101 protein-coding genes, 1 tRNA gene and 1 pseudogene (1 of these 103 running past the window's edge) are annotated in these 114,221 nt (G+C 61.7%); 72 read left to right on the top strand and 31 right to left on the bottom strand.

All coding sequences use genetic code 11. From position 1 onward, the window contains the following. Together HY836_RS14725 and HY836_RS14730 are read left to right on the top strand one after the other, a co-directional pair. A pseudogene (locus HY836_RS14725) lies at positions 1-343 on the top strand (argininosuccinate synthase domain-containing protein); the annotation flags it as partial. A 17-nt stretch (positions 344-360) separates the two neighbouring features. Beyond that, on the top strand, positions 361-678 hold the full coding sequence (locus HY836_RS14730; RefSeq protein ID WP_290677280.1) for a pyrimidine/purine nucleoside phosphorylase: 318 nt from the start codon (positions 361-363) through the stop codon (positions 676-678). Between the two features lie 90 nt (positions 679-768). Here HY836_RS14730 and HY836_RS14735 read toward each other — a convergent pair whose 3' ends face one another. From HY836_RS14735 to murB, 3 genes are all read right to left on the bottom strand, one after another. Beyond that, positions 769-1,245, bottom strand: a complete 477-nt coding sequence (locus HY836_RS14735) for a hypothetical protein (protein WP_290677282.1) — start codon at positions 1,243-1,245, stop codon at positions 769-771. A 77-nt stretch (positions 1,246-1,322) separates the two neighbouring features. After that, positions 1,323-2,225 (bottom strand): CsgG/HfaB family protein, encoded by a 903-nt coding sequence (locus HY836_RS14740; protein ID WP_290677283.1) that lies wholly within the window; start codon positions 2,223-2,225, stop codon positions 1,323-1,325. Between the two features lie 82 nt (positions 2,226-2,307). Then, entirely contained in the window at positions 2,308-3,360 is a 1,053-nt protein-coding gene (gene murB, locus HY836_RS14745; RefSeq protein ID WP_290677285.1) for a UDP-N-acetylmuramate dehydrogenase, read from the bottom strand. A gap of 31 nt (positions 3,361-3,391) precedes the next feature. On the opposite strand from murB, the gene HY836_RS14750 reads away from it, so the two are divergent. Together HY836_RS14750 and HY836_RS14755 are read left to right on the top strand one after the other, a co-directional pair. Beyond that, complete coding sequence (locus HY836_RS14750; RefSeq protein ID WP_290677287.1) at positions 3,392-3,883, top strand: YajQ family cyclic di-GMP-binding protein; 492 nt, start codon at positions 3,392-3,394, stop codon at positions 3,881-3,883. Between the two features lie 17 nt (positions 3,884-3,900). Further along, positions 3,901-4,599: a TIGR02281 family clan AA aspartic protease gene (locus HY836_RS14755; RefSeq protein ID WP_290677289.1), complete on the top strand. Its 699-nt coding sequence runs from the start codon at positions 3,901-3,903 to the stop codon at positions 4,597-4,599. A gap of 26 nt (positions 4,600-4,625) precedes the next feature. Here the strand turns inward: HY836_RS14755 and HY836_RS14760 are convergent, their stop codons facing one another. Then, positions 4,626-5,489, bottom strand: coding sequence for an MBL fold metallo-hydrolase (locus tag HY836_RS14760; protein ID WP_290677291.1), 864 nt, complete (start codon positions 5,487-5,489; stop codon positions 4,626-4,628). 99 nt (positions 5,490-5,588) lie between these two features. Between HY836_RS14760 and HY836_RS14765 the strand changes: the two genes are divergently transcribed. Further along, the gene (locus HY836_RS14765; RefSeq protein ID WP_290677293.1) at positions 5,589-6,326 is read left to right on the top strand and encodes a pseudouridine synthase; all 738 of its coding nucleotides are present in this window, start codon (positions 5,589-5,591) and stop codon (positions 6,324-6,326) included. Positions 6,327-6,341: 15 nt separating this feature from the next. Here the strand turns inward: HY836_RS14765 and HY836_RS14770 are convergent, their stop codons facing one another. After that, positions 6,342-6,953, bottom strand: coding sequence for a TetR/AcrR family transcriptional regulator (locus HY836_RS14770; RefSeq protein WP_290677295.1), 612 nt, complete (start codon positions 6,951-6,953; stop codon positions 6,342-6,344). Then, positions 6,953-7,744: an alpha/beta hydrolase gene (locus tag HY836_RS14775; protein ID WP_290677297.1), complete on the bottom strand. Its 792-nt coding sequence runs from the start codon at positions 7,742-7,744 to the stop codon at positions 6,953-6,955. Before HY836_RS14775 ends, HY836_RS14770 begins: the two co-directional genes overlap by 1 nt. Positions 7,745-7,992: 248 nt before the next feature. Between HY836_RS14775 and HY836_RS14780 the strand changes: the two genes are divergently transcribed. The 5 genes from HY836_RS14780 to HY836_RS14800 all read left to right on the top strand — a co-directional run bounded on the left by HY836_RS14780 (position 7,993) and on the right by HY836_RS14800 (position 14,793). Further along, positions 7,993-8,979, top strand: coding sequence for a bifunctional riboflavin kinase/FAD synthetase (locus HY836_RS14780; protein ID WP_290677299.1), 987 nt, complete (start codon positions 7,993-7,995; stop codon positions 8,977-8,979). 149 nt (positions 8,980-9,128) lie between these two features. Further along, positions 9,129-12,041 carry an isoleucine--tRNA ligase gene (gene ileS / locus HY836_RS14785; protein WP_290677301.1) on the top strand — a complete coding sequence of 971 codons (2,913 nt, stop codon included), beginning with the start codon at positions 9,129-9,131 and terminating at the stop codon, positions 12,039-12,041. An 11-nt stretch (positions 12,042-12,052) separates the two neighbouring features. After that, complete coding sequence (gene lspA, locus HY836_RS14790) at positions 12,053-12,574, top strand: signal peptidase II (RefSeq protein WP_290677302.1); 522 nt, start codon at positions 12,053-12,055, stop codon at positions 12,572-12,574. A 128-nt stretch (positions 12,575-12,702) separates the two neighbouring features. Further along, positions 12,703-13,710: a DUF2189 domain-containing protein gene (locus tag HY836_RS14795; protein WP_290677303.1), complete on the top strand. Its 1,008-nt coding sequence runs from the start codon at positions 12,703-12,705 to the stop codon at positions 13,708-13,710. Positions 13,711-13,824: 114 nt separating this feature from the next. Continuing rightward, positions 13,825-14,793: a DMT family transporter gene (locus HY836_RS14800; RefSeq protein ID WP_290677305.1), complete on the top strand. Its 969-nt coding sequence runs from the start codon at positions 13,825-13,827 to the stop codon at positions 14,791-14,793. Here the strand turns inward: HY836_RS14800 and HY836_RS14805 are convergent. Further along, positions 14,762-15,373, bottom strand: coding sequence for a rhomboid family intramembrane serine protease (locus HY836_RS14805; RefSeq protein ID WP_290677308.1), 612 nt, complete (start codon positions 15,371-15,373; stop codon positions 14,762-14,764). The genes HY836_RS14800 and HY836_RS14805 overlap by 32 nt on opposite strands. Positions 15,374-15,573: 200 nt before the next feature. Here HY836_RS14805 and HY836_RS14810 point away from each other — a divergent pair, with 200 nt between their 5' ends. From HY836_RS14810 to HY836_RS14840, 7 genes are all read left to right on the top strand, one after another. Continuing rightward, positions 15,574-16,818, top strand: coding sequence for a GTP cyclohydrolase II (locus HY836_RS14810; protein WP_290677311.1), 1,245 nt, complete (start codon positions 15,574-15,576; stop codon positions 16,816-16,818). An 11-nt stretch (positions 16,819-16,829) separates the two neighbouring features. After that, the gene (locus tag HY836_RS14815; RefSeq protein ID WP_290677314.1) at positions 16,830-18,065 is read left to right on the top strand and encodes a DUF1688 family protein; all 1,236 of its coding nucleotides are present in this window, start codon (positions 16,830-16,832) and stop codon (positions 18,063-18,065) included. A gap of 15 nt (positions 18,066-18,080) precedes the next feature. Then, on the top strand, positions 18,081-18,722 hold the full coding sequence (upp, locus tag HY836_RS14820) for a uracil phosphoribosyltransferase (RefSeq protein WP_290677316.1): 642 nt from the start codon (positions 18,081-18,083) through the stop codon (positions 18,720-18,722). Between the two features lie 16 nt (positions 18,723-18,738). Beyond that, on the top strand, positions 18,739-20,010 hold the full coding sequence (locus tag HY836_RS14825; RefSeq protein WP_290677319.1) for an amidohydrolase family protein: 1,272 nt from the start codon (positions 18,739-18,741) through the stop codon (positions 20,008-20,010). A gap of 62 nt (positions 20,011-20,072) precedes the next feature. Further along, positions 20,073-20,157, top strand: a tRNA-Leu gene (locus HY836_RS14830). Between the two features lie 124 nt (positions 20,158-20,281). Continuing rightward, on the top strand, positions 20,282-21,184 hold the full coding sequence (gene cysM, locus HY836_RS14835; RefSeq protein WP_290677322.1) for a cysteine synthase CysM: 903 nt from the start codon (positions 20,282-20,284) through the stop codon (positions 21,182-21,184). Between the two features lie 26 nt (positions 21,185-21,210). Beyond that, on the top strand, positions 21,211-21,450 hold the full coding sequence (locus HY836_RS14840) for a sulfurtransferase TusA family protein (protein ID WP_290677325.1): 240 nt from the start codon (positions 21,211-21,213) through the stop codon (positions 21,448-21,450). A 32-nt stretch (positions 21,451-21,482) separates the two neighbouring features. Here HY836_RS14840 and ruvB read toward each other — a convergent pair whose 3' ends face one another. Continuing rightward, a complete protein-coding gene (gene ruvB / locus HY836_RS14845; RefSeq protein WP_290677327.1) occupies positions 21,483-22,577 on the bottom strand; it encodes a Holliday junction branch migration DNA helicase RuvB in 1,095 nt (364 codons plus the stop codon). Between the two features lie 227 nt (positions 22,578-22,804). Between ruvB and HY836_RS14850 the strand changes: the two genes are divergently transcribed. Together HY836_RS14850 and HY836_RS14855 are read left to right on the top strand one after the other, a co-directional pair. After that, the gene (locus HY836_RS14850; RefSeq protein WP_290677329.1) at positions 22,805-23,860 is read left to right on the top strand and encodes a porin; all 1,056 of its coding nucleotides are present in this window, start codon (positions 22,805-22,807) and stop codon (positions 23,858-23,860) included. Positions 23,861-24,039: 179 nt separating this feature from the next. Beyond that, complete coding sequence (locus HY836_RS14855; protein ID WP_290677331.1) at positions 24,040-25,398, top strand: porin; 1,359 nt, start codon at positions 24,040-24,042, stop codon at positions 25,396-25,398. A gap of 100 nt (positions 25,399-25,498) precedes the next feature. Here the strand turns inward: HY836_RS14855 and lysA are convergent, their stop codons facing one another. Together lysA and HY836_RS19020 are read right to left on the bottom strand one after the other, a co-directional pair. Then, the gene (gene lysA, locus HY836_RS14860) at positions 25,499-26,770 is read right to left on the bottom strand and encodes a diaminopimelate decarboxylase (RefSeq protein ID WP_290677334.1); all 1,272 of its coding nucleotides are present in this window, start codon (positions 26,768-26,770) and stop codon (positions 25,499-25,501) included. Then, positions 26,767-26,994 (bottom strand): lipoprotein, encoded by a 228-nt coding sequence (locus HY836_RS19020; protein WP_367114714.1) that lies wholly within the window; start codon positions 26,992-26,994, stop codon positions 26,767-26,769. Before HY836_RS19020 ends, lysA begins: the two co-directional genes overlap by 4 nt. Before the next feature lie 23 nt (positions 26,995-27,017). On the opposite strand from HY836_RS19020, the gene cyaY reads away from it, so the two are divergent. Next, entirely contained in the window at positions 27,018-27,371 is a 354-nt protein-coding gene (cyaY, locus tag HY836_RS14865; protein WP_290677338.1) for an iron donor protein CyaY, read from the top strand. A gap of 20 nt (positions 27,372-27,391) precedes the next feature. On the opposite strand, the gene HY836_RS14870 is transcribed toward cyaY, so the two are convergent. Then, entirely contained in the window at positions 27,392-29,794 is a 2,403-nt protein-coding gene (locus tag HY836_RS14870) for a penicillin-binding protein 1A (RefSeq protein WP_290677341.1), read from the bottom strand. 242 nt (positions 29,795-30,036) lie between these two features. Here HY836_RS14870 and HY836_RS14875 point away from each other — a divergent pair, with 242 nt between their 5' ends. The 7 genes from HY836_RS14875 (at position 30,037) to HY836_RS14905 (ending at position 38,137) form a co-directional block, all read left to right on the top strand. Continuing rightward, positions 30,037-31,116: a pilus assembly protein PilM gene (locus HY836_RS14875; protein ID WP_290677344.1), complete on the top strand. Its 1,080-nt coding sequence runs from the start codon at positions 30,037-30,039 to the stop codon at positions 31,114-31,116. After that, the gene (locus HY836_RS14880; RefSeq protein WP_290677347.1) at positions 31,113-31,781 is read left to right on the top strand and encodes a PilN domain-containing protein; all 669 of its coding nucleotides are present in this window, start codon (positions 31,113-31,115) and stop codon (positions 31,779-31,781) included. The genes HY836_RS14875 and HY836_RS14880 overlap by 4 nt, the downstream gene beginning before the upstream one ends. A 4-nt stretch (positions 31,782-31,785) precedes the next feature. Further along, entirely contained in the window at positions 31,786-32,487 is a 702-nt protein-coding gene (locus HY836_RS14885) for a type 4a pilus biogenesis protein PilO (RefSeq protein WP_290677350.1), read from the top strand. After that, entirely contained in the window at positions 32,484-33,020 is a 537-nt protein-coding gene (locus HY836_RS14890; protein WP_290677352.1) for a pilus assembly protein PilP, read from the top strand. The genes HY836_RS14885 and HY836_RS14890 overlap by 4 nt, the downstream gene beginning before the upstream one ends. 23 nt (positions 33,021-33,043) lie before the next feature. Further along, positions 33,044-35,227 (top strand): type IV pilus secretin PilQ, encoded by a 2,184-nt coding sequence (gene pilQ / locus HY836_RS14895; RefSeq protein WP_290677683.1) that lies wholly within the window; start codon positions 33,044-33,046, stop codon positions 35,225-35,227. Positions 35,228-35,507: 280 nt separating this feature from the next. Continuing rightward, positions 35,508-37,574 (top strand): Ig-like domain-containing protein, encoded by a 2,067-nt coding sequence (locus HY836_RS14900; RefSeq protein ID WP_290677354.1) that lies wholly within the window; start codon positions 35,508-35,510, stop codon positions 37,572-37,574. A gap of 26 nt (positions 37,575-37,600) precedes the next feature. Further along, positions 37,601-38,137 carry a shikimate kinase gene (locus HY836_RS14905; RefSeq protein ID WP_290677357.1) on the top strand — a complete coding sequence of 179 codons (537 nt, stop codon included), beginning with the start codon at positions 37,601-37,603 and terminating at the stop codon, positions 38,135-38,137. 65 nt (positions 38,138-38,202) lie between these two features. Here the strand turns inward: HY836_RS14905 and galU are convergent, their stop codons facing one another. Beyond that, positions 38,203-39,072: a UTP--glucose-1-phosphate uridylyltransferase GalU gene (gene galU, locus HY836_RS14910; RefSeq protein ID WP_290677360.1), complete on the bottom strand. Its 870-nt coding sequence runs from the start codon at positions 39,070-39,072 to the stop codon at positions 38,203-38,205. 108 nt (positions 39,073-39,180) lie between these two features. Beyond that, on the bottom strand, positions 39,181-42,024 hold the full coding sequence (locus HY836_RS14915; RefSeq protein ID WP_290677363.1) for a valine--tRNA ligase: 2,844 nt from the start codon (positions 42,022-42,024) through the stop codon (positions 39,181-39,183). Positions 42,025-42,298: 274 nt separating this feature from the next. Here HY836_RS14915 and HY836_RS14920 point away from each other — a divergent pair, with 274 nt between their 5' ends. From HY836_RS14920 to HY836_RS14945, 6 genes are all read left to right on the top strand, one after another. After that, positions 42,299-42,745, top strand: a complete 447-nt coding sequence (locus tag HY836_RS14920; protein WP_290677365.1) for a universal stress protein — start codon at positions 42,299-42,301, stop codon at positions 42,743-42,745. 27 nt (positions 42,746-42,772) lie between these two features. Next, positions 42,773-43,084 carry a YqjD family protein gene (locus HY836_RS14925; protein ID WP_290677368.1) on the top strand — a complete coding sequence of 104 codons (312 nt, stop codon included), beginning with the start codon at positions 42,773-42,775 and terminating at the stop codon, positions 43,082-43,084. Further along, a complete protein-coding gene (locus HY836_RS14930) occupies positions 43,085-43,543 on the top strand; it encodes a phage holin family protein (protein ID WP_290677370.1) in 459 nt (152 codons plus the stop codon). It begins immediately after the preceding gene. A 5-nt stretch (positions 43,544-43,548) separates the two neighbouring features. Then, positions 43,549-43,923 (top strand): YqjK family protein, encoded by a 375-nt coding sequence (locus HY836_RS14935; protein ID WP_290677372.1) that lies wholly within the window; start codon positions 43,549-43,551, stop codon positions 43,921-43,923. A 5-nt stretch (positions 43,924-43,928) separates the two neighbouring features. Continuing rightward, positions 43,929-45,287, top strand: coding sequence for an MBL fold metallo-hydrolase (locus HY836_RS14940; RefSeq protein ID WP_290677374.1), 1,359 nt, complete (start codon positions 43,929-43,931; stop codon positions 45,285-45,287). A gap of 159 nt (positions 45,288-45,446) precedes the next feature. Next, positions 45,447-46,616, top strand: coding sequence for a nitronate monooxygenase family protein (locus tag HY836_RS14945; RefSeq protein WP_290677686.1), 1,170 nt, complete (start codon positions 45,447-45,449; stop codon positions 46,614-46,616). A 32-nt stretch (positions 46,617-46,648) separates the two neighbouring features. Here HY836_RS14945 and HY836_RS14950 read toward each other — a convergent pair whose 3' ends face one another. Both HY836_RS14950 and HY836_RS14955 read right to left on the bottom strand, forming a co-directional pair. Next, the gene (locus HY836_RS14950) at positions 46,649-47,710 is read right to left on the bottom strand and encodes a M48 family metallopeptidase (RefSeq protein ID WP_290677377.1); all 1,062 of its coding nucleotides are present in this window, start codon (positions 47,708-47,710) and stop codon (positions 46,649-46,651) included. Positions 47,711-47,712: 2 nt separating this feature from the next. Beyond that, entirely contained in the window at positions 47,713-48,915 is a 1,203-nt protein-coding gene (locus tag HY836_RS14955) for a YjgN family protein (protein WP_290677379.1), read from the bottom strand. 124 nt (positions 48,916-49,039) lie between these two features. Here HY836_RS14955 and HY836_RS14960 point away from each other — a divergent pair, with 124 nt between their 5' ends. Further along, a complete protein-coding gene (locus HY836_RS14960; protein ID WP_290677382.1) occupies positions 49,040-51,526 on the top strand; it encodes a UvrD-helicase domain-containing protein in 2,487 nt (828 codons plus the stop codon). 33 nt (positions 51,527-51,559) lie between these two features. Here the strand turns inward: HY836_RS14960 and HY836_RS14965 are convergent, their stop codons facing one another. Continuing rightward, entirely contained in the window at positions 51,560-52,189 is a 630-nt protein-coding gene (locus HY836_RS14965; RefSeq protein ID WP_290677384.1) for a response regulator transcription factor, read from the bottom strand. A gap of 20 nt (positions 52,190-52,209) precedes the next feature. Beyond that, on the bottom strand, positions 52,210-53,406 hold the full coding sequence (locus HY836_RS14970) for a response regulator (RefSeq protein ID WP_290677387.1): 1,197 nt from the start codon (positions 53,404-53,406) through the stop codon (positions 52,210-52,212). A 230-nt stretch (positions 53,407-53,636) separates the two neighbouring features. Here HY836_RS14970 and HY836_RS14975 point away from each other — a divergent pair, with 230 nt between their 5' ends. From HY836_RS14975 to HY836_RS15000, 6 genes are all read left to right on the top strand, one after another. After that, positions 53,637-54,089 carry a hypothetical protein gene (locus tag HY836_RS14975; protein WP_290677390.1) on the top strand — a complete coding sequence of 151 codons (453 nt, stop codon included), beginning with the start codon at positions 53,637-53,639 and terminating at the stop codon, positions 54,087-54,089. Between the two features lie 95 nt (positions 54,090-54,184). Continuing rightward, on the top strand, positions 54,185-54,547 hold the full coding sequence (locus HY836_RS14980; RefSeq protein WP_290677393.1) for a response regulator: 363 nt from the start codon (positions 54,185-54,187) through the stop codon (positions 54,545-54,547). Positions 54,548-54,589: 42 nt separating this feature from the next. Further along, complete coding sequence (locus tag HY836_RS14985; RefSeq protein ID WP_290677395.1) at positions 54,590-56,779, top strand: chemotaxis protein CheW; 2,190 nt, start codon at positions 54,590-54,592, stop codon at positions 56,777-56,779. Positions 56,780-56,799: 20 nt separating this feature from the next. Next, the gene (locus HY836_RS14990) at positions 56,800-57,276 is read left to right on the top strand and encodes a chemotaxis protein CheW (protein ID WP_290677398.1); all 477 of its coding nucleotides are present in this window, start codon (positions 56,800-56,802) and stop codon (positions 57,274-57,276) included. A 10-nt stretch (positions 57,277-57,286) separates the two neighbouring features. Further along, positions 57,287-57,745, top strand: a complete 459-nt coding sequence (locus HY836_RS14995; protein WP_290677401.1) for a cache domain-containing protein — start codon at positions 57,287-57,289, stop codon at positions 57,743-57,745. Between the two features lie 17 nt (positions 57,746-57,762). Further along, entirely contained in the window at positions 57,763-59,286 is a 1,524-nt protein-coding gene (locus HY836_RS15000) for a methyl-accepting chemotaxis protein (protein WP_290677404.1), read from the top strand. Here the strand turns inward: HY836_RS15000 and HY836_RS15005 are convergent. After that, positions 59,276-60,160, bottom strand: a complete 885-nt coding sequence (locus tag HY836_RS15005; protein WP_290677407.1) for a metal-dependent hydrolase — start codon at positions 60,158-60,160, stop codon at positions 59,276-59,278. The two genes, HY836_RS15000 and HY836_RS15005, sit on opposite strands and share 11 nt — an antisense overlap. Before the next feature lie 125 nt (positions 60,161-60,285). Between HY836_RS15005 and HY836_RS15010 the strand changes: the two genes are divergently transcribed. Then, positions 60,286-60,957 carry a TetR/AcrR family transcriptional regulator gene (locus HY836_RS15010; RefSeq protein WP_290677410.1) on the top strand — a complete coding sequence of 224 codons (672 nt, stop codon included), beginning with the start codon at positions 60,286-60,288 and terminating at the stop codon, positions 60,955-60,957. 14 nt (positions 60,958-60,971) lie between these two features. Here the strand turns inward: HY836_RS15010 and HY836_RS15015 are convergent, their stop codons facing one another. Both HY836_RS15015 and HY836_RS15020 read right to left on the bottom strand, forming a co-directional pair. Next, positions 60,972-61,418: an HIT family protein gene (locus HY836_RS15015; RefSeq protein WP_290677413.1), complete on the bottom strand. Its 447-nt coding sequence runs from the start codon at positions 61,416-61,418 to the stop codon at positions 60,972-60,974. Between the two features lie 2 nt (positions 61,419-61,420). After that, positions 61,421-65,419, bottom strand: coding sequence for a DUF3683 domain-containing protein (locus HY836_RS15020; RefSeq protein WP_290677416.1), 3,999 nt, complete (start codon positions 65,417-65,419; stop codon positions 61,421-61,423). A gap of 235 nt (positions 65,420-65,654) precedes the next feature. Here HY836_RS15020 and ugpQ point away from each other — a divergent pair, with 235 nt between their 5' ends. Continuing rightward, on the top strand, positions 65,655-66,467 hold the full coding sequence (ugpQ, locus tag HY836_RS15025) for a glycerophosphodiester phosphodiesterase (protein WP_290677419.1): 813 nt from the start codon (positions 65,655-65,657) through the stop codon (positions 66,465-66,467). 28 nt (positions 66,468-66,495) lie between these two features. Here ugpQ and mpl read toward each other — a convergent pair whose 3' ends face one another. From mpl to HY836_RS15040, 3 genes are read right to left on the bottom strand one after another with little or no spacing between them, the layout of a single operon-like run. After that, complete coding sequence (mpl, locus tag HY836_RS15030; protein ID WP_290677421.1) at positions 66,496-67,872, bottom strand: UDP-N-acetylmuramate:L-alanyl-gamma-D-glutamyl-meso-diaminopimelate ligase; 1,377 nt, start codon at positions 67,870-67,872, stop codon at positions 66,496-66,498. A 7-nt stretch (positions 67,873-67,879) separates the two neighbouring features. Beyond that, positions 67,880-69,172, bottom strand: a complete 1,293-nt coding sequence (gene hemL / locus HY836_RS15035; protein WP_290677425.1) for a glutamate-1-semialdehyde 2,1-aminomutase — start codon at positions 69,170-69,172, stop codon at positions 67,880-67,882. Between the two features lie 29 nt (positions 69,173-69,201). Continuing rightward, complete coding sequence (locus HY836_RS15040; protein ID WP_290677428.1) at positions 69,202-70,080, bottom strand: bifunctional hydroxymethylpyrimidine kinase/phosphomethylpyrimidine kinase; 879 nt, start codon at positions 70,078-70,080, stop codon at positions 69,202-69,204. A gap of 206 nt (positions 70,081-70,286) precedes the next feature. Between HY836_RS15040 and HY836_RS15045 the strand changes: the two genes are divergently transcribed. The 7 genes from HY836_RS15045 (at position 70,287) to HY836_RS15075 (ending at position 82,043) form a co-directional block, all read left to right on the top strand. Next, complete coding sequence (locus tag HY836_RS15045; RefSeq protein ID WP_290645506.1) at positions 70,287-70,439, top strand: rubredoxin; 153 nt, start codon at positions 70,287-70,289, stop codon at positions 70,437-70,439. A 65-nt stretch (positions 70,440-70,504) separates the two neighbouring features. After that, positions 70,505-70,903 (top strand): response regulator, encoded by a 399-nt coding sequence (locus HY836_RS15050; protein WP_290677430.1) that lies wholly within the window; start codon positions 70,505-70,507, stop codon positions 70,901-70,903. Between the two features lie 99 nt (positions 70,904-71,002). Further along, positions 71,003-71,368 (top strand): response regulator, encoded by a 366-nt coding sequence (locus HY836_RS15055; protein WP_290677433.1) that lies wholly within the window; start codon positions 71,003-71,005, stop codon positions 71,366-71,368. Between the two features lie 41 nt (positions 71,369-71,409). Next, entirely contained in the window at positions 71,410-71,952 is a 543-nt protein-coding gene (locus HY836_RS15060) for a chemotaxis protein CheW (RefSeq protein ID WP_290677436.1), read from the top strand. A gap of 51 nt (positions 71,953-72,003) precedes the next feature. Next, positions 72,004-74,343, top strand: coding sequence for a methyl-accepting chemotaxis protein (locus tag HY836_RS15065; RefSeq protein ID WP_290677438.1), 2,340 nt, complete (start codon positions 72,004-72,006; stop codon positions 74,341-74,343). Between the two features lie 15 nt (positions 74,344-74,358). Next, the gene (locus HY836_RS15070) at positions 74,359-80,916 is read left to right on the top strand and encodes an Hpt domain-containing protein (RefSeq protein ID WP_290677441.1); all 6,558 of its coding nucleotides are present in this window, start codon (positions 74,359-74,361) and stop codon (positions 80,914-80,916) included. A gap of 17 nt (positions 80,917-80,933) precedes the next feature. Then, complete coding sequence (locus HY836_RS15075; protein ID WP_290677444.1) at positions 80,934-82,043, top strand: diguanylate cyclase; 1,110 nt, start codon at positions 80,934-80,936, stop codon at positions 82,041-82,043. Positions 82,044-82,059: 16 nt separating this feature from the next. Here the strand turns inward: HY836_RS15075 and HY836_RS15080 are convergent, their stop codons facing one another. Beyond that, positions 82,060-83,658, bottom strand: coding sequence for a deoxyribodipyrimidine photo-lyase (locus HY836_RS15080; RefSeq protein WP_290677447.1), 1,599 nt, complete (start codon positions 83,656-83,658; stop codon positions 82,060-82,062). A 96-nt stretch (positions 83,659-83,754) separates the two neighbouring features. On the opposite strand from HY836_RS15080, the gene HY836_RS15085 reads away from it, so the two are divergent. The 14 genes from HY836_RS15085 (at position 83,755) to HY836_RS15150 (ending at position 97,205) form a co-directional block, all read left to right on the top strand. Continuing rightward, complete coding sequence (locus HY836_RS15085; protein ID WP_290677450.1) at positions 83,755-84,342, top strand: YqgE/AlgH family protein; 588 nt, start codon at positions 83,755-83,757, stop codon at positions 84,340-84,342. Next, positions 84,339-84,746 (top strand): Holliday junction resolvase RuvX, encoded by a 408-nt coding sequence (ruvX, locus tag HY836_RS15090; RefSeq protein ID WP_290677454.1) that lies wholly within the window; start codon positions 84,339-84,341, stop codon positions 84,744-84,746. Before HY836_RS15085 ends, ruvX begins: the two co-directional genes overlap by 4 nt. A 9-nt stretch (positions 84,747-84,755) precedes the next feature. Next, entirely contained in the window at positions 84,756-85,280 is a 525-nt protein-coding gene (gene pyrR, locus HY836_RS15095; protein WP_290677456.1) for a bifunctional pyr operon transcriptional regulator/uracil phosphoribosyltransferase PyrR, read from the top strand. Beyond that, positions 85,277-86,239, top strand: coding sequence for an aspartate carbamoyltransferase catalytic subunit (locus tag HY836_RS15100; RefSeq protein ID WP_290677459.1), 963 nt, complete (start codon positions 85,277-85,279; stop codon positions 86,237-86,239). The genes pyrR and HY836_RS15100 overlap by 4 nt, the downstream gene beginning before the upstream one ends. Positions 86,240-86,246: 7 nt before the next feature. Continuing rightward, on the top strand, positions 86,247-87,590 hold the full coding sequence (locus HY836_RS15105; protein WP_290677462.1) for a dihydroorotase: 1,344 nt from the start codon (positions 86,247-86,249) through the stop codon (positions 87,588-87,590). Further along, a complete protein-coding gene (locus HY836_RS15110; protein ID WP_290677466.1) occupies positions 87,587-88,381 on the top strand; it encodes a 1-acyl-sn-glycerol-3-phosphate acyltransferase in 795 nt (264 codons plus the stop codon). Before HY836_RS15105 ends, HY836_RS15110 begins: the two co-directional genes overlap by 4 nt. Positions 88,382-88,579: 198 nt before the next feature. After that, entirely contained in the window at positions 88,580-89,953 is a 1,374-nt protein-coding gene (locus HY836_RS15115; protein WP_290677470.1) for a hypothetical protein, read from the top strand. 17 nt (positions 89,954-89,970) lie between these two features. After that, a complete protein-coding gene (locus HY836_RS15120; protein ID WP_290677473.1) occupies positions 89,971-90,402 on the top strand; it encodes a hypothetical protein in 432 nt (143 codons plus the stop codon). 116 nt (positions 90,403-90,518) lie between these two features. Then, a complete protein-coding gene (locus HY836_RS15125) occupies positions 90,519-91,745 on the top strand; it encodes a fatty acid desaturase (RefSeq protein ID WP_290677476.1) in 1,227 nt (408 codons plus the stop codon). A gap of 287 nt (positions 91,746-92,032) precedes the next feature. Continuing rightward, complete coding sequence (locus HY836_RS15130; RefSeq protein WP_290677479.1) at positions 92,033-94,318, top strand: ATP-binding protein; 2,286 nt, start codon at positions 92,033-92,035, stop codon at positions 94,316-94,318. 202 nt (positions 94,319-94,520) lie between these two features. Then, positions 94,521-95,249, top strand: a complete 729-nt coding sequence (locus tag HY836_RS15135) for a methyl-accepting chemotaxis protein (protein WP_367114718.1) — start codon at positions 94,521-94,523, stop codon at positions 95,247-95,249. Between the two features lie 5 nt (positions 95,250-95,254). Further along, entirely contained in the window at positions 95,255-95,809 is a 555-nt protein-coding gene (locus HY836_RS15140; protein WP_290677482.1) for a hypothetical protein, read from the top strand. A 32-nt stretch (positions 95,810-95,841) separates the two neighbouring features. Then, a complete protein-coding gene (locus tag HY836_RS15145; protein WP_290677484.1) occupies positions 95,842-96,813 on the top strand; it encodes a chemotaxis protein CheX in 972 nt (323 codons plus the stop codon). A gap of 26 nt (positions 96,814-96,839) precedes the next feature. Continuing rightward, positions 96,840-97,205 (top strand): response regulator, encoded by a 366-nt coding sequence (locus HY836_RS15150; RefSeq protein ID WP_290643709.1) that lies wholly within the window; start codon positions 96,840-96,842, stop codon positions 97,203-97,205. Between the two features lie 96 nt (positions 97,206-97,301). On the opposite strand, the gene rpmG is transcribed toward HY836_RS15150, so the two are convergent. The 3 genes from rpmG to trxB all read right to left on the bottom strand — a co-directional run bounded on the left by rpmG (position 97,302) and on the right by trxB (position 98,917). Further along, entirely contained in the window at positions 97,302-97,472 is a 171-nt protein-coding gene (gene rpmG / locus HY836_RS15155) for a 50S ribosomal protein L33 (RefSeq protein ID WP_058087945.1), read from the bottom strand. A 15-nt stretch (positions 97,473-97,487) separates the two neighbouring features. After that, positions 97,488-97,721, bottom strand: coding sequence for a 50S ribosomal protein L28 (gene rpmB, locus HY836_RS15160; protein WP_290645379.1), 234 nt, complete (start codon positions 97,719-97,721; stop codon positions 97,488-97,490). A 248-nt stretch (positions 97,722-97,969) separates the two neighbouring features. Next, positions 97,970-98,917, bottom strand: coding sequence for a thioredoxin-disulfide reductase (trxB, locus tag HY836_RS15165; protein WP_290677487.1), 948 nt, complete (start codon positions 98,915-98,917; stop codon positions 97,970-97,972). A gap of 242 nt (positions 98,918-99,159) precedes the next feature. Here trxB and HY836_RS15170 point away from each other — a divergent pair, with 242 nt between their 5' ends. From HY836_RS15170 to lolA, 3 genes are all read left to right on the top strand, one after another. Further along, entirely contained in the window at positions 99,160-99,831 is a 672-nt protein-coding gene (locus HY836_RS15170) for a cyclic nucleotide-binding domain-containing protein (protein WP_035039440.1), read from the top strand. 88 nt (positions 99,832-99,919) lie between these two features. Further along, positions 99,920-102,400 carry a DNA translocase FtsK gene (locus HY836_RS15175; protein WP_290677490.1) on the top strand — a complete coding sequence of 827 codons (2,481 nt, stop codon included), beginning with the start codon at positions 99,920-99,922 and terminating at the stop codon, positions 102,398-102,400. Positions 102,401-102,424: 24 nt separating this feature from the next. Beyond that, a complete protein-coding gene (gene lolA / locus HY836_RS15180; protein WP_290677493.1) occupies positions 102,425-103,129 on the top strand; it encodes an outer membrane lipoprotein chaperone LolA in 705 nt (234 codons plus the stop codon). A gap of 188 nt (positions 103,130-103,317) precedes the next feature. Here lolA and HY836_RS15185 read toward each other — a convergent pair whose 3' ends face one another. Beyond that, entirely contained in the window at positions 103,318-105,171 is a 1,854-nt protein-coding gene (locus tag HY836_RS15185) for a DEAD/DEAH box helicase (RefSeq protein WP_290677692.1), read from the bottom strand. A 976-nt stretch (positions 105,172-106,147) separates the two neighbouring features. Here HY836_RS15185 and HY836_RS15190 point away from each other — a divergent pair. Then, the gene (locus HY836_RS15190) at positions 106,148-107,452 is read left to right on the top strand and encodes a replication-associated recombination protein A (RefSeq protein ID WP_290677496.1); all 1,305 of its coding nucleotides are present in this window, start codon (positions 106,148-106,150) and stop codon (positions 107,450-107,452) included. 24 nt (positions 107,453-107,476) lie between these two features. On the opposite strand, the gene icmH is transcribed toward HY836_RS15190, so the two are convergent. Genes icmH through tssJ form a run of 3 tightly spaced genes read right to left on the bottom strand, consistent with a single transcriptional unit; the run spans position 107,477 to position 110,375 of the window. Continuing rightward, positions 107,477-108,277 carry a type IVB secretion system protein IcmH/DotU gene (icmH, locus tag HY836_RS15195; RefSeq protein ID WP_290677499.1) on the bottom strand — a complete coding sequence of 267 codons (801 nt, stop codon included), beginning with the start codon at positions 108,275-108,277 and terminating at the stop codon, positions 107,477-107,479. Between the two features lie 38 nt (positions 108,278-108,315). Then, positions 108,316-109,677: a type VI secretion system baseplate subunit TssK gene (gene tssK / locus HY836_RS15200; protein ID WP_290677502.1), complete on the bottom strand. Its 1,362-nt coding sequence runs from the start codon at positions 109,675-109,677 to the stop codon at positions 108,316-108,318. Between the two features lie 20 nt (positions 109,678-109,697). Next, positions 109,698-110,375, bottom strand: a complete 678-nt coding sequence (tssJ, locus tag HY836_RS15205) for a type VI secretion system lipoprotein TssJ (protein ID WP_290677505.1) — start codon at positions 110,373-110,375, stop codon at positions 109,698-109,700. A 267-nt stretch (positions 110,376-110,642) separates the two neighbouring features. Between tssJ and HY836_RS15210 the strand changes: the two genes are divergently transcribed. The 5 genes in view from HY836_RS15210 to tssE are tightly spaced (at most 49 nt apart) and all read left to right on the top strand, a layout consistent with a single transcriptional unit that may run on beyond the window. Next, positions 110,643-111,368: a hypothetical protein gene (locus HY836_RS15210; RefSeq protein ID WP_290677508.1), complete on the top strand. Its 726-nt coding sequence runs from the start codon at positions 110,643-110,645 to the stop codon at positions 111,366-111,368. A gap of 24 nt (positions 111,369-111,392) precedes the next feature. Further along, entirely contained in the window at positions 111,393-111,908 is a 516-nt protein-coding gene (gene tssB, locus HY836_RS15215; protein ID WP_290677511.1) for a type VI secretion system contractile sheath small subunit, read from the top strand. A 4-nt stretch (positions 111,909-111,912) separates the two neighbouring features. Beyond that, positions 111,913-113,388, top strand: coding sequence for a type VI secretion system contractile sheath large subunit (gene tssC, locus HY836_RS15220; protein ID WP_290677514.1), 1,476 nt, complete (start codon positions 111,913-111,915; stop codon positions 113,386-113,388). A 49-nt stretch (positions 113,389-113,437) separates the two neighbouring features. Beyond that, positions 113,438-113,953: a type VI secretion system tube protein Hcp gene (locus tag HY836_RS15225; RefSeq protein ID WP_290677517.1), complete on the top strand. Its 516-nt coding sequence runs from the start codon at positions 113,438-113,440 to the stop codon at positions 113,951-113,953. Between the two features lie 48 nt (positions 113,954-114,001). Further along, positions 114,002-114,221, top strand: the 5' portion of a protein-coding gene (gene tssE, locus HY836_RS15230; RefSeq protein WP_290677520.1) for a type VI secretion system baseplate subunit TssE. It continues 236 nt past the right edge of the window; 220 of the gene's 456 nt are visible here — the first part of the coding sequence; its start codon is at positions 114,002-114,004; its stop codon lies off the right edge, out of view.

Raw genomic sequence — 114,221 nt, forward strand, 5'->3', positions numbered from 1 at the left:
GCTGCAAGGCCTGATCGACAAGAGCCAGGAAACCGTCAACGGTACCGTCAAGCTCAAGCTGTACAAGGGCACCATCCTGGTCGTGGGCCGCGAGTCCAAGACCGACAGCCTGTTCGACGCCAAGATCTCGACCTTCGACGACGACGGCGGCGCCTACAACCAGGCAGACGCTGCCGGCTTCATCAAGCTGAACGCCCTGCGTCTGCGCATCGGTGCCAATGTGAAGGCGGCTCGTGCGGCTTCGGCCAAGCCAGCTCGTAAAACTGCCGGCAAGGTGGCTGCCAAGAAGGGCGCTGCGAAGCCTGCTGCGAAGAAGGTTGTGGCCAAGAAGGCTGCCAAGTAACTTTCGGAGACACGAACATGACCACCACCTCCCTGTCTGGCAGCGTTGCGACGCAAGCCAATGTGTACTTTGACGGCAAGTGCGTCTCGCACACCGTGACCCTGGCTGACGGCACCCGCAAGTCGGTTGGCGTGATCCTGCCCGCTGCGCTGACCTTCAATACCGGCGCCCCCGAGATCATGGAAACCGTCGCAGGCCGTTGCAGCATCTTGCTCAAGGGCGAGACCGAATGGAAGAGCTACGGCCCAGGCGAAAGCTACAACGTGCCTGGCAATTCCTCGTTCGAGATCAAGGTGGAAGGCGAGCCTTACCACTACATCTGCCACTTCGGTTGATGCGGGCTTGATGCCAAAGAAAAAGCCTCCTGGTTCAGGAGGCTTTTTTCATGGGTGCGGGCGAGGTCATTCAACACCGAGGCGGTGTCATCAGAACTTGGGCTCCGGCATGTCTTCCATCCTGGCTGGTTGGCAATCCATGGCGATGGTGCCCAGTGAATCGTCATTGAAATCCAGCAGATCACCTTCAAGCCCGCCAGTCTGGCGATCCACCGAGATGCGGATGGTGGCCAGGCGCTTCAGGTTGGGCTGCCAGACAACCCAGCTGCCACTCATCCAGTCACGGTAGAAGTGGGCACCTGGCTGGGGCAGCTTGTAGACCATGGAATAGGCCATCGGTGAGGCCTTGTACCGCAGCCGTTCACCCACAGGCAGCACATTGGAGCGCTGGATCAGGGCGGTTTCATTGCTGTCCCGCATGGCCAGATCCAGCGTGGCCGATTTGGCCTTGCCATTGGCGCTGAGCTTGCCGGTGCAACTCAGGAACAGGTTGAATTCAGCAGCCGAGGCCTGTGCACCGATGCACAGCACCACAGTGGCGGCTGCCATTTGAATGAGACGGCGCATGGCTGTCCTCCTGTGTGGATGCTGCCCGGCTGATACGCACGTTCAAGTGCCATCAGCCTGGGGCTTCATCGGTTTTCTTATTTTTTCTTGGCGGGCTTGCTTGGCGCGGGTGCCGGTTTGGCATCCAGTTCCTTGGAGGCGGCTGTTTCGCCACCTTGCACGCCCAGTCGGCCGCCCGTACCCAGGCCACCCTTGACTGTCTGGGCCTTGTACTTGCGCAGGGCCTTGACCATCTGGTTGAACGAGTCGGCAAACGCCGCCACGATCACTTTGCCTTGCGGCGTCTTGGAGTAGCCACCACCACCGCCAAAGCCGCCGCCGCCAAAGGCTGCGCCGAACATGCCGAAGTCGAAGTTCTTGGCGGTGCCTTCTGCCGCAGAGATCTGCACGCCAGAGCGGTTGTCGATCAGCAGCAAGGTGGTGGAGGCCTCATTGCGGCCCACGCTGCCGGCGATCACGCCCAGCATGCCCAGTGCACCGCCGCCGCCGAAGGCGCTGCCGCCTCCGGTCTTGCCGGAGAACTGGATGGCGGGGCTCATGGTGTAGTCAGCCGCCACCATCTGGCCCTTCTGGAAGTTGCTGCCGGCACGGCTCTCATCGCCACGGGCGAACTCACGCTCGCGCATCATGTTGTTGAGGCTCTTGCCGCGCTCCACGATCACGAAGCAGTTGCTTTGCTGGATCATCAGGCGCAGCACGGGGATGGTCGAGCCCAGTTGGTGGTCACGCAACTGGTAGTACCAAGGCGCCGTGGTGTCTTCCTCGATGGCCAGGGTGCCCAGCGTTTCAGGGCAGTTTTCGAGTTGCGAGTTCTGGCCTTCAGCACTTTCGCCGCCAGCGGCACCGCTCACCACACCTTTGTTTTCGCCCAGCGTTGGGGCGGTGGAGCCGCAACCGGCCAGCATGGCTGAAGCCAGGGCAGCAGTCAGCAGGGAGAACGACCAGCGCGACATGACGCGGTCTTGGGTATCAGAACGCATGAGCAGACCTCCGTGAATCAATCCGCAAAGTATAGGGCGACGCGAATCGCTCGCCTCTCCCTAGCAAGAGTGGTCGTTCGGATCAGACCACAACAGGTTCGGGCTCCAGCCGAATCCCAAAACGCCCGTACACGCTCTCCTGGATCGCCCGGGCCAGGGTGACCACTTCGGCCCCGCTGGCACCGCCACGGTTGACCAGTACCAGCGCCTGGCGCTCATAGACACCGGCACGGCCAATGGACTTGCCTTTCCAGCCGCAGGCATCGATCAGCCAGCCGGCGGCGAGCTTGAAGGTGCCATCGTCCATGGGATAGTGCACGATTTCGGGGTCTCGGCCGATGATGTCGCGGCATTGCTCGGCCGTGACCACCGGGTTCTTGAAGAAGCTGCCAGCATTGCCGATCACGGCGGGGTCCGGCAGTTTGGCGCGGCGCACTTCGCAGATCCAGTCAAAAATCTGGCGTGCGTCCGGTTTGATATTGGCCGTTTCGGCGATCTTGCGTTCCAGCTCGATATAGCCCAGCACGGGCTGCCAGGGGCGGGGCAGGCGCAGGCGCACCTTGGTGATCACGCTCTTGCCGCCCAGGTGTTGCTTGAACACGCTGTCGCGGTAGCCAAAGCTGCATTGCTGGGCGTTGAGCGTGACGGTGCGGCCCGTGATCATGTCCACCGCATCCAGCGATTCAAAGCGGTCTTTCAGCTCGACCCCGTAGGCGCCGATGTTCTGCACCGGCGCCGCGCCCACCGTACCGGGGATCAGCGCCATGTTCTCCAGGCCGGGCAGGCCCTGGTCCAGGCACCATTGCACCGTCTCGTGCCACGATTCTCCCGCACCGACCTCCACAATCCAGGCATCATCGCGTGTTTCCAGCAGACGCAGCCCCTTGATTTCAATCTTGAGCACGCACAGGTCCACGTCCTGTGTGAGCACGAGGTTGCTGCCGCCACCCAGGATGAACTTGGGCGCACGGCCCAGTTCCGGGTCGTTGACCACCTTCTTCACGTCGGCTTCCGAGCCGATCCGCACCAGCACCTTGGCGTTGGATGGCAGGCCAAAGGTGTTGAAAGCGCGAAGGCTCGCCCCCCTTTCGATCACGAGGGAAGAGGGGGGTAGAGCGGCAGGCGGCGTGTGCATGGCAGAATTTTCGCAGACAAAGGAGAAATACATGCCCACTTTTGACACCGTCCTCGATCCCAATCTGGTTGAAGTTCGCAATGCGGTAGACCAGACCATCAAGGAAATCGGTACCCGTTTCGATTTCAAAGGCACCAGTGCCTCGATCGAATTCAAGGAAAAGGACAAGGAAATCACAGTCCTGGGCGACAGCGATTTCCAGCTCGACCAGGTGCGCGACATCCTCAACAACAAGCTGACCAAGCGCCAGGTCGACATCCGCTTCCTCGACATCGGCAAGGCCGAGAAGATCGGCGGCGACAAGGTCAAGCAGGTCATCAAGCTCAAGGCTGGCATCGAGGCCGAACTGGCCAAGAAGATCACCAAGCTCATCAAGGACAGCAAGCTCAAGGTCAATGCCAGCATCCAGGGCGACACGGTCCGTGTGCAAGGCGCCAAGCGTGATGATCTGCAGGCGGCCATGGCCTTGATGAAGAAGGACCTGACGGAAGCGCCGTTGACCTTCAACAACTTCCGCGACTGATTGCCTGGAAGTCGTTCATGATGCAGCCGATCAATAAACAGGGGGACTCGGCGGTGAAAGCAGCAACTTCCAGACTGAAGATGGGCCTGGCCTGCGCGGCGCTGGTCATGCAAGGGCAGGCCTTTGCCCAGAGCGTGGCCATGACAGGCGGCATGGGCCACAAGGCCTTGCTGGTCATCAACGGTGGTGCACCTAAAGCCATGGCCGCTGGTGATGCTGCGCAGGGCGTCAAGGTCGTGAGCGTTGGGGCCGAGCAGGCTGTGGTAGAGGTGGCCGGCAAGCGTCAGACCGTGCGTCTGGGCGAAGCGCCCGTGAGCATTGGGGGGCGCTCAGGTGGGGGTGCGTCGGGCACGCAGATCGTGCTGTCGGCAGGCCCAGGTGGCCACTTCATCACGCAGGGCTCGATCAATGGCAAGGCCACGCAGTTCATGGTGGACACGGGCGCGACCTCGGTGGCCATGGGGCAGGACGAGGCCCGGCGCATGGGCATCAAGTTCGAGGACGGTGCGCAAATCCACGGCAGTACCGCCAATGGTCGTGTGGTGGCTTACCGCGTGAACCTGACGTCGCTCCGGATCCAGGATGTCGAGGTGTTCAATGTGGAGGCGGCTGTGTTGCCGCAGCCCATGCCCCACATCTTGTTGGGCAACACGTTCTTGACGCGCTTTCAGATGAGGCGCGATAACGACACCCTCACCTTGACCAAGCGGTTCTGATTCGCCCTCCCCTGGTCAGCGGGTGATCATGCGGCGAACTGCTTGCGCTGGCCCTGCTGTTGCCGGGCGCGCGCCTCCAGTTGAGCCAGTTCCACGGGGTCATGCGCACAAAACAGCGTGACTTCGTGGCCATGATGTTGTTTGAGTTCCCGCAAACGCAACTGATTGGCCACACGGCTGGCGCCATCCATTTGTACCAGGCTCTGGAACACGCGCAGGCCCAGAGGGCAGTCGGGATCATCCAGGTCCATTTCGCCGCGGAAGAAATAGGCATCGCCACAGTGCAGCAGCCAGCCGTCTTCACTTCTCACGGCGACACCGCAATGCCCTTGCGTATGGCCTGTCAGGGGCACCAGCAGCACCTCCTCGTCGGTGCCGGGCAGGGCGCGAATGGCCTCAAAGCCCATCCAGCGCTCGCCCTCCACGGTATGAGGTGACCACTGTGGCCCGTGCGCCCATTGTTCGGGGATGTAGCGGCCTTGTTCCTTCAGGCTGGCGCGTGTCATGGCCGCCTGCAACTCCTTGGCATAGACGTGCACCTCAGCCTGCGGGAAGTCGCTCAAAGCGCCAACGTGATCCAGATCCAGATGGGTGGGGATGATGTGGCGCACATCGCGCGGGTCCAGGCCCAAGTCCCGAATTTGATGCAGCGCCGTCTCGCTCATCAGCAACCGGGGACGGACCACTGCATTGAAGCCCATGCCCAGGCGGCGCGGGTTGGCCACGTCAGCCGTGCCCAGACCGGTGTCCACCAGGATCAGCCCGTCCTTGCCCTCGATCAGCAGGCAGTGGCAGCACATGTGTGCCGGGGCCAGCCAGCCACCCTCGCCATTGAGCAAGCGGCGCCCTAACGGACACATGGAACCGCAGTTGAGGTGGTGCACTTTCATCTGGAAACCCTTCAGGCTGATGGCTGCGCAGGCATGATGGCAGCACAATGTCGGTTTGGCCAGACCTCGGCCACCTCTCAGAGATTTTGCTTTTTTACCATGCCACCACGTTCCCGTTTGCCCGCCGGTCATGAGCACCTGGATCAGATTCTGTTTGCCCAGGGCTTTGGCGCCCGCCGCGAGTGCGAGGGGCTGGTGCTGCATGGTCTGGTGCAGGTCAATGGTGAGATCGTGACCGATCCGGATGCCGTCTTCCCTGAAGATCTGCTTGAACTGGTGGTGGACGGCATGCCCTGGATCACGCACGTCAAGGCCCTGATCGTGCTGAACAAGCCCGCCGGGTACGAGTGTTCGCTCAAACCGGGCGCATGGCCCGGCGTGCACAACCTGCTGCCCGTGCCTTTGCGCCGCCGTGGCCTGCAGCCTGTGGGGCGTCTGGACCAGGACACCACCGGCCTGCTGCTCATGACCGATGACGGCCCCTTGTTGCACAAGCTCACCTCACCCAAGCACCACGTGCCCAAGGTCTACGAAGTGACCTGCAAACACCCGGTCACCCAGGCCATGTGCGACAAGTTGCTCAAAGGCGTGGTGCTGGATGACGACCCCTTGCCCGTCAAGGCGGACGCGGCCGAGGCGGTGGGGGAGGGCGAGACCTTTCATTTGCGCCTGACGCTTCTGCAAGGCAAGTACCATCAGGTCAAGCGCATGGTGGCGGCCGTCAGCAACCGCGTGGAGGCACTGCATCGCAGCCAGATCGGTCAGCTGACTTTGTCAGACGATCTGGCCCCTGGGCAGTGGCGCTGGCTGGATGATCCCAAACTCGTGCTGCCCTGATCAGGTCTTGTTGTATCAGGCGGACGCGGCTTCAGGGCGCAATCGGTCAATGAACACCGACAGCTGCTTGTAGGCGGCGCGGCCGCTGAGGCCCATGTCCTCGAACTCGCCTTCAGCCAGGGCCTGGCACAGTGTTTCGGCACCGATCAACAAGGCGGCGATCAACTCGTCGTCCTGCAGTTGGGGGTTCCAGCGCTTGACTTGCTGGATCTGCTTGAGCCTGCAGGCCGCGCGTGCCTGCCGAACTTCGGGCGTGGTCGGGGCCAGTTGCTGCAAGCTGCGTTTGAACAGGGCAAAGCTGCGAAAGTTCTGCACAAAGGCTTCGGCGATGTCCTGGCTGCTGGTCTGCTCGGTCAGCATGCCGTCGAGCTGGTTCAGTTCCGCGTCCGTCCAGGCTTCGAACACCTGGATGAACACCTCCAGCTTGTCCTTGTACCAACGGTAGAAGGTCTGAGGCGCAAAGCCTGCGCGGTGGGCGATGCGGTTGGATGTGGTGTGCTCGTAGCCAAACTCCACGAACTCGGCCCCCGCTGCCTGCAGCAACATGGTCTTGGCATCCTGACCTGAGGCCGTGTCCTGTTTGGACGGGCGCCCAGTGCGGCGGCGTGGTGGGGCGATCTCACTCATCATGCGGGAAAGGTTTGTGTCAGCCATTGTTGCAGGGCTTGATGAACCTTGTCCTTGCCCAACTCGCGCAGCAGGTCGTGTTTCAGCCCTGGGAAAGCCTGCATGGTGGACAGATCCATGGGCAGGGCCTTCATGAAGCGCTCACAGCCCTCCCGCATGACCAGCCGATCTTCCGGTGCGTAGAGCATCAAGGTCGGGATCGTCCAACTGGCGGCCCGGCGTTGCACGATGGGCCCCTGGCCTGCCAGGAACAGGGCCACACGGGGCGTGATCTTTTTGTGCGCCAGTGGGTCCTGGTTTATTTCCTCGATCACGACCGGATCGGAGTTGAGCCATTCCGGCTTGAACGCCACCGGTACCGCCACATCCAGGATCAGGCGCCCCATGGTGGAGAGCAGCGCTTTTTGCACCAGGCTCATGCTCGGTTGCAGCGCGGGGGCCGACAGGATCAGGCCATCGAGCGGGCGCGCCCAGTTGATGTCTTCACGCGGCAGGGCCTGTGCGCAAGCAAAGCGCGCAGCCAATGCGCCGCCCAAGCTGTGGCCCAGCAACACCCGAGGCAGGCCAGGGTAGTGCAAGTTGATCAGGTCCAGAACGGTGGCCAGATCGTGCAGGAAGTCGTCATCGTGCTTGACGGCACCACGCGGGCCCTCTGACAGTCCATTGCCTCGCAAATCCGGCGCGACCACACTCCACCCGACCTCATTGAGGCGCTGCGCCGTTACTGCATAACGCTGCCCATGCTCCGACAAGCCATGCAGCAATACGACCACACCTTGGGGTGCAGCCACGGGCCAGTGCGACAGGTGGAGTTTCAGTCCGTCGCGCGCCAGAGCATGCGACGGGAATAGCTGGTGAGACATCGGGGCGCAGTCTACGACACGCCGGGCGTTTCCCAATATGGACCACGCCGAACTAGTCGGGTGGCCCTCCCTCATTTTTGAATTAATGTGATTTTAATATCACTTTTATGTTGGCAAACCGATGCAGTGCCCTTTGCCCCCTTGGTGAGGGGGATCGCCGGGCATAATTTGGGCCTATGCAAGTCTTTCGTGGTTTCAACCATGCGGCGCTGGCCCCAGCCTGCGCGCTGACCATCGGCAATTTCGATGGGGTGCACCGGGGGCATCAGGCCATGCTGGCCCTGTTGCGCAATGAAGCGCAGCACCGTGGTGTTCCCGCCACCGTGCTGACCTTCGAGCCGCACCCGCGTGACTATTTCGCCCAACTGGCCGGCAAGCCCGAGATCGCGCCTGCGCGCATCGCGACCTTGCGCGACAAGCTCTCCGAGCTGGAACGTTGCGGGGTGGATCAGGTGGTCATCCTGCGTTTCGATCGCCACTTCGCCAGCCAAAGCCCGGACGACTTCATCGACAAGGTGCTGGTCAAGGGCCTGAACGCGCGTTACGTGCTGGTGGGCGATGACTTCCGTTTTGGCGCCAAACGTGCTGGCGACTACAAGCTGCTGGATGCCGCCGGCAATGACCGTGGTTTTGATGTGGCCCGCATGATGAGCTATGAGGTGCACGGCGTGCGCGTGTCGTCTTCGGTGGTGCGCGATGCCATGGCGGCCGGTGACATGGCCCGCGTCGAGCAGATGCTGGGGCGCCCCTACACCGTCAGCGGCCACGTGGTGCATGGCGCCAAGCTGGGCCGCAGCCTGGATTGCCGCACGCTCAACGTGCGTTTCGGGCACGAAAAACCGGCCACCACGGGCATCTTCGTGGTCCGCACCCATGGCCTGGCTGAGCACCCGATTGAAGGCGTGGCCAGCCTGGGCGTGCGCCCCACGGTGGAAGACGCCGGGCGGGTTCTTTTGGAGGTTCATTGTTTCGAATGGCCCGCCAATCTGGGCACCGAAGGGGGCTACGGTAAAATCGTGCGCGTGGAACTCCTGCACAAACTCCGAGATGAAGCCCGTTACGACGGGCTGGACGCGTTGCAGGCTGCCATCCACAAGGACATCGCCGATGCGAAGTCCTTCTTCCAGGCGCAGCGCCGTCAGACCACGCGCGACCGAATTTGACGCTCACCGTCTGACCGAACCCAAGCCTGGCCGCTTTCCCCGCCGTTGCTGACAGCGAGCGTGGTGCGCGGCTCACCTGATTCCCAGGAACCCGATGGCAACGGGGCCATGTTTGGCCGCCCTGTCGTGTTCCTTTGCCGAGAACGATCATGAGTCAAGACAAGAAGCCCACTGCCTCCGCCAACACCACAGGTGAGGGCCAAAGCCAGTACCGCGCCACGCTGAACATGCCCGACACGCCCTTCCCGATGCGGGGCGACTTGCCCAAGCGCGAGCCGGGCTGGGTGGCCGAGTGGGAAAAGACAGGCCTGTACGACAAGCTGCGTGCCGCCCGTCAAGGCGCACCGAAGTTCGTGCTGCACGACGGCCCGCCCTACGCCAACGGCAACATCCACATCGGCCACGCCGTCAACAAGGTCCTCAAGGACATGATTGTCAAGGCGCGCCAGCTCAAGGGCATGGACGCCATCTACGTGCCTGGCTGGGACTGCCACGGCCTGCCCATCGAGAACCAGATCGAAAAAACCTTCGGCCGCAACCTCTCTCGCGATGACGTGCAGGCCAAGGCCCGTGTCTATGCCGCCGAGCAGATCGACGGCCAACGCACCGACTTCAAGCGCCTGGGCGTGCTGGCCGATTGGGCCCATCCCTATCGCACCATGGACTTCGGCAACGAAGCCAACGAGATCCGCGCCCTGAAAAAGATCATGGAGCGCGGCTACGTTTACCGTGGCCTCAAGCCGGTGTACTGGTGCTTTGACTGCGGCTCTTCGCTGGCCGAGTTCGAGATCGAATACGCCGACAAGAAGTCCCAGACGCTGGATGTGGCCTTCCTGAGCGCTGAGCCTGCCGCACTGGCAGCCGCCTTCGGCTTGAGCACACTCAGCAAAGATGCCTTCGCCGTGATCTGGACGACCACCGCCTGGACCATCCCCGCCAACCAGGCCCTGAACGTACACGCCGAGCTGAGCTACGCGCTGGTTGACACGCCCAAGGGCCTGCTGGTGCTGGCGGAATCGCTGGTGGAAAAGGCCGTGGCCCGCTATGGCTTTGAAGCCGATGACTGCAAGGTCATCGCCACGACAACCGGCGCCAAACTCGAAGGCCTGAAGTTCAAGCACCCGCTGGCCCATGTGGACAAGGGCTATGACCGTGAATCGCCGGTGTATCTGGCCGAGTACGTCAGTGCTGAAGACGGCACCGGCATCGTGCACGCCGCGCCTGCCTATGGTGTGGACGACTTCAATTCCTGCATCGCCCACGGCCTGAAGTTCGACGACATCCTCAACCCCGTGCAGGGCAATGGCGTCTACGAAGCCGATCTGCCCTTGTTCGGCGGTCAGCACATCTGGAAGGCCGCCCCGGTGGTGCTGGAGACCCTGCGTGAGCACGGCCGCCTGCTGGCCACCAAGGACATCGTCCACAGCTATCCGCACTGCTGGCGCCACAAGACCCCGGTGATCTTCCGTGCCGCCGCGCAATGGTTCGTGCGCATGGACGAGGGGCAGGGCGTGTTCGCCTCCAACCCGGCCGACAAGACCCTGCGCCAGACCGCACTGGACGCCATCGACCACACCACCTTCTACCCGGAGAACGGCCGCACCCGCCTGCGCGACATGATCGCCAACCGCCCTGACTGGTGCATCAGCCGTCAGCGCAACTGGGGCGTGCCATTGCCTTTCTTCCTGCACAAGGTCACAGGCGAGCTGCACCCGCAGACCATGGCCTTCATGGACAAGGCTGCGGACCTGGTTGAGGCTGGCGGCGTGGAAGCCTGGTCCAAGCTGGATCCGGCCGAATGGCTGGGTGCCGAGGCAGCCGAGTACAGCAAGTCCACAGACATCCTGGACGTGTGGTTTGACTCAGGCACCTCCTTCTTCCACGTGCTCAACCCGGCGCAAGGCAGCCACCCGACGGCCGGCCACGACGAACTGCACGAAGCCGACCTGTACCTGGAAGGCCATGACCAGCACCGCGGCTGGTTCCACAGCTCGCTGCTGGCCGCTTGCGCCATCTATGGCCGCGCCCCCTACAAGGGCCTGCTGACCCACGGCTTCACCGTGGACGGCCAGGGCCGCAAGATGTCCAAGTCCGTGGGCAACACAGTGGCGCCCCAAGAGATCAGCACCAAGATGGGCGCCGAGATCATCCGCCTATGGGCTGCCTCCACCGATTACTCGGGCGACCTGGGCATCGACGACAAGATCCTCGCCCGCGTGGTGGACGGCTACCGCCGCATCCGCAACACCCTGCGTTTCCTGCTGGCCAACACGTCTGACTTCAACCCCGAAACGGACGCCGTGCCGCTGGGCGAGCTGCTGGAGATCGACCGCTATGCGCTGGCCCGTGCCTCGCAACTGCAGGAAGACATCCTGGCCCACTATGAGCGCTACGAGTTCCACCCGGTCGTGGCCAAGCTGCAGGTGTATTGCTCGGAAGACCTGGGTGCTTTCTACCTCGATGTGCTCAAGGATCGCCTCTACACCAGCGCCGCCAAGAGCCCGGCCCGCCGCGCCGCGCAGACTGCGCTGTGGCACATCACGAACGGCATGCTGCGCTGGATGGCGCCGTTCCTGAGCTTCACGGCCGAAGAGGCGTGGAAGGTCTTCAACGGCGGCCAGAACAAGGGCGACACGATCTTCACCGAAACCTACTGGGACTTCCACGAGGCGGACAAGGACACAGAGTTGCTGGCCAAGTGGTCGCGCATCCGCGCCTTCCGTGAAGAGTGCAACCGCCAGATCGAAGAAGTCCGCACCCGTGGTGAAGTGGGCGCTTCACTGCAGGCCAATCTGTTCGTCACGATCAACGCCGATGACCAGCGCCTGCTGGCCGATCTGCGCAGCCTGGGCGATGACCTCAAGTTCGTGTTGATCGTCTCCAGCATCGAGTTGGCTGAAGGCCACGCCACACAGATCGAAGTCAACCCGTCCAAGGCCGTGAAGTGCGAGCGCTGCTGGCACTACCGTGACGACGTCGGCAGCAACCCCGAACACCCCACCATCTGCGGCCGTTGCGACAGCAACCTGCATGGCGAGGGTGAGCACCGCGCACACGCCTGATCTGATCGACCATGGCCACCAAAAAGTCCGCTTCCGGCACCAGCCAGGGATTGTTGCCCTGGCTGGGCATCGCCTTCATCCTGATCCTGCTGGATCAGTTCACCAAAGTGTTGATCGTGGGCTACTTCCAGTACGGCGACAGCCGTGAGGTGTGGTCCTTCTTCAATGTGGTTCGGGTGCACAACACCGGTGCGGCTTTCTCTTTCCTGGCTCATGCTGGCGGCTGGCAGCGCTGGTTCTTCGTGGGACTGGGTTTCGTCGCCACGGGCTTCATCATCTACATGCTGCGCCAGCACCATGGTCAGAAGCTGTTTGCCTGGGCCTTGTCCTTGATTCTGGGAGGCGCCATCGGCAATGTGATCGATCGCCTCATCCATGGCTATGTGGTGGACTTCCTCGACTTCCACTGGGCCTTCCTGGCGCCCATGTTCCCCGGTGGACATTTCCCGGCCTTCAACGTGGCCGACTGCGCCATCACCATCGGAGCAGCCTTGCTGATTCTGGATGAATTGCGGCGAGTTCGTCGCGGATAACGCTGGTTAATCGCATGAATGCCCTGTCGAGGACAGAGCATTTGTCCGTTTCCCCGCGTTTTCACCAGTGACGCAGATCAAATCCAGGCGTACTTTTCTCCTACCGAGGCATCCTCGAAGGAGAACTCATGGGTTCGGCTGGTCGTTTGACACATCACGTCCTGGTTTCTCGTCGCCGTACGCATCGGCGCAGGCCCACGTTGAGGCGCGCCATTCAGTGGCCAGCGCAGGCTGAATCGGCACACTCACAGTTGGATGTGCCCTCGCGCTTCCTGACGCCGATCTCCGAGGCGCCACTGGCTCCCAATATGTCGCTGGCTACGGCTGCCGGGCAGGTGGACATCGCGAGGGTGATTGACGCCAACCCCGCGGAGGAGGTTCGTCCACTGAGCGTGCTGGACATGCCGCTCACGCAACTGACCTGGCACGACCCCTTTGAATGGCTGTCGCGCGGCTGGCATGACTTCAGTCGCGCCCCGCTGATCGGCACGTTCTATGGCGCCTGTTTCGTGCTCATGGGCTGGTTGTTGTTGGCCTGCTTCCATCAGGCGCCGGAGTACACCCTGGCTCTGTCCGCAGGCTTCCTGCTGATGGGGCCCTTCTTGTGTCTGGGCCTGTATGACGTCAGCCGTCGGCTTGAGCGTGGCGAGTCTTCCAGCATGTGGTCGTCTCTCACGGCATGGCGCATCAGCAGCGGTCAGCTGGCCATCTTCGCGGGTGTACTGCTCGTCCTGGAGATGCTGTGGGGCCGCTCGGCCATGATCATGTTTGCGATCAGCTTTGATGGCATCCCCGACTTCAATGGCCCGTTGTCATCCATGATGACCGAGGAGTATCTGACCTTCTTTGCGGGCTACATCGCGGTGGGGGCCGTCTTTGCCTCGCTCATCTTTGCCATCAGCGTGATCAGCATGCCGATGATGCTCGACAAGTCGGTGGACGCCATCTCGGCCGGTCTGGCCAGCTTACGGCTCGTGAGCACGCAGACTGGCGTCATGCTGCTGTGGGGCGCGCTGATCACCCTGGTCATCGTCATGGCCATGCTGCCAGGCTTTCTGGGCTTGGTGGTGGTGGGCCCGGTGATAGGCCATGCATCCTGGCACGCCTACCGCGCTGCCACCACGCCACGCAGTTGACTCCGTTTCCGGCCAGTTGACCATGAGACCTTTGCTGGGGCGCCCGGCAGGGTGAGGGGTTAACTGGCCCTTCGCCTGTTCTAATGGCAGATTGATTGCTTATCTGACTCTGCCTTGTCGCGCCCAGCCTACCTGGAGCCCCGTACGCTCCTTTTTTTGATCCTGCCGCCGATGATGTGGGCGGGCAATGCCGTGGTCGGGCGGCTGATGGTGGGTTCGTTGCCGCCCGTGGCCATGAACGCCTTGCGCTGGCTGCTGGTGGCCTTGATGCTCATGCCCTTGTCCATGCGGATCTGGCAGGACATGGCGGCCATCCGCGCACGCTGGGCCTACCTGGCTGCCATTGGCGTGTTGGGCGTGGGCACCTACAACGCCATGCAGTATCTGGCGCTGCAGACATCGACGCCCTTGAATGTGACCCTGATCGGCGCCAGCGTGCCAGTGTGGATGATGCTGGTGGGCGCCGTGGCATACGGCCAGCGTCTGCATGGCCGGCAGTTTGCGGGCGCCTTGTTGTCGATCCTGGGCGTGGTGCTGGTGATCGCACAGGGGCAGTGGTCGGTGCTGCGCGAGGTGCAATTGGTCCCGGGTGATTTGTTGATGCTGCTGGCCAGTCTGGCCTGGGCGCTCTACAGCTGGATGCTGGCCAGGCCGCCCGCGTCCATGTTGGGCCAGGCTCGGCCTGATTGGGATTGGGCGGCCTTCCTGCAGGTCCAGGTCTTGTTTGGTGTGATCTGGGCGGGCGTCTGCGCTGCGGTTGAAGCCTTCCTGGCGGGCGGTCAGCAACCTGCCATCTGGCCCTCGAATGGCTCGACATGGGCTGCCATGGTCTTCATTGCCGTTGGGCCCTCCATCCTGGCCTACCGATGCTGGGGCCTGGGTGTGCAAGCCGTTGGCCCCACCATGGCCTCGTTCTTCGGCAACCTCACGGCCATCTTTGCCGCGCTGTGGTCAGCGCTCTTTCTGGGGCAACACCCTCGCTGGTATCACCCGGTGGCCTTGCTGCTGATCACCGCGGGCATCGTGGTGTCATCAGCGGGGCAGCCCGGCGTCAAAAACGGCGTGGGCCGCGACGAGGCTTGAACGGGGGCTGGCCGCGCCAGTAGCGCAGCATCAGCCAGCCGCCCAGCATGCCGCCCAGGTGGGCAAAGTGGGCCACACCGGACGACGTGCCCATCACGCCTTGCAGCAACTCCAGCCCGCCGAACACCGCCACGAACACCTTCGCCTTCATCGGGATCGGTGGGAACAGCGGCATGATCGTTCGGTTGGGGAACATCATGCCGAAGGCCAGCAGCAGGCCATAGATGCCCCCGGATGCGCCCACGGTGTAGTTGCTCCAGCCCGCCAGCAGCGACAGGATCAGTTGCGCGGCCGCGGCGGTCAGCACACTGGCCAGCAGGAACTCCATGTAGCGACGTGATCCCCAGACGCGTTCCAGTTCGCTGCCGAACATCCACAAGCCCATCATGTTGAAGAAGATGTGAGCCAGCGAGCCATGCAGGAAAGCGTAGCTGACCACTTGCCATGGATAGAAGAAGCCACTTTGAATCGGGTACAGCGCGAAGTAATGCGTGAGCAACCCGTTGAGCGGATCATCCAGGCAGAACATGGCAACGTTGATCAGAATCAGTGCCTGGGTAATGGGGGGCAACGGCGGCATGCTTGTTCAGCGACGGCAGTGGATGTAGGCCCACATCATAAGGGCCGGGCGCGCAAGCCTGTGACACTTGGATTCCCGCGTCAATCCCATCATTTCGATACATCTCCGGTCATTTGCCGCACCCACCTGGCACGCAACTCGCTATGGACTAGTCAAGCCTGACCACAAATCGGCGGGCAACTTGATGGAGGTCCATGGCCATGTCCGCCCACATCGTATTGACATCCCACCCGACGCGCCGGCGTGGGGGTGACGCCCAGGCGGCCATTCGTTGGGGCGCGCCGACGGCTGCCGAGCGTGGACCTCTGGTGGCCAGCGTGGCCAATCCCGGCGTCCGCAACGTGATCGGCACGCATTCCGGCGCATATTCGGTGTACCGGGCGCTGGCTGTCGCATCCGGCACCCTCAGTCGTGATCACAAGCCGGATCTGACCAACACGGCGCCGGCGGAATCCATCGGGCCGCACGCGCCCTGGTCTGACCCATCCCGGATCGTGTCCCTGGATCCCTGGGGGCATCTGGTGGCCAGCGAGTTCAAGGCGCAACTGGATGCTGGCATGGATGTGCGCCCCACGATCGCGATCACCAAGGCCCACATCAACATGCCCGAACTGGTGGCGGCCATGGCCAGCGGTCGCCTGAAGGCGGATGGCGACATCCTCAACACCAACGGTGATGTCAAGGTCACCAAAGCAGCCATTGACCCTGTCTGGTATCTGCCCGGGCTGGCTGAACGTTTCGGCATCAAGGAAAGCGCGCTGCGCCGCCATCTGTTCGAGCAGACCGCGGGCATGTTCCCTGAACTGGTGACCCGGCCGGATCTGAAGGTCTTCCTGCCGCCCATCGGGGGCATGACGCTGTACTTTTTTGGCGACGTGTCCAAACTGGGCAAGCCCGAGACCAAGGTGGCCTGCCGGGTGCATGACGAGTGCAATGGCTCTGATGTCTTCGGGTCGGACATCTGCACCTGCCGGCCTTATCTGGCGCATGGCATCGAGGTCTGCATCGAGATGGCGCAGCAAGGCGGCGTGGGCCTGTGCATCTACAACCGCAAGGAGGGCCGGGCTTTGGGCGAGGTCACCAAGTTCCTCGTTTACAACGCGCGCAAGCGCCAGAACGGTGGCGATCGTGCCGAAACCTATTTCGAGCGCACCGAATGTGTGGCGGGCGTGCAGGACATGCGCTTTCAGCAACTCATGCCGGATGTGTTCCATTGGCTGGGCATCCAGCGCATCGACAAGTGGGCCTCGATGAGCAACATGAAGCACGGCGCCTTGGTGGAGCAGGGCATTGAAGTGGTCGAGCGCGTGCCTATTCCGGATGAGTTGATTCCGGCCGACGCGCAAGTGGAGATGGATGCCAAGAAGGCGGCAGGCTATTTCTCTACGTACACGCCGGATGCGGCAGAACTGGCTCAGGCCAAGGGCCGGGGGTTGATGGAATGAGTGCCTTGCAAATGCCCCTATCGTCACTGGCCGACAGCCTGATGAGTGCACAGGCCGTGAGGCAACACAGTGCGGCCATCATGGCCTTGGCTCAAGTCGGACAGGCACGTCATTTCACGTGGCATCCCGAGCGCATGGCTTTGGTGTCGGCCTATGTCAGCAAGGTGATCAGGGAACGCTACCCGGACCTCAAAGTGCCGTATCACAGCCGTTGGCGGCACTTCGAAGCTGGTGGTGTGGATCGGTGGAGTGGCGTGGCCCAGGAGCATGGCCTGGACGCTCATTCGACCAGGCTGGAGCGTGCCCGATCCAGGGTGGATCTGGCCGTGGTCAGTGTGCTGCTCGATGCCGGTGCGGGGCCGTCCTGGCAGTACAGAGACCAGGCCAGTGCGCAGACCTTGACCCGGTCGGAGGGCCTGGGCGTGGCCAGCCTGCGCTGGTGGGCCAGTGGGGCACTGTCCAGCGACCCGCACCTGCCCTGTCGCGCCGATGCCGGTGGCCTGGAGCGTGTGCTCACCGCTGATCTGGGCCTGGCTTTCCAGGTGAGTGACACCAATCCACTGGTGGGCCTGGAAGGGCGCGCCAACTTGTTGCGGCAACTGGCGCTCGCCCTGAAGAACAGCTCGGATGTGTATGGTCGTCCGGATGCGCCGGGGTTGCTGCGGCCTGGCCACATCGTCGATACCCTGTTCCGCATGGCGCCAACCGGGCAGGTGCGTGCTGCACAGATCTTGTCCTTGTTGCTCCACACCTTGGGGCACATCTGGCCAGGGCGACACGAACTGGACGGCATCCCCCTGGGTGATTGCTGGCCGCATCCTGATGCACCGGACGGGTGGGTGCCCTTTCACAAGCTCAGCCAATGGATGACCTACTCCTTGCTGGAGCCCCTGGAAGATGCCGGGCTCAAGGTGGTGGGCCTGGATGAACTGACCGGCTTGCCCGAGTACCGCAATGGCGGTCTCTTGCTGGATCTGGGCTTGTTGCAAGCACGTGATCGTGCCTTTCACACCACACGCTGGAGCGTGGATGCCGAACCCATTGTCGAGTGGCGGGCCTTGACCGTCGCTATCCTTGATCATCTGGCTGAGGCGGTGAGAGGCGAGTTGGGCTTGACGCCCGATCAGTTCCCGCTGGCCAGGGTGCTGGAGGGGGGCAGTTGGGCTGCAGGCAGGCAGATCGCGCTGGCGAAGCGCCCTGGCGGCCCGCCCCCGATGCACCTCGACAGCGATGGCACCGTGTTTTGATCTCAGGAGGACGTGATGACGGCAGACTTTCCCAACCTCACCGTGGTCGATCACCCCTTGGTCCAGCACAAGCTGACCTGGTTGCGCAGCGTTGACACCAACACCGACAGCTTTCGCAACCTGCTTCGGGAAGTCAGTCAGATGCTGGTCTACGAAGCCACGCGCGATCTGCCCACCGAGTTGCAATCCATCACCACACCCATCACGACGATGGACTCGCCCGTCATCAGCGGCAAGAAGCTGTGCATCATCTCCATCCTTCGGGCCGGCAACGGCATGCTGGATGGCGTTCTGGCGCTGCTGCCGCTGGCTCGCGTCGGTCACATCGGCCTGTACCGAGATCCTGAGACGCTGGAGCCCGTCGAGTACTACTTCAAGGTGCCGTCAGACATCGCTGATCGCCAGGTCATCGTGGTGGACCCGATGCTGGCCACCGGCAACTCGGCCGTCGCTGCCATTGACCGCATCAAGGAGGCCGGCTGCGTCAGCATCAAGCTGCTCAGCCTGCTGGCGGCACCAGAGGGCGTGGCCAACATGCATCGGCACCATCCGGATGTGCCCATCGTCACGGCAGCGCTGGACAGCCACCTCAACGACCACGGCTACATCGTGCCCGGTCTGGGTGATGCAGGGGATCGGATCTTCGGCACGGTTTGACTGACAGGAGCCCGCCGTGTTTGACCTCATTGTTCGACATTGCACCTTGCCCGATGGTCGCAGCGATCAGGACATCGGCATCCAGCAGGGCCGCATCGTGGCGGTGCACCCTGCCATGGCCGCCACTGCGGCGCAGGAGATCGATGCGGCAGGGTATCTGGTAAGCCCGCCCTTTGTCGATGCCCATTTCCACATGGACTCGACCTTGAGCTACGGGCAACCTCGGGTCAATCAATCCGGCACCTTGCTGGAAGGCATCGCCTTGTGGGGGGAATTCAAGCCGCTCCTGACGCAAGAAGCCATCGTCGATCGGGCCTTGCAGTATTGCGACTGGGCTGTCGCCAGGGGTTTGCTGGCCATACGCTCTCATGTGGACATCTGCGACCCACGCCTGCTGGCCACGCAAGCCCTGCTGCATGTGCGAGAGAAGGTCAAACCCTATCTGGACCTGCAACTGGTGGCCTTCCCGCAAGATGGTGTGCTGCGAAGCCCTCAGGCATTGAGTCAATTGAAGCGCGCGCTGGACATGGGCGTGGACGTGGTCGGCGGCATCCCGCATTTCGAGCGCACGATGGCCGATGGCACCGAGTCTGTCCGCATCCTGTGCGAACTGGCCGCAGAGCGCGGCCTGCGCGTGGACATGCATTGCGACGAAACCGATGACCCCTTGTCACGCCACATCGAGACCCTGGCTTTCCATGCGCAACGGCTGGGTCTGCAGGGCAGGGTGGCGGGCTCGCACCTCACTTCCATGCACAGCATGGACAACTACTACGTGAGCAAGCTGCTGCCCTTGATCAAAGAGGCTGGTGTGGCGGCCATTGCCAACCCCTTGATCAACATCACGCTGCAAGGCCGGCACGACAGCTACCCCAAACGACGCGGCATGACCCGCGTGCCCGAGATGCTGGCCAGTGGCATCGACGTGGCCTTCGGGCACGACTGCGTGATGGACCCCTGGTACAGCCTGGGCAGTGGCGACATGCTGGAAGTTGCCCACATGGGGCTGCATGTGGCACAGATGACCGGGCAAGCCGCCATGCGCCAGTGTTTTGAGGCTGTGACCACAACGCCTGCCCGCATCCTGGGGCTGGACGGTTACGGGCTGGAGCCTGGTTGCCATGCCGATCTCGTCTTGCTGCAAGCGCGAGACCCGGTGGAAGCCATTCGCCTGCGCGCCAACCGCCTGGCCGTGATCCGGCGTGGTCAGGTGCTGGCACGCACGCCGCCCCAGGTGGCCACTTTGAGCGTGCCGGGGCGCCCCGCGAGCGTGTCGTTCAGCCTGTGAGGCTGCTGCCGCCAGTCGATTTCTCTCAAGCCTGTGCTATGCTTTCGGTCTTCACGCTAGATGCCCTGGTGGTGAAATTGGTAGACGCGCCGGATTCAAAATCCGGTTCCGCAAGGAGTGCCGGTTCGAGTCCGGCCCGGGGCACCACCCAAGCGAACGTTCTGTTGCGCTTGTTTTCCCAAGTACATCCGTTCAAGCCAGCCAGGCTGCAAAGCAGTGGGCCGCAGCAGTGGGTCGCACCAGGTCTTTGTCTGCCTGCGACAATACCGCCATGAACTATCCCACGCTCGAAGACGCCATCGGCAAGACCCCGCTTGTACGACTCCAGCGCGTGCCTGGCGCCGCCTGCGACGCCCGAGGCAACGTCATCCTGGCCAAGCTGGAAGGCAACAACCCGGCTGGCTCCGTCAAGGACCGCCCCGCGATCAACATGATCCGCCGAGCCGAAGAGCGCGGCGAGATCAAGCCCGGCGACACCCTCATCGAGGCCACCTCCGGCAACACGGGCATCGCCCTGGCCATGGCCGCGGCGATCCGTGGCTACCGCATGATCCTCATCATGCCGGAAGACCTCAGCATTGAGCGCGCGCAGACCATGAAGGCCTTCGGCGCCGAACTCATCCTCACGCCCAAGAGCGGTGGCATGGAGTACGCCCGCGATCTGGCCGACCAGATGGTGCGCGAAGGCAAGGGTGTGGTGCTCGATCAGTTCGCCAACCCGGACAACCCGTCCGTTCACTACGACACCACCGGCCCCGAAATCTGGGCCGACACGCACGGCCGCATCACCCACTTCGTGAGCGCCATGGGCACCACCGGCACCATCACCGGCGTATCGCGTTTCCTCAAGGAAAAGAACGCTGATGTGCGCATCGTGGGTGCACAGCCGCAGGACGGCTCGCGCATCCCAGGCATCCGCAAGTGGCCCGAAGCCTATCTGCCCAAGATCTACGAGCCCAGCCGCGTGGACGAACTCATCTACGTGAGCCAGACCGATGCGGAAGACATGGCGCGCCGCCTGGCGCGTGAAGAAGGGCTGTTCTGTGGCATCTCGGCGGCAGGCGCCTGTTGGGCGGCCCTGCAATTGGCGCAGAATCTCAGCAACGCCACGATCGTGTTCATTGTTTGCGACCGAGGCGACCGCTATCTCTCGACGGGCGTCTTCCCCGCCTGATTGTTGTTGATCACCCGGACTCAGCCATGGACATCCATAAAGAACTCGACGCCCGCGGCCTGACCTGCCCCTTGCCCATCCTCAAGGCCAAGAAGGCCCTGTCGGACATGCACAGTGGTGAAGTGCTCAAGGTGCTGGCCACCGATCCCGGTTCGGTGCGGGACTTCCAGGCCTTTGCCCGCCAGACCGGCAATGATCTGGTCGATCAGCAGGCCCAGCAAAGCGAAGGCCGCGACGAGTACATTCACTACCTGCGCCGTCGCTGAGCGCTGGTTCCCGCGCAATCGGACGGGTGTGATCAGACCAGCAGATCGCCACCTTGCGGTGGTGCCTGCAAACCCAGGTGCCTGAACGCCGCAGCCGTCGCGATGCGGCCGCGTGGTGTGCGCTGCAAGAAGCCTTGCTGAATCAGATAAGGCTCGATCACATCTTCGATCGTTTCGCGCTCTTCGCCAATGGCCGCAGCCAGGTTGTCCAGGCCAACAGGCCCGCCATCGAAGCGATGGATGATGGCCTCCAGCAGCTTGCGGTCCATCACATCGAAGCCCAGCGGGTCCACATCCAGCATCGCCAGGGCCTTGTCGGCCATCTCACGCGTGATGCGGCCGGTGCCTTTGACCTCGGCATAGTCACGCACACGGCGCAGCAGGCGGTTGGCAATGCGTGGCGTGCCACGTGAGCGGCGGGCCACTTCAATTGCACCTTCCGGATCGATCGGGGCGCCCAGCAAACGGGCAGAGCGCGTCACGATGCGCTGTAGCTCCTCCGCTGTGTAGAACTCCAACCGCGCCACGATGCCGAAGCGATCGCGCAACGGGTTCGTCAGCATGCCGGCGCGGGTCGTGGCGCCCACCAGCGTGAAGGGCTGCAGATCCAACTTGATCGAGCGCGCCGCCGGGCCTTCCCCGATCATGATGTCGATCTGATAGTCCTCCAGCGCCGGGTAGAGGATTTCCTCGACCACGGGGCTGAGGCGATGGATCTCGTCGATGAACAGCACGTCGTGCCGCTCCAGATTGGTCAGGATGGCAGCCAGATCCTTTGGTTTTTCAAGCACGGGGCCGGAGGTCTGCCGCAGGTTCACACCCAGTTCGGTCGCAATGATGTGGCTGAGCGTGGTCTTGCCCAGGCCAGGAGGGCCAAACAGAAGCACGTGATCCAGCGCTTCGCCGCGCTTGCGGGCCGCACCGATGAAGATCTCCAGTTGCTCGCGAGCCTTGGCCTGCCCCACGTACTCATCCAGGTCCTTGGGGCGCAGTGCCCGCTCGATCGCATCCTCGTTGGGGGAAGACACAGATGGCTCCACCACACGTGCGTGCGCCTCGAAAGGCAGGTTTGGTGCGGTGGTTTTGCCCTTGCGAGCTGGCGCGAAATCGTCGGTCTGGATGCTCATCGTCTGATTATCCTTCCCAGAGAGGTGTTGCGCTGGGGCAACGGTAATCCTTTTGGATTGGGGTTTATGACAACCCTGTCACTACCAAAACAGGAAAAGTCTGCTGCAATGCGAGCTAGTTTCAGCGGGCGCTCTGAGGGTTTCGATCCACAAGCAACGCGAGGTGAATACACCCGTGCCTCATATAACAAACCGCTGAGGCCTCTGGTTCAACTTTGGAGAAGTCAATGAAAAAGACTCTGCTGGCTCTGGCTGCCCTGGCTGCCACTTCTGCATCTTTCGCTCAATCTTCCGTGACCCTGTACGGCGTGCTGGACGCTTCGCTGGAAAGCGTCAAGGGCACCAACACCACGACCAAGGTTACCTCCGGTAACCTGGCCACTTCGCGCCTGGGTTTCAAGGGCACCGAAGACATCGGTGGCGGCTTGAAGGCTAACTTCGCTTTGGAAGGTGCTGTGTCGGTTGATACCGGCGCTGCAGCTTCGACCTTCTGGGATCGTCAAGCCTGGGTTGGCCTGGCTGGTGGCTTCGGTGAACTGCGTCTGGGTCGCACTGACTCGTCGATCGGTGACATCGCTGGCAACGTCCTGAGCGCACAAGCTTATGACGACCTGAAGATGGCAACGCGCGCTGGTAACGAGTATCGCCGCGCCAACAACGCCATCACCTACATTCTGCCCACCCTGGTTCCTGGTCTGTCTGCACAACTGCAGTACTCCACTGGCGCCGGCACTGCTACGACTACGCAAGCGGCTGGCACAACGCCCGCTGGCGAAGCGGCCGGTTCTAGCGAAGGCAAGACTTATGGCCTGAACGTGAAGTACGTTGCCGGCCCCCTGTCGGCTGGCGTGGGTTACCTGAACGCCAAGGATGAAACCATCAACGCTACCGTCAAGGACAAGGCTAACGCCACCCTGGTTTACGCTGGCTATGACTTCGGCGTGGCCAAGGTCACCGGTTACTACGACGCTGAAACCAGTTTCGTTGGCGGCAAGCGTAAGACCGTCTTGGGTGCCAAGGTTGCTGTGCCTGTGGCTCCTAACTTCACCGTGATCACTGGTCTGTCGACCCTGCGTAACATCAACGGCGACACCGACGGTGATGACAATGCCCAGGTCACCACGATCAAGGCCATTTATGACCTGTCCAAGCGCACGGCTGTGTACGGCATGTTGACCAACGTGAACAACGGCGATGCTACCGATCTGGGCAGCAACTTCGTCACGACGGCTGACAAGAAGACCAACCGCGGTATCGCTGTTGGCGTGCGTCACGCTTTCTGATATTCGTCAGAAATCGTGATTCCAGAAAAGGGGCTTCGGCCCCTTTTTTTCGTCTGTAGAGTGCCAATTCCCTTGTCGTCTATTGGCTACACATAGCAAAAACCTGGGGACTGGCTCCGACTGTTTCAGTAACAATGCTTTGCACCCCCCGGTTCAAGGGGGAATCAAGGAGATTCAAGATGCAAAAAACCGTTCTGACCAAAGCCGTCGCGGTTGCTCTGGCCACACTCGGCGCAGGCGCAGCCTTCGCCCAATCTAGCGTCACCATTTACGGCAACCTGGACGTTGCGGTGGACAGCGTCCATAAGGGGCAAGGCGATGTCGCGGCCAGCACCCTGTTTTCCACGCTTGCTGCAAACTCAGCCTCATTCAATAGCGGTTTTGTTGCAAAGAGCTCGGTTACACGAGTGACCTCCAGTATTTCCTCAGTGAACGCCTTAGGTTTCAAGGGAACCGAAGACATCGGTGGCGGCTATAAGGCAGGGTTCGTTCTGGAAGGTCAGTTCCAGCTTGATACGGGCGCGCAAAGCGGTCAGGATGGCCGGATGTGGGGGCGTCAGGCTTTTGTTGGTTTGACCACGCCATATGGTGAGGTTCGCCTTGGTCGGCAATATGCGCCGATGTTCTATGCGTTTGCCACAGCAACTGTCGAGGCACTTGGTGGGGCAGACATCATGGGTTCGGGGTTGATTGTGAACAACCTGCAGGTGCGTCAAGACAATCAGGTTAGCTATTGGTTGAAGGCTGGTGATTTGACTGCCGCCCTGTCCTTTAGCCCTAACGCTGGCGTGGATCGTTATCTGTCATCTACGCGCATGCCCACGACCGTTAATTCGGGCTCCGCTGGTAGCACAGCAGGTAGCAATACAGGGCAAATCGCGGGTGGGGCTTCCGCCGGTACTGAGTCGGCTGATACCGGTGGTCGTGGTCGCTCAGTCGGTGTGTACTTGAACTACAACGTCGATCCCGCGTTGATGGTGAACTTTGGTTATCACAACAACAAGTTTGGTAACGCGACGCTGATTACTGGATCCGGCTCGGCTCTTTACACGCCATTGGCGGAGTTGGATAAATACTCTGCCTACTCATTGGGTGCAAAGTATGTGGTCCCAGGTGCGGGTACGCAGTTGGCCGGCATTTATCACCTCGGCAAGTTCTCCAACGATAGTGGTCAAGTTGGCGGTCCCAAAATCAGTACGCTGGCGTTGGGTGTCAAACACCCGATTGACAAATTCGCTGTAGGTGCCGAATTCGCCTATTCGAAGTTCACGAACTTCACGAAAGGCAAGGATACGTCACTGATGCTGATGGGTGACTACAACTTCTCCAAGCGTACCAAGGTCTATCTGCGTGCAGGGTATGTCAAGGACAGCGCCGGTGATGCAGCTGCAACTGGGTCCGGCGTCAATGTCGTGGGTGGGCCGCTGCCATTGCTGACGGGCTTTGGGTCGGTGGAAACGCCATTCTTCTCAGCCGCTGGTGCCAACATCGACGCGACCACTCGTGTGGTGGCCGTCGGTATCCGCCATCAGTTCTGATCAGCCTGAGCTGAGCAACAAAAAAACCGCTTTCGGGCGGTTTTTGCTTTCCAGGCTGGTTGAAAGGCAAGCCTGTCAACCAGCACTTTCGCCCATCGTTTCACGCGGGCAGCAACTTCTCCAGCTTGAACAGGTCGGCCACAGCCTCGCGTTCGCGCACCACCCATACCTGCTTGCCGTCCACCATCAACTCCGCGGCGCGGCCGCGCGTGTTGTAGTTGCTGGCCATGGTCATGCCATAGGCGCCGGCTGACAGCACGGCCAGCACGTCGCCAGCCTGCACGCTCAACTGCCGGTCGCGGCCCAGCCAGTCGCCCGACTCGCACACAGGCCCCACGACATCCCAGGTCTGCGCGCTGCCTTCGCGCTGCTGCGTGTTGACAATGCCCATGTAGGCCTCATAAAGCGCGGGGCGCATGAGGTCATTCATGGCGGCGTCAACGATGCAGAAGTTCTTCTTCTCTCCGGGTTTGAGGAACATGACCTCGGTCAGCAACACGCCTGCATTGCCCACCAGCGAGCGCCCCGGTTCGAACACCAGTTCACGGTGGCCGTGACCGCGCGCATCAATCTTGGCGAGCAACTGACCGATCAACTCGTCGGCGCCGGGCGGTGTTTCATCGGTGTAGGTGATGCCCAACCCGCCACCAAGGTCCAGATGGTGGATCTGGATGCCCGCAGCCTCAATGGCCTCGACCAGGTCCAGCACGCGATCAAGTGCATCCAGGTAGGGTGAGACGTCGGTGATCTGCGACCCGATGTGGCAGTCGATGCCCACCACATCGATGCCGGGCAAGGATGCGGCGCGCTTGTAGCTGGCAATGGCCTGCTCGTGGGCCACACCAAACTTGTTGCCCTTCAGGCCTGTCGAGATGTAGGGGTGCGTACCCGCGTCCACGTCCGGATTGACGCGCAGGCTGACGCGCGCACGTTGCCCCAGCGCCGACGCCACTTCCGACAGTACTTCAAGCTCGGCCGTGCTTTCCACGTTGAAGCAGCGCACGCCGGTTTCAATGGCCAGTTTCATCTCCGCGCGTGTCTTGCCCACGCCGGAGAACACCACCTTGCTCGGATCGCCGCCCGCAGCCAGCACGCGAGCCAGCTCGCCTGCCGAGACAATGTCAAAGCCGCAGCCGGCCTTGGCAAAGGTCTGCAGCACAGCCAGGTTGGAGTTGGCCTTGACGGCGTAGCAAACCAGGTGCGCGCGTCCCGTCAGTGCACGCTGATAGGGGGCCAGAGCAGCCAGCATGGCGCGGCGCGAATAGACGTACAGCGGGCTGCCATATTGGCGAACCAGGTCGCGCAGCGACACGTCGTCCATGTACAGGTCCGAGCCTTGGTAGGCCAGATAGGGGGAGCCGGGCAGGTTCATTTGGATGTGCTGGATGTAGGGGTGGAGGCGGCGTTGGCTGGTGCTGGGAGATACAGCGGCCCTTTTTGGCCGCAAGCCGCCAGCGAGCCGCTCAAGAGGGCCAAGGCTGACAGACCGAGCGCAAGGGCAAGGCTAACCCTGCCGGAGGTCATTTTCCGATCACAAGGCCCAGCGAGTCGCGCGGACTTGGCCTTGTTGCCTAGAATTTGGGTGTTCTGCATCATGCTCACATTCTAAGGAAGTCACCATGTCCCTCATCGACGCCCCTTCGGGCTTGACCGACGCGCAGTACGACGCTGCCATCCAGGCGACCCTGGCGCGCATCGAAAGCACGGTGGACAAATGGCTGGAGGATGATGTCATCGACATCGATACTGCCAGATCGGGGGGTATGTTGACCCTGACGCTGCCCAATCGTAGCCAGTTGATTGTCAATGCGCAGCCGCCCCTGCAGGAGCTCTGGTTGGCGGCACGACGCGGTGGTTTTCATTTCAAGCTGGATGCGCAGGGGCGCTGGCTGGATACCCGCGGCGGCGATGAGTTCTTTGCCCTGCTGTCGGGTTGCGCCAGCGAGCAGGGCAAGCCAGGCCTCGTGTTCTGACGGGAGGTTTGGCGCTCGACTTACTCGGGCTTCCCGCCAAACAGGTTCAGGATGCCTTTTTTCTCTTCGGCAGAAACGGGCTCCGAGCTGCCTTCGGGTGGCGCGTCCGTGTTGTCCGGGCCCAGCTCCTTCACGCCTGTGCCCGAGGTGTACTCTTCGTAGAACCACTCTCCACCCACGTTGACCACGCCTTCCGGTGGCAGGGGTTCTTCCACGGGCGCATTGCGCAGGGCGGTTGCCATGAAGTCGATCCATACGGGCAGCGACAGGCCGCCACCTGTTTCCTTGTCACCCAGCTTGCGAGGCTGGTCATGCCCGATCCATACAACGGCCACGTTATGGGCGGTGTAGCCGGCAAACCAGGCGTCCATCGAGTCGTTGGTGGTGCCGGTCTTGCCGTACAGGTCAGGGCGTTTCAGCGTGGCTTGCGCCTTGGCTGCCGTGCCTGAACGGGTTATTTCCTGCAGCAGGCTGCTCATGATGAAGGCGTTGCGGGCATCAATGGCGCGCATGCTCTCGTCGAGTTGGGCTGGGCGATATTGCGCCAGCGTGTGGCCGCGCCTGTCCGTGACCTTGAGCACCAGCATCGGGTTGACGCGGTACCCGCCGTTGGCAAACACCGCGTAGGCATCGGCCATCTGCATGGGTGTGACCGAGCCGGCGCCCAGTGCCATGGTCAGGTAGGCCGGGTGTTTGTCGGCTTCGAAGCCGAAGCGGGTGACCCAATCCTGCGCGTACCTCGCGCCAATGGAGCGCAGCACCCGGATGGAAATCATGTTCTTGGATTTGGCCAGGCCCTTGCGCAGTTGCATCGGCCCTTCAAATTTGCCGTCGTAGTTCTTGGGCTCCCAGGCTTGCCCACCTGTTGTGCCGGCATCGAAGAACAGCGGGGCGTCGTTGACCACGGTGGCGGGTGTAAAGCCTTTTTCCAGCGCAGCGGAGTAGATGAAGGGCTTGAAGCTGGAGCCCGGTTGTCGCCAGGCCTGGGTCACGTGGTTGAACTTGTTGCGACCGAAGTCGAAGCCGCCCACCATCGCGCGAATCAAACCGGTGCGCGGGTCCATCGAGACAAAGGCGCCTTCCACCTCGGGCAACTGCTGGACGTACCACATGCCCTGTTTGTCCTTGTTGACGCGTACCACCGCACCACGGCGAATCTGTAATTTCGGGTTGGCCTTGTCACTCAGGGCGCCGCCTACCGCTTTGAGCCCTTCGGGGCCGATGTCGATCTGCTCGCCCGATTGCAGGGCGACTACCAGCTTGCGGGGTTCGGTGTGCAGCACCACTGCTGCGCGGATGTCTTCACTGTCTGGGTGTTCTTCCAGGGCTTCGGCCACACGCACGTCAATCTGTTTGGGGTCGGCCGGCAGGTCGATGTAGGCTTGCGGGCCGCGCCATGCCTGGCGGCGATCGAAGTCCAGCAGGCCTTTGCGCAAGGCTTTGTAGGCGGCAGTCTGCTCGACCATGTTGATCGAGGTGTAGACGTTCAGCCCCCGTGAGTAGGCCTCATCGCCATATTGCTCGTGCATCAGGGCGCGCGCGGCCTCCGCGGCGTATTCCGCATGAACGGGAATGGGTGCTTTGGTGCGGTAGTGCAACTGCTCTGCCTTGGCTTCGTCGCGCTGTTCCTTGCTGATGAAGCCGTTTTCGAACATCCGGTCGATGATGTACTGCTGGCGGATGGTGGCTCGCTTGGGGTTGCGCACCGGGTTGTAGGCCGATGGCGCTTTGGGCAGGCCAGCCAGCATCGCGGCTTCGGCAATGGAAATATCCTTGATGGGTTTGCCGAAATACGTGTCACATGCAGCGGCGAAGCCGTAAGCCCGCTGCCCCAGGTAAATCTGGTTCATGTAGAGCTCCAGGATCTGGTCCTTGCTCAGCAGGCTTTCAATCTTCAGGGCGAGCAGGATCTCGTAGATCTTGCGGGTGAAGGTTTTTTCGGTCGGCAGGTAGAAGTTGCGGGCGACCTGCATCGTGATGGTGGAGGCCCCCTGGCTGCGAGATTCCCCGAAGTTGGCCAGCCCGGCGCGCAGTACACCCACGTAGTCCACGCCGCCATGTTTGTAAAACCGGGCATCCTCAATGGCCAGCACCGCATCGCGCATGACTTTGGGGATTTCCGAAATCGGCAGGAAATTGCGTTTCTCTTCGCCAAATTCCCCAATCAAAACCAGATCGGCCGAGAAAACCCGCAGCGGTATTTTCGGTTGATAGTCAGCCAAACCCCGAACTTCCGGCAAATTGGGGTAGGCAACGGCCAGGCCGATACCAGCCAGCAATACGGCGCTCAACAGGCCCGCCAGGCCCAGTCCCGCCAGCGCAACCAGGGGCTTGACGATCCACTGCATCCACCAGGCGGGTTGCCTTGACGAGGCCGAGGGGCCAGAACGGGTGTGCTTGTTTTGTTGATCGGTATCGCTCATGGGGACTTGCCGTAGAAGGTCTGCCGATTATAGAAACCCTTGTCTGTCTCCTCCGTGCACCACCCCGATCCACTGATCCGATCGCAATTTGTTGGTTTTGCAACCGCTTGTAAGGCGTGTGCATCTCGCAACGAGGTTGGGATTTATCCTGCTTTATTGGGTTTCATTGTGAAAAACTTTGCTGATAGCATTGAAGTGGTTTATTAACTTTCCAGCGCCAAGCTTGGCGCGTGGGGGACGGTGTGAGCTTTCTTGACACGCTCTTGGGCCGCAAGCATCCGCCAATGATCGGACTGGACATCAGTTCATCAAGCGTGAAGCTGGTCGAGCTGAGCCAGACTGCGTCTGGCGAATTCATCCTGGATCGGTTTGCGTCCGAGCCTTTCGAAAAGGGCTGGATCGCCGATGGGCAGATCGAAAAATTCGACGAAGTGGCCGAAGCGGTTCGCAAGGTGGTCAACAAGAGTGGTTCGCGTACCAAGCATGTCGCGATGGCCATGCCTCAGTCTGCCGTGATCACCAAGAAGATCATGTTGCCTGCGGGCCTGCGCGAAGAAGAGATGGAGATGCAGGTCGAGGCCGAGGCCAACCAGTACATCCCGTTCTCGCTGGATGAGGTCAGCCTGGACTTCTGCGTGGTGGGCCCCAGCACCACGTCTGCCGGTGATGTGGAGGTGCTGATTGCCGCTTCTCGCAAGGACCGCGTGCAGGATCGCCAGGGCCTGGCTGAGGCGGCTGGTCTCAAGCCGGCCATTCTGGATATCGAGTCGTATGCGTCCCGCCTGGCCATGCAGCGCCTGATTGGCGCCTTGCCTGGTGAGGGCAAGGATGCCTTGGTGGCGCTGTTCGAGATCGGCGCTGAGAACACCAGCCTGAAGGTGCTGCGTGACGACGAGCTCCTCTATGACCGCGATCAGGCTTTCGGTGGTGCGCAGCTGACCCAGCTGATTTCCCGCCAGTATGGTTTCTCGTTTGAAGAGGCCGAACAAAAGAAGTTGTCTGGTGATCTGCCGGAGGACTTCCAGAACGCCATCCTCGGTCCTTTTGTCGATAGCCTGTCTCAGGAAATCGGCCGGGCGCTGCAATACTTTTTCACCAGCACCCCGCACCACAAGGTGCACTACGTGATGCTGGCCGGCGGAACCGCAGCCCTGCCTGGGCTGAAGGACCGTGTCACCGAACTGACTGGATTTGCCTCCATGGTCGTCAACCCCTTCGAGGGCATGAAACTGGGGTCGGCCGTGCGTGAGAGCAAGCTGCGGCGCGAGGCGCCGGCTTACCTGACGGCGTGTGGCCTGGCCATGCGGAGGTTCCTCGCATGATTTTGATCAACCTGTTGCCTCACCGCGAGGAAAAGCGGCGACTGCGCAAGCAGACTTTCTTCGTTGGGCTGGGTGTGTCCGTGCTGGCTGGCTGCCTGATCGTGGCGCTTTGGTATGCCGTGCAACTGCGCATGATGGCCACGCAGCAAACCCGCAACGAGATTCTGAACACGGCCATCCACAAGCTGGATGACGAAATCAAGGACGTGTCTGCCCTGAAGGCTGAAATCGACTCGCTGAAAGCGCGTCAACGTGCGGTGGAAGACCTGCAAACCGATCGCAACATGCCTGTGTACCTGCTCAACGAGCTGGTATCGCAAACACCGGAAGGCATCTACCTGACCTCGATTCGTCAGAACGGTCAGAGCGTGTCGGTCACGGGTTATGCCCAGACCAACGAGCGCGTCTCGGAGTTCCTGCGCAACACCAACAACAAGTCCACCTGGCTTGAGCATCCTGAACTGGTCGAAATCAAGGCCTCTGCATCGACGGGCAAGGATGCACGTGACGCCAAGCGCTTGTTTGATTTCTCGATGCGCGTGAGCCTCAAACGTCCTGGTGAGGTATCCAGTGCTGCCAGCGCCGCTTCTGCACCCGGTGCAGCCGCATCCGGGGTCAAGCCCTCCCAGTCAGGTGCTTCGGCCCCTGTGAAGTCCGGAGCGTGACGTCATGGCCAATCCGAATATCAACATCGATCTGAACGCCTGGTTCGAAGATGCCCAGCAGCAGTTCCGCGGTCTCAACCCCAATGAGCCAGGCCAGTGGCCCATCCTGCCCAAGCTGTTGACCTTTGTGGCAACCGCTGCGGGCGTGGTGGCGCTGGGCTGGTTTGGGCTGCTGTCCGGTCAAAGCGATGAGTTGCAGGCCGAGCGCGACAAGGAGCCTCGCCTGAAAGAGGAGTACCGTTCGAAGGTCGCGCAGGCTGTGAACCTGGGCGAGTTGCGCAAGCAGCGTATCCAGGTCGAGGAATACGTGAAGCAGCTTGAAAAGCAACTGCCTGGCAAGGCCGAAATGGACGCCTTGTTGTCAGACATCAACCAGGCTGGTCTGGGGCGTGGGCTTGAGTTTGATCTCTTCCGCCCTGGGCAGGTCGCGGTCAAGGACTACTACGCCGAGTTGCCGATTTCCATTCGGGTGACCGGGCGTTACCATGACATCGGTTCCTTCACGGCTGACATCGCCAACCTGTCGCGTATCGTGACCTTGCACAATCTGGTGATCGCTTCGGCCGCCAAGGACAAGGATCAGCAAGGCAATCTGTATATGGAAGCCACCGCGCGAACCTACCGCTATCTGGATCAGGCTGAGTTGGAGGCGATGCGCGCCGATAAAGCCAAGCAGAAGAAGAATGAGAAGGGGGGCAAGCAATGATGCGCCTCCAACGTTGGATGATCGCCTCTGCGGCCGTGCTGTCTCTGACAGCCTGCACGGGTGAGGATGACGAGCTTCAGGCCTGGATGGATCAGCAGCGCCACGAGGTGCACCCGACGGTGCAACCATTGTCGCCGCCTCAGAAGTTCAATCCTCAGATCTACGCGGGTGCGGATGGTATGGAGCCGTTCAGCAACCAGAAGCTGACTGGTGCCTTGAAGCAGGAAGCGCGTCAGCCGAATTCTGCGGTGGCGGCCGAACTCAATCGGCGCAAAGAGCCACTGGAAGCCTTCCCGCTTGACAGCATGTCCATGGTGGGCAGTGTCAATCGCAAGGGCGTTCCCTATGCCTTGCTCAAGGTCGACAACCTGCTCTATCAGGTGAAGTCGGGTGAGTATCTGGGGCAGAACTACGGAAAGATCACCAAGATCACCGAAACAGAAATCACTTTGCGTGAGATTGTGCAGGACGCCGCTGGCGAGTGGATCGAGCGGCCGACGACCTTGCAGTTGCAGGAAGGCGGTAGCCGATGAAAACGAATCTGGAGATGAAGACTATGAAACCGTGGCGTGTTGCATTGGCCGGTCTGAGCTTGGCGATGATCTCGCCCCTGACCTGGGCGGCTGCGGCGATCCAGGCCATCACCAGCAGCCAGCAGGCTGGTGCTGATGTGATCCGCATCGATCTGTCTGAGCCGCTGGCCACGGTGCCAGCCGGGTTTGTGGTCCAGACGCCGCCGCGTGTGGCCATCGACCTGCCCGGTGTGACCAATGGTCTGGCGCGCAACTCGGTGGAAGTCAACCAGGGCAATGTGCGCTCGGTGAACGTGGTCCAGGCGGGCGAACGTACGCGCCTGGTGCTCAATCTGCGCCAATCCACGACGTACCGGGCTCAACTTGATGGCAAGAGCCTGTTGTTGATTCTGGATTCGGGCGCCAACTCGCCAGCTCAGACCGTGGCCGCTGCGACGACGCCAGCCGCAACCGGTGCAGCGGCGGCTACGACGGCCAAGGCCGCGCCCAAAGCCGATGACACGGTGCGCTTCGCCGAGAACAAGAACGTCAACCCGCTGGCGCTCAAGGACATCGATTTCCGTCGCGGCCAGGATGGTTCCGGTCGCGTGGTGGTGGAGTTGCCAAATAACCAGGTGGGTGTGGACATCAAGCAGCAAGGCCAGAGCCTTGTCGTCGAGTTCGTGCGTGCCACCTTGCCAGAGCGTCTGCGTCGTCGCTATGACGTGACGGACTTCGGCACGCCTGTGCACGCGGTGTCAGCCAGCCAGGTCGGCGAGCGCGTCAAGCTGGTGGTCGATCCCAAGGGTGACTGGGAGCACTCGGCCTACCAGAGCGACAACCAGTTTGTGCTGGAAGTGCGTCCTCGCAAGGTGGACCCCAACAAGCTGACGCAAGGCCCGGGTTATTCGGGCGAAAAGCTGTCGCTGAACTTCCAGAACATCGAAGTGCGCGCCCTGCTGCAGGTCATTGCTGACTTCACCAACTTCAACGTGGTGACCAGCGATACCGTCACGGGCAACGTGACCCTGCGTCTTAAGGATGTGCCCTGGGATCAGGCGTTGGACATCATCTTGCAGGCCAAGGGTCTGGGTGTGCGCAAGTCCGGCAACGTGCTGTGGATTGCCCCCAAGGATGAAATCAACGCCAAGGAAAAGATCGATCTGGAAGCCAAGGCTCAGGTTGCTGCCCTGGAGCCCCTGCGCACGCAGTCCTTCCAACTCAACTACACCAAGGCTGAAGAAATTGCCAAGGGCCTGGCAGGCACGAACTCCAGTTCTGGTGGTAGCAAGGATGCGCGAATCATGTCGCCGCGTGGCAGCGTGATCTTTGAAACTCGCACCAATCAGTTGTTCGTCAACGATATCCCTTCCAAGCTGGAAGAGATTCAGCAGATGATCGCCAAGATTGACATCCCGGTGCGCCAGGTGCTGATCGAGGCCCGCATCGTGGAAGCCAGCGACACCTTTGGTCGTTCGCTGGGCGTGCGCCTGGGGGCGCTGGATAACCGGACCAAGGGTTTCGGTGTGGGCGATACCGGTGTGCGTGGGTCGATTGGCGGCACCTACATCGGTGTGGGTGAGAACACCCTGCAGGCCAAGCTGACCTCGGGCAGCTACGTGCCCAACACGTATTTCGTCAACATGCCGAGCACGGGCTTCAACGGCTACAACGCTTCTTCCGTGGCCTTGTCGCTGTTTGGCGCCAGCGCGAACCGCTTCCTGAATCTGGAGCTGTCGGCACTGGAATCGGATGGCAAGGGCAAGATCGTGTCGAGCCCTCGTGTGATCACGGCTGACCAGGTCAAGGCCTTGATCGAGCAGGGTACCGAGTTGCCATATCAAACGGCGACATCCAGTGGCGCCACGGCCATCGCGTTCCGCAAGGCCAACCTGAAGCTGGAAGTTACGCCGCAGATCACGCCTGAAGGCAGCATCATTCTGGATGTGGACGTGAACAAGGACAGCGTGGGGCAGGTGACCACAGCCGGTTACGCCATCGATACCAAACACGTCCAGACTCAGGTGCTGGTTGAAAACGGCGGTACGGTTGTGATCGGCGGTATCTTCCTGCAAAGCGAGAGCAGCACGGACACCAAGGTGCCTTTCCTGGGTGACCTGCCTGTGTTGGGGCATCTGTTCAAGGCCAATACACGCCTTGCAGATCGTTCCGAGCTATTGATCTTCCTGACGCCCAAGGTTGTCACGGAGAAATCAGCGCTGCGTTGATCACCTGCGGGCAGGCGGCTTGTGCCGCCTGATCCCGAAGCGTGCGGTCAGTCAATTCGTTGGCTGGCCGCATTTTTTTGTGCAGCCTGCGTCACTGCTTCATTGCCGTAGCAATGTGAAAAAAGCCATAGTTTTCCAGCGATAGCGAAAACAGCACGCCATCTAGCATCACTTTCAACCTCAACGGACTGCAGACGTTTGGCGCCTGCGTGTGGCGTTGATTGAACTCAAGCGAGAGCCACGCCGTGGCTTCGCGCGGCAGATTTGAAAGTAATGGGTGATGGCTATGAACTGGAATAACCTGGTGTTGAGCGTCTTGGTGGCTGCACTCGTGGCTGCCTGTGGCGGTGGCGGAGGCAATGCCAGCACGCCTACTTATGACGTCTCCAGTGATGCGACCTTTGGCAGCGGCACCAGCGGCAACACAGGTGGTTCGGGCAGCACCAGTTCAGGTTCAACCACCACCACCACCAATGTCAGTTCGAATGCGGCGGGCTCGGTCATCCTGTCCTTGACCAGCAATCAGATCAGCGCGTCACAACCGACCACGGTCACGGCCGTTGTCAAGGATGCGGCAGGCTTGCCCGTTGCCGGGGCTTTGATTCAGTTCAGTTTGTCCGGAACTGGCGCTACGGCCCTGGCGGGGCTTGCGCCGGAATCCGCATTGACAGATGCCTCTGGGCAGGCTGCCACCACCCTGACACCACTTTCTGGCGCCACCACGGGTGCGGCCTATGTCAACGCCAGCGCCGACACGGCTGCAGGGACGCTCACTGCCAGAAAGGCGTTTTCGGTCAGTGCCACCAACGTGAGCCTGAGTGGTGTCTCGCTGTCGCCATCCAGTATCAATGGCTATAACACCGCCTCCATCAACATCACAGTGGCCGGTGCCAGCAGCACCACCCCTGTGACAGTGAACGTCTCATCGACTTGCGCGACGACGGGCAAGGCCGCGATCTCGCCGACGTCCTTGACACTCACGGGCTCGAGTGGCTCGGTGACGTATCAGGACAAGGGCTGTGGCTCTGCCACGGGCAGCGGTAGCGCCACGGACCGTGTGAGTGTGCAGATCGTGGGTACAACGCAGCAGCGTTACGCTGATCTGACCGTGGCGGCGCCTGTGACGCAGGGCATCCAGTATGTGTCGGTCGATAACCCGACGATCTGCCTTGTCGGCACAGGGTGCCCCAGTGTGGCCAATGTGGTCTTCAAGGTGGTGGACCAGACTGGCGCTGCACAGCAAGGGGTGCTGGTGGACTTCAGTTTGAGCAACAGTGCTGCCACGCTCGGATCGACCTCTGGTGTGACCGCATCCGACGGGCAGGTATCCGTCGCTGTGGCGAGCAAGAGCACGCCTACGCCGATTCGTGTTGCAGCCCTGGTACACGGAACGAGTCTGCAGACGGTATCCAATACCCTGACGATTTCAGGCGGCCTGCCGGTTGCCGGCGTAGACAACAGCCATAACGGCATCTCGTTTGCGCCGACGAAGTACGGCTTGAATGGCAATATGGACGGTGATTTCGCCGTGCTCAGTCTCCATTTGACAGATCGATATGGGGCCCCTGCGGTGAATGGAACGGTCGTCAATCTGGTGTCTGACGGTGGCACGGTGGTGCCTGCCTATTGCGTGACAACGGACGGAGCGTGCAATGTGAAGCTCGTTGTCACCAACCCCAGGCCGCTCAACGGTCGCGTTCATGTGGTTGCCTATGCCAATGGCCAGGAATACTTTGTCGATACGGATGGCGACGGCATCCACGACAACGGTGAGAGCTATGACGATGTGGCCGCTGCAGTTTGCCTGGACAAGAACGAAAACGACAGTTGTGACGCCACGGAGTTCATCGTGGGTGATATCAATGCGCCAGATGCCGGCAACGGAGCCTGGGACTCGGGTGGCAGCGCGTTTGCTCGCCTCCAAAGGACCTTCTTCTTCACGAGAACGGCTTATGCGCCGCGTTTGTATGCTGCCAGCGGCGGTGTGTGCACGGACAACCTGGCCACCAATACGGATCTGACGGTTGCCATGGGGGGAGCTGCGAGAGCATCCATTCAGTTCTGTGTTCGCGATGCCAATACGAATGCCGATGCGGACTACGGTGGGAACCCGATCGCTGCGGGCTCTACCATCGTCGGTGCTCTTACCATGGCCAATGCGGAGGTGACCGTCGGCAACTCGCCTGTGCCTTCCGTGCTCAGTGGCCCGACCATTCACACGCTCACGGTCAAGAACACGTCAACGACCACGCCTCAACCGGCACTGGCCAGTGGCACGGCTGACCTGACGTTCAATATGGACGGCAACTCTTTCACGCTCAGGAATGTCGTTACCATTACCCCTTGATCCTGGTTGATTGAGCGGATGGGCAAATGATCATTTCACTCGTGGGCTTGCCCGGCGGCGGCAAGTCCACTGTAGGGCGGCAGTTGGCCAAGCGCATCGGTGCGCGGTTTCTCGACTCCGATGCGGTGCTGGAAGAGCGGATCGGCATGCCGATCCGTCAGTTTTTCGAGCAGTTCGGTGAGGCTGCTTTTCGTGATCACGAGGAGGCGGTGATCGACAGCCTCACGGCCGAAAACAGGGATGCTGCCCTGGTGTTGGCGACGGGTGGGGGCGCCTTGCTGCGGCCAGTCAATCGCGAGCGTTTGAAGGCGCGCACGACCGTCGTGTACCTGCGCTCCACGCCCGAGGAGCTGTATCGTCGGCTCAAGCATGATACGCAGCGGCCCTTGCTGCAGGTGGCTGATCCGTTGGCCAAGTTGCGTGAGCTGTACGAGCAACGGCACCCTTTGTATGAACAAACGGCGCATTACTGCGTGGATACAGGGCGACCTTCAGTGGCCACACTGGTCAACATGATCATGATGCAGCTCGAGGTGGCCGGGGTGCTCAGACCCGACGCGTGAATGAAAAAAGGGACCTTGATCAAGGTCCCTTTTTTTCCGGCTTGGCTCGCCAGCCAGGCAGGCGCTCAGTCCAGCTTGAGTTGCTTGAGGTAGGCTCGGAACCATTCACCCACTTGCGCGTGTTGCAGCGCCAGCTCCACGTTGGCTTCCAGGAAGCCTTCCTTGCTGCCGCAGTCGTAGCGCTTGCCTTCGTACTGGTAGGCGAACACCTTCTCGAGGTTCAACAAGCCGGCAATGCCATCGGTCAGCTGGATCTCGTTGCCCACACCGCGAGGCTGCGAGCGGATCTGTTCGAACACGGCTGGCGTCAGGATGTAGCGACCGGCCACACCCAGCCGTGAAGGTGCGTTTTCAGGCGAGGGCTTTTCGACAATCTTGGAGATGGCCATCACGCGCTCTGACACGGGCGTGCCCGCCACAATGCCGTAGCGCTTGGTGTGTTCAGCGGGTACTTCCTGCACGGCCAGGATGGAGCCTTGCAGTTCATTGAACTGATCAACCATCTGCTTGAGGATGGGGGTTTGACCAACCATCAGGTCATCGGCCAGCAGTACGGCAAAGGGCTCGCCGCGAACCAGGCGCTCACCACACAGCACGGCATGGCCCAGGCCCAGGCTCTTGGGCTGGCGCACGAACACGCATTCCATGTCGTTGGGCTTGATGGACTGCACGGTCTTGAGCAGTTCCAGCTTGCCGGCATGTTCCAGCTCGTATTCCAGCTCGAAAGCGGTGTCGAAGTGGTCTTCGATCGGGCGCTTGTGGCGGCCTGTCACGAAGATCATCTCGCGGATGCCCGCATCGTAGGCTTCTTCAACCGCGTACTGGATCAGGGGCTTGTCCACCACGGGCAGCATTTCCTTGGGCTGGGCCTTGGTGGCTGGCAGAAAGCGGGTCCCGAGGCCGGCAACAGGGAAGATGGCCTTAGTGATGCACATGAAACTACTCCTGAGAGACAGGCCGGGATTGTGTCACCGGCATGGTCATCTTGTGTAACGAATCGTCCCCCTGTTTTCCAGGGGGATGCCTCAATTGCGGGGGAGGGTTCAACCCAGTCGCTGGAGTTGGCTTTGCAGGCGCGCCAGCGTGGCCGTGAAATCCGTCACACGTTGCTTTTCCTGTTCAACCACAGCAGCGGGAGCGCGTGCCACGAAGCTTTCGTTGCCGAGCTTGGCGTTGGCCTTGGTGATCTCGCCTTCCAGTCGGGCGATCTCTTTGGACAGGCGCGCCTTCTCGGCTTCGACGTCGATCTCAACGTGCAGTGCCAGGCGGGCCTCGCCTTGCACTGCCACTGGCGCCATGGAGGTGGCCGCCGCGAAGGCTGCTTCGTCCAGGATCTTCACTTCACTGAGTTTGCCCAGTGCCTTGAGGATGGGCGCAGCTTGCGTGATGAACTCGGTGTCACCGGTGGTCAGCATGGGCACGCGTTCGGCGGGGGAGAGGTTCATCTCGCCACGCAGATTGCGGGCCGTGCCGACCAGGGCCTTGAGCTTGCCCACCCAGGCGTCGGACTCGGCGCACACGCGTTCCATGTCCGGCACAGGGTAGGGGGCCAGCACGATGCTGTCGTCCGAGTCAGCTTGTTTGCGACCGGCCACCGGGGCCACCACTTGCCACAGCTCTTCGGTGATGAAGGGGGTGATGGGGTGCAGCAGGCGCAGCACGGTCTCTAAAACGCGGATCAGCGTACGGCGGGTGCCACGCTGTTGTGCCTCGTTGCCCGACTCCTTGGCCACATTGAGCTGGGTCTTGGCGATCTCGATGTACCAGTCGCAGTATTCGTCCCACACGAACTGGTAGATGGCGTTGGCCACGTTGTCGAGGCGGAACTCCTTGAAGCCTTGCTCGACCGCTGCTTCCACGCGCTGCAACTCGCTGACGATCCAGCGGTCAGCAGGGCTGAAGTACAGATAGCCGTTGGCGGCGCATTGGCCGGGCTCGTGCTTGACGAGACCGCAGTCCTGACCTTCGCAGTTCATCAGCACGAACTTGGTGGCGTTCCACAGCTTGTTGCAGAAGTTGCGGTAGCCCTCGCAGCGCTTGCTGTCGAAGTTGATGCTGCGGCCCAGGCTGGCCAGTGCGGCAAAGGTGAAGCGCAGGGCATCGGCGCCATAGCCGGGAATGCCGTCCGGGAACTCCTTTTCAGTGTTCTTGCGGACCTTGGGCGCGGTTTCGGGTTTGCGCAGGCCGGTGGTGCGCTTGTCCAGCAAGGGCGCCAGTTCGATGCCGTCGATCAGGTCGACCGGATCCAGCACATTGCCTTCTGACTTGGACATCTTCTGGCCCTGCGCATCGCGCACCAGGCCGTGGATGTACACGTGCTTGAACGGCACCTTGCCCGTGAAGTGCTTGGTCATCATGATCATCCGGGCAACCCAGAAGAAGATGATGTCGTAGCCGGTGACCAGTACCGAGGAGGGCAGGAACAGGTCCATCTCCTTGGTCTGCTCAGGCCAGCCCAGGGTGGAGAAGGGCACCAGCGCAGACGAGTACCAGGTGTCCAGCACGTCTTCGTCGCGGGTCAGCGTGCCTTCGTAGCCGGCGGCCTTGGCGCGCACATGGGCTTCTTCTTCCGTGCGGGCCACGAAGATCTCGCCATTGTCGCCATACCAGGCCGGGATCTGGTGGCCCCACCACAGCTGGCGCGAGATACACCAGTCCTGGATGTTCTTCATCCACTGGTTGTAGGTGTTGACCCAGTTCTCGGGGACGAACTTGACCTCGCCGGACTCCACCGCCTCGATGGCCTGCTCGGCAATCGACTTGCCTTGTGCACCGGGCTTGGTCATGGCCACGAACCATTGGTCCGTCAGCATGGGCTCGATGATCTGGCCGGTACGGGCGCAGCGCGGCACCATCAGCTTGTGCTTCTTGATCTCGACCAAAAGACCTTCGGCTTCGAGCTGGGCGACCAGGGCCTTGCGGGCCACGAAGCGGTCCAGGCCACGGTAGGCCTCGGGGATCTCTTCGAGGTGCGACACCACTTGCGCGTCCAGCGTGAAGATGGTGATCATCGGCAGGCTGTGGCGCAGGCCGACCTGGTAGTCGTTGGTGTCGTGGGCCGGGGTGACCTTGACGACGCCAGTGCCAAACTCTTTGTCCACGTGCTCGTCGGCGATCACGGGCACGAGGCGGCCGGTGATGGGCAGTTTGACCAGCTTGCCGATCAGGTGGGTGTAGCGCTCGTCTTCCGGGTGGACCATGACGGCGGTATCGCCCAGCATGGTCTCAGGACGGGTGGTGGCGACAACCAGAGTCTCATCGCTGCCATCGATGGGATAGCGGATGTGCCACATCGAGCCGTCTTCTTCCTCGCTTTCGACTTCGAGGTCGGACACGGCGGACTTGAGGATCGGGTCCCAGCTCACCAGGCGCTTGCCGCGGTAGATCAGGCCTTCTTCGTACAGCTTGACGAAGGTGTCGCTCACCACCTTGGACAGCTTGTCGTCCATGGTGAAGTACTCGTGCTCCCACGAGACCGAGTCACCCATGCGGCGCATTTGCTGCGTGATGGTGGAGCCGCTTTGCTCCTTCCATTCCCAGATCTTGGCGACGAAATTCTTGCGGCCCAGGTCATGACGCGACTGGCCTTTTTCCTGCAACTGGCGCTCCACCACGATCTGGGTGGCGATGCCGGCGTGGTCGGTGCCGGGCACCCACAGGGTGTTGTGACCCAGCATGCGGTGGTAGCGCGTCAACGAGTCCATGATGGTCTGGTTGAAGGCATGGCCCATGTGCAGCGTGCCCGTCACATTGGGCGGGGGCAACTGAATGCAGAAGGATGGCTTGGCGGCATCCAGGGTGGGCTTGTACAGACCGCGCTGCTCCCACTGGGGGCCGTATTGGGCTTCAATCGGGGCGGGGTCGAAGGATTTGGCGAGTTCGGTCATGGTGTAGGGGGCTCGTGGGCGCCATTTCTGGGCCAAACCGCGATTTTAGGTCGGCTCGGGCGTTCCAAGGGCGGTTTGCTTGCGTTCCGTCGCCAAGTAGCCGGCAAATGGTCTGCGCGGGGCCTTCATGTCGCTTTCATGCGGTGGATCAAAAACCCTCGGTTTTGATGTCGCAGTGTGGTCTTAGGTGTTGGCGTCGAAAGATTCGCGATCTAGGATAAGACAAGGTCAGTCAATTGACTGACATGTGAATTCAAGGCGTTAGGAGGCTTTCATGTACGAACATTTGTTGGTGCCTGTGGATGGCAGCGAGTTGTCGAACAAGGCGATCGCGCACAGCATTGGCCTGGCCAAGATGCTGGGCGCGTCCATCACTGGTTTCACCGCCGAGCCACCGTTGCCTGTGCTGGTGGTCGAGCAGGCCGCCGTGGCTTATGACGTGGCCACGTTTCAGGAGCACGAAAAGCGCTGCGAAGCCCATGCGCGCGAAATCCTGGAGGCGTTTGCGGCCAAGGCCAAGGAGGCCGGGGTGCATTTTGATGGTCAGTTCATGATCACTGACAACGTGCAGCAGGGCATCGTGGACACCGCCCAGCGCCAGGGGTGCGACCTGATCATCATGGCCACGCATGGTCGCCATGGTCTGGATGCCCTGATTCACGGTTCTCTGGCCAAGAGCGTGCTGGCGCACAGTCAATTGCCGCTTTTGATCCTGCATTGATTTCATCGACTGAAAAAGGAGCGCGACATGAGTGAATTGACAACAGCCCAGAAGGACAAATTGATGGCTGACCTGCAACTGGTGATGGCCGATGCAGAGGCCTTGCTGGCTGCGACTGCGGGTGATGCCGGTGCGGGTGTGGCCGAGTTGCGCAACCGCGTGCAGGCGACTTTGTCCAGCGCCAAGACGGGCCTGATTGAAGCCCAGGCTGCAGTCGTGGACAAGGCCAAGGCGGCGGCCAAGGTGACTGATGAATACGTCCACGAGAACCCCTGGAAGTCCATCAGCATCGCGGCGGGTGCCGGTTTGCTGATCGGCCTCTTGCTCGGGCGTCGATGAATGAGTGAATCGCAGCAGAGCCCGGCTGCAGGCGGGACAGTTGGCGCTGATGGCGCGCGCGGGCGTCTGATGTCGTCCGTGCAGGGCCTGGCCGCGACCTTGACGGCCATTTTGCAGACCCGCCTGGCTTTGCTGGCCACCGAGGTCGAGGAAGAAAAGCAGCGACTGCTGGGTGTATTGGCCTGGGGCGCCATCGCCATCCTGATGGGCACAGTGGCCAGCGTGTTCCTGGCCGCGTTCATCACGGTGCTGTTCTGGGACTCGCACCCGCTGCTGGTATTGGGAGGCTTGACGCTGGCGTTTGCTCTGGCGTGCCTGTGGGCGGTGCGGCGTGTCAATGCGATAACCGGCTCACCCGAGGGGATGCTGGCGGCCTCGCTGGCCGAGTTGCAGGCTGATCAAGAGGCCCTGCTGGCTGCCGCGCGTGGCAGCAATCAGCCACCAACAGGGCGGGAGTGATGGCCATGTCTACCCGTATGTCTGAACTGGCCCTGAAAAAACGCATGCTGCAGCAGCGCAGCGCGGTGCTGCGCCACACCTTTGCGTTGCAGGTCAACACCAGGATCGCGCCGATGGCAGGCATGGCCGACCGAGCCTTGTCCACCGGACGGTGGTTGGGTCGGCACCCCTATTGGCTGGTGGCCGCCAGCGTGGCGCTGGCAGTGTGGCGGCCCAAAGGCGTGGCGCGGCTGGCTGGGCGTGGCCTGTGGTTGTGGCAGACTTGGCAGCGCTTGCAGCCTGTGGTAATGCCGCTTTTACTGCGACTGGATCAGGCCCGCAAGGCGCCACAGGGGCAAGACGACAACAAGGCATCGAACAAGGTGCCGATCAAGGAATGACAACAATGCGCATGACGTTTTACGGCGCTACGGCCACGGTGACCGGCTCCAAGACCTTGGTGGAGGTGGGCGGACTGAAGCTGCTGGTGGACTGCGGCATGTTCCAGGGTTTCAAAACCCTGCGAGAGCGCAACTGGGCACCTTTGCCTTTTGATCCGGCCAGTCTGGATGCCGTCTTGCTGACCCATGCGCACATCGATCACAGTGGCAGCCTGCCGTTGCTGACGAGGCAGGGCTTCAAAGGGCCCATCTGGGCCACCGCAGCCACGGCAGACCTTGCCGAGGTGCTGCTGCAGGACACGGCGCATCTTCAGGAAGAAGAGGCCTACTTCCGCAACCGCCATGGCAAGACACGCCATCAGCCCGCCGAGCCTCTGTATACCGTCAAGGACGTGAAGGCCTGTCTGACGCACTTCAAGCGCGTGGCCTCGGATGGCGCGATTGAACTGGGGCAGGGCGTGCGTGTGCGCTTTTCTCCGGCTGGGCACATCCTGGGCGCAGCCAGCATCGCCATCGAATACCAAGGCAAGACGGCCTTGTTCTCGGGCGATCTGGGGCGTGACGATGACCTGGTGATGGTGCCGCCGCAGACGGGCCACAAGGCCGATTGGGTGGTCATCGAGTCCACCTACGGTGATCGGCTGCATCCCGCCATGGACCCCATCGAGAAGCTGGGCGATGTGGTGCGCCGCACGGCTGCGCGTGGTGGTGTGGTCATCATTCCGGCGTTTGCCGTGGGTCGCACGCAAGGTCTGCTGTATGCGCTCTATCGTCTGAAAGAGGCGGGTGCCATTCCGCACCTGCCAGTGATCCTGGACAGCCCGATGGGCATTTCGGCTACCGGCCTGTACGAGCGTCATCGCGCCGAACATCGCCTGACAGAGGATGAATGTCAGGGCATCCACCACATGACGCGTTTTGTGCGCGACGTGGAGGAGTCCAAGGCCCTGCTGCGCCAGCACTATCCCATGGTCATCATCGCTGGCAGCGGCATGGTCACGGGCGGCCGCGTGCTGCATCACATCGAGCATTACGGCCCTCAGCCACGCAACTCGATCGTGCTCAGCGGCTTCCAGGCTGGCGGCACCCGCGGCGCATCGCTGGCCGCTGGCGACACGTCCATCAAGCTGTTTGGTGAGTACGTGCCCATCCGGGCCGAAGTGACACAGATAGAGGGCCTTTCGGCTCATGCTGATCAGGCTGGCTTGCTCAACTGGCTCAAGGGCATGGCGCAAAAACCGGAGCACGTCTTCATCAACCATGGCGAGCCACAGGCCGCCGATACCTTGCGCCTGCGCATCCAGGAGCAGTTGGGCTTGAACGCGAGCGTCCCCGATTACAAGGACTCGGTGGATCTGACTTGACCTGACGCAAAGCCATGGGCGCGTGAGGCCGTTACCTTCTGGGCCATTCCATTTTGAACGATGCCCATGATGCAAGAGACGCCCGATCACGCTGCCGCACCTTCCGCGCACATTGATGCCGCCCTGGCCAGCAAGCTGGGAGGCAGCGGGCTCAAGAGCATGAAGCTGGGCGGGCGGGATCTCCTGCCCATCGTTCAAGGCGGCATGGGCATTGGCGTGTCGGCACATCGGCTGGCAGGTAGCGTGGCCGCGATGGGTGGCATGGGCACCATTTCCTGCGTGGACATTCGTCGCCACCATCCCGACCTGATGGAACGCACGCAGGGCTGGTCATCGCGCGTGGGGCAGGACGAAGCCACACGCGACGAGATCAACAAGGCCAACCTTGAAGCCGTCGAGCGAGAGATCAAGGCCGCACGCCAGCTGTCCGAAGGACGCGGCTTGCTCGCCATGAACGTGATGCGTGCCGTGAGCGATTACACCGGCTATGTGAAGCGCTCGCTGGAGGCCGGCATTGACGCGGTGGTGGTGGGCGCAGGCCTGCCGCTGGACCTGCCGGATCTGGCTCAGGATCATCCCAATGCCCTGTTGATTCCGATCCTGTCGGATTCACGTGGTGTGCAGTTGATCATCAAAAAGTGGGAGCGTAAAAAGCGTCTGCCGGATGCCATCGTGATCGAACACCCGCGCCTGGCTGGTGGTCACCTGGGTGCCGCGAAGATTGCGGATCTGAACGATCCACGCTTTGACTTCGAGCGTGTGATTCCCGAGGTGCTGGCCTTCATGCGCTCGGCCGGGATCGAGAAAGAGATCCCTTTGATTGCGGCTGGCGGCATCCGCACCCGTGACGACATCCAGCGTGTGCAGGACTTGGGCGCTGCAGGCGTGCAGTTGGGCACGCCCTTTGCCGTCACCATGGAAGGTGATGCGCATCCCGAGTTCAAGCGCGTACTGGCCGAGGCCCGCGACGAGGACATGGTGGAGTTCACCAGCGTGGCGGGCTTGCCGGCCCGTGCGGTGGCCACGCCCTGGCTCAAGGCTTACTTGAAGATCGAATCCAAGCTGCAGGCGGTCAGCCATGCCAAGAAGCGTTGCACCAAGGCCTTTGATTGCCTGGCTCAGTGTGGCTTGCGCGATGGTTTGCCGGGCTGGGGGCAGTTCTGCATCGACAACCAGCTGGCTGCTGCCATGCGGGGCGATATCAAGAAGGGCTTGTTCTTCCGTGGCACGGGCGCCTTGCCTTTTGGCAGTCAGATCCGCAGCGTGCGTGAACTGATGGAGCGCTTGCTGACCCGCGAAGAAGCCATCGCGCTGGCTGCGGCGGCCTGATAAGGCTTGGGCGGGTTCTGCGCCTGATGCGTTCAGGGGGCGGCTGGATCACCCAGGTCAGCGGCCTTGAAGCGCGCGATGCGCTCTTCATCGGCGGGGTGACTGCTGAAGGCAATGCCCAGCTCCTCGCCTGATGGTCGGTTTGCCTTCAGCCGTTGAAAGAACACGGCCATCACCGAAGGCTTGATCTGGTTGTGGCGCATGAAGGCGATGGCGACGTCATCGGCCTCGCGCTCCAGTGCGCGTGAATAGGCCAGATGCCCCATCAAGGCGGGGGCGCCGGCCAGCCAGGTGCTGAAGTCACCAAAGGCCACGCTGCTGACCACACCCAGCAGCCCGGTCTGGATCAGCGAGCGCAGACCATGGCGCAGCCTGACGTGGCCCATCTCATGGCCCAGGATGCCCAGCAAGACGTCCTCCCGGTCGTGCAGCAAGGCCATGAGATCGTCGGTGATCACGATGCTGCCGTCGGGCAGGGCGAAGGCGTTGGGGCCGATGCTGGCGTGCCGAAAGTGCAGTTGTATGGCGGGGTAGGGCTGGGCGGCGTCCTGTGTTGACTGGCTGTGGTCCTGTCGGGTGGCGTCGTTGAACTTTTGCCGCCAGCGCGCTTGCACCGCCTCGCCCAGGTGGCTGGGGCGCAGCCATTGCTCGTCCATGGCCTGCAAGGTCCGCTGCCCAAGTTCCTGATCCACAGACGCGGGCACCAGCGGGGTCAGGGCGCGTGCCGCCATGGGCAGGCCCCACCAGTATCCCAGCACGGCCACCAGCAGCAGCACACAGGTGGCCAGGGCCGTCCACCGCCAGCTTTGCTGCGCACGCACGACCAGCGGTTCTCCCAACTGGTGGGCCTTCAGCCAGTCGTCCCAATGGCTGTTGTCGAGCGACTGCACAAGGCCACCATCGGCGAAATGGGCGCAGCGGGTGCCGTGCCGCGTGCGCTCTGACCACTGCACCTTGTTGAGCGCGACCTGCCTGAACAGGTCCGGCCCTGTGAGTTGCAGCATGCCCTCGTGTATGCGCATGCTGACCCGATGCGCGCGCGTGGACAGACCATCAAAGTAGTCCACGAGAAGTGGGTTGTCAGACACGGACATGCTCACAGCCCGACGTCGATGCCCATCAGGTCTGCGGCGAGATCCCCCGTTGCATCGGATGTGTTGCGACTGGCTTGCGCCAGCAGTAGATCAGGATCCTGCCTGGTGTGGATCACGATGGCCTGCAATCTGGCGCGGGCCAGTGCTACGGCCGCGAAAGGCCAGTACAGGCCCAGCGTGAGCACGATCAACAGCCAGTTCTGCAAGGACAGGCGAGCCATGTGGCCCCAGCCCAGGTGGCTCTTGAAACGAACCAGCCGGTTGCCGGTTTGTGTCCAGATCAGGTTTTGCATGCGGGAGCTGAAGTAGGGCCCTTGTATGACCTGCGTGATCAACAGGTAGGAGACGGCCACCACGCCCACGATCACGTTGCCCCAGGACATCAGGGTGCGTGCGTCTGGACGTTGCCCAGCCAGACTGACACCCATGGTGGCGGCCAGCACGGCCACGATCACGCCGATGCCGATCAGGGCCGCCACCGTCAGCAGGCCGGTTTTCAGAAAGATGCGCAGCACATCGCCAAACTTGGCTTTGAAGCTGGTTTGCAGTTGGCCCAAGGCGTAATGCTGGTGCTGGTATCGCTTGAGGCGCCACAGCATGTAGGGCCCCAGTGAACCCAGCCCCACCACCATCACCAGCCCGAGCACGACCCCGGCGAGGGCGCGCGGCAACATCACCGCCAGGATCACGCTCAGCAAGCCCACACCGATGCCGACCACGATGGGTTTGAGGAACACCATGTAGGCATCCTTGAGCGAGCCGTTGAAATGAAAGCGCAGCCCTCGCCAACTGGTCTGTGCCAGCCGGAATTGCAAGGAGGCGCGCATCAGGGCCGGCCAGATGCCTGCCAGGATCAGTGCGGCCACGGAGCCCGCCTCAGGAGACACCTTGCCGGCCACGGCATACAGCACCATCAGCAGGCTGACCAGCAGGTAGCCGCGCAGCATCTGTTTCGGGTTGCCATGAAAGGCCAGGGGATGGCTGATCACCACCGTGTTGCCATAGAAGTACTGCAGCTTGCGGACTTTGGCCCAGGGGTAGTAGAGGCCCAGCGTGACCAGCATCAGCAACAGATTGACGATCCAGATGCGGAAATACTCGCTGCCCGAGCCCGTGAAACGGATGGTGTGCAGGCTCACGGGGTGCGGCACAAGTGGCAAGGGGGGCTCGCCCGCGTTGTGGGTGATCAATGGCGAAGCAGTCATGCCTCCGGCCTGCGGGGCTGACGGACTGGTCTGATGCATGTATTTCCCTGTTTTTTATGGTCGTCGGCTCGCCCTTTGAGGGGAATCGGGCTCGCCGTGGATCAAGCGCGCCTACAATTTTTGAATGAATGAGCGCACTGACACCACTGAATTGTTCCCTGAACCGCCCCCTGTGGGCAACTCCCCCATGCTGGTGGGGCTCAATCCGGAGCAATTGGCGGCAGTGACCGCGCCCCCAGGGCCCGCCTTGATCCTGGCGGGGGCGGGCTCGGGCAAGACGCGGGTACTGACCACCCGCATTGCCTGGTTGCTGCAGACGGGGCAGGTGTCGCCCGCAGGCATCATGGCCGTGACTTTCACCAACAAGGCCGCCAAGGAAATGCAGGCGCGTTTGTCAGCCATGCTGCCGCTCAATACCCGAGCGATGTGGATCGGCACCTTCCACGGCCTGTGCAACCGCTTTCTGCGTGCGCACGCCAAGGTGGCGGGCCTGCCGCAGGCTTTTCAGATCCTGGATACGCAGGACCAGCTCTCGGCCGTCAAGCGCATCATCAAGGCGCTGAAGTTCGACGAAGAAAAGTGCATCCCCAAGCAGACGAGCTACTTCATCGCCAATGCGAAGGACGCCGGCTTGCGCCCCAAGGACATCCAGCCACGCGATGAGCTTGGCCGCATGCAGTTGGCCGTCTACCAGGCTTATGAAGACCAGTGCACGCGCGAGGGCGTGGTCGACTTTGCCGAGCTGATGCTGCGTACCTACGAGATCATGCGCGATCACCCCGAGGTGCGCGAGCACTACCAGCGCCGCTTCAAGCACATCCTGGTGGACGAGTTCCAGGACACGAACAACCTGCAGTACCTGTGGCTCAAGATGTTCGCGGGCAACCCTGCCGTGACCGGCAACAGCGTGTTTGCCGTGGGCGATGACGACCAGAGCATCTATGCCTTCCGTGGTGCCCAGGTGGGCAACATGGCTGATTTCGAGCGCGAGTTTCGTGTGCCGCGCGTGATCAAGCTGGAGCAGAACTACCGCAGCTTCGGGCACATCCTGGATGCGGCCAACACGCTGATCGCCCAGAACAGCAAACGCCTGGGCAAGAACCTGCGCACCGATGCGGGCCAGGGTGAACCCATCCGCATCTACGAAGCCAGCAGTGACTTTGCCGAAGCCGCCTGGATGGTGGATGAGGCCCGCCAGTTCAAGCGCGATGGCCAGCCCCTGCACGAGGTGGCCGTGCTGTATCGCAGCAATGCGCAGTCGCGGGTGATCGAGTCGGCCTTGTTCAATGCCGGCGTGCCCTACAAGGTGTATGGCGGATTGCGCTTCTTCGAGCGCGCGGAAGTGAAACACGCGCTGGCCTACTTGCGCCTGCTTGAGAACCCGAACGACGACACCAGTTTCCTGCGCGTGGTGAACTTCCCCGCGCGCGGCATTGGCGCACGCAGTGTGGAGCTGCTGCAGGACGCGGCTCGCTCGTCGGCGCGCAGCCTGAGCCAGAGCGTGACGGCGGTGCCTGGCAAGACCGGCGCCAATCTGCAGGGCTTCGTGGCCTTGATCGATGCGATGCGTGAAGCCACGCGGGGCCTCACGCTGCGCCAGATCATCGAGCATGTGGTGGAAGCATCCGGCCTGGCCGATTTCTATCGCAACGAGAAGGAAGGCCAGGAGCGGCTGGAAAACCTGGGTGAACTGGTCAACGCGGCGGAGGCCTTCGTGACACAGGAAGGTTTCGGCAAGGATGCCGTCGCGCTGCCTGTGGACGAGCCCGCGGGCACCTTGTCCGAAGGTCTGCCGGCGGCGGTGGCCCGCGTCGACACGCTGCCCGATGCCGAGACCGGCGAAATCATCTCGCCCTTGCTGGCCTTTTTGACGCATGCCTCATTGGAGGCCGGCGACAACCAGGCGCAGGCGGGGCAGGACGCCGTGCAGTTGATGACCATTCACGCGGCCAAGGGCCTGGAGTTCAACAACGTGTTCCTGAGCGGCCTGGAAGAAGGCTTGTTCCCCCACGAGAACTCCTTGAACACGACGGAAGGGCTGGAAGAGGAGCGCCGCCTGATGTACGTGGCGATCACGCGAGCCCGCCAGCGCCTGCACATCAGCTTCAGCCAGACGCGCATGCTGCACGGGCAGACGCGCTACAACATCAAGAGCCGCTTCCTCGATGAGTTGCCGGAAGGCGCCTTGAAGTGGCTCACGCCGCGCAACCAGGGCTTTGGCTCGGGTTTTGCCAAGTCGTACAACGATGCCTGGTCCAGCGGCAAGGGCATGGGCTCGATGGTGGGCGCAGGCGCCCAGCCTTATCGCTCGAATCAAGGTTCAGGCGGCTACGGCGGCGGCAGCCGCGGCGGTTATGGCGGCCAGCCCTATGGCGCGAAGAAGGAAGACGATTTCAAGGATCTCACGGCACCCTTGCCCAGCAAGATGGCGCAAGCCAAGACGGAAGGGGGCTTCCGTGCAGGCCAGAGCGTCTTCCACAACAAGTTTGGCGAGGGCGTGGTGCTCACGGTGGAAGGCAGCGGCCCGGATGCGCGCGTGCAGGTGAACTTCGGCCGACACGGCACCAAGTGGTTGATGCTGAGCGTGGCCAAGCTCACGCCAATCGAGTAAGGGCAATCGGGGTGGGGCACCCCGGCAACCAACTTACACCAGCCCGTTGCGGATGGCGTAAACCGTCAACTCGGAATTGTTGGTCAGGCCCAGTTTTTCCAGCACCCGTGCCCGGTACACGCTCACCGTCTTGGGGCTGAGCAGCAATTGCTCGGCGATGTCCGACAAACGCTTGCCCGACGCAATCATCACCAGGGTCTGCAGCTCACGGTCAGACAACTTCTGGTGCGCATCTTCCTGAGCAGGCGTGGTCAGGTTGTCGACCAGCATCTGCGCCATCTCGGGCGTGACGTATTTCTTGCCTTGCGACACGGTGCGCACGGCCGCCACGATCTGCGCCGCGTCGCTGCCCTTGTTCAGGTAGCCAGAAGCGCCGGCCTTGAGCGCCCGCATGGCGTACTGGTCTTCCGGATACATCGAGACGACCAGCACCTTGAGCGTGCTGCCTTCTTCCTTGAGCACATGCAGCACGTCCAGGCCGCTGCGTCCAGGCAGATTGATGTCCAGCACGAGCACATCGCAACTCTTGTCGCGCAGCAAGGTGCGCAGTTCACCGTAATCGGCGGCCTCGCCCACGACATCGATGTCTGGCGCATCGGCCAGCGTGTCGCGGATGCCGCGTCGGATCAGGGCGTGGTCGTCGCAAAGAATGACTTTGATCATGGTCGGGCGTGGGTGATCGCTCAGCCCCAAACAGTGGGGTCGTCCGGGTCAGTCTCGTTGCTTGAGCCGGATTGATCCAGATCGGGCAGGAGACGGTCAATGAAACCATTCTCGGGGCCGGAGAGCGGCACGGACAGGATCAAGGTGGTGCCGTCGGGGTTGCTGCTGATGTCAACCCAGCCGCCAACCGTTTCGGCCCGCTCATGCAGGCCACGGATACCAAAGGACCGTGCCTTGGCCAGATCTTCCGCGCTCAAGCCTCTGCCATTGTCAGTCACTTCGATGGACAAGACGCCGCCTGCCTGCGTCAGATCGACGCTGACTTTGCTGGCCTGTGCGTGTTTGGAGACATTGGTGAGCGCCTCCTGAGCAAAACGGTAGGCCACCAGGGGCACGCCAGGTGCGAGTTGAAGCTTTTCGTGGCTGGTGCGGAACGCCACTTGGAGCCCCGTGCGTTTGGCAAACCGGTCACTCATCCATTGCAGCGCCGCTACCAGGCCTTGCTCCAGGATGGCGGGGCGCAGGTTGTGCATGATGCGCTGGCTGGCCTCATGGGCGTGGCCAACCGACTCCAGCGCCTGTTGCACGCGCTCGGCGATTTCTGGTGAACCTGCGTGACGGGCAATCCAGGCCAGATCGAATTTCACGGCGGTCAGCGCGCCACCCACATCGTCATGGATTTCACGCGCGATGGCGGCACGCTCCTGCTCGATGCTGGTCTGCAAGTGCTGGGCAAGCTCGCGCAGTTGCTGGCGTGATCGGCTCAAGGCGTGGTCGGCACGCTGCTTGGCAATGCGGGTGCGGTTGGCCTCAATGGCCAGCAAGGCGGCAGGCGCCAGGCGGGCCAGATTGCTTTTGAGCAGGTAGTCGTTGGCGCCATTGCGCATGGCCTGCACGGCGATGTCTTCGCCAATTTCGCCCGATACCAGAATGAAGGGCACCAGCTTGCCCATCGAGCGAACCTTGTCCAGCGCGGCCAGGCCGGAGTAGCCCGGCAGGTTGTAGTCGGACAGGATCAAATCCCACTCCTGCTCCAGTGCTTCGGCCAGGGCCGCTTCGTTCTCTACTCGGACGATGTCGGTATTGATGCCGCCACGGCGAAGGTGCACGGCAACGAGCGCATGGTCTTCGTCGTTGTCCTCCAGATGCAGGACGCGCAGTTTCACAGGTGCCATGGTCTGGTGGCCGGAAAAGGCCGGTTCCGGGGTGGGGGGCATGTCGGGCACAGGCTCTTCGCTCCTTTGATCTGGCGATTTGCGCCAAGTTTTCCCGTGTCATTGTGAACACATGACTGCTGGAAATGCGAAAAATTCTAACAACTGGCAAAGCCGTGTGATCTTGTTGATATCGGTATTAAGGATCACCCGGATTCAGCCGAAAAGGTCCTTGTGCCAAGCCGTCTGGTCAAAGGCGGCCAGTTTTCGAAACCTGGTTGAGTGGAGCCAAGATGAGCTACGACGACGAATCCGTCGCTTCCCCGCCTCCCGAGATGCCTCTGTTGCTTGCAGCCGAGCTGCAAGACCATTTGATGACCGCTTCCAATGATCTGGAGCGGCTGCAACGCCTTCTGGACGACGCCTGCGTGGTCCTCATGGACGGCTTTCACGGTACGGCGGGTCAGCTGGGCGAGGTCATCGACCTGGGCCACGAGGTTACCCCCCATCTTCAAGCTGTCCGACAGACCCTGTACAAGACCGTGACGGCCTTGCAGTTCCAGGACATGGCGACCCAGTTGATCGCCCACACGAACAAACGCCTGCGAAATTGTGCCGACCAGATCGCCCGGGATGCCCTTGGCGACGACGACCCGGATGGCGCAGCGATTGTGGACGAAGCCCCCATGAAACCGAACCCGGTCACCCAGGACGAGGTGGACGCCGGTTCGGTCGAGTTGTTCTAAAGAAGCCGTCCCACCAGCCGAAATACCGTCCGCCTATTGACTGGTTTACCCCTTTCAGCCTGCTAACAAGCCTTCACTAAGCACCGGAGAGCGACATGCACTCGATTCTTGCCGTCGACGATTCTGCATCCATGCGTCAAATGGTTTCCTTCACGCTCAAGAGCGCTGGCTACAACGTCGTCGAAGCGGTTGACGGCCAGGACGCCTTCGAAAAAGCGCAGGGTCGCAGTTTCGATCTGGTGCTGACCGATCAGAACATGCCCCGCATGGATGGCATCAGCCTGACCAAGAAGCTGCGTGAAACCGCCCAGTTCAAGACCACCCCCATCCTCATGTTGACCACCGAGTCAAGCGACCAGATGAAGCAGGCAGGTCGCGCCGCCGGTGCCACAGGTTGGCTGGTGAAGCCCTTCGATCCGAACAAGCTGATCGAAGTGATTCAAAAGGTCATCCGCTAAGTCACGCGGACACAGCGTCACGACGAATTCCAGGAGTCAGAGATGGCAGAAACAAGCACTGACAACAGCTCGGCAGCAGGCATTGACCTCAGCCAGTTCTATCAAGTCTTCTTCGAAGAGGCTGGTGAGAACCTTGAGAACATGGAGCAGCTCCTGTTGGAGCTTGACATCACGGCTGCAGATGACGAGGAGATGAACGCCATCTTCCGCTGCGCCCACTCCATCAAGGGCGGTGCTGCGACTTTCGGTTTCAGCGATGTGGCCGAACTGACTCACCAGATGGAGACGCTGCTGGACAAGCTGCGCCGTCACGAACTGGTGCCCACGCCGCCGATGGTGGATGTGCTGCTCCAATCGGGTGACGCGCTCAAGGCCATGCTGGGTCGCCATCAGGGCTCCGGTGGTGATGAGGTCGATACCACTGAACTGCTATTTAATATTCGCGCCATGGTGGCCGGTGAGGCACCACCCGCTGCTGCTGCCGAGGCTGCTGACGCTCCCGTCGTGAAGGCCGAAGCGCCTGCTGCGTCAGTGGCCGCACAAGCCGCTGCTGGCGGTGCCGCACCGACCACGGGCAAGCGTGTCGTCGAGTTGCGCGTCGGCCCTCTGACCGACATGTCTCAGGCCGACAATCTGGTTGACCTGTTCAAGGAAATCACGGACCTGGGTACCATCGAGCCGCTGCCTGATGATCCCTCGCTGGCCAACACCCGCCGCTACAAGGTGGACACCGCATCGGCCGAATCTGACCTGATGGACTTGTTCACTTTCCATGTGGCACGTGAACAAGTGGCCTTCGTGGCTTACGGAGATGCTGCCGCACCCGCTGCGGCCGCACCAGCCAAGGATCCCGGCTACGGCTTCTTCGAGCCTGTCGAGGCTGCCGCCAAGCCTGCAGAGCCTGTTGCCGCACCAGAAAAGGGTTATGGCTTTTTTGACGATGCACCTGGTGCACCTGCTGGTGGCAAGCCCGCAGCAACCGCATCTGCTGAACCCCAGCAACCCAAACCGGTGGCAGCGGCTGCCAAGCCCGCCGCACCCAAGGCGGAGAAGCCCGCAGCGGCTCTGGAAGCCTCCACGATTCGCGTGTCGGTTGAAAAGGTCGACCAGCTCATCAACCTGGTGGGCGAACTGGTGATCACGCAGGCCATGCTGGCTCAGAACAGCCGTGGCCTGGACCCGGTCGTCTACCAGCAACTGGTGACCGGCCTGACCGATCTGGACCGCAATACCCGCGACCTGCAGGAAGCCGTGATGTCGATCCGGATGATTCCGATGTCGACGGTGTTCAGCCGCTTCCCTCGCATGCTGCGCGACCTGGCCAACAAGCTGGGCAAGAAGGTCGAACTGGTCACCCAGGGTGAAGCCACCGAACTGGACAAGGGCCTGGTCGAGAAGATCACCGACCCGCTGACTCACCTGGTGCGCAACTCCTGCGACCACGGCGTCGAAATGCCAGCAGATCGCCTGGCCAACGGCAAACCTGAAGTCGGCACCATCACCCTGGCGGCCTCGCATCAAGGTGGCTCCATCGTGATCGAAGTGCGTGACGATGGGCGCGGTCTGTCTCGCGAAAAGCTGCTGCGCAAGGCCCGTGAAAAGGGCATTGATGCCCCTGACAGCCTGACTGATTCCGAAGTCTGGAACCTGATTTTCGCACCGGGCTTCTCGACAGCCGATGTGGTGACCGATGTGTCTGGCCGCGGTGTCGGCATGGACGTGGTCAAGAAGAACATCACCTCGCTGGGCGGCACGGTGGAAATCGATTCCGCCGAAGGCTACGGCATGCGTGTGGCGGTTCGCCTGCCACTGACGCTGGCCATCATGGACGGCATGAGCGTGGGTGTGGGCGAAGAGGTCTACATCCTGCCGCTGTCGTCGGTGGTCGAGTCCTTCCAGGTCAGCCAGGAGATGGTCAAGACCATCGGTGGTTCCGGCCGTGTAGTGGAAGTGCGCGACGAGTACATGCCGGTGATCGAGCTGGAGAAGGTCTTCCAGGTGCCCCGTTTCGACTGGGAGCACAACAGCGGGATCATGGTGGTGGTCGAGGCAGAAAGCGGCCGTGTGGCCCTGCTGGTCGACGAACTGCTGGGGCAACAGCAGGTGGTGGTCAAGAACCTCGAGACCAACTACCGCAAAGTCAACGATGTATCGGGCGCCACCATCATGGGTGACGGCCGGGTGGCCTTGATTCTGGATGTGGGCAGCCTCGTGCGTCGCTCGCGTCACTGAGTTACACAGGAGACCATGCAATGGGCATGATGGAAAAACTGGACGTGCAGGCCGATCTGGCACGCGAGTACCTGACCTTCCGCCTGGGCGATGAAGAGTACGGCATCGACATTCTGAAGGTGCAGGAAATCCGTGGCTATGAAAACCCCACGCGCATCGCCAATGCACCGCACTTCCTCAAGGGAGTGGTCAACCTGCGCGGCACGATTGTCCCTATCGTCGACCTGCGTATGCGTTTTGGTTGCTCCTCGGCGGAGTACAACGCCTTCACCGTGTCGATCATCCTGCACATTGGTCAGCGCACCATCGGTGTGGTGGTGGACTCGGTCAGCGATGTGATGGAAATTCCCGCCGAGGCCATGCGCCCGGCACCGGAAATGTCATCGGCGATTGAAGCCACCTACATTCGCGGGTTGGCCCAGGTGGGTGAGCGCATGGTCATTTTGCTGGACATCGAGAGCATGTTGATGAGCCAGGATATGGGTCTCGTTGATTAAGGAGCTGGAAATGAACAAACTCAAGTGTGCTGTTGTCCTGTCCTTGTCCGTATTGACGGGCGTGGCCATGGCTGCTGATGGTGGCGCCACCAAGGATGATGCCGTGACGATGGTCAAGAAGGGCGTGGCAGCTGTCAAGGCTGGCGGTGCCGATAAAGCCTATGCGGAGTTCTCCGACAAGGGCAATGCAGCCTGGCACAACCAGGACCTGTATCTGGTGGTCTATGGGCTGGACGGTACCGTCAAGGCGCATGGTGCCAATGCCAAGATGATCGGCAAGAACCTCATCGAACTCAAAGACATCGATGGCAAGGCCTTCGTCAAGGAGCGCGTTGACCTGGCAAAGTCTCACGGGACCTTCTGGCAGGACTACAAGTTCACGAATCCAGAGACCAAGAAGATCGAGCCCAAGAGCATGTATTGCGAGAAGCTCGATGAAACCGTGGTTTGCGGTGGCATCTACAAGTAAAAACACTGGTTGAGTCCATGAAACTGCGTACTCAACTGTTGACCGCACCGGCTCTGGCCTGTGCGGTCTTGTTTTTGGCGCTGCTGGGTTTTGTCGGCGTCATGACCTCGTTCCAGAAAACGAGTCATCAGGTGCACGAAGCTAGCACCCATGAGCAGGTGGCCATCACCGGCGCGCAGGAAAAGCTAGCCGATGTGCACGTGATGCTCTATCGAACGATGGCCATCATGGCCTCGCTGGATGACGACAAGGCCAAGCAGATTCGAGGCAGCATTCCTGAGCGTGTGTCGCAAGTACGCCAGGTGGTGATGCAGTTGTTGTCGGATGCTGACAGGCAGTCCGACGCCGCCAAGGCGTTCGAGAAGCTGTCTCTTGACTATGTGAAGTCGGCCGACATGGCGATGGACATGGCCGCCATGGACCCCAATACCGGCGTGGCCGCGCTGCAGTCCACGGACGAGCAGTACAAGAAGCTGATCGCCCAACTGGTGATGTTGGTGGCCAAGGTGCAACAGCAAGCCCAGGTGGAAGTGCAAGCCGTGGAGGCCCATTCGACCCGTCAGATCATGCTGATTGCCGCGCTGTGCCTGCTGGGTGCGGGTGGCGCATTTGGCTATGCGTGGATGACGCAGGGTCGGATCATTCGTGATATCCATCTAGCGGCGCACGCAGCAGAAGAGGTGGCCCGGGGGCACTTCGATCAGAAGATTCAAAGCCTGCGCAATGACGAAGTGGGTCAGTTGCTGGATGCACTGGGGCGCATGGTGCGGGAGTTGTCGTCGTCGATCATGACAGTGCAGTCAGCGGCGACCTCCATCGGCCAATCGTCGTCCGAGATCGCAGCGGGCAATCAGGATTTGAGCAATCGGACCGAGAACACGGCGTCCAGCTTGCAGGAGACGGCTTCGTCCATGGAGCAACTGACGGGCACGGTGCGGCACACAGTGGAGTCGGCCCGCACGGCCAACAGCCTGGTGCACTCTGCCTCGGATGCCGCCAAGCGCGGCGGCGATGTCATGGGGCAAGTGGTGTCCAATATGGCTGACATCGATACCGCTTCGCGCAAGATCAACGAGATCATCAGTGTGATCGATGGCATCGCGTTCCAGACCAATATCCTGGCCTTGAATGCCGCCGTTGAAGCGGCCCGAGCGGGTGAGCAGGGGCGTGGCTTTGCCGTGGTCGCGGGTGAGGTCCGTTCGCTGGCCAAGCGCAGTGCAGACGCAGCTCGCGAGATCAAGTCTCTGATCAACTCCTCTACCGAGCGGGTTGAAGCGGGTACCAAGCTGGTTCAGGAGGCCGGTGCGTCCATGCAGGACATCGTGGCCGGCGTGGAGCGCGTGACGCAGATCATCAGCGAGATCACGCAGGCCGCCGAGCAGGAGTCGCACGGCATTGGCCAGATCAATGCGGCCGTGACGCACCTGGATCGGATGACGCAGCAAAACGCCGCATTGGTCGAAGAGTCTGCGGCAGCGGCCGAGAGCCTGAAAGCGCAGGCTCAGACGCTGACCGAGGTTGTGGGCAAGTTCAGGCTGTAGCCTTGGGGTTGCGGTAGACGTCGACCAGATCGCCCTCGGGGCCGAACAGGCGGGCGCGCCAGGCGTCTTCCAGGGCCTGGGTCTGCTGCTGCCGTGGGTGGAATTTGCGCCGCCAGAACTTGGGCATGTGGCGAAGCACATTGCTGATGAGCGCACCACGCCCGAACAGTGCCCGGTAGCCGCGGCGGTTTTCTGCGCGGTTGAACAAGTGTCCCTCCTTGATCAGCAGGCGCAGCCAGGCGGCCACCACGGCGGGCATCACGAAAAGGCCTACCAGCCATCCGGCCTGTTTGCGCTCCTTCTGGGTGCCGCCAATGAGCTCGAACACGTCATAGGCCACGGATTTGTGCTCCAGCTCTTCCAGCGCATGCCAGTACCAGAGCTTGAGCATCTCCGGATCGGACGATTCGGTCAGCGCCTTGTTGGTGAGCCACTCTTCGGCCAGGTGGGCGGTGAAGTGCTCCATCATCGTGGTGCAGGCCAGTTGCAGGCGCGGTGAGAAGCGTTCCAGCTGGCGCAGGCCGAAACGCACATAGCGTTCAGCCAGATCCACGTCCTGACCACGCTCGCGGAACAGTTCATTGAGCCGACCGTGCTCGCGGCTGTGCAGGGCCTCCTGGCCCATGAAGCCCGATACCTGGGCCTTCAGCACGGGATCCTGAATCTGATCGCGGAAGTGGCGCACCGATTCCATGAAGAAGCGCTCGCCCGGCGGGAAGGCGCCGGAAAACACCACGAACAGCAGGCTGGCCAGCGGGTTGTTGTCGTAGAAGAAGTAGCGGTCAGCGTTGCGTGAGAACTTGAAGTCGATGTGGCGGGGCGGGATGCCCACCTGGGCGCCGGTGAGGGAACGTGCTGCGGTGGCTTCTGACATGTTGGCGTCTCCGTACTGAAGGTGGCACGTTGGCTTGACGTGCACGATAATCAGCGCCAGTTTGTTCCGAATTTTTATTCGGATTCAATTCGGATCTCTGTTTTCCCGCCGAAGGCCCCTTGCCCATGCAACGCATTCCCCGACAGCAGCGCGCCAAGTCCACCGTCGAAGCCATCCTGGACGCGGGCTACATCAGCCTGGGGCGCCACGGCCTGGCGGGCACGACCACCACGCACATCGCCGATATCGCGGGCGTCAGCGTGGGCTCGCTGTACGAGTATTTCAAGAACAAGGAAGCGATCTACGAGGCCATGCGGGACCGCTTCGTGCGCGATCTGATCGGTGTCTTGCAGCCCTTGACGCCGCGCATCGTGCGCCTGCCGCTGACGCAGGCCATCCCGACCATCCTGTACGACGTGCAGGCACTCCTGCTGCGCGATGAGCAACGTTACCTGCAGTACGCGCGAGAGGTGTTCAATGCCGATGTGCGTTTCGATCTGACCGATGTGTCGCGCTCGTTGGGCGACATCATCGTGCAGTTCCTGCTGCACAACCCGCAGTACGCGGGCATGCAGCGCTTTGCCGCGATGAGCTATATCTTCGTCAACGCGGGGATGTTCACCGTGATCCGTCACATGTCGGATCCGAACCCGCCCATCACTTACGATGAGCTCGTGGACGGGCTGGCGCACATGGTGAGTCACTATGTGCGCATGGAGCGCCAGCTTGCAAGGCGGCAGGGTGGCACATCCGGGGGAGCAGGGGCCTCGGGGAGCTCAGGGGAAGCGCAGGCCTGAGCGCCCGCTTGAATTCAGCGGGCTCGCAGGGCGCTGGCCACCAGCGCGTCGAGTTGCTCCAGTGGCATGGCCAGACGCCCGGCGGCGTCGACTACCTCACGCTGCATGGGGGCCCACACCGGTGCAGGCCAGCGCGCATCCCAGTCATAGCGGGCGATCACGTGCCAGTGCAGGTGCGGCACCACATTGCCCAGCGAAGCCAGGTTGATCTTGGAGGGCGACAGCGCCTCGCGCAGCACGGTTTCGACCTTGGCCACCGCTTGCATGATGTGGCTGCGGTCTTCCGGGACCAGGTCGGTCCATTCGGCGACGTGGTCGTTCCAGATGACGCGGTAGAAGGCGGGGTGATCCGCATCTTCAGCGCGGATCACGCGCAACTTGTCCGTGCGCACGATGAGGATGCCCCCATCCTGCACGCACAGTTCGCATCCCACGACGCGCGATGTATCGAGTTGTCCCATGGTCAGACCAGCACCCGTTCGATGCCGCCGTTATTGGCCTTGGCCACGTACTCCGGCATCCAGTTGTCGCCCAGGATCTGCTTGGCCATCTCGACCACGATGTAGTCGGCTTCCAGCAAACCGTTGGCCGTGTCTTCACCGTAGCGGCTCAGGCCTTGCAGGCAAGCCGGGCAGGAGGTCAGGATCTTGACGTCTTCCTTCTCGCCGATCAGGCCCTTGCCGCGCAGTTCGGCCTCGCCCTTGCGGATCTCTTCTTCCTTGCGGAAGCGGATCTGCGTGGAGATATCGGGGCGGTTCACGGCCAGGGTACCGGCTTCGCCGCAGCAGCGGTCGGACTTGATGACGCCATCGCCCACCAGGGCCTTGACGGTCTTCATCGGGTCCTGCAGCTTCATGGGCGTGTGGCAGGGGTCGTGGTACAGGAAGGCACCCTTGCTGTTGTTCAGCGTGATGCCCTTCTCGAGCAGGTACTCGTGGATGTCGATGATGCGGCAGCCCGGGAAGATCTTGTCGAACTGATAGCCCTGCAACTGGTCGTAGCAGGTGCCGCAGGACACGACCACCGTCTTGATGTCCAGGTAGTTCAGCGTGTTGGCCACACGGTGGAACAGCACCCGGTTGTCGGTGATCATTTTCTCGGCCTTGTCGAACTGACCGGCACCGCGTTGCGGATAGCCGCAGCACAGGTAGCCCGGTGGCAGCACGGTCTGCACGCCGGCATGCCACAGCATGGCTTGCGTGGCCAGGCCGACTTGCGAGAACAAGCGCTCCGAGCCGCAACCAGGGAAGTAGAACACCGCCTCGGTATCGGCCGTGGTGCCCTTGGGGTTGCGGATGATGGGGACGTAGTCCTTGTCTTCGATGTCCAGCAAGGCGCGGGCGGTCTTCTTGGGCAGGCCACCCGGCATCTTCTTGTTGATGAAGTGGATGATTTCCTGCTTCAACGGGGCCTTGCCAACCGAGGCGGGCGGCGCGTCGGTCTGCTTGCGCGCCACCACCTTCATCACGTCATGCGCCACGCGTTGCAGCGGCATGGCCACATCAACCAGGGCTGTGCGGATCAGCTTGATCGTCTGCGGGTTGTTGGTGTTGAGCATGGCCATGCCTGCTGCACCGGCTGGGCGGAAGCTCTTCTTGCCCAGTTTGTTCAGCAGGTTGCGCATGGCCATCGACACGTCGCCGAAGTCGATCTTGACCGGGCAGGGCGTCAGGCACTTGTGGCAGACCGTGCAGTGGTCGGCCACGTCCTCGACCTCTTCCCAATGCTTGATGGACACGCCGCGGCGGGTCTGCTCTTCGTACAGGAAGGCTTCGACCAGCAGCGAGGTGGCCAGGATCTTGTTGCGCGGGCTGTAGAGCAGGTTGGCGCGCGGCACGTGGGTGGCGCACACCGGTTTGCACTTGCCGCAGCGCAGGCAGTCCTTGACGGAGGTGGCGATGTCGCCGATGTCCGACTGCTGCATGATCAGCGACTCGTGTCCCATCAGGCCGAAGGAAGGCGTGTAGGCCTCGGTCAGGTCGGCGGCATGCACGTCATCGCCCAGGGCCTTCAGGGCGGCACCGCGCAGCAGCTTGCCCTTGTTGAAGCGGCCTTCAGGGTCCACCTTCTGCTTGTAGGCCGTGAAGTTGGCCATCTCGGCTTCCGTCAGGAATTCGAGCTTGGTGATGCCGATGCCGTGTTCGCCGGAGATCACGCCATCGAGCGAGCGGGCGAGCTTCATGATGCGGCCCACGGCTTCGTGCGCCGTTTGCAGCATCTCGTAGTTGTCGCTGTTGACGGGCAGGTTGGTGTGCACGTTGCCGTCGCCGGCGTGCATGTGCAGGGCCACCCACACGCGGCCACGCAGCACCTGCTTGTGGATGCGCTTGAGCTCGTCAACGATGGTGCTCAGGGCCGCGCCGTTGAAGATCTTGGCGAGTTCATCGCGGATCTCGCGCTTCCAGCTGGCGCGGACGACCCAAGTCTGCAGCAGGTTGAACACGGTGTCGCCGGCGGTGGGTGTGTAGGTGCCGTTGCGATGCTGTTCGTAGCCCAGTGCGACCAGTTGATCGCCCACTTGCGTCAAGGGGCTGTCGATGTGGTCGTACAGGAACTGCCAGCGAGCGCGTACCGCATTGAGTTGCGCCAGCGCGGCAGCGACCTTCTCGGCGAGCTGCTCGGGGCTGGGCAGTTCTTCGGCGTCTTCCACTTTGCCCATGGGCAGGTTGCCGCTTTGAACGAAGGCGGTCAGCGCATCGGCAATGGCCAGCTTGTTGCGCAGGCTCAGCTCGATGTTGATGCGCTCGATGCCCAGCGTGTACTCGCCCATGCGTGGCAGCGGGATCACCACGTCTTCGTTCACCTTGAAGGCGTTGGTGTGCTTGGCGATCGCGGCGGTGCGTTTGCGGTCGGCCCAGAACTTCTTGCGGGCATCGGCGCTCACGGCCACGAAGCCTTCGCCCGAGCGGCCATTGGCCAGGCGGATGACTTCGCTGGTGGCGCGGGCCACGCGGTCTTCGTCGTCACCGACGATGTCACCCACGAGCACCATCTTGGGCAGGGTGCCGCGCTTGCTCTTGGTGGCATAGCCGACGGCGCGCAGGTAGCGGTCGTCCAGGTGTTCGAGACCAGCCAGGATGGCGCCGCCAGCCTGCTTCATTTCCTCGAACATGAAGTCCTTGATCTCGACGATCGATGGCACGCCCTCGGTGGGGTTGCCGAAGAACTCCAGGCACACGGTGCGCACGTGCTTGGGCATGCGGTGCACGACCCAGCGAGCGCTGGTGATCAGGCCGTCACAGCCTTCCTTCTGGATGCCGGGCAGGCCGGCGAGGAACTTGTCGGTGACGTCCTTGCCCAGGCCTTCCTTGCGGAAGACGCGGCCGGGGATGTCGAGGCGCTCTGTGCGGATCGGGGTCTTGCCATCGGCCTGGAAGTACTTCAGCTCGAAGCTGGCAGTCGCCACATCGTGGATCTTGCCCAGGTTGTGATCGAGGCGCACCACCTCCAGCCATTCGGCATCCGGTGTGACCATGCGCCACGAGGCGAGGTTGTCCAGCGCGGTGCCCCACAGCACGGCCTTCTTGCCGCCGGCGTTCATGGCGATGTTGCCGCCCACGCACGAGGCTTCAGCCGATGTTGGGTCCACCGCGAACACGAAGCCGCCACGCTCGGCCGCATCGGCCACGCGTTGTGTCACCACGCCGGCACCTGTCCAGATGGTGGCCACGGGCTTGCTCACGCCGGGCAGGGTCACCATCTCGACTTCGGTCATCTGTTCGAGCTTTTCGGTGTTGATCACCGCGCTCTTCCAGGTCAGCGGCACGGCGCCACCGGTGTAGCCGGTGCCACCCCCACGCGGGATGATGGTCAGCCCGAGCTCGACGCAGCCCTTGACCAGGGCGGCCATCTCTTCTTCGGTGTCCGGCGTCAGCACGACGAAGGGGTATTCGACGCGCCAGTCGGTGGCGTCGGTCACGTGCGAGACGCGGCTGAGGCCATCGAACTTGATGTTGTCGTGTCGGGTGACCTTGCGCAGGACCTTGTTGGTGCGCTCACGCAACTCGCCCATGTGCTCGAAGGTCCTGGCAAAGCGGTCGATCGCGCCACGGGCGGCGTTCAGCAACTCACCGACAAGGTTGTCGCGCGAGCTGTCGTTGCCAGCGTCCTGGGTGGGTTGGCGGCGCTTGTCGACCTCACCCAGGCGGTGATGCAGGGCTTCGATCAGCTGGCCGCGGCGCTTGGGGTTGTCCAGCAGGTCGTCTTGCAGATAGGGGTTGCGCTGCACGACCCAGATGTCACCCAGCACTTCGTAGAGCATGCGGGCGGAGCGGCCGGTCTGGCGCTCGGTACGCAGCAGGCTCAGCACCTCCCAGGCACGTTGGCCCAGCAGACGCAGAACGATTTCACGGTCCGAAAAGGAGGTGTAGTTATAGGGGATCTCGCGCAGGCGGGGCTGGCCGTCGCCGTGTGCTTCGGCGGCCTGGGCGGTCATGTGGGTCAACTCGATGGGTGCGTTCATGAGGGCGCCAGACGCGAACAAACCGGTTCAACAAAGAGCAATTCGCCTGGGGTTGATGGTCAACGCCCAGGCACTGCGGGGAGGGTGGTTTTCGCGCCTGAGGCGAGATGTTAACGCAGCAGGTCATGCCCTCGGGCAGAAAAGGGCAACCGACAGGGTCTTCTGGCTTCGTTTAGGCTAGGCTCAAATCGGTATTCTGACCACCAGTTCAGAATACTCAGAAGTCGAGTTCGCCATGACCAATACCGGATCCCAAGCCGTTTCCTGGCCATATCCCTGCTGGATCGCTCACCGGGGTGCAGGCAAGCTCGCCCCCGAAAACACCATGGCGGCCTTCCGTCTGGGCGCCGAGCATGGCTTTGCCATGTTCGAGTGCGACGTCAAGCTCAGCGCGGATGGTGAGCCCTTCCTCTTGCACGATGCCGAACTGGATCGCACCACCAATGGCCAGGGCGTGGCGGGCGTTCAGAAGTGGGATGCCCTGTCGCGCCTGGATGCCGGTAGCTGGCATGGCCGTACTTATGCGGGCGAGCCTTTGCTGAGGCTTGAATCCCTGGCGCGCTGGCTGCAGGCGCTGGGGCTGATGGTCAATCTGGAGATCAAACCCACGCCTGGCGAAGAGGTGCGCACCGGCCGGGTGGTTGCGCAACATGTGGCCCGTCTGTGGGCCCAGTCGCAAATCAAGCCCTTGTTGAGCTCGTTCAGCGTCGAGGCGCTGAGGGCTGCGCAGGAGGCTCAGCCTGAGTTGCCTCGCGCGCTCCTGCTCGACAAGTGGAACCGCGATGCGGTGGACACTGCGCTCGTTCTGGGCTGCCAGGCGCTGGTGGTCAACCAGACGCAACTGGACGAAGAGCGTATCGCCGCAGGGCACGCAGGTGGCCTGAAGGTGCTGACCTACACGGTCAATGACGCCTCACGCGCCAGCACCTTGTGGCTGTCTGGGCTGGACGGTCTGATCACCGACCGGGTGGACCTGTTCGAGCCTCAGGCTCGTCTGGGTGCCAACCCGGCTCGGCTGATGGTCGAGGCGGAAGAGTTCGCCTGCTGACCAGCGCTTGGCGGTGACGTGAAGCGGCTCAGGCCAGGGCCTTGAGCAGCTTGTCGTGCACGCCGCCGAAGCCCCCGTTGCTCATGCACAGGACCTGATCGCCCGGTTTCGCGTGCTTGACCACTTTGGCCACCAAGCTGTCGATGGTGTCGGCCACGATGGCACGCTCACCCATCTCCACCAGCGCCTCGTTGGCGTCCCAACCCAGGCCGCCGCTGTGGCAGAAGGCCAGATCGGCTTCTTCCAGGGACCAGGGCAGCAGCGCCTTCATGGTGCCCAGCTTCATGGTGTTGGAGCGCGGCTCGAACACGGCCAGGATGCGCGTGCCCGGCGCCAGTTTGCGGCGCAGGCCGTCCACCGTGGTGCGGATGGCGGTGGGGTGGTGGGCAAAGTCGTCGTACACGGTGATGCCCCTGACTTCGCCCTTGACCTCCATGCGGCGCTTCACGTTGGCGAACTGGCCCAGGGCCTCGCAGGCCTGTTGCGGCGTCACGCCCACATGCTCGGCCGCGGCAATGGCGGCCAGGGCGTTCATCTGGTTGTGTTCGCCTTGCAGCGCCCATTCCACACGGCCCACCAGCACGCCGGCCTTGAGCACGTCAAACGAATGGGGCTCGCCACGGGCGCGGAAGCCGGGGGTGTCGCCACGCACGCCAAAACGGGCCACGTCGCTCCAGCAGCCGCGCGCGAGCACGCGGTCCAGCGATTCTTCGCGGGCGTTCACCACGAGTCGGCCGGTGCCGGGCACGGTGCGCACCAGGTGGTGGAACTGCGTCTCGATGGCGGCCAGGTCGGCGAAGATGTCGGCGTGGTCGAATTCGAGGTTGTTGAGGATGGCCGTGCGCGGGCGGTAGTGCACGAACTTGCTGCGCTTGTCGAAGAAGGCGGTGTCGTACTCGTCGGCCTCGATCACGAAGGGGTGGCCGGACGCGGGGCGCTTGTCAGCGGCGATCTCACCCAGGCGGGCAGACACGCCGAAGTTCTGTGGCACGCCGCCCACCAGAAAGCCCGGCTGCTTGCCGGCGAACTCCAGGATCCAGGTCAGCATGGACGTGGTCGTGGTCTTGCCGTGCGTGCCGGCCACAGCCAGCACGTGGCGACCCTGCAGGACGTTCTCGCTCAGCCATTGGGGGCCGCTGGTGTAGGGCAGGCCGGCGTTGAGGATGGCTTCCATCAGCGGGTTGCCGCGCGACACCACGTTGCCGATCACGAACAGATCCGGCTTGAGGTCGATCTGATCGACGCCGTAGCCCTCGATCAAGTCGATGCCCAGGGCGCGGAGCTGGTCGCTCATGGGCGGGTAGACGCCGGCGTCGCAGCCGGTCACGCGGTGGCCAGCTTCGCGGGCCAGGGCCGCCACGCCACCCATGAAGGTGCCGCAAATGCCAAGAATGTGAATGTGCATGGAATGCTCAGAGTTGGCGGAAGGCCTTGCCGGCTGCCGCCACGGTTTGGGCGATGTCATCGGCCGTGTGCGCCGCGCTCACGAAGCCGGCCTCATACATGGCCGGTGCCAGGTACACGCCCTGGTCCAGCATGAGGTGGAAGAACTTGTTGAACTTGTCCGTGCCCTTGGCCATCACCGCCTGGTAATGCTGGGGCAGGTGGTCGGCAAAGAAGAAGCCGAACATGCCGCCTTCACAATCGGTGGTCAGCTCGACGCCGGCGGCCTTGGCTTCGGTTTCGAAGCCCGCCATCAGGCTGCGGGTGGAGGCGGACAAGGCATCGAAGAAGCCCGGGCGCTGGATCAGCTTGAGCGTGGCCAGACCACAGGCCGTGGCCACCGGGTTGCCCGACAGGGTGCCGGCCTGGTAGACCGGGCCCAGCGGGGCCAGCTTGGCCATGATCACTTTCGATGCTGCAAACGCGGCCAGCGGCATGCCACCGCCAATGACCTTGCCGAACACGCTGATGTCCGGCTTGAAGCCGGGCAGGGCTTGGGCATAGAGGCTTTGTGCGCTGCCCAGGGCCACGCGGAAGCCGCTCATCACCTCGTCGAACACGAACAGAGCGCCGTGCTGGTCGCACAGCTCACGGATGCGTTGGATGAAGGGCACGCTGGCGCGCACGAAGTTCATGTTGCCGGCAATCGGCTCGATCATCACGCAAGCGATGTCGGCGCCTTGCGTGGCAAAGGCTTCTTCGATCTGCGCGATGTTGTTGTACTCCAGCACGAGGGTGTGCTGCACCACTTCAGGCGGCACGCCCGCGCTGGTGGGGTGGCCGAAGGTGGCCAGGCCCGAGCCGGCCTTGACCAGCAGCGCGTCGGCATGGCCGTGGTAACAGCCTTCGAATTTGATCAGCTTGCTGCGGCCCGTGAAGCCGCGCGCCAGGCGGATGGCGCTCATGCCGGCCTCCGTGCCCGAGCTCACCAGACGCACCTGCTCGGCGCTGGGCACGATCTTCAGGATCTCTTCAGCCAGTTCGATCTCGCGCTCGGTGGGGGCACCGAAGGAGAAGCCTTCCAGCACGGCTTTTTGCACGGCTTCCACCACTTCAGGGTGGCCATGGCCCAGGATCATCGGGCCCCAGGAGCCGATGTAGTCGATGTAGCGCTGGTCTTCGGCGTCCCAGATGTAGGCGCCCTGGGCACGGGTGATGAAACGGGGCGTACCGCCCACGGCGCGGAAGGCGCGCACGGGCGAGTTGACGCCGCCAGGGATGACGCGCTGGGCGCGTTCAAAAAGCGAGGCGTTCGTGGTCATGCAGACTGCTTGATGTTGATCGAAAGCGATCAGTGCACGTTGCGTGCGTGCGGAGGCGGGATGTTGGCGTCGTCCATCTCGGGGTGGGTGGATTCGTCCGTCACCACGCCCTCGGGAGGCTGTTCGCCAGGCGGCAAGGCCCAGAAGAAGCGATCGGGCACCACGCCACCCATGCCAGGGCGGAAGCCCGAATCCAGAGCCTGATCCAGGAAGCTCAAGGCTTCCGAGACGGCCACATCCAGCTCGGTGCCGCTGGCCAGGATGGCGGCCAGTGCGGCCGACAGGGTGTCTCCCGCACCCACGAAACTGGCTTCGAACCGCTCGAATCGCTCACCGGCGACGGCACCTTGCGGCGATGCCAGCACGTTGTCGATGAACTGGTCGGGCAATTGCACCCCGGTGACCAGCACATAGCCGCAGCCATGCTCGGCGGCGGCCACGGCCAGCTCACGGGCAGAGGGCGCGCGCTCGGCATCCCACTCGGGCAGCAGGAAATCGGTCAAGGTCTTGTGGTTTCCCACCAACACGTGGCTGGCCGGCAGAATTAATTCTCGGAAGGCCTCCAGGTAAGCCATCTGGGCGTCTTCTTCCAGCCATGACAGGTTGGGAAGATAGGACACCAGCGGGGTGTCTGTGTAATCGGACAGGATCTCGGCGACGGCGCTGATGCCGTCTGCGCTGCCCAGGAAGCCGACCTTCCACGAGGCGATCGTGACGTCTTCCAGCACGCTGCGCGCCTGGTCCACGATGGCGTCGGAATCGATCTCGTGCGACTCGAACACCTCTGCTGAGTCACGAATCAGGAGGCTGGTGACCACGGGCAGCGCGTGCGCGCCCATGGCGGAAATGGTGGCGATATCAGCACCAATGCCGGAGGCGCCGCTGGCGTCGTTGGCATTGAAACTCATGACGCATGCTGGCGAGCCCGCGTCCTGGTCATCGGGGGCGGTGTGGTCTGTTGGACCTGTCTGGGGGGCGTTCATGCGTGTGCAGTATTGGCTAGAAGGTGAGCCCGTGCCCACAAACCCTCGGATTTGCGGGAGCGGCTGATGGCTACAATCAGTTCATTGTATTCAAGCTGGTTTGGACCGACGTGAACGAGTTTCGTACCTGGATGTGCCTGATTTGCGGCTGGATTTATGACGAAGCCGCCGGATTACCTGAAGAGGGTATCGCGCCCGGCACCCGCTGGGAAGACGTTCCGATGAACTGGGTCTGTCCCGAGTGCGGTGCGCGCAAGGACGACTTCGAGATGGTCCAGGTCTGATTCCTTGATCGAACTGAATTTGTCCAGGGCCTCAAGAGGCGCTGGCAGTCTGGAGGAACGCGTCCGTGTCTGATGCAGATAGCCCCGAAGTGAAGGCGGCAACCAAAGTGCTCGTCATCGACGACAGCAACACCATTCGTCGCAGTGCGGAAATCTTCCTGAAGCAGGGCGGATATGAAGTCGTGCTGGCCGAAGATGGTTTTGACGCGCTCTCGAAGGTCAACGACCACCATCCAGATGTTATTTTTTGTGACATTCTGATGCCCCGCCTGGACGGGTATCAGACCTGCGCCATCATCAAAAGAAACCCGCGCTTTACCAATACGCCGGTGATCATGCTGTCCTCGAAGGATGGCTTGTTTGACAAGGCACGCGGGCGCATGGTGGGTTCGCAAGATTACCTGACCAAGCCTTTTACCAAGGACCAATTGTTGCAGGCCGTGGCGCAATACAGCGCCGGTTGAGTGCAACAGAGCTTGTCTGTCGTTTGTCCGACAAGGTGAATAATGCGTGTGCGCTAGCTGGCTTTGAAAGCGCAGGCGAGCGTGCACTGAGGAGTTGAAATGCCCATTCAGAAAATATTGCTGGTTGACGATTCCAAGACCGAGCTGCACGTGCTGTCCGAGTTGCTCACGAAAAAGGGCTACCAGGTCAAAACGGCCGAGAACGGTGAAGAAGCCATGCGCCGTCTGCAGGAAGAAAAGCCTGACCTGATCCTGATGGACGTGGTCATGCCCGGCCAGAACGGCTTCCAGCTGACCCGCGCCATCACGCGCGATCCCTCGTTTGCCAATGTGCCGGTCATCATCTGCACCAGCAAGAATCAGGAAACCGATCGTGTCTGGGGCATGCGCCAGGGGGCACGTGACTACGTGGTCAAGCCGGTCAATCCTGACGAGCTGCTGTCCAAGATCAAAGCCTTCGGTTGAGATCGAAAGAGCAATAAGAAAGAACAAGAGAGCGCATCCAGATGGCCAATAAAGAAGCCCTGAGGGAGTTGCAGCAACGTCTGGCAGATCGTCTGCAGATGGTGCGCCAGCAGGCGCCTGCTCGCAGCTGGCTGGCCGTCGAGATCGCTGGCCATGGCTTCCTGCTGTCGCTGGATCAGGCCGGCGAAATTTTCCCCTTGTCGCCCATTCAACCGGTACCTCACAGTCAGGGCTGGTTCCTGGGTGTGGCGAATCTGCGGGGGCAGTTGCACGGCGTGGTCGATATGGCGGCCTTTCTGGGTTTGCCCCAGCGCCAGACCCGCAATCTGGCTGAAGTGGCGGCGCGCGATGCCGGCCGTCTGATCGCCTTCAATTCGGGGCTGCAGATGAATGCGGCCTTGCTGATCGATCGCCTGATGGGCTTGCGCAATGCCAGCGCCCTGACCCCAGCCGAAGATGCGGGTGGCGCACCCAAGCCCCACTTCATCGGGCAGCAATTGAATGACGCGCAAGGGCGCACCTGGTACGAACTCGACCTGGTCAGCCTGGTGGCTGACGAGGCCTTTTTGAAAATAGATGTTTGACGGGTTCACCCCCGTCTGGCTGTCACAGCTGACTGTTTGGAGCATAAGGACATGAGTTTCCTGAGTCGAATCAAGGACCTGGGCAAAACACAGGACGACGAGGAGGTCCAGTCGGAAGCATTGAGCACCGAGGGGATGGTCACGTCCTCCGGAGCCCAGTCTGTGGACACGCAGGCTTCGCCTTCGACCATCCAGCCTGGCAGCACGATCACCTCGGACTCGATCATTTCGGAGGCGGCGCCTTCGGAGTTCCCGCCCGACTACCACGACAACCGTCTCAAGGGCGAGGTGGCCGAGACCACTAACGCGTTGCTGGAACCCCAGACCGGCTTGCCGGTGATCGGTCAGTGGCGCCTGGACAAGCAGCAACGCTTCATTGGTGGTGCCTTGGGTGTCGGCATGGTGGGCTTGCTGCTGTCTGCCTTCCTGTCGGTGACCTCTGCAGATCGCCGCGCGGCGCAGACCGGTGCAACCGGTCAGGCACTGATGCAGTCGCAACGTCTGGCGAAGTCGGTGTCGCAGGCTTTGATCGGTCGTGCACAGGCCTTCGGCGAAGTGGCTGACAGCTCCAAGGTGCTGGCCAGCAACGTGCGCGGTCTGGACAAGGGCGACGCCAAGCTGGGGCTGAGCCAAGTGCAAGGCGGCGCCAAGGAAGAGCTGACCAAGCTGTTGCCCCTGGTGGACCGCGCTGAAAAGAACGCTGACTACGTGTTGAAGCAGAAGCAGACACTGACCCAGGTGAGTCAGGCCTTGCGTGAGGTCAACAGCCAGTCTTCCGAACTGCTGGATCTGGCGGAAGGCATTGCGACCACCAAGATCGAAAAGGGCGGTGTCTCACCAGCCGAGATGTCCTCGCTCAACCAGTTGGTGATGCTGACGCAGCGTATCGGCAAGTCGGCCAACGAATTCCTGACGGTGGAAGGCGTGTCGACCGAGGCCGTGTTCCTGCTGGGTAAGGACCTGAACGCGTTCAAGGAAATCGCCGAAGGCATGCTCAATGGCAACGCCGAGCTGAGGCTGGTGGTCGCCAAGGATCCCGCAGTGCGTGAACAACTGGAAGCCCTGCTGAAGATTTTCGAGCGCACCCGCACGCAATCGACCTTCATTCTGGGTTCGCTGCAAGGCCTGGTGGCCGCACGTGATGCCCAGGTGGCCGTGATCGATGATTCCGAGCCGCTGCGCAAGGGTCTGGAAACCGTGCAGCAAAAGCTGACCGAAGGCGCCGGCATCGGGGGCCTGAACGTGGCCATGATCCTGATCTCGCTGCTGGTGACCGTGGCATCGGCCTACGGCCTGTTCCGCGTGTTCGTGACCGACCAGACGCACCGCCGTCAGATCGCTGAACAACAGCGGCAGGAAGCCGAACGCATGGAGCGTGAAGCCAAGCGCGTGAACGACGCCAACCAGGCGGCCATTCTGCGATTGATGAACGAGCTGCAACTCGTCGCTGAAGGTGACTTGACGCAACAAGCCACGGTGACGGAAGACATCACCGGCGCCATCGCCGACTCGGTGAACTTCACGGTGGAAGAGTTGCGCAACCTGGTGGCCCAGGTGCAAGGCACGGTGCAACGGGTGACGGAAACCACCGGCGAGGTGGAAGCCACGTCGACCGAGCTGCTGGCCGCCTCCGACGAGCAACTGCGCGAGATTCGTGAAACCGGCGAATCGGTGCTGCAGATGGCAGGCCGGATTAACGAAGTGTCCGCACAAGCCCAGCACTCCGCCGAAGTGGCCCGCCAATCGCTGGCAGCTGCCGACTCCGGTCTGCAAGCCGTGCAGAACGCCATCGGCGGTATGAACACCATCCGCGAGCAGATCCAGGAAACCTCCAAGCGCATCAAGCGACTGGGTGAGTCGTCTCAGGAGATCGGCGAAATCACCGAACTGATTTCCGACATTACCGAACAGACCAACGTGCTGGCCTTGAACGCTGCCATTCAGGCAGCCTCCGCTGGTGAAGCCGGTCGCGGCTTCTCTGTGGTGGCCGAAGAAGTGCAGCGTCTGGCTGAACGCTCGGCTGATGCGACCCGCGAAATTGCTGCCCTGGTGCGCACCATTCAGACCGACACGCAAGATGCCGTCGGCGCTATGGAACGCTCCACGCAGGGTGTGGTGGAAGGGGCTCGACTGTCTGACGCCGCCGGCTCCGCGCTGGGCGACATCGACCGCGTGTCACGCCGCCTCGCCGAACTGATTGAGCAGATCTCGTCGCAAGCCTTGCGTGAAGCGGAATCGGCGAACGTGGTGGTGGCCAACATCCAGCACATTTTTGCCGTGACCGAGCAGACCGGTGAAGGTACCCGTTCAACCACGCAACTGGTGCGTGAGTTGTCCCGCACCGCCAACGAACTTCAGCAATCGGTGGCCCGATTCAAGATCGCTTCCTGATAGAGCGAATGACCCATGGACAGCTTGCACCACGACGATCCCTCGCCATCTGACGACCTCAGTGCACTGGCCTGGGTGCATGAGGAACTGCGCAAGTCGCTGGACTCGGCACACAAGGCCCTGCACCGTTGCCTCAAGGATGTGACCTCGGCCGGGCTGTCCGACATGGACGCCATGGACCCTGCCATTCTGCGCACGGCCCGTCAGCAGATCCACCAGGGGGTGGGGGCGCTGGAGTTGGCCGGTGTGCCGGCTGGTGCCACCTTGCTGCGCGCCGCGGAGGCGGTGGTGCAGAAGTTCGTCAACCGCCCGCAGTCCATCACGGATGAAGCGGTGCGTGATGTCGAGAAGGCTTCGTTCGCGCTGCTGGATTACGTCAGCCGCCGGCTGGCCGGCAAGCCGGTGTCGGCCATGGCCTTGTTCCCGCAGTACGAGGCCCTGATGGCCCGTGTGGGCAGTGTCCTGCCGCGCCCGACAGACCTGTGGTCGCAGGATTGGCCTGATCTGTCCCTGGAAGCGCCATTGGCGCCACCAGAGAACGTGCCGGTCCGCGAGGCCGATGCCCGTACCGTCGATGATTTCGAAACCGGCCTGCTGAACTTGCTCAAGCGCAACCAGCCCGCCGATGCCGTGGCCTTGGCTGATCTGTGTGCCTCCCTGGCCAGTGGTGCCGTGCAGCGCGCGGCCCACCGCGAATCCGCTACCTGGATGCTGGCCAGTGGCTTCCTGGAAGGCCTGGCCGGCGCCCATGTGCCGCTGACCGTGCACGCCAAACGCGTGCTGTCGCAACTACTCAGTCAGTTGCGCGTGCTGGTCAAGGGCAAAGCCACGCCATCGGATCGCCTGGCCAACGAGTTGCTGTTTTTCTGTGCGCAAGCCTCTGATGTGCCGGCTGCCGAGAACTCGGTGCTGGCCCGCGTGCGCCGCACCTTTGGTCTGGAGCGCCACAAACCGGTGGACCTGCAGGCATCGTCTTTGGGTAAGTACGACCCTGCCTGGGTGGCGCAAGCCATCAAGCGTGTGGCTGGCGCCAAGGACGGCTGGTCTGCGGTTGCCGCAGGTGAGCTCTTGCGTCTGGGCGGTCTGAACGAGCAGTTCTCGCTCGTCAGCGACTCCCTTCGTCGCCTGTTCCCTGACGGCCAGGTGCTGGCCGATGCCCTGACCCATGCGGTGCAGGCCACCGTTCAGGCCTCGCAGGCCCCCGCGCCGGCTCTGGCCATGGAAGTGGCCACCAGCCTGCTGTATCTGGAAGCCTCACTGGAAGACGGTGAGTTCGACCACCCAGATCAACAGCAACGCGTGCAGCGTCTGGCGCAACGCATCGAGGCCATCAGCCAAGGGCAAGATGCCCAGCCGCTCGAATCCTGGATGGAGGCGCTTTACCGCCGCGTGTCCGATCGTCAGACGATCGGCAGCGTCGTGCAGGAGCTGCGTTCGACCCTGACCGATTGCGAAAAGCACATCGACCAGTTCTTCCGTGACTCCAAGGATGTGACGCCGCTGGTCAACGTGCCTTCGCAGCTGCAATCCATGCGTGGCGTGCTGGCCGTGCTGGGTCTGGATGTGGCCGCACACGCCACCGTGCGCATGCGCGAAGCGGTGGACCACCTGCTGGTGCCTGGTGCCGATCTGGATCAGGCTGCACAGGAGGGCGTGTTCGATCGCCTGGCCACCAACCTGGGCGCGCTGGGTTTCCTGATCGACATGATGGGCGTTCAGCCCGCGTTGGCCAAGTCCCTGTTCACCATGGATGAAGCCACGGGGGTGTTGGCGCCTGTGATGGGGCGAGAAAAAAAAACCCAGGCTGACCCGGTAGAGTTTGTTGCACAACATGTGCAGCAGGAAGAAGCACACGCGGTGGCTGAAGAGGTGGCCGAGGTGCTGGAGCGTGATGACGCCTCCCTGACCGAGGTTTCCGAACAACTGCAGAAGTTGGCCGACACGCCGCACGTGCAGGAACAGGCAGAACTGGCCGAAAGCGTGGCTGCGGCGCAAGCTGCACTCGAATCGGCACAGGCCAGTGACGATGAGTCTGCCCTGGCCGCCGCACGCGAGCAGGTCTCGCAGGTCCTGAGCGATTTCACCCAATCGGTGTCTGACGCGGAAACCCTGCAGGCCGAACCTCAGTTCCCGCCGCAGGCGCCGCTGTCGTTGACGCCCGCCGCCGCTGCACCTGAAGAGACCGGCCTGGAAGAAGACGACGAGATGCGCGACATCTTCCTGGAGGAAGCGCGCGAGGTGATCGACAACGCCCAGCAGGCCCTGGTTCACCTGGCCTCCCAACCTGACGATGTGGGCTCGCTCACGGCCGTACGCCGAGGCTTTCACACGCTCAAGGGCAGCTCGCGCATGGTCGGGCTCAAGGAGTACGGCGAAGCTGCATGGGCTTGCGAGCAGATGTACAACGCCTGGCTGGCATCGCAAACGCCCGCCAGTGCCGATCTGCAAGCCGTGACGGCCGATGTGCTGGGCCACTTTGCCTTGTGGACCGACGCCATCTCTGCCAAGCAGGACAGGGGCTGGTCGGCACAGCCGGTGATCGATGTGGCCGATGCACTGCGTCTGCGTGGTGAGCGTCGCGCCATTTCCGACGCGGGTTCCGCACCGGCTGCCGAGGCTGAGAGCCAGCCAGAAGAACCGCCTGAGCCTGTCATCGAGGTACTGGCTGAAGCAGCGTTGCCTGAGCCGCTCTTGGTGGAAGACGCCGCATCGGCGCCCGAACTGTTGGCCGAGCCCCGCCCCGTATTCACGGAGCCGGACTGGGAGTTGCCTTCTCTGGATCAGCCTGTTGACGAGGTCAAGGTCGAGCCTTTGCCGGTGGTCGAATCCTTGTCTTTTGATGATCTGGATCTGCCGGATCTCGCTGCGCCAGCCGTTGAGGACATCCCCGCTGCCGACATCGCCTTGCTGGACATCGAGACGCCGGAGTCCGACACCGTGCTGGATCTCGAGGCCTTGCCCGAGGTGGACACCCAGCCGCAGGACCTGATGGCCGAGCCCGTGCCCGATCACGAATTGATCGTGCTGGATCTGGAAGCCCCGGCCGATGTGGCCGCCGGCATCGAGGTCGAGACCATCCATGCGCCGTCCACACCGGCCGCACTGTATTCCGAGTACGAGCAAGCTGAAGAAGCGCCGCTGGGCGAGGTCGAGTTGACCGACCCCAAGGAAGTGGTCATCCTCGATGATGACGACCCTACGCAAGCGGCCGATCTCGATGTGGTGATCCCCGCCGAGCCTGTCGAGCCTGTCGAGACGGTTGGCACTGTGGAGGCTTCCTCACCTGTAGACGTGACGGAACCGTCGGCGCCGGAGTCCGAAGGCGACAACGCCGATGAGCCGGTGAAGGTGGTGGGCCCGTTGCGCATCAGCATCCCGCTGTTCAACATCTACCTCAATGAAGCCGACGAGCAGTCGCGCCGCCTGTCCACGTCGTTGGGTGAGTGGGCGCTGGAGCTGCATCGCCCGGTGAGCGATGAAGCCATTGCACTGGCGCACTCGCTGGCCGGTAACTCCGGCACGGTGGGCTATACCGAGCTGTCGCAACTGGCCCGCCTGCTGGAGCACGCCTTGATGCGCTCGCAATCACTGGGTGGTGGCGAGACCGAGGCCGTGGCCCTGTTCAACGAGGCGGCCGAAGAAATCCGCCGCCTGTTGCATCAGTTCGCCGCTGGTTTCCTCAAGACCCCTTCTGATGAATTGATGCGCCGCCTGGAGTGGTACGACCACGATGCTTCGCGTCGCATCGAGGCTCGCAGCCTCGTGAGCGATCTGGACGAAGAGTCCGGCCGTGATGATCATGCCGATCCCTTCGCACAAGATGCTGAAACCATCGTGCTGAGTGACTCGAAGCTGGGCGATCTACCGGTTGAAGAGTCGCGCCCGCATTTGCGGCTGGTTCACTCCGCCGAGGAGGTGGAGTCCACGCAGCCCGCACCGCTGGGTGTGGCCGAGTTCCGGGAGTTGACGCCCTTGTCGCCAGACTCCGATCCGCTGCAGTCTGGTGCCTCCACAGCGCAAGCCTTGACCGGCGCGGGCCCCGTGCATTGGGACGACGAGTCCGACATCGATGCGCAGGACAACGTCGATCCTGATCTGTTCCCGATCTTCGAAGAAGAAGCGCAGGAGTTGCTGCCTCAACTGTCCAGTCAGACCCGTCAGTGGCTGGAGATGCCGGATCACCCCGCCGCTGCGGCTGCCTGCATGCGCACGCTGCACACCTTCAAGGGTGGCGCACGTCTGGCCGGTGCCATGCGTCTGGGTGAACTGGCGCACCGCATGGAATCGACGATCGAGCGCCTGCTGGCGTCCGATCAAATCACGCACGCCGACATCGCCCCGCTGGAAGGTCGCGTCGACCGTCTGGTCGAGGTGTTCGAAGCCCTGCGTGCGAACGATGCGCAAAGCTATGACGAGCAGGTCAACCGCGAACTGCCGCCCGCCGAGCCTGTGGTTGTGGTGCCGGAACGTGTGGATGTTGCCACGCCGATCATCGAACCCATGGCGCCGCTCGAGCAGCTTGTGCCCGCCGATGAAGCCAGCACGTCTGACGCGATGCCTGCTGTGGTGTCGCCCATCACCGCTCGCCAGCAAACCGAAGTCAAGCTCGCGCCGATCGACTGGGGCACCTTGCCTCGGGCGGCGCAGGGCCCGACGGCCCGTCTGGATCGCGAACATGCCCACGCGCCATCCCAGGCCGTGGTCCGCGTGCGTCCGCAGTTGCTCGATCGTCTGGTCAACCACGCGGGCGAGGTCAGTATCACGCGCACCCGTCTGCAATCGCAGGTAGGCCAGATCCGTGGCTCCCTGACCGACCTGACGGACAACCTGGAGCGTCTGCGCCAGCAACTGCGCGACATCGAACTGCAAGCCGAAACCCAGCTCAGCACCCGCATGGAAGCGGCCCGTGCGCAAAGCCAGAACTTCGACCCGCTGGAGTTCGACCGCTACACGCGCTTCCAGGAACTCACCCGCATGATGGCCGAGTCGGTGAACGACGTGGCCACGGTGCAGCGAACCCTTCAGCGCAATCTGGAAACGGCGGAAGACCAACTGGCGGCCCAGGCGCGCCTGACCCGCGACCTGCAGGACGATCTGCTGCGTACCCGCATGGTGGAGTTCGACGGTCTGTCTGATCGCCTCTACCGCGTGGTCCGCCAGGCTGCCAAGGAAACCGGCAAGCAGGTCCGTCTGGACATCGTCGGCGGTTCCACTGAAATCGACCGAGGCGTGCTGGAGCGGATGACGGGCTCGTTCGAGCACTTGCTGCGCAACTGCATCACCCACGGTATCGAAGACGCGGCGGCGCGAACCGCTGCCGGCAAGGACGCCGCAGGCCAGGTCATCGTGGCCCTGCGCCATGAAGGCAACGAAGTGGCCATCGAGTTCCGTGACGATGGCGCCGGCCTGAACCTGGAGCGCATCCGCAAGCGCGCCGTGGCCATGGGCCTGCTCTTGCCGGACGACACGCCCAGCGAAGCTGAACTGTCGCAGCTGATCTTCACGTCCGGCTTCTCGACGGCCGAGTCGGTCACCGAGCTGGCAGGTCGTGGCATCGGCATGGACGTGGTTCGCTCCGAAGTGAACGCCATGGGCGGGCGCATCGAGACGGCCACCACGGCCGGCAAGGGCACCAGCTTCACGCTGATCCTGCCCCTGACCACCGCCGTCACCAAGGTGGTGATGCTGCGCTGCGGCGCCATCAACATCGCTGTGCCAACCCACCTGATCGAGATGGTGCGTCGTGCGCGTCCGCAGGAAGTGGAACTCGCCTACAAGCAAGGTTCCTACGGTTTTGCCGATCTGGTGTTGCCGTTCTACTGGCTGGGCTCGCTGCTGGACTTCAGCCCGCGCGGCATGGAAGGCGGGCGCAGCCTGCCTATCGTGATCGTGCGCTCGGCTCAGCAACGTATCGCGCTGCACGTGGACGAAGTCTTGGGCAACCAGGAAGTCGTCGTCAAGAACCTGGGGCCACAACTGGCGCGCCTGCCTGGCTTGGCCGGGATGACGCTGCTGGCATCGGGTGCCGTGTCGCTGATCTACAACCCGGTGGCGCTGGCCACGGTGTACGGTGATCGTGCTCAGGCTCAGACTGCGCAGGCTTTGTCTGCTGCAGGCGCCGACCTTGACGGCTGGTTGCAAGCCAACAGCAAACAAACCGCGAAGACCGTGACGGAGTCCACGGAAGCTCAGACACCCCTGGTGCTGGTAGTTGACGACTCTTTGACCGTGCGCAAAGTGACCCAGCGTTTGCTAGCTCGTGAAGGTTATCGCGTGATGCTCGCAAAAGATGGGTTGGAAGCCCTCGAATTGCTGGCACAGGAACGCCCTGCAGTGATACTGTCGGATATTGAAATGCCCCGCATGGATGGTTTCGACCTGGTTCGCAACATCCGCGCGGATCAGAAACTATCCGATCTGCCCGTCATCATGATCACCTCACGTATTGCTCAGAAGCATCGTGACTATGCGACCGAACTGGGTGTGAACCACTACCTGGGCAAGCCGTATGGTGAAGAGGAGTTGCTGGCCCTGGTTGGCCGGTATGCTGCTCTCAATGAGGTGACGGCCTGATCTCCTGCAGTACCAACTTGTTGGCCAAAACCGCTCCACCTCCATCCAACCACGCGACCGCTCAGCCGGTCGTGGAGGATGCCATTTCCCACCTGGCAGCCCTGACTGCGCAGCGGGACAGGGAGATGCTGGATGTCTCACTGGCGCAAGGGGTGCTGGAGTTGCTGTCAGTGACCAGCGTGGGCGTGTACCGCCTGGTTGGTCGTGACGAAGAGCCTCGTCACTGGTTGTGCAGCGGCCTGGCTCGACGCGGGCAATTGACGGTCAGCGATCCGCCGTGGGTGGACCTGGAATCCCTGCCACCGCTGGAGGCCTACCCGATGCGCGCTTCCGTGCTCGATTCGCGCATGCTGGAGCAGGCCGAGTTGAGCGAAGATGTGTCCGAGCCTGCTCTGCGCCATGTCACTGTGCTGCCTTTGCTGGTCGAAGTTGGCCTGCCCGGCGTGCTGGAGGTCTGGTCTGAAAAGCCCTTGTCGCTTCAGGCGCTGCGCCCGATTCAAACCTTGCTCAAGGTATTTGGCAACTTCCAGAATTTGCTGGAATCGAGTCAGCGCGATGCCTTGACAGGCTTGCTCAATCGCCAGACTTTCGATGCCACCTTCCTGAAGGCTTCCATGCCCGTCAATACCGATACCTATCAGGTGCCGGCGGGTGAGCGGCGCGCTGTGCCTGCCACGGGCTACTGGCTGGGGGTGGTGGACATCGACCACTTCAAGAAGGTCAACGATGGTTTTGGCCACCTGATCGGCGACGAAGTGCTCGTGCTGGTGGCGCGCATCATGCGCCAGTCGTTCAGGCACTATGATCGCCTGTACCGCTTCGGTGGTGAAGAGTTCGTGATCCTGCTGCGTGGCGGCACCGAAGCGGATGCGCAGGGTGCATTCGAGCGATTCCGCAAGAACGTCGAGTCCTACCCCTTCCCGCAGATCAACCGGGTGACCGTGAGCATCGGTTTCACGGAGATCCAGCACAAGGACACGCCCAATGTGGCCTTCTCTCGTGCGGATCAAGGCGTGTACCAGGCCAAAGACATGGGCCGCAACATGGTGCTGTGCTACGAAGCCCTGGTGCACGCAGGGATGATCGCATCCGAAGACACCCACGTGGGCGACGTCGAACTGTTCTGAGCGCAGGTGTCTTGGCCTAGCCTGCCTTGGTTTTCCGTGTCGTTTTGACGGCTGTCTTGCGCGGCGCCTTCTTGCGTGCCAGCTTCTGGATGTCCTTGTCCGTCACGGTCTTGACCACGGCGTAGCGATCCAGTGTTTCCTGGCGGGCCACGTCGTGCATCACGATGGGTTGAGGGTAGTCGCGCCCGATCACCACGTCTTCCGCGCAGGCCAGATCTGCAGGGCGGGCCAACCACGGCGCGTGCAGCGCCTGATCGGGCAGGGCGGCCAGTTCGGGCACATAGCGGCGGATGAACTTGCCCTGTGGGTCGAACTTCTCGCTCTGGTTGATCGGATTGAAGATGCGAAACCACGGTTGGGCGTCGCAGCCGCTGGAGGCCGCCCACTGCCATCCGCCGTTGTTGGCAGCCAGATCGAAGTCCAGCAGTTTCTCGGCGAAATAAGCCTCACCACGGCGCCAGTCGATGCCCAGGTCCTTGATCAGGAAACTGGCCACCACCATGCGCAGGCGGTTGTGCATGTAGCCGGTCTGGTTGAGCTGGCGCATGGCCGCGTCCACCAGCGGGTAGCCCGTGCGGCCTTCGCACCAGGCTTGAAAGTGCGCCTCGGCCTTGGCGCCGTGCGCCCACTTGATCAGATCGTATTCGCGCTTGTAGGCCTGGCCCACCACATGCGGGTGGTGAAAGAGGATCTGGTGATAGAAATCGCGCCAGATCAGCTCGGACAGCCAGGTCTGTGCCCCCGTGGAGCCTGCCTTGGCACGGTCCCAGGCCAGGCCGGCCAACTGGCGGATCGACACGGTGCCAAAGCGCAGGTGGGTGGACAGGTAGCTGGGCCCTTTGACGCCAGGGAAGTTGCGCGTTTCGTCGTAACGGTCGATGCGGTGCAGGAAATCGTCCAGCAGCGCCTGGGCGCCACTCATCCCGGCAGGCACCTTCAGCGAACCGACCTCCTCGAAGCCCAAGGCCTTCAGTGTGGGCACCCGGGCTTGACCGATGGGTTGTACTTTGGCTGGAATAGGCGCCAGTTGCGAGCTGAAGCGTTCAATGGGGTAGGGTTTGACGTAAAAAGGATCAATCTTCTTGAGCCAGGCATTCTTGTAAGGCGTGAATACGCCATAGGGTGAGTCGTTGCCGGTGAGCACCTCGTTGCGCTCGAAGATCACGTGATCCTTGGAGGTGAACAGGGCCACGCCGATGTCGCTCAGCGGGCCACGCACGTGGGCATCGCGCTCCAGGGCAGCAGGCTCGTCATCGTGGTTGGCGTACACGGCCTGCACACCAAGTTGCGCAGCCAGCTTGGGGATTTCGACCTTGGCAGCGCCGTGGCGCACGATCAGCCCGGCGGTGGCGCCGCTGGAGGCCGACGACGTGAGTTGCGCCAGCGGGTGCTGTTGCCCCAGGGCTTCCAACGCTTGATCCAGCTCGATCACGCTGCGGTGGATGAAGTCCACCCGCCGGTCAAAACGGGGCAATTCGTCCAGGATGTCCGTGTCGAACACGAAGGCGCACCAGACCTTGCGGGCATTTTTCAGAGCGTGATAAAGCGCCGCGTGATCCGTGCTGCGCAGATCGCGTCGAAACCAGACGAGGGCGGAATCGAATGTCTGTGTCATGTCGGCAGTATCACTTCGTCAGCAAGCACGGGTTGTTGGTAGGTAAATGCGGGAATCTGCATGAATGCGCGGGGCCGGGGCGTCTAAAATCGCGGGATGTCTACAGGCGCGCCCACTCCCATCAATCTGACCAACCAGTTCCTCATCGCCATGCCGGGGATGAAAGACGGCAATTTTGCCGGCACGGTGGTCTATATGTGCGAGCACAACGACAAAGGCGCGCTCGGCCTGGTCATCAACAAGCCGATCGACATCGATCTGCGCAAGCTGTTCGAGAAGGTCGACCTGAGCCTGGAGCGCCCGGATCTGGCCAGCAGGCCGGTGTTTTTCGGTGGACCGGTTCAGACCGAGCGTGGTTTCGTGCTGCATGAAAGCCTGGATGCCGAAGGTGGCCATTACAACTCCACCTTGAAGATCACCGAGGGCCTGGAGATGACCACTTCCCGCGACGTGCTGGAGGCGCTCTCCAATGGCGCCGGCCCGCGCAGGGTGTTCATCACCCTGGGCTATTCGGGCTGGAGCGCCGGGCAGCTGGAAGAAGAACTCGGTCGCAACGGGTGGCTCAATGTAGACGCCGAGCCCGAGATCATCTTCAACACGCCGGTGGAACAACGCTATGACAAGGCTTTGTCTCTGCTTGGCATCGACCGCAACTTCCTGATGGGCGAGGCCGGGCACGCATGAGCGGCCCCGTCCTGACTTATCTCGCCTTTGACTACGGTCTCAAGCGAGTGGGCGTCGCCACGGGCAACAGCCTCACGCGCCAGGCCCAGCCGCTGCGCACGATCGCGGCCGAGGGCAAGCCCCGTTTCGAGCAGATCGGCCAGTTGATCGCCGAGTGGCGCCCGGACGCCCTGGTCATCGGCGTGCCCTTCCACCCCGACGGCGCGGAGCACGACAATACGGTGCGGGCGCGCAAGTTCGGTGGCCAGTTGCGCGGGCGATTCCACCTGCCTGTGCACGAGGTGGACGAGCGCTACTCGACCACCGAAGCCATCGCCATGGGCGCGCGTGACCTGGATGCGGCCTCGGCTGCCATCTTGCTGCAACAATATTTCAACGATCATCCCGAGCCATCCGAAAGCTGAGAGGCCCCCGTGAGCAATCCGTCCCCCGCGCAGAACCACACCCTGCACCTCGATGCCGAGGCCTTGTACGACAGCCTGCTGGTGGCCATCCGCCGCATCGTCACACCTGAGACCACGTTGGTCGGCGTCTGGTCGGGCGGCGCCTGGCTGGCCGAGCGCCTCAACACGGATCTGGGCCTGAAGACGCCGCACGGTGTGATCTCGTCGGCCCTGCATCGCGACGACTACAGCTCGCGCGGCATGAGCGCCACCAAGGACGCCACCCACCTGCCGTTCGAGGTGGAAGGCCGCCACATCCTGCTGATCGACGATGTGCTCTACACCGGCCGCACCACGCGCGCCGTCATCAACGAACTGTTCGACTTCGGCCGCCCCGCCAGCGTGACCCTGGCCGTGCTGGTGGACCGTGGTGGCCGCCAGTTGCCGATCGAGCCTGCCTTGTCTGCCGCCCGCATCACGTTGCCAGCCAACGAGCGCGTCTCGCTGGACCGCACGCCCGAAGGCCGTTTCCAATTTCATTTCGAGAGGGTTTGATGTACAAGAACAACCCCCAGCTCAACAAGCATGGCGAGCTGATCCACCTGCTGTCCACCGAAGGGCTGCCCAAGGCCAACATCCACCAGATCCTGGATACGGCCGAGCAGTTCCTGAGCGTCAACGAGCGTGAGGTCAAGAAGGTGCCCTTGCTGCGTGGCAAGAGCGTGTTCAACCTGTTCTTCGAGAACAGCACCCGCACCCGCACCACCTTCGAGATCGCCGCCAAGCGCCTGAGCGCCGACGTGATCAACCTGGATATCGCGCGTTCATCGGCCTCCAAAGGTGAAAGCCTGCTGGACACCATCGCCAACCTGAGCGCGATGCAGGCCGACATGTTCATCGTGCGCCACTCCGAATCCGGCGCGCCTTACCTGATCGCGCAGCACGTGGCCCCGCATGTGCACGTGGTCAACGCCGGTGACGGACGCCACGCGCACCCCACGCAGGCCTTGCTGGACATGTACACGATCCGGCACTTCAAGAAGGACTTCAGCAACCTGACCGTGGCCATCGTGGGCGACATCGTGCACTCGCGCGTGGCCCGCTCCAACATCCACGCGCTGACCACCTTGGGCGTGCCCGAAGTGCGTGTGGTGGGCCCGCGCACCCTGGTGCCCGGCGACCTGCGTGAGATGGGCGTGCGCGTGTGCCACAGCATGGAAGAGGGCATCCGCGGCGCGGACGTCATCATCATGCTGCGCCTGCAAAACGAGCGCATGTCCGGCGGCATGCTGCCCAGCGCCGGCGAGTTCTTCAAGGAGTTCGGCCTGACCGAATCCAAGCTGGCCCTGGCCAAGCCCGATGCCATCGTGATGCACCCGGGCCCGATCAACCGAGGCGTCGAGATCGACTCGGCGGTGGCCGATGGCAAGCAAAGCGTGATCCTGCCCCAGGTGACCTTCGGTATCGCGGTCCGCATGGCCGTCATGTCCATCATCGCTGGCAACGAGGCTTGAACAAACCATGAAGATCCTCATCAAGAACGGCCGCCTGGTCGACCCCGCTTCCGGCCTGGATCAAGTCGGTGACCTGGCCATCACATCCGGGCGCATCAGCGCCATCGGCAACGTCAACAGCGACTTCGCCCCTGACCGCGTCATCGATGCCTCCAACATGATCGTGGCCCCTGGTCTGGTGGACCTGGCGGCGCGCCTCAAGGAGCCTGGCCACGAACACGAAGGCATGCTGGAGTCCGAACTGGCTGCCGCTGCGGCCGGTGGCGTGACCAGCGTGGTCTGCCTGCCCGACACTGACCCGACGCTGGACGAGCCCGGCCTGGTGGAGATGCTCAAGCTGCGTGCTCGCAAGCTCAGCCGCTGCCGCCTGTTCCCGCTGGGCGCGCTGACACGAGGCCTTAAGGGCGAGACGCTCACCGAGATGGCCGAGCTGCATGAAGCCGGCTGCGTGGGTTACTCGCAAGCTGAAGTGCCCATCAAGGACACGCAGGTGCTGCAACGCGCGCTGCAATATGCCTCGACCTTCGGCTACACCGTCTGGCTGCGCCCACTGGATGCCTGGCTGGGCAAGGGTGTGGCCGCCAGCGGCTCCGTGGCCACGCGCCTGGGGCTGTCCGGCGTGCCGGTTGCCGCTGAAACCATTGCGCTCAACACCATCATCGAACTGGTGCGCGCTACCGGTGCCCGCGTGCACCTGTGCCGCATCTCCAGTGCGCAAGGTGTCGAGCTGATCCGTCAGGCCAAGGCCCAGGGCCTGCCCATCACGGCGGACGTGAGCATCAACTCCCTGCTGCTGACCGATGTCGACATCGGTTACTTCAACTCCGCCATGCGCCTGACGCCGCCACTGCGCCAGGGCCGCGATCGTGATGCGCTCCAGGCCGGCCTGCTCGACGGCACGCTGGACGCACTGGTGTCCGACCACACGCCGGTGGACGAAGACGAAAAGACCTTGCCTTTCGGTGAGGCCGAACCTGGTGCCACCGGGCTGGAGTTGTTGCTGAGCCTGGCCCTCAAGTGGTCCGGCGCCGATCAAGGTGACAAGCCGGCGCCTGACAAGCTGCGCCGCGCGCTGTCGGTCGTCACGCAAGGCCCCGTGAAGGTGTTGGGTGATGCCTTGGGCTCGCTGTCGTCCAGCGCAGGCCGTCTGGTGGCCGGTGGTGTGGCCGACGTGGTGGTGTTCGACCCCGCAGCCCGCTGGATCGTCGAGCCTTCCGCACTGGTCAGCCAGGGCAAGCACACACCCTTTGCCTTCAGCTCGACCGGGTTCGAGCTGGTGGGGCGCGTGCAACTGACCCTGGTGGCAGGGCAGGTGGCCCACGAGGCAGAGCCCCAAAGCGCTGCTGCATGAGCGCGGCCCTGGGGGAGCGCTCGCCTGGCCCTTCCGGGCTGGGTTTGATCGTTGCCGTGCCGCTGGCATCGTGGCGCCTGCTGCGCGTGCTGCTGCACGTGCTGGTGGGCTATGTGCGCTCCTATGTGATCTGGCCCGGGCTGGACGAACAGGGCTGGCATGAGGAGACCAGCAACTGGTCCCGCCAGTTGTTGTGCATCCTGGGCATCCGCCTGGAGGTGCAAGGCCAGGCACGGCCGGGCGCCAAGCTGGTGGTGGCCAACCACGTGTCCTGGCTGGATATCGTGGCCATCAATTCTGTGGTGCCGTCGCGCTTTGTTTCCAAGGCCGAAGTGGCGAAATGGCCCTTGATTGGTCGCATGGTGACGACGGCCGGCACGCTGTACCTGGTCCGCGAGCGCCGGCGGGATGCCATGCGCGTGCTGGGTCTGATGTCCCAGGCGATGAGGGAAGGGCACACCGTGGCCGTATTCCCCGAAGGCACCACGGGTGATGGGCACGAGGTGATGCATTTCCACGCCAACCTGTTACAGGCTGCCATCGATGCACCGGCCCCCGTGCAACCGCTTGTGTTGCGTTATAGCGACCCTCAGCACGCTGTCAGCCCGATCGCGGCCTATGTGGGCGACACCACACTGATGCAATCCTTGTGGTGGATCGTCACCGCCAGGGGGCTGTGCGTGCATGCCCGGATCCTGCCATTGCAGGCCGTCACCCACGCAGACAGGCGCGCTTTGGCCGAGTTGTTACAGGCCCAGGTGGCTGAATCTCTGAAGGCTTTGAATCACTAATTCGTGCAATAGTGAAAAATTGCACGTTGCGATACACCTTATTCAGGGGATAGGTGTCAAGTGGTAACACTACTCTGACGACAACCGCCAAGCCCTTAGGCAAAGTGGTCGCGCATTCGGACATACAGCCGATACCAAAAGCATCAGGTGGATCAGTCCGAATTGGCGTCCCGTCAACCCTGTTGAGGAGTCCCTCCTATGTCAGAGAAAAAACTTCGGCGCCTACCATTGGCGGCCGCAGCTTTGGTCGCCTGTATGAGCGCCCAGGCTGACTACCAGTCGCCTGATGGCAACTTCCGATTGTCTGGTTTTGGTACCTTGGGTGTTGCGCGCAGCAGCACCAACGAGGTTGGCTTTAACTACCTTGGTCAAGGTGGCGGTGCGGGCACCACGCCCAACCCCAATCCGGATAGCAAGCTCGCTGTACAGGGAACATATAAGGTTACACCTGCGGTTTCGTTCACGACGCAGATCATGACGAAATACGATGCGTTCGGGAGTTACGAGCCAAAGGTTGATTGGGCCTTTGCCAAGTGGCAAGCCTTGCCTGCCTTGACGCTCCGCGGTGGTCGCATGGGGGGGCCATTTTTCATGATCTCGGATTTCCGTGACGTGGGCTACGCGAACACGGCGATCCGACCTGCACTAGACGTCTATGCTCAGGTCCCTGTGAGTCAGTTCGAGGGCGCTGATGCAACTTATCAGACGAACCTGGGCTCGGCAACGCTCAATGCGACGGTTTACGCGGGTGACTCCAAGGCCGACTATGCCTCAGCACGGAAGAAGCAAGGTCAGCCTCTGGCTCCCTCTGAATTTACTCTCAGTGGCTTGCATGGCCTCAACCTGTCAGCCGAACTCGACAACGGTTTGACATTCCGCGTGGGCAAGAGCAAAGGCAAAGTCACGGTCCAGTCTCCCAGCATGGACCAGTTGGTTGCCGCAACAGGACCTGGCGGGCCATTGGCGGCGATACCGGGCTTGGCTGCTCAGGTCAATCAATCTGTCGTTGTGCAAGACAATGGAATTTCCTTCACGGGCTTTGGTGTTGCGTACGATCAAGACAACTGGGTGATCAGTGCGGAGTACACCAAGCGTCGTTCTGAGAAGTTCATCTCTAGCACAACGGGCTGGTATGGCAATGTAGGTTACCGAGTTGGAAAGTTCACGCCATTCGTTGGTTTATCTCGTCTGTCCGTGGATCGGATTACCGGTAATGCTGTGACGGCACCGTACTCTGCAGCGCAACTTGCGGCGTTGGCGGCGGGCTTGCCTGGCACGCTTGCCCAATACACGGGTGCGTTGACCGCGAACGGGGGGGCGGCTCAGGTCAGCACTGGGGTTCAAGCGCTCTTGGATACGCAAAAGCTCGCCCAGCGGACCACGACTCTCGGGTTTAGATGGGATGCCGCCGCGAACGTTGACGTGAAAGTCCAGTGGGACCATGTCACCAAGCCCGCAGGTTCCTACGGTTTGTTCTTCACTGAAGATCCGTATGACAGCAAAGCGACCACCTTCCGAGATAGTTCACGCAGGGTCAATATTTTGTCCCTTGCTGTGGACGTTGTGTTCTGAACGGAAGGGAGCATCACATGAAACTCAAGCACACCCTTCAAGCCGCCGCCGCAGTTGCACTTCTGACCCTGGCTCAAGCAGCCAGCGCGCAGGTCGCTGTGATCGTCAACCCCAAGAGCTCGCTGGCCTCGATGACGCCACAGGAGGCCGCTGCCATCTTCCTGGGTAAAACGTCGACCTTGCCGACTGGCCAGACTGCGGTTCCCGCAGACTTGCCTGAATCCGCCACGGCACGCGACATGTTCTACAGCAAGGCTGCAGGCAAATCGTCCGCACAGGTGAAAGCCACTTGGGCGCGTCTGACCTTCTCTGGTAAGGCCACGCCTCCCAAGGAAGTGCCGACTGCCGCTGACGTGAAGAAGCACGTGGCCTCCAACGTGGATGCCATCGGCTACATCGAAAAGTCTGCAGTGGATAGCACGGTCAAAGTTGTTCTGACCGTGGAATAAGTCTCTCCAGGCAAGGGTTGTCACGCGATCACTCGTGTGGCAACCCTTTATTGTTTCTGGACAAAGACAAATTCCTGGGGACCTCTACAATCTCGCGTCCCGTTGAAAGGTCCCTGATGTTTTCTTCCGAGTTTTTCGGGTCGCTGCATGATGCACTCGTGCAATGGGCGATCCAAGGTCTGACAGACGCCAGCTGGTGGCAAATTATTGCCTATACCCTGGTTCTGACGCATATCACCATTGCATCTGTCACGATCTTCCTTCATCGTGCTCAGGCGCACCGCGCCCTTGAGTTGCACGCCATCCCTTCTCATTTCTTCCGTTTCTGGCTGTGGCTGACCACCAGCACGGTCACCAAGCAATGGGTGTCGGTGCACCGCAAGCACCACGCCAAGTGCGAAACCGAAGAAGATCCTCACAGCCCGGTGACCCGTGGCATCAAAAAAGTGCTGTTGGAGGGCCGCGAGCTGTATCGCGACGAGTCCATGAAGGCCGAGACGCTCAAGAAGTACGGCCACGGCACGCCCGATGACTGGCTGGAGCGCAAGCTGTATACCCCGCGCAATAACTGGGGCCCCATTGCCATGCTGCTGATCGATCTGGCCCTGTTTGGCGCCATCGGCATCACCGTGTGGGCTGTTCAGATGCTGTGGATCCCCATCATGGCCGCTGGCGTGATCAACGGCATCGGTCACTTCTGGGGTTACCGCAACTTCGAAGCGCCTGACGCCTCCACCAACATCTCCCCTTGGGGCATCCTCATCGGTGGTGAAGAGTTGCACAACAACCATCACACCTATCCCACATCGGCCAAGCTGTCGGTCAAACCCTACGAGTTCGACATTGGCTGGGGTTACATCCGTGGCCTGGAACTGCTGGGTCTGGCCAAGGTTCGCAAGACGCCACCCCGTCTGCAACTGGGAGACATCAAGCCCGTGGCTGATGCCAAGACCCTGGAAGCCATCGTGGCCAACCGCTATGAACTGATGGCCCGTTACGCCAATGAGGTGCGTCTGGCTTGCTCGGTTGAAGTGGCACGCCTGAAGGCCAGCGGTCAGGTATCTGCCGCCAATCAGTTGCTGCGTGCGCGCAAATGGATGCACCGCGATGCCGACAAGCTGCCTGCCGGCATGCAGCAGGAAGTCGATCAGGCGCGTGCAGCCAATCCTCAGCTGGACAAGCTCCTGGCCATGCGTGAAGAGCTGCGTACCCTGTGGACACGCACGAACGTGTCTGCTGAGCAACTTGTGGTCGAGCTGCAGGCCTGGTGTCAGCGCGCCGAAGCCAGTGGCATCGCCGCCCTGCAGGACTTCTCTCGCAAACTGCGTGCAGCCCATGCCTGATGCTGCTTGCGCCAGCCTGGCTGGCGTGTAAGGTCAAAAGCGTGCCTCTCGATGGCACGCTTTTTTTTCGCCTATGGCGATCATTTCTCACATCGAATTGAAAAAACGCTTAGTGCAGCCTTAAGTGCTCGCTTTTCCAGCCGTAAACCTGTCCGGTATTTCGTATTCTGATTTCGCCATCCTGAATTTTTTGGTTGGTGAATATCGGGTCCGAGCGTGAGCTTGAATGATCAAGATGCTGCGCTCGACACCGGATCATTTAAAGGTTGACGGCAATGGAACAAACCATGCAGAGTCCAGTCGATACGGCTAGCAAGCAAGCCACAGGGGCCGATCCGGCCACGCATGCGCCTTCGAGCTCCAACCCGCTGCGCAAGATCATCTTCATGGTCGGCGTGGCCATCGTGGTGTTCCTGGCGGTCACCAGCTACAGCGTGCGCAAGTCCGTGCAGAGCAGCGATCAGCTGACGGCGATCAAGGACTTGTACTTCCCGGTGCTGCAACAGATCGACGCCAACATCGTCCGTCTGGACAAGATGGAAGAGTTGTTCATGCGCTCGGTGATGCTGGGCGAACATGACCCGCTCGATGAAGCTCAGGACTTCTTCCAGAAGGCGGATCAGTCCTTCGCCGAGATGGAAAAGATCTACCCTGAGCGAGCGAAGGACATCCAGGCGCTGCGCAAGGAGAACAAACAGTACGACGACATGGCCTTGAAGACGGCAGAGGACTTCCTCGCCAACAAGGTCGCGAACATGCCCGAGCAGACCAAGCGGATGAACAAGACGCTCAATGATCTGCGTGGGTCGATCAAGAAGTTCCGCGAGTCCAGCTACAACAACTTTGTCAAGACGCTGGCCCAGTCGCAGCAGACCGTCAAGCTCAACCTGTACATGGGTATTGCGTTGGGGATCATGAACTTGATCTTCATGGGCGTGCTGGTCTTCTTCATCCGCAACAACGTCGCGATGATGGCTGTGATCGCCGAGCAGAACGCTTCCCTGGAACGCCGTGTGGCCGAGCGCACATCGCAGTTGCGCCAGAAGACGCACGACATCCAGGCCATGCTGCAGAACATGCCTCAAGGTGTGCTGACCGTGCTGCCCGGTGGTGTGATTCACCCCGAGTACTCGGCCTACATGGAAACCATCTTCGAAACCAAGGACATTGCCGGCAAGAACTTCATGGAACTGGTGTTCACCAATACCAGCCTGGGTTCGAATGACCTGTCTCAGGTGGATGCGGCAGCCGGTTCCTGTATCGGCGAAGACCTGATGAACTACGAGTTCAACTCGCACCTGCTGGTGACCGAGTTCGACATCACGCTGCCCACGGGCTCCGTCAAGAGCCTGGAGCTGAGTTGGTCGCCCATTGCCGATGACAACGACGTGGTCGAGAAGCTCATGCTGTGTGTGCGCGACGTGACCGAGTTCAAGAAGCTGGCCAGCGAAGCCGGTGCGCAAAAGCGCGAACTGGACATCATTGGCGAGATCCTGGCCGTCAGCCAGGAGAAGTTCCAGGACTTCATCGAGTCGTCCTACAAGTTCGTGGCCGAGAACGAAGAGCTCATCCGCAAAACGCCCCAGAAGGATCTGGACGTGGTGGGCCTGTTGTTCCGCAACATGCACACGATCAAGGGCAACGCCCGTACCTATGGCCTGCTCAACATGACCAACGTCGTGCACGAGACCGAGCAGGAATACGACGAGCTGCGCAAGGACGAAGAAAAGGTCTGGGATCAGGATTCCCTGCTCAACCAACTGGCGCAGGTGCATGCCCTGGTCGACGACTATCACCGCATCAACGACGTCAAGCTGGGCCGCAAGGGGCCGGGCCGTCGCGGCAATGTCGAGCGCTTCCTGATGGTGGACAAGGATCAGGTCGGTCGTACGCTGGAGCTGATCAAGAACACCGGTGCCAATGACGCCGAAGCCATGCGTGCCGCGCTGGCCGATGTGGAGCGCACACTGCGCCTGATCGGGACCGAGAAGATCGATTCCGTGCTGAGCGGCATTGTCGAATCCATGCCTTCCCTGGCCAAGGAGCTGGGCAAGGAGCCGCCGAAGATCACCATTGCCGACAACGGCATCGTGGTGCGCACTCAGGCGATTGGCTTGCTCAAGAACGTGTTCACGCACTTGTTCCGCAACTCGATGGACCATGGCCTTGAAACAGGCGATGTGCGTCACGCCGCGGGCAAGAACCCGGTTGGTCATATCAAGCTGGACGTGGATTTGGCGGATGGTCAGCTCAAGCTGAAGTTGTATGACGACGGTAAGGGTCTGGCAGTGGGCCGTATCCGGCAGAAGGCCATTGACAGCGGCCTCATCCAGGCCGGCGACAACACGCCGCCCGAGACCGTGGCCAACCTGATCTTTGCCTCAGGCTTCTCGACCGCCGACAAGGTGACCGAGGTGTCCGGGCGCGGCGTGGGTATGGATGCCGTGAGAGGCTTCTTGCGCAATGAAGGTGGCGATGTGGCCATCCGCTTCACGGACGACAAGGCCGACTCCGATCAGCGATCCTTCGAGCTGCAGATCACCTTGCCAGACAAGTTCGCCGTCAAGGCCTGAGCCAGTTCTGCCCAATGAAGAAAGCCCTGCTGGTTGACGCTGGCAGGGCTTTTTTATTGACATCAAGTCAAGGTGTGAAAAGCGTGCAATTTGGACGCCTGTGCAACTTTATGACGGCTGACATCCGCCGATAAGCTCAGGTAACACTTCAGCTCTTGACATGGTTCATGTTGGGGCTGCCTGAACACCGCAAGGTTTGAACATGCTGCTCTACTCGATTCTGTTTCTGTCGGGATGCTTGATTGGCGCATTCGGTGCATGGTTTCACCATCAACGTGCGCTCAAGCTTCGAGGTGAACTTGTGTCGGCCCCCGAGGCTCGTGCGCGTGAAGAGGTCTTGCAGCGCACGGTTGAAGAACTGCGCCACGAGCTTGATCAACAGCACCATCAACTGCATAGCGAGCAGTCTGCGGCGCAGTCCGAGCTCAGCCAGTTGCGTCAATCGCTGGAACGCGAGCTCAATGAGGTGCAGGGCGTGGCCGCCGGCAGCAAGGAACAGACGCTGGTCAATTGCAATCGCCTGGCGGATTCCATCGACAAGCTGCTCACGCTGATCAAGACGTTCGAGCGTTGGCATGCCGACATGAATGTGCTGATCACGCACAACCGCGAGATGCATGATCGCAATGACGAATTCGCTGCCATCGTGCGGCAGGTGGTGATCGTGGCGCTCAATGCGTCCATTGAAGCGGCGCGTGCCGGCGAGATGGGCAAGGGCTTTGCGGTGGTGGCCAACGAGGTGCGGACCCTGGCCAATCGGGCAGAGGCCTTGTCCAACGATTACCGCAACAACCTCTACAAGAACGACCTGATCACCACGACCACCTTCCAGGACCTGCAGGCGGGCGGCAAGATGATCATTGGCGCGGTGACCGAGCTCCAGATGATCAACACCAAGACCAAGGATGCCTTGGTCGCAGAAGCCATCTGAGCACCATGATCAGCCAGCAAGCCAAAGACGCGTTCGACTTCATCGTCACCGGTGCGCTCAAGAACGCCTTGTGTGCGTCATCGGAGGGGCAGTGCGAGGTCTCCGTGATCGCTGATGCCAAAGAAGCCAAAGAGAAGAAGGTTGTCTTGCTGACGGTGTCGTCTTACACCTTCCGTGTGATGACGATGCTGTACTTCACGCTCAACAGGGAAACCAAGGCGCACTTCGCGGCCATCAACCGCTCCGAGGTCGAGGCCATGAACGAGTCCGACTACCTGGACGTGATCTGCGAGTGCGGCAACATTTTCTGTGGTGCGCTCAACCGTGAGCTGGGCAACCACTTTCCTCACCTCGGTATGTCCACGCCCAATGTGCTGGATCGCGAGTGCGTGGACTATCTGACCGAGCTGGATGCGGGCTATACGCAGCATTTCAAAATCTCGATCAATGAAAATTTCACGATGCACGCCAGTGTGTGTGTCTGTGAGTTTGCAGATATCGACTTTAAGGTCGATATGACTCAGACCGAAGAGAGTAACGGCGAGCTGGAACTCTTCTAGTCGTCAACATCCATCCCAGAAGGATTAGGACCATGGTTGAAAAAGCAGAACTGGTCAGCAAAGTGCTTGTACTGGAAGACTCGCAGGAAGCGGCTGCCAGGATCAAGGCATTTTGCGATGCCAACAATCTGGTGGGTGTGAAGGCCCAGGCAGAAAACGTCATGGGCGTGCTCAAGTCCAATGTGGATCTGGGGGCGATCTTTTTGAGCGAAGACTACGGTGGCGGCACGGCCGACGGCGGCATCAGCCTGGCACGTGAAATTCACGAAGTGCGCCCTGAGCTGCCGATCTTCTTGCGTCGCGAGGTGGCCGACGATCTGGACTCCTTGAGCGAGTCTGATCGCCCTTTGTTCAGTCAGGGCTACAGCATCGGCAACATCGACAGGTTGGGTCCTGTCATCAACGAGACGATTTTCAGCCTGGTGTATCCCAACGCCCTGGTGCGCGGTATCACCGAGATCACCAAAGCGGCTTTGGAAAGCCAGTTCAAGGATGTGGATGTCGGTAGTGAGGCGCCCTACATCGTGCGCGACCGGATCATCTACGGCGAGTTGTTCACCTTGATCCCGCTGGAAAGCAACTGGTGCCGCGGCTACATGATGCTGCAGACCGAAGAGCAGCCGCTGGTGAAGTTCGTGGAGTCGGAGAAGACGCACATCTCCACCGAGTTCGTCAACTTCCGTGACATCAACCACGTGCTGGGCGAAGTCACCAACCTGGTGTGGGGTTCGTTCAAGAACCGCTTCATCTCGTATGAGCCGCTGGAAGGCCGCTCATCGCAGGTGCCCATCATGGTGAACCACCTGCACCGCTACATCTCCTTCGGTTCGGAGGATCCGCAACTGTGTTTCAAGTACACGCTGTCGGACAAGAGTGGCAATGGTCCCAACCTGGTTCTGTATCAACGTTTCGTGTTCAACCTGAGCTGGTCGCCAGACAAGTTCAAGGAAAACGAAGCGCTGGTCGAAGATCTGTTTGATTCGGGTGAGCTGGAGCTCTTCTGATTATTTTCTCAATGAGGTGAACAAACATGGCACAAGTTCTTGTGGTTGATGACTCCGCTACCGTCCGCAATGAAGTCGGTGATTTTCTGAAGAAGGCCGGTCTGGACGTGATCACGGCCGTGGACGGTCGTGATGGCCTGGCCAAGCTCAAGGGCGACCCCCGCGTGAAGCTGGTGGTCAGCGATGTCAACATGCCCAATATGGATGGCCTGACCATGGCCGAGAAGATCCGTGGCGAGCTGGGTAATGCCACCGTCAACATCATCATGCTGACCACGGAAAACACGCCCATCATGAAAGAGCGCGGCAAGGCTGCCGGCATCAAGGGCTGGATCGTCAAGCCTTTCAAAGGTGACGCCGTCATCGCCACCTTCAAGAAGCTGGCCGAGTAAGGGCTGCGGCCGCGTGTCGGCAACAAAAAACCCGCCGGGCTTGCGCTGGGCGGGTTTTTTTGCATGCAAGCCTGAACTTGCAGGGCGTGCGCTGAATTACTTCAGCTTCACTTCCTTGTAGGCAACGTGCTTGCGTGCCTTGGGATCGAACTTCATGAATTCCAGCTTTTCAGGCGTGGTCTTCTTGTTCTTGCTGGTGGTGTAGAAGTGGCCGGTACCCGCAGTGGATTCCAGCTTGATCTTTTCGCGTCCGCCTTTTGCAGCCATGATCGTGTCTCCTGATTACAGTTCGCCGCGGGCACGCAGGTCAACCAGGACCTGATCGATGCCCACTTTGTCGATCAGACGCAGAGCGGCGGTGCTGATGCGCAGACGCACCCAGCGGTTTTCGCTCTCGACCCAGAAACGACGGTACTGCAGGTTAGGCAGGAAACGACGCTTGGTCTTGTTGTTGGCGTGAGAAACATTGTTTCCCACCATCGGGCCCTTGCCCGTGACTTGACAGACGCGTGCCATGACGCTTCTCCGTTCACATTAAAAGCGCTTGAAAGCGCTGGTGTTGCGGTCTCGGTGCTCAGAGCAGGGCTTTGTTGGCCCTGGTAAGCGCCCTTCCGGAAGCTTCAAACCCTCACACGCTTCGGTTTGATCTAGCTGACCAACCTGGCAAGGGCTACCCACTCCGGGACGAATTTCGGCAAAACCGAGATTATAGCCAGATTCTTTGCACTTGGCAAAGTCCTGGCCAGTTTTGCTTGACGGAGGGCTTACTTGTCGAGGAAGCGCTGGGCATCCAGGGCCGCCATGCAGCCGGTGCCGGCGCTCGTGATGGCCTGGCGGTAGACGTGATCCTGCACGTCGCCAGCGGCAAAAACGCCCGGCACGCTGGTCTGGGTGGCGAAACCTTCGCTGCCGCCCTTGGTCAGGATGTAGCCGTCCTTCATCTCCAGTTGGCCCTTGAAGATGTCGGTATTGGGCTGGTGACCGATGGCGATGAAGCAGCCCTGGAGCTTGATCTCCGTGGTCGAGCCATCGTTGACGTTCTTGACGCGCACGCCGGTCACGCCGGACTGGTCGCCCAGGACTTCGTCCAGCGTGTTGAACAGGTGCAGTTCGATCTTGCCGGCGGCCACTTTTTCATGAACCTTGTCGATCATGATGGGCTCGGCGCGGAACTTGTCGCGGCGGTGGATCAGGTGCACCTTGCTGGCGATGTTCGACAGGTAGAGCGCTTCTTCCACAGCGGTATTGCCGCCGCCAACCACGCAGACCACCTGGTCGCGGTAGAAAAAGCCGTCGCAGGTGGCGCAACCACTCACGCCGCGGCCCATGAAGGCTTCTTCGGAGGGCAGGCCCAGGTACTTGGCCGAGGCGCCGGTGGCGATGATCAGTGAATCGGTCGTGTAGGTGCCGGCATCGCCCTTGAGCGTGAAGGGGCGCTTGGACAAGTCCACTTCATTGATGTGGTCGAACACCATATTGGCGTTGAAGCGTTCAGCATGTTGCTGAAAGCGCTGCATCAGGTCCGGGCCCTGCACACCGTGCACGTCAGCGGGCCAGTTGTCCACTTCGGTGGTGGTCATCAGCTGACCGCCCTGGGCCATGCCGGTCACCAGGGTGGGCTTGAGGTTGGCGCGAGCTGCATAAATGGCGGCCGTGTAGCCGGCGGGGCCCGAGCCCAGGATCAGGACGTTGCTGTGTTGTTCGGCGCTCATGGCGGTTTTTCTCTCGGTGAAGTCGTAGGTCGAAGCTTAGCCGGTTCGGAACTGTGCGGTCTTCACGGCGCTCTTTTGCCCTTGGGGCGAGAGTGTCGCTGCATAAAGTGCTCAATATTTCCGAACCACTGCCGAAAATTGTAGAGACAGGTTGTTTGTCACACCACGCACAGGTGAAAAGTCTCACCTGAAATTCAAATTTTCTTGACAGGCCCATCCCGTCTGAACATAGAGGAGCTGCCATGGCCATGTTGTCCAATCTCGATCTGATCCGCCGCGTACCGCTGTTTTCGATGCTGACCCAGGCGCAAGCCGAGTCCATCGCCGAAGGCGTGGTCAAGCGTCGTTATCGCCGAGGCGAGTTGATCGTCGAGCGTGGTCGCAAGACCAATTCCCTGTTCATTCTGCTGACGGGCCGTGCCCGTGTGGTGGCCTCGGACGAGCGCGGTCGCGAAGTCATCCTGGCCGTGCTGGAAGCCGGCGACTACCTGGGTGAAATGAGCCTGATCGACAACGAACCCCATTCCGCCACCGTCCGTGCCGAAGTGCAGACCGATGTGCTGGTGCTGGGTCGTGCCGAATTTGCCCGCTGCCTGCCTGAAAATTCTTCGCTGTCCTACGCCATCCTGCGTGGCCTGGTGCAGCGCCTGCGCAATGCCGACCGCCAGATCGAATCCCTGGCCCTGCTGGACGTGTATGGCCGCGTGGCCCGCGCCCTGCTGGACATGGCCGACGAAGACGCCGGCGAGAAGGTCATCCGCGGCAAGGTGTCGCGCCAGGATCTGGCCAAGCACGTGGGTGCCTCGCGCGAGATGGTGTCGCGCGTGATGAAGGACCTGGAAGAGCGTGGCCTGATCGAGACGCAAGATACCGGCAGTGTGGTGCTCAAAGATCGCCTGGCCGCCACCGCCTGATTGCCCCCGCAGTTTCTCTATGTAAACGCCTCTCGCGGCTCTCGCGAGGGGCGTTTTTCATGGGCGAAATTCCCCCACAATGCGTGGCATGACATTTCCCCTGGGTTCTCTCCGTTCTGAGGGCGCTGCGCCTGGCAAGGGCAGCGATCGTGGTCGGGCCGATTCGGCTCCTGGCGTGCGCGTGAGTGGTCGCTTGCACCGTGTGCCCGCGGCACCCGTGGTCGAGCAGGCCGAGCCGCTCGAGAACACCTTGCGTTTCCAGGCTGGCCTCCTGCTGGGCGGCGTGTTCTGGCTGCTGGCGCTGTTGTCCATGCTCAGCCACAACCGGCTGGATCCCGCTTTCACCACCTCCGGGCAGCACCTGGAGCCCAGCAATTGGGTCGGGCATGCAGGTGCCTATGGCTCGGATCTGGCGCAATTCCTCTTCGGGCAATCGGCCTGGTGGCTGTTGCTCGTGGGCGCCCGCATCCTGCTGGGCGGGCTGGCGCGCTGGTTGCGCCGTGATTCGGCCGTCAGCGTGACGGTGGGCGCCAACCCGGCGCCTTTCGACCATGGCCATGAATTCGCACCCTGGCGTTTGTGGCTGGGCGTGATCCTGCTGATGTCGGCCAGCTGTGCGCTGGAGTGGACGCGCCTGTATCGCCATGAACTGAGCCTCGCCGGCGAGCATGCCGGCGGCATCCTGGGCCTGAGCTTGGGGCAGTTGAGCAGCAAGTGGCTGGGTTTCAACGGCTCGGGCGTGTTGTGGATCGCGCTCCTGGTGGCGGGCGCCTCCATGGCTTTGAAGTTTTCCTGGCTGGATCTGGCCGAGCGCATTGGTGCTCTGGTGGACCGCCTGCGCGAGAAGCGCGAGACCAAACGCGAAGTGGCACAGGACATCCGCATTGGCGAGAAGGCGGCCATCGAACGTGAACGTGTGGTCGAAGAGGTGCGCCACGAGGCGCCAGCCGACCCTATCCCGCTGATCATCGAGCAGCCCGTGGTCGAGGTGCCCAAGTCCGAGCGCGTGGTCAAGGAAAAGCAAAAGCCCTTGTTTGCCGAGATGGGCGACAACAAGCTGCCACAGATCGATCTGCTGGACAGCGCCACGGGCCGCATGGAGACCATCACCTCCGAAACGCTGGAGATGACGTCTCGCATGATCGAGAAGAAGCTCAAGGACTTCGGTGTGGACGTGCGTGTCGTCGCCGCGTCGCCGGGCCCGGTGATCACGCGCTATGAGATCGAGCCCGCTACGGGTGTGAAGGGCTCGCAGATCGTCAACCTGGCGAAAGACCTGGCCCGTTCGCTGTCCCTGGTGTCGATCCGGGTGGTGGAGACCATCCCCGGCAAGAACCTGATGGCGCTGGAGCTGCCCAATGCCAAGCGCCAGATGATCCGCCTGACCGAGATCCTGGGCTCGCAGATCTACCACGAGGCCCAGTCCATGCTGACCATCGGCCTGGGCAAGGACATCGTGGGCGCGCCCGTGGTGGCCGACCTGGCCAAGATGCCGCATTGCCTGGTGGCCGGTACCACCGGCTCCGGTAAATCGGTGGGCATCAACGCGACGATCCTCAGCTTGCTGTACAAGGCCGAAGCGCGTGATGTGCGCCTGATCCTGATCGACCCGAAGATGCTGGAAATGAGCGTCTACGAAGGCATCCCGCACCTGCTGTGCCCGGTCGTGACCGACATGAAGCTCGCCGGCAATGCGCTGAACTGGGCCGTGGGCGAGATGGAGCGCCGCTACAAGCTCATGTCCAAGATGGGTGTGCGTAACCTGGCCGGCTACAACAAGAAGATGGACGACGCCAAATCGCGTGGCGAGTTGATCCCCAATCCCTTCAGCCTCACGCCGGATGAGCCCGAGCCACTGGACCGCCTGCCGCATGTCGTGATCGTGATCGACGAGCTGGCCGACCTGATGATGGTGGTGGGCAAGAAGATCGAAGAGTTGATTGCGCGCCTGGCCCAGAAGGCCCGTGCAGCCGGCATTCACTTGATCCTGGCCACACAGCGGCCCTCGGTGGACGTGATCACCGGCCTGATCAAGGCCAACATCCCGACGCGCATTTCCTTCCAGGTCAGCAGCAAGATCGACAGCCGCACGATCCTTGATCAGATGGGCGCAGAGGCGTTGCTGGGGCAGGGCGACATGCTGTATCTGCCCTCCGGCACTGGCCTGCCCGTGCGTGTGCACGGCGCCTTTGTGAGCGATGAGGAGGTCCACCGCGTGGTGCAGTATCTCAAGACGCAGGGCGAGCCCAACTACATCGAAGGCATCCTCGAAGGTGGCAACCTGAGCGACGAAGGCAGCAACCTGGATGGTTCGCCATCCGGTGGTGGCGACGGCGAGCAGGACCCGATGTACGACAACGCCGTGTCTATCGTGTTGCAGCACAAGAAGGCCTCGATCTCGCTGGTGCAGCGCCATCTGCGCATTGGCTACAACCGTGCGGCCCGCCTGCTGGAGCAGATGGAAAAGTCCGGCCTGGTGTCGTCGATGTCAACCAATGGCAACCGCGAGATCATCGTGCCTTCGCGCGGTGGTGAAGGTGGCGCCACCGCTGCGCCCTGGGACGCCTGATCCAGGCAGAAAACCTAACAGAACATGAAGATGAATTCGAACTGGCGCCTGGCTGCGTCGAGTGCGCTGGCGGCAAGTTTGTTCGGTGCGACGGGTGTAGCCAACGTGGCGTATGCGGCCGATGCCGTGGCCATGCTGCGCAACTTCGTCAAGGACGTGCAGACGGCGCGCGCGAATTTCACGCAGGTCGTGACCTCACCAGATGGCAAGAAGACACGCAAGTCAACGGGCACGCTGGAGTTCCAGCGTCCTGACAAGTTCCGGTTTGCTTATGCAGGCCCGACCGAGCAGTTGATCGTGGGCGATGGCAAGAAGGTCTGGCTGTACGACACCGATCTCAATCAGGTGACCGTGCGGCCGATGAGCGCCACCATTGGCGCTTCGCCTGCTGCCTTGCTGGCAGGTGGGTCGCTGGACAAGGACTTCACCCTGAAAGCTGTCGCTGTGACTGCTGGCTCGTCGAGTGCGGCGACCGCGACCTCGACGCCTTCACAGGCAACGTCATCTCTCGAATGGGTGGAGGCCTTGCCGCGCCACAAAGACGGGCAGTTCCAGTCGGTGCGCGTTGGCTTCACCAAGAATGGCCAGCTTGCTGCCCTGGAGATCCTGGACAGCTTTGGCCAACGCTCACGCCTGGACTTTGCGCAATTCGAGTCCAAGGTGGTCTTCCCGACCACCCGGTTTCAGTTCACTCCGCCCGCAGGGGCAGATGTGTTGAATCAACCTTGATGCCTGGCGCGCCACATGGCGCGGCCCCAGGCAGGTTGACCCATTTGTAGGGGTGTCAGATGCCGCTGTGAATCAGCGCGCATGCCGACGGTGTCTTCCCGGCATTTATTGAAGTTCAGGCCCATACGCTGCGGGCCTGAACAACTTCCAGTGCATCACGTCAGAAGCCTGACGTGAGAAGGTTTCAATCAGCCTTCGCGCTTGCCAAAGCCTGGGCGCTTGCCACCAAAGCCAGGCTTGGGGCCCGACTTGAAGCCAGGCTTGGCACCGAAAGGCTTGCCGCCGAAGCCAGGCTTGTCGCCAAACGACTTGCCACCCGACTTGTCACCGAAGGACTTGCCGGCAGGCTTGCCGAACGGACGGTCACCTTGGGGGCGATCGCCGAAAGCGGGACGGTCACCAAACGGACGATCGCCACGAGGACGGTCACCGAAAGCAGGGCGATCGCCACCAAAGGCAGGACGGTCACCACGTGGGCGGTCACCGAAGGAAGGACGGTCGCCGCCGAACGGCTTGCGGTCACCACGGTCGGCGTTGAAGCCACCCTTGTTGAAGCCGCCGCGATCGCCGCCACCGAAACCACCACGGTCGCCACCACGGTCATCGCTGTTGAAGCGAGGAGCGCGGTCGCCACCGAAATCGCCGCGAGGTGCGCCGCCGAAGCCGCCTTCACGCTTGCCAGCGAATGCAGGGCGATCGCCACCGAAACCACCTTCGCGCTTGCCACCGAAAGCAGGACGGTCGCCGCCGAAGCCGCCACGATCACCACCACGGTCGTTGAAACCGCCGCGGTCACCGAAACCGCCTTCGCGGTTGGCGCCAAAGCGCGGTGCGCCACGGTCTTCACGGTTGCGATGACCAGGCATGGGCTTGCCCATGCGAGGGCCACGGCTGTCGCCGCCGGACTTCATCTTGGGCTCCAGGCCTTCGATGACGGATTCAGGGATGCGCTGCGTGGTGAAGCGCTCGATGCGGCGCATCATGCCGATGTCACGACGCTCGCACAGGGTCACAGCCAGGCCGCTGCGGCCAGCACGACCGGTACGGCCAATGCGGTGAACGTAGTCTTCAGCCTTCATGGGCATGCCGTAGTTGATCACGTGGGTGATCGTGGGCACGTCGATGCCACGGGCGGCCACGTCGGTGGCCACCAACACGCGCAGTTGACGCGAGCGCAGAGCCTGCAGCACGCGGTTGCGACGACCTTGAGGCATGCCACCGTGCAGGGCGGCCACAGCGTGACCCATGTCAGCCAGGCGGTCAGCCAGGATGTCGGCATCGCGCTGGGTGCTGGTGAAGATCACGGCCTGGTCAACGTCCTTCGACGTCAGCAGGTGGTCCAGCAGTTCATTCTTGTGCGACAGCGAGTCGGCCAGGTGCAGGCGTTGCTCGATGTTGTCATGGCTGTCTGTGTGCGACGAGACTTCGATGCTCACGGCATCGCGGGTCAGGCGCTGCGCCAGTTGACCAACGTGACCAGCAAAGGTCGCGCTGAACATCATGGTCTGGCGGTCTTCAGGCGTTTGGTCAGCAATGGCTTCGATGTCTTCGATGAAGCCCATGTCCAGCATGCGGTCGGCTTCGTCCAGGATCAGCACTTCCAGGTTGGACAGCACGCAAGCGCCGGTACCCAGGTGGTCGAGCAGACGGCCAGGGGTGGCGATCAGCACGTCCAGCGGGCCACGCAGGGCCTTGAGCTGTGCAGCGTAAGGCACGCCACCGACGATGGTGGCCACACGCAGACCTTGCATGTGACGGCCGTAGGTGTCAGCAGCCTTGGCCACTTGCATCGCCAGTTCACGGGTAGGTGCCAGAACCAGGACGCGAGGGCCGTAGGTCTTGCCCTTTTCGCGGCGCTTGGTGTTGTCGCCACGGGCGGCAATGATGCGTTCCAGCGAAGGCAGCATGAAGGCGGCGGTCTTGCCGCTACCGGTGCTGGAGGCCACGCGCAGGTCGGCACCCTTCAGGGCGGCTGGGATGGCTTCAACTTGAACCGACGTAGGTTGCGTGTAGCCAGAGTCCAGCAGCGAGCGGCACAGCATGGGGCTCAGGCCCAGGTCTTCGAAGCGGGGGCCTTCGTAAGCGGCCTCGGCAGTGATTTCTTCGCCTTCAACGGCTTCGTCTGCGTCTTCACCGAATTCTTCGGCTTGCAGGCGGCGCGCCAGGGCATCGATCAGGGAAGCGCTGTGGGCGTCAACACGCGACTCATCCACGGATGCTTCGATCTGGTCACTAACTTGGTCGTTAACGGGCAATTGGTTTTCTTGTGACATAACTTCTTTCAAGCAAGACAAAGCGCTGCCACTTGCCGAAAAAGGCAAGCAACAAAACGCCACGGTCAGGCGTTGACAAATCGTCAGACGGCCTGAGCCAAGGTGGGGTCGCTATGGATTCGTGTCCGTACTTCGTGACGAGCGCACAAACTGATCGAGCGAGTTGGCTCGGTCATCCGGCGAAGGCTTCAGCCTTATGTGGCCACGGTGAGTCGGTTGATAAGCGACGGCATCGCCGCCAACCGGAACTCAAGACACGCTCATGGTTGTCAGCCTGCACGTTTTGAAAGGCTTCTCTTGTTAGAGAGCTTCCGAAACCTTGTGCGGTGAACAACCCGGCTTGAAAAAGGTCAGAGGGGATGATCTTTATGCTTCGTGCCATCTCTGGCAGCGAAGAAGCATATTGTGACACCCCCTCAGGGTTTTGTCTAGTACCCGGCGTAAATCACTTCTGGCGGGTCATGGACAGCTCGATGGTCTGGTGGCGGCCGCGCAGGGCGAAGTCCACGCCAATGGGGATCAGAACGAGGCAGACGATGGCAAGGGTCAACATGGGGCACCTCAGCTTTCTTCTTGATGAAAGTGTCTTGTCTGGGGCCGACCTGGAACGAGCGCCGGGACTGTTTTGACAGCATGCGCCCGTGTCGTGATCTGCAAATCAGTAGAAACCTTCATCAAATCGTCACATTTCGGTGTTTCGTGGTTAGTGGCAAACAGCTAGCGCCGCGCCTGCGACAATTCAGGCATGTCCGATCTGTTCAAACTGGAGCCGGCACCGCCGCTGGCCGAGGCGCTTCGCCCCCATCAGCTGTCCGATGTGATCGGGCAGACGCATCTGCTCGGCGAGGGCAAGCCACTGAAGTTGGCATTTCAGTCTGGCAGGCCGCATTCGATGATCCTGTGGGGCCCGCCGGGCGTGGGCAAGACCACCCTGGCGCGCCTGACAGCCCAGTCGTTTGATTGCGAGTTCATCGCCTTGTCGGCGGTGTTTTCCGGCGTCAAGGACATCCGCGCCGCGATGGAGCAGGCCGAGCAAAACCTGTCTCGGGGCAAGCACACCATCCTGTTCGTCGATGAAATTCACCGCTTCAACAAGTCGCAGCAGGACGCCTTGTTGCCGTATGCCGAATCCGGTCTGGTGACCTTCATCGGTGCGACCACCGAGAACCCGTCGTTCGAAGTGAACTCGGCGCTGCTGTCGCGTGCTCAGGTTTATGTGCTGAAGTCGCTGACCGACGAGGAGCTCAAGCAGTTGCTGGCGCGTGCGCAAGCCAAGGCCTTGTCGCACCTGCAGTTTGACGAACTCGCGGTGGACACCCTGGTGGGCTATGCCGATGGTGATGCGCGCCGCTTTCTGAACCTGCTGGAGCAGTGCAACACGGCGGCCGGTGCGGCAGGCACCACCCACATTGATGCCGCGTTCATTCAAAACGCGCTGACGCTCAATGCCCGCCGCTTTGACAAGGGCGGCGACAACTTCTACGACCAGATATCGGCCTTGCACAAATCCGTGCGGGGCTCGAACCCGGATGGCGCACTGTATTGGTTGTGTCGCATGCTCGATGGCGGCGCCGACCCTCGCTATCTGGCGCGACGCATCGTGCGCATGGCCTGGGAAGACATTGGTCTGGCTGATCCACGAGCCATGCAGATTGCCAACGATGCCGCCGAGACCTTCGAGCGCCTGGGCGCGCCTGAAGGTGAGCTGGCATTGGGGCAGGCCGTGATCTATCTGGCCGTGGCAGCCAAGAGCAATGCCGGCTACAAGGCCTACAACCAGGCGCGCGCTTTCGTGAAGCAGGACAAGTCACGCGAGGTGCCGGTGCACCTGCGCAATGCACCGACCAAGCTCATGAAAGAGTTGGGCTACGGGCATGAATACCGTTACGCCCATGACGAGCCGCATGCCTACGCCGCAGGCGAAACCTACCTGCCTGACGGCATGCCCGATCCGCAGTGGTATCAGCCCGTGTCGCGTGGTCTGGAAGCCAAGATTGCCGACAAGATGGCTTTCCTGCGCAAGCTGGACGACGAGGCCAGCGGCAGCTGACCTGTCTGCTGACTGCGGTGCCGATCAGGGCAGCGTGATCGTGATGTTGGCCACTTGCGGCGCGAGTTGAACGATGTGGTGGTGTGCACCCAGGGCGTGCTTGGTTTGTTCGGTGAGTTGCCAGCGCAGCCCGAGGAAGCCCAGCAGCGCAATCAACCCGAACACCGAACCGATCACCCACAAGGGCACTTCATTTTTGAGTTGATGCTGAATCCGATCGGGAGCCGACCAGTGCGGCGCGAAGCCGGCACCATGCCCCTTGATGCGGGCGATCTCGTCTCCCAACCGCGCAGTGAGGTAGCCGAGTTTTTCCGTGCCTTCCAACAGGTACTTGCCTTGAAAGCCCAGCAGCAGGCACATATGAAAGACTTCGAGCGCCTGCACGCGCGGTGCGCCCTGGCGGCGCAGTTCTTCCAGCTTTTCGAAGAACTGTTCGCCTGCCAGTTGCTCGCCGAAGAACTGCATCTGCAAGGGCAGGCGAATCCAGGCCTCACGCGCCTTGAAGCCCGACATCAGCACGGCTACATCCACGGTGGCGCAGAACGCGTACTTGCACAGGTAGATGTCTTCGACGGAAGCCTGCATGCGCGTGGCGCCGCGTTCGAATGCGGTCAGAAACTGCTTGATGCGGTCACGGAACACATCTGCATCCAAGGGCGCGTGCTTGCCCTTGAGTAGAAACAGCAGGTAGAAGCCGTCGTACATCAGGTCCAGCAAGGAGGAGGCCTCCTTGTCGGTGGAAGCCACGGCGCGCAAGTGCGTTGGCTGGCGGCCTGTACCGATCTGGTCGGCGAACAGGCGAGGGGCGTTGGCAGCGGGGCTCATGTCGGTTGCTCCATCATCAGGCGCTCATGGCGCACATGTCAGGCATTCACGGCGATCAGTTCCAGGCGCAGATCCTGGATGCCGGAGGGCACGTAGATGCTCAGTGCCTGAGCCTGCATCATGCGTTCGTACAAGGAGCCGCGAGGCTCCAGCGTGAAGTAGTAGCTGCCCGGGCGCACAGGTACCGCTGCCGGCACTTGGGGCGCGTGTACCAGCTTGACGCCGGGCATGGCGGACAGCACGAGTTTGTCCACGTCATCAGGCGCCCCGAGCTTGAAGCGTGCGGGCACCACGTCCACCAGTTCGGCTGGTGGCATGGCTGCCGTTACGCCCAGATAGAGCTGCGTGGATGGCGAGATCTGTTCTGAATCCAGCCGGCCCTGATGGAAGGACGGGATGTTTTCCTGCAGGTTGATCGCAAAGTAGCGTGTCGAGATCACCGTCTCCAACAGTTCGCGAACGATCTGGTCCAACCTGGTGAACGCCGGGCCGGGGTTCAGGTGGTCGTAGGTGGGCAGGTCGGCCAGCGTGAAGGTCTTGGAGAAGGTCATCAGGGCACCAGCCAGTTCCAGCAGGCGCTCGAACAGGCGTTCCGGATGCAGCGCGGGGTGGCGCGCGAGGTGCGACAAGCCTGCAAAGGCCGCGCTGGTGGTGTGCAGCAACCAGAACGAGGCGACATCGCCCGAGCGGAACTCGATGACGTTCTTGCTGGGCTCTCTGTGCAGGCCGTAGAGCGCATCCACCTTGGCCTGCATCACGTCGAGCAGGCGGCGCAGATGCAGGAACAGCGCCGGTGAGGCCTGGATGTTCATGCAGGGCGGCATGAATCGGCCGTCAAGCTCGTGGCCGCCTGTCGAGGTTTTCTTCAATCGCAGCAAGGGCAGGCTGACCAGGTGACCGCGGGGCGCTGCATCTGGCAGCAGTCGCGCGGATTTGCGCAGCACCACCAGTTCGGCTGCCACGGCGTCGGTATAGGCATCGGCTGCCTGTATGGGGCTGCGGTAGTACCGGGCTGCGGTGTCGGCTTCTTCTTTGGTGGCCGCCATGTTGGTGCCGTTGCTGCGCAGCGGTGCCAGGGCGAGGTGAAAGACGGTGTCTGTGCCCGCTTGCTTGCTGGGTTCGTCGAGCGCACCCAGCGACACGGGCGGTGGTAACTCGTCTTCCATCGGCGCATTGAACAGTTCGCCGTCAGGGAAGACCACCTGCAACTCAAGGACGCGCAGCAGGCCTGTCTGCAAGGCATCGGGATCGACTTTGATGTGCCGCACGCCCCAAGCATACGGATGAAGCAGGCGAGACATCTGGGCCAGGCGCCACTCGTGATAAGCGTCTTGCTGCTGAAAATGCTGAGGCCTGAGGAACAAACCTTCGCCCCAGAGGATCTTGGGTGACTGGATCACGTGTGCTTCTTTCTTGTGTGTCAGGGGCACGGCAGGGCGACCGAGCGCACCATGCTGGCAGCCTGACCGATGGCTTCACCGACCTGGATGCTCATGGCGCAAGCGTGGGCGCCAATGGTCAGCCCGGTCTTGTCTGCAGCCGCCGTGCTGAAGGCATAGCGCCAGCGGCCAGTCAAGGCGTGTCTGTACAACGCGACGATGCCGATGTAGCGCGCCTCACGAGCCACCTTGTCTGTGGCTTCGTGATGCTGATTGGGCACCAGTTGGATCTCGCGCGCGCCGACGAGATCGTCACCGAGCACGGTTTTCTCTTTGGTGGCGTCACCGAAGGTGTCGGATGGTGCCTGCAGGAAGGCGTCCGGGCTCTTGAGCTTGTAGATGCGAACCACCAGCGGCAGTGCCCGCCCTCGGTCATCCACGTTGAGTGATTCGCTGGCATAGATGCGCCAGTTCACCTTGTAGTCTGGCAGCGCGCTGTCAGGCACTTCCGGAATGGCGGGGACCTCCGGCTTCTTCAGGCCCACGGCAGACAGCGCCGCATCGGTGGCGCTGCTGATCATGCCCATCAGACCTTCGCTGGCGGGTGGCGTTGGCGCGGTGGGTGTAGCGGGCAAAGATGGCATCGATGGCGCCGAAGGCGTTGATGCGCAACCGCTCAACACGAGCAGGGATGCGGCCATCAGACTGCTGATGCGCATGCCATGCCTCTCCCTTGTTCTGGTGTTCATACTTCTTGAGCGGGGCTGCTTGTGCCCATCGCAGGCGCGTAGTTTAAGAAGCTCTGAAGGCCCGATGAACAGGGCTCCCCCACCGGAGGGGGTGTGATTTGCAACCAAGTGAAAGAGTCTGTAAATCACCCCCCTATGGGGGCAGGCAGTCAATTCGAATTCGGCTTTAATCCGGCCTGTCGCCTGATGCCAAAGGGCTTTCACGGCAACGATAAAGATCAAACAGGGAGTACTCGATTGAGTCTGGAATGCGTACGCCGCGGCATGTGCTGCGCGGTGATGGTGTCTGTGTTGTCTGCGTTGACAGCATGTTCGTCCACACCCAAGAAAGATGATGTGGCTGCCAGGTTGGCTGTGCAGGAACAGGTCAATGAAAACCTGGCTGCGGCGGACAAAGCCCAGAAACAGGGCAACACCGAACAGGCCATGGTGCAGCTTGATCTGGCGATCAAGGCAGACCCATCGTCCAAGGCACCCTGGTTGAAGAAGGCCCAGATCCATTTCGATGCCCGTCAATATGGGGCGGCGATCACCGAAGCTCAGGAAGTTCTTCAACGTGATGTGAACGACCTGACCGCCAAGAGCATCCTGGCCGTGAGCGGCTTGCGGGTGAGTGCATTGGCGCTGGAGCAATTGCGCAAGGCCAATGAAGTCAATGGTTCCGCACGCAGCGAGGCCGAAAGTGTGGCCAGGCTGATCCGCGAGGCCTTGGGTGAGCCCATCCTGGTGCCGCCGCCTGCTGCCGGTGCGTCCGAGCCCGTGAAGGCCAAGGTTGCCAGCAAGGCTCAAGGCAAGCCAGTGGCTGGCGCAGCTCCTGGCGTGTCCACCGCCCCCCGTTCCAATACCGCGCCAGCTGCCGCACCAGCGCTGACGCAGCCGGTCAAGTCTCCCTCTACAGCGAACGCGGCGCGAGCCGGTTCGGCTGCGGGTGGCCGCAACAACCCCTTTGGTGCTTTGCAGTAATCAGTTCAAGGAAGGAGCCTTTCCATGGCCAAGAAAGACAGCGTTCAAAAACGTCTGGAGCGCGTGCGCCCACCGCGTGTTCAGCTCACGTATGACGTCGAGATCGGCGACGCCATCGAGCAAAAAGAGCTCCCCTTCGTGATGGGGGTGATGGGCGACTTCACTGGCCAGCCAGATCCGGACAAGCCCGCGCCCAAGTTGAAGGACCGCAAGTTCGTCAATGTCGACATGGACAACTTCGATGAAGTCCTGGCCGGCATGGCCCCTCGCGCCAGCTACCGCGTGAAGAACAAGCTCAGCCCAGAGGGTGGTGAGTTCGCCGTGAACCTCGAGTTCAAGAAGATGGATGACTTCCGCCCCGAGTCCGTGGTCGAGCAAGTCGAGCCGCTGCGCAAGCTGCTGGAGGCCCGCACCAAGTTGTCCGACCTGCGTAACAAGCTGGCTGGCAACGAGAAGCTGGAAGACTTGCTTGGCCAGGTGCTGAGCAACACCGAACACCTCAAGACGCTGGGCGCCCAAGCTCAGCAAGACCAGGAGTGAGACCATGAGCGCCCAATTGCAAGCTCAGACTGGTGCACTGGCCGAAAGCGTCAGCCTGCTGGATGACATCGTTGCCAAGAGCAAGGTCGCCAAGACCGAGACCGAACATGCTCGCGCCAAGGACATCATTGGCGAGCTGGTCAAGGAAGTGCTGGACGGCACCGTGGTCGTCTCTGACAACCTCTCGGCCAACATCGATGCCCGCATTGCCGAGATCGATCAACTGATCTCCGATCAGCTCAGCGAAGTGATGCATGGCACCGAGTTCCAGAAGCTCGAATCCTCGTGGACCGGCCTGCAGTACCTCTGCAAGCAGACCTCGACGGGCGAGCAGATGAAGATCAAGGTGCTCAACACCACCAAGAAGGAACTGGTCAAGGACTTCAAGACCTCGATCGACTTCGACCAGTCCACGCTGTTCAAGAAGATCTACGAAGAAGAGTTCGGCACCTTCGGTGGCGCACCCTTTGCCACCATCATCGGCGACTTCGAGATCGACCGTGGCGCTGAGGACATGTACTTCATCGAGCAGATGTCGCATGTGGCGGCCGCCGCCCATGCACCGTTCATCACGGCTGCATCGCCCGAGTTGTTTGGCCTGGAGAGCTACACCGATCTGGGCAAGCCTCGTGATATGTCCAAGGTGTTCGACACGGTTGAATACGCCAAGTGGAAGTCCTTCCGCGAGTCGGAAGACGCCCGCTACGTGGGCGTGACGCTGCCTCGCTTCCTGGGTCGCCAGCCCTTCGATCCAAAGGATGGCGTGACCTGCGAAGGCTTCAACTTTGTCGAGAACACGGATGGCACCGATCACAGCAAGTACCTGTGGGTGAATGCCTCCTACGCGTTTGCCACGCGCCTGACCAATGCATTCGAGCAATACGGCTGGTGTGCTGCGATCCGCGGTGTGGAAGGTGGCGGCCTGGTGGAGGATCTGCCAACCCACACCTTCAAGACCGATGACGGCGAAGTGGCACTCAAGTGCCCCACCGAAATCGCCATCACGGACCGTCGTGAGAAAGAACTCAATGACCTGGGCTTCATCCCGCTGGTCCATTGCAAGAACACCGATTACGCCGCGTTCTTTGGCGCGCAGTCTGTGCAGAAGGTCAAGAAGTACGACACCGATGCGGCCAACGCTAACGCGCGCCTGTCGGCTCAGTTGCAGTACATGTTTGCCGTGTGCCGCATCTCGCACTACATGAAGTCCATGTTGCGTGACAAGGTGGGCAGCTTTGCTGCTGCATCGAACATCGAAACATACCTGAACGGCTGGATCAACCAGTACGTATTGAATTCCGACGACGCTTCGCAAGAGCAGAAGGCCAAGTACCCGCTGCGCGAAGCATCCGTCCAGGTGCAGGAAGTACCCGGCCGCCCCGGTGTGTATCGCGCCGTGTCGTTCCTGCGTCCTCACTTCCAGTTGGACGAACTCTCTGTTTCGCTGCGACTGGTGGCTGAGCTGCCTCAGGGTGCCTGAGGCAGCGTTTACTAACGAACTCTAACTATCAAGTTAGGAGGAAGAAGAAATGAAAGACATATACCTGAAGTTCATCAAGAAGACCAACTCGAAGGACATCCCCGGCGAGTCGCTCGACGAAAAGCACAAGGACGGCAAGTGGATGGAAATCCTGTCGTGGGAACACGAAATGCGCCAACCCAAGTCGGCCACTTCGTCGACCGCTGGCGGCCACACCTCCGAGCGCTGCGAACACGCTGAGATGGTGTTCACCAAGGACATCGACACTTCCAGTCCCTACATCTGGGAAGCCTGCTCGGCCGGCTACGCCTATGACGTGGAAATCGAGTTCTACCGTGCACAAGGTACGACCCGTACCCTGTATCTGACCATCAAGCTGACGAACGCCATCATCTCGAGCGTTTCTCCTTCCGTGAAGTCGGAAGGTCTGCCAAAGGAAGTCCTGGGCATCAAGTACTCCAAGGTTGTGTGGAACTACAAGGGTTCCAACACCGAGGGTAAGGACAACATCGGCAATAACCCTGCCGGTTGGGATCTGGCTCGCAACGTCGCCGTTGCTGCTTGATCGAATCAGGTCTGAAGGCCGCGTCAAGCGGCCTTTTTTTGTTGTGCCATGCGTTTTCAAACATCTCTGTGGGATCGGCTTCTGAACTCGGACACCAACCGGTCGGAGCTGTTTCTTTGCGTCGATCTGTCTCAGTTGAAAGCGCAGGTGGCGCGTGATCTGGAGCGGCTGCTCAACACGCGTCGATGCTATGACGATGACGAGTTCACGGGGTTCCCCATGGCGGGTGCCTCGATTTTCAACTTCGGCATTCCTGACTTCTCTGCCA

This window comes from Aquabacterium sp. (assembly GCF_016234775.1).
Lineage (GTDB): Bacteria > Pseudomonadota > Gammaproteobacteria > Burkholderiales > Burkholderiaceae_C > Aquabacterium.

What these genes read in the sequence shown, in the direction of transcription:
- HY836_RS14730 (WP_290677280.1), top strand. Translation starts at nt 361, where the DNA reads ATGACCACCACCTCCCTGTCTGGCAGCGTTGCGACGCAAGCCAATGTG.
- HY836_RS14735 (WP_290677282.1), bottom strand. Translation starts at nt 1,245, where the DNA reads ATGCGCCGTCTCATTCAAATGGCAGCCGCCACTGTGGTGCTGTGCATC.
- HY836_RS14740 (WP_290677283.1), bottom strand. Translation starts at nt 2,225, where the DNA reads ATGCGTTCTGATACCCAAGACCGCGTCATGTCGCGCTGGTCGTTCTCC.
- murB (WP_290677285.1), bottom strand. Translation starts at nt 3,360, where the DNA reads ATGCACACGCCGCCTGCCGCTCTACCCCCCTCTTCCCTCGTGATCGAA.
- HY836_RS14750 (WP_290677287.1), top strand. Translation starts at nt 3,392, where the DNA reads ATGCCCACTTTTGACACCGTCCTCGATCCCAATCTGGTTGAAGTTCGC.
- HY836_RS14755 (WP_290677289.1), top strand. Translation starts at nt 3,901, where the DNA reads ATGATGCAGCCGATCAATAAACAGGGGGACTCGGCGGTGAAAGCAGCA.
- HY836_RS14760 (WP_290677291.1), bottom strand. Translation starts at nt 5,489, where the DNA reads ATGAAAGTGCACCACCTCAACTGCGGTTCCATGTGTCCGTTAGGGCGC.
- HY836_RS14765 (WP_290677293.1), top strand. Translation starts at nt 5,589, where the DNA reads ATGCCACCACGTTCCCGTTTGCCCGCCGGTCATGAGCACCTGGATCAG.
- HY836_RS14770 (WP_290677295.1), bottom strand. Translation starts at nt 6,953, where the DNA reads ATGAGTGAGATCGCCCCACCACGCCGCCGCACTGGGCGCCCGTCCAAA.
- HY836_RS14780 (WP_290677299.1), top strand. Translation starts at nt 7,993, where the DNA reads ATGCAAGTCTTTCGTGGTTTCAACCATGCGGCGCTGGCCCCAGCCTGC.
- ileS (WP_290677301.1), top strand. Translation starts at nt 9,129, where the DNA reads ATGAGTCAAGACAAGAAGCCCACTGCCTCCGCCAACACCACAGGTGAG.
- lspA (WP_290677302.1), top strand. Translation starts at nt 12,053, where the DNA reads ATGGCCACCAAAAAGTCCGCTTCCGGCACCAGCCAGGGATTGTTGCCC.
- HY836_RS14795 (WP_290677303.1), top strand. Translation starts at nt 12,703, where the DNA reads ATGGGTTCGGCTGGTCGTTTGACACATCACGTCCTGGTTTCTCGTCGC.
- HY836_RS14805 (WP_290677308.1), bottom strand. Translation starts at nt 15,373, where the DNA reads ATGCCGCCGTTGCCCCCCATTACCCAGGCACTGATTCTGATCAACGTT.
- HY836_RS14810 (WP_290677311.1), top strand. Translation starts at nt 15,574, where the DNA reads ATGTCCGCCCACATCGTATTGACATCCCACCCGACGCGCCGGCGTGGG.
- HY836_RS14815 (WP_290677314.1), top strand. Translation starts at nt 16,830, where the DNA reads ATGCCCCTATCGTCACTGGCCGACAGCCTGATGAGTGCACAGGCCGTG.
- upp (WP_290677316.1), top strand. Translation starts at nt 18,081, where the DNA reads ATGACGGCAGACTTTCCCAACCTCACCGTGGTCGATCACCCCTTGGTC.
- cysM (WP_290677322.1), top strand. Translation starts at nt 20,282, where the DNA reads ATGAACTATCCCACGCTCGAAGACGCCATCGGCAAGACCCCGCTTGTA.
- HY836_RS14840 (WP_290677325.1), top strand. Translation starts at nt 21,211, where the DNA reads ATGGACATCCATAAAGAACTCGACGCCCGCGGCCTGACCTGCCCCTTG.
- ruvB (WP_290677327.1), bottom strand. Translation starts at nt 22,577, where the DNA reads ATGAGCATCCAGACCGACGATTTCGCGCCAGCTCGCAAGGGCAAAACC.
- HY836_RS14850 (WP_290677329.1), top strand. Translation starts at nt 22,805, where the DNA reads ATGAAAAAGACTCTGCTGGCTCTGGCTGCCCTGGCTGCCACTTCTGCA.
- HY836_RS14855 (WP_290677331.1), top strand. Translation starts at nt 24,040, where the DNA reads ATGCAAAAAACCGTTCTGACCAAAGCCGTCGCGGTTGCTCTGGCCACA.
- lysA (WP_290677334.1), bottom strand. Translation starts at nt 26,770, where the DNA reads ATGAACCTGCCCGGCTCCCCCTATCTGGCCTACCAAGGCTCGGACCTG.
- HY836_RS19020 (WP_367114714.1), bottom strand. Translation starts at nt 26,994, where the DNA reads ATGATGCAGAACACCCAAATTCTAGGCAACAAGGCCAAGTCCGCGCGA.
- cyaY (WP_290677338.1), top strand. Translation starts at nt 27,018, where the DNA reads ATGTCCCTCATCGACGCCCCTTCGGGCTTGACCGACGCGCAGTACGAC.
- HY836_RS14870 (WP_290677341.1), bottom strand. Translation starts at nt 29,794, where the DNA reads ATGAGCGATACCGATCAACAAAACAAGCACACCCGTTCTGGCCCCTCG.
- HY836_RS14880 (WP_290677347.1), top strand. Translation starts at nt 31,113, where the DNA reads ATGATTTTGATCAACCTGTTGCCTCACCGCGAGGAAAAGCGGCGACTG.
- HY836_RS14885 (WP_290677350.1), top strand. Translation starts at nt 31,786, where the DNA reads ATGGCCAATCCGAATATCAACATCGATCTGAACGCCTGGTTCGAAGAT.
- HY836_RS14890 (WP_290677352.1), top strand. Translation starts at nt 32,484, where the DNA reads ATGATGCGCCTCCAACGTTGGATGATCGCCTCTGCGGCCGTGCTGTCT.
- pilQ (WP_290677683.1), top strand. Translation starts at nt 33,044, where the DNA reads ATGAAACCGTGGCGTGTTGCATTGGCCGGTCTGAGCTTGGCGATGATC.
- HY836_RS14900 (WP_290677354.1), top strand. Translation starts at nt 35,508, where the DNA reads ATGGCTATGAACTGGAATAACCTGGTGTTGAGCGTCTTGGTGGCTGCA.
- HY836_RS14905 (WP_290677357.1), top strand. Translation starts at nt 37,601, where the DNA reads ATGATCATTTCACTCGTGGGCTTGCCCGGCGGCGGCAAGTCCACTGTA.
- galU (WP_290677360.1), bottom strand. Translation starts at nt 39,072, where the DNA reads ATGTGCATCACTAAGGCCATCTTCCCTGTTGCCGGCCTCGGGACCCGC.
- HY836_RS14915 (WP_290677363.1), bottom strand. Translation starts at nt 42,024, where the DNA reads ATGACCGAACTCGCCAAATCCTTCGACCCCGCCCCGATTGAAGCCCAA.
- HY836_RS14920 (WP_290677365.1), top strand. Translation starts at nt 42,299, where the DNA reads ATGTACGAACATTTGTTGGTGCCTGTGGATGGCAGCGAGTTGTCGAAC.
- HY836_RS14925 (WP_290677368.1), top strand. Translation starts at nt 42,773, where the DNA reads ATGAGTGAATTGACAACAGCCCAGAAGGACAAATTGATGGCTGACCTG.
- HY836_RS14930 (WP_290677370.1), top strand. Translation starts at nt 43,085, where the DNA reads ATGAGTGAATCGCAGCAGAGCCCGGCTGCAGGCGGGACAGTTGGCGCT.
- HY836_RS14935 (WP_290677372.1), top strand. Translation starts at nt 43,549, where the DNA reads ATGTCTACCCGTATGTCTGAACTGGCCCTGAAAAAACGCATGCTGCAG.
- HY836_RS14940 (WP_290677374.1), top strand. Translation starts at nt 43,929, where the DNA reads ATGCGCATGACGTTTTACGGCGCTACGGCCACGGTGACCGGCTCCAAG.
- HY836_RS14945 (WP_290677686.1), top strand. Translation starts at nt 45,447, where the DNA reads ATGAAGCTGGGCGGGCGGGATCTCCTGCCCATCGTTCAAGGCGGCATG.
- HY836_RS14950 (WP_290677377.1), bottom strand. Translation starts at nt 47,710, where the DNA reads ATGTCCGTGTCTGACAACCCACTTCTCGTGGACTACTTTGATGGTCTG.
- HY836_RS14955 (WP_290677379.1), bottom strand. Translation starts at nt 48,915, where the DNA reads ATGACTGCTTCGCCATTGATCACCCACAACGCGGGCGAGCCCCCCTTG.
- HY836_RS14960 (WP_290677382.1), top strand. Translation starts at nt 49,040, where the DNA reads ATGAATGAGCGCACTGACACCACTGAATTGTTCCCTGAACCGCCCCCT.
- HY836_RS14965 (WP_290677384.1), bottom strand. Translation starts at nt 52,189, where the DNA reads ATGATCAAAGTCATTCTTTGCGACGACCACGCCCTGATCCGACGCGGC.
- HY836_RS14970 (WP_290677387.1), bottom strand. Translation starts at nt 53,406, where the DNA reads ATGCCCCCCACCCCGGAACCGGCCTTTTCCGGCCACCAGACCATGGCA.
- HY836_RS14975 (WP_290677390.1), top strand. Translation starts at nt 53,637, where the DNA reads ATGAGCTACGACGACGAATCCGTCGCTTCCCCGCCTCCCGAGATGCCT.
- HY836_RS14980 (WP_290677393.1), top strand. Translation starts at nt 54,185, where the DNA reads ATGCACTCGATTCTTGCCGTCGACGATTCTGCATCCATGCGTCAAATG.
- HY836_RS14985 (WP_290677395.1), top strand. Translation starts at nt 54,590, where the DNA reads ATGGCAGAAACAAGCACTGACAACAGCTCGGCAGCAGGCATTGACCTC.
- HY836_RS14990 (WP_290677398.1), top strand. Translation starts at nt 56,800, where the DNA reads ATGGGCATGATGGAAAAACTGGACGTGCAGGCCGATCTGGCACGCGAG.
- HY836_RS14995 (WP_290677401.1), top strand. Translation starts at nt 57,287, where the DNA reads ATGAACAAACTCAAGTGTGCTGTTGTCCTGTCCTTGTCCGTATTGACG.
- HY836_RS15000 (WP_290677404.1), top strand. Translation starts at nt 57,763, where the DNA reads ATGAAACTGCGTACTCAACTGTTGACCGCACCGGCTCTGGCCTGTGCG.
- HY836_RS15005 (WP_290677407.1), bottom strand. Translation starts at nt 60,160, where the DNA reads ATGTCAGAAGCCACCGCAGCACGTTCCCTCACCGGCGCCCAGGTGGGC.
- HY836_RS15010 (WP_290677410.1), top strand. Translation starts at nt 60,286, where the DNA reads ATGCAACGCATTCCCCGACAGCAGCGCGCCAAGTCCACCGTCGAAGCC.
- HY836_RS15015 (WP_290677413.1), bottom strand. Translation starts at nt 61,418, where the DNA reads ATGGGACAACTCGATACATCGCGCGTCGTGGGATGCGAACTGTGCGTG.
- HY836_RS15020 (WP_290677416.1), bottom strand. Translation starts at nt 65,419, where the DNA reads ATGAACGCACCCATCGAGTTGACCCACATGACCGCCCAGGCCGCCGAA.
- ugpQ (WP_290677419.1), top strand. Translation starts at nt 65,655, where the DNA reads ATGACCAATACCGGATCCCAAGCCGTTTCCTGGCCATATCCCTGCTGG.
- mpl (WP_290677421.1), bottom strand. Translation starts at nt 67,872, where the DNA reads ATGCACATTCACATTCTTGGCATTTGCGGCACCTTCATGGGTGGCGTG.
- hemL (WP_290677425.1), bottom strand. Translation starts at nt 69,172, where the DNA reads ATGACCACGAACGCCTCGCTTTTTGAACGCGCCCAGCGCGTCATCCCT.
- HY836_RS15040 (WP_290677428.1), bottom strand. Translation starts at nt 70,080, where the DNA reads ATGAGTTTCAATGCCAACGACGCCAGCGGCGCCTCCGGCATTGGTGCT.
- HY836_RS15045 (WP_290645506.1), top strand. Translation starts at nt 70,287, where the DNA reads ATGTGCCTGATTTGCGGCTGGATTTATGACGAAGCCGCCGGATTACCT.
- HY836_RS15055 (WP_290677433.1), top strand. Translation starts at nt 71,003, where the DNA reads ATGCCCATTCAGAAAATATTGCTGGTTGACGATTCCAAGACCGAGCTG.
- HY836_RS15060 (WP_290677436.1), top strand. Translation starts at nt 71,410, where the DNA reads ATGGCCAATAAAGAAGCCCTGAGGGAGTTGCAGCAACGTCTGGCAGAT.
- HY836_RS15065 (WP_290677438.1), top strand. Translation starts at nt 72,004, where the DNA reads ATGAGTTTCCTGAGTCGAATCAAGGACCTGGGCAAAACACAGGACGAC.
- HY836_RS15070 (WP_290677441.1), top strand. Translation starts at nt 74,359, where the DNA reads ATGGACAGCTTGCACCACGACGATCCCTCGCCATCTGACGACCTCAGT.
- HY836_RS15080 (WP_290677447.1), bottom strand. Translation starts at nt 83,658, where the DNA reads ATGACACAGACATTCGATTCCGCCCTCGTCTGGTTTCGACGCGATCTG.
- HY836_RS15085 (WP_290677450.1), top strand. Translation starts at nt 83,755, where the DNA reads ATGTCTACAGGCGCGCCCACTCCCATCAATCTGACCAACCAGTTCCTC.
- ruvX (WP_290677454.1), top strand. Translation starts at nt 84,339, where the DNA reads ATGAGCGGCCCCGTCCTGACTTATCTCGCCTTTGACTACGGTCTCAAG.
- HY836_RS15105 (WP_290677462.1), top strand. Translation starts at nt 86,247, where the DNA reads ATGAAGATCCTCATCAAGAACGGCCGCCTGGTCGACCCCGCTTCCGGC.
- HY836_RS15110 (WP_290677466.1), top strand. Translation starts at nt 87,587, where the DNA reads ATGAGCGCGGCCCTGGGGGAGCGCTCGCCTGGCCCTTCCGGGCTGGGT.
- HY836_RS15115 (WP_290677470.1), top strand. Translation starts at nt 88,580, where the DNA reads ATGTCAGAGAAAAAACTTCGGCGCCTACCATTGGCGGCCGCAGCTTTG.
- HY836_RS15120 (WP_290677473.1), top strand. Translation starts at nt 89,971, where the DNA reads ATGAAACTCAAGCACACCCTTCAAGCCGCCGCCGCAGTTGCACTTCTG.
- HY836_RS15125 (WP_290677476.1), top strand. Translation starts at nt 90,519, where the DNA reads ATGTTTTCTTCCGAGTTTTTCGGGTCGCTGCATGATGCACTCGTGCAA.
- HY836_RS15130 (WP_290677479.1), top strand. Translation starts at nt 92,033, where the DNA reads ATGCAGAGTCCAGTCGATACGGCTAGCAAGCAAGCCACAGGGGCCGAT.
- HY836_RS15135 (WP_367114718.1), top strand. Translation starts at nt 94,521, where the DNA reads ATGCTGCTCTACTCGATTCTGTTTCTGTCGGGATGCTTGATTGGCGCA.
- HY836_RS15140 (WP_290677482.1), top strand. Translation starts at nt 95,255, where the DNA reads ATGATCAGCCAGCAAGCCAAAGACGCGTTCGACTTCATCGTCACCGGT.
- HY836_RS15145 (WP_290677484.1), top strand. Translation starts at nt 95,842, where the DNA reads ATGGTTGAAAAAGCAGAACTGGTCAGCAAAGTGCTTGTACTGGAAGAC.
- HY836_RS15150 (WP_290643709.1), top strand. Translation starts at nt 96,840, where the DNA reads ATGGCACAAGTTCTTGTGGTTGATGACTCCGCTACCGTCCGCAATGAA.
- rpmG (WP_058087945.1), bottom strand. Translation starts at nt 97,472, where the DNA reads ATGGCTGCAAAAGGCGGACGCGAAAAGATCAAGCTGGAATCCACTGCG.
- rpmB (WP_290645379.1), bottom strand. Translation starts at nt 97,721, where the DNA reads ATGGCACGCGTCTGTCAAGTCACGGGCAAGGGCCCGATGGTGGGAAAC.
- trxB (WP_290677487.1), bottom strand. Translation starts at nt 98,917, where the DNA reads ATGAGCGCCGAACAACACAGCAACGTCCTGATCCTGGGCTCGGGCCCC.
- HY836_RS15170 (WP_035039440.1), top strand. Translation starts at nt 99,160, where the DNA reads ATGGCCATGTTGTCCAATCTCGATCTGATCCGCCGCGTACCGCTGTTT.
- HY836_RS15175 (WP_290677490.1), top strand. Translation starts at nt 99,920, where the DNA reads ATGACATTTCCCCTGGGTTCTCTCCGTTCTGAGGGCGCTGCGCCTGGC.
- lolA (WP_290677493.1), top strand. Translation starts at nt 102,425, where the DNA reads ATGAAGATGAATTCGAACTGGCGCCTGGCTGCGTCGAGTGCGCTGGCG.
- HY836_RS15185 (WP_290677692.1), bottom strand. Translation starts at nt 105,171, where the DNA reads ATGCTGTGCCGCTCGCTGCTGGACTCTGGCTACACGCAACCTACGTCG.
- HY836_RS15190 (WP_290677496.1), top strand. Translation starts at nt 106,148, where the DNA reads ATGTCCGATCTGTTCAAACTGGAGCCGGCACCGCCGCTGGCCGAGGCG.
- icmH (WP_290677499.1), bottom strand. Translation starts at nt 108,277, where the DNA reads ATGAGCCCCGCTGCCAACGCCCCTCGCCTGTTCGCCGACCAGATCGGT.
- tssJ (WP_290677505.1), bottom strand. Translation starts at nt 110,375, where the DNA reads ATGCGCATCAGCAGTCTGATGGCCGCATCCCTGCTCGTGTTGAGCGGT.
- tssB (WP_290677511.1), top strand. Translation starts at nt 111,393, where the DNA reads ATGGCCAAGAAAGACAGCGTTCAAAAACGTCTGGAGCGCGTGCGCCCA.
- tssC (WP_290677514.1), top strand. Translation starts at nt 111,913, where the DNA reads ATGAGCGCCCAATTGCAAGCTCAGACTGGTGCACTGGCCGAAAGCGTC.
- HY836_RS15225 (WP_290677517.1), top strand. Translation starts at nt 113,438, where the DNA reads ATGAAAGACATATACCTGAAGTTCATCAAGAAGACCAACTCGAAGGAC.